Annotated in this window: 105 protein-coding genes, 1 tRNA gene and 1 other RNA gene (1 of these 107 running past the window's edge); 55 read left to right on the top strand and 52 right to left on the bottom strand. The window is 32.2% G+C overall.

The window, feature by feature from the left end:
- Positions 1-283 carry the 5' portion of a rhodanese-like domain-containing protein gene (locus AAGV33_RS07070; protein WP_373391266.1) on the bottom strand. Its footprint begins 29 nt before the window's first position, so the window shows 283 of its 312 coding nt (coding positions 1-283); its start codon is at positions 281-283; its stop codon lies off the left edge, out of view.
- 327 nt (positions 284-610) lie between these two features.
- Between AAGV33_RS07070 and AAGV33_RS07065 the strand changes: the two genes are divergently transcribed.
- Together AAGV33_RS07065 and AAGV33_RS07060 are read left to right on the top strand one after the other, a co-directional pair.
- The gene (locus AAGV33_RS07065; protein ID WP_373391265.1) at positions 611-1246 is read left to right on the top strand and encodes a Crp/Fnr family transcriptional regulator; all 636 of its coding nucleotides are present in this window, start codon (positions 611-613) and stop codon (positions 1244-1246) included.
- A gap of 70 nt (positions 1247-1316) precedes the next feature.
- Positions 1317-2102 (top strand): sulfite exporter TauE/SafE family protein, encoded by a 786-nt coding sequence (locus AAGV33_RS07060; protein ID WP_373391264.1) that lies wholly within the window; start codon positions 1317-1319, stop codon positions 2100-2102.
- A gap of 181 nt (positions 2103-2283) precedes the next feature.
- Here AAGV33_RS07060 and AAGV33_RS07055 read toward each other — a convergent pair whose 3' ends face one another.
- The 3 genes from AAGV33_RS07055 to AAGV33_RS07045 all read right to left on the bottom strand — a co-directional run bounded on the left by AAGV33_RS07055 (position 2284) and on the right by AAGV33_RS07045 (position 5461).
- Positions 2284-2835: a hypothetical protein gene (locus tag AAGV33_RS07055; RefSeq protein WP_373391263.1), complete on the bottom strand. Its 552-nt coding sequence runs from the start codon at positions 2833-2835 to the stop codon at positions 2284-2286.
- A 96-nt stretch (positions 2836-2931) separates the two neighbouring features.
- Entirely contained in the window at positions 2932-4008 is a 1077-nt protein-coding gene (gene cydB, locus AAGV33_RS07050; RefSeq protein WP_373391262.1) for a cytochrome d ubiquinol oxidase subunit II, read from the bottom strand.
- 121 nt (positions 4009-4129) lie between these two features.
- Entirely contained in the window at positions 4130-5461 is a 1332-nt protein-coding gene (locus tag AAGV33_RS07045) for a cytochrome ubiquinol oxidase subunit I (protein ID WP_373391261.1), read from the bottom strand.
- Positions 5462-5654: 193 nt separating this feature from the next.
- Here AAGV33_RS07045 and AAGV33_RS07040 point away from each other — a divergent pair, with 193 nt between their 5' ends.
- From AAGV33_RS07040 to trxA, 3 genes are all read left to right on the top strand, one after another.
- A complete protein-coding gene (locus AAGV33_RS07040; protein WP_373391260.1) occupies positions 5655-7073 on the top strand; it encodes an MBL fold metallo-hydrolase in 1419 nt (472 codons plus the stop codon).
- Positions 7074-7153: 80 nt separating this feature from the next.
- Complete coding sequence (locus AAGV33_RS07035; protein WP_373391259.1) at positions 7154-7366, top strand: YgaP family membrane protein; 213 nt, start codon at positions 7154-7156, stop codon at positions 7364-7366.
- Between the two features lie 168 nt (positions 7367-7534).
- Entirely contained in the window at positions 7535-7840 is a 306-nt protein-coding gene (gene trxA / locus AAGV33_RS07030; protein WP_373391258.1) for a thioredoxin, read from the top strand.
- A gap of 81 nt (positions 7841-7921) precedes the next feature.
- Here the strand turns inward: trxA and AAGV33_RS07025 are convergent, their stop codons facing one another.
- Positions 7922-9127, bottom strand: a complete 1206-nt coding sequence (locus AAGV33_RS07025; RefSeq protein ID WP_373391257.1) for a sensor histidine kinase — start codon at positions 9125-9127, stop codon at positions 7922-7924.
- Between the two features lie 321 nt (positions 9128-9448).
- A complete protein-coding gene (locus AAGV33_RS07020) occupies positions 9449-12382 on the bottom strand; it encodes a PAS domain S-box protein (protein ID WP_373391256.1) in 2934 nt (977 codons plus the stop codon).
- A 153-nt stretch (positions 12383-12535) separates the two neighbouring features.
- Here AAGV33_RS07020 and AAGV33_RS07015 point away from each other — a divergent pair, with 153 nt between their 5' ends.
- The 4 genes from AAGV33_RS07015 to AAGV33_RS07000 all read left to right on the top strand — a co-directional run bounded on the left by AAGV33_RS07015 (position 12536) and on the right by AAGV33_RS07000 (position 16581).
- On the top strand, positions 12536-13120 hold the full coding sequence (locus tag AAGV33_RS07015; RefSeq protein ID WP_373391255.1) for a Crp/Fnr family transcriptional regulator: 585 nt from the start codon (positions 12536-12538) through the stop codon (positions 13118-13120).
- Positions 13121-13177: 57 nt separating this feature from the next.
- Complete coding sequence (locus AAGV33_RS07010; protein WP_373391254.1) at positions 13178-13612, top strand: carboxymuconolactone decarboxylase family protein; 435 nt, start codon at positions 13178-13180, stop codon at positions 13610-13612.
- Between the two features lie 170 nt (positions 13613-13782).
- The gene (locus AAGV33_RS07005) at positions 13783-15153 is read left to right on the top strand and encodes a glycoside hydrolase family 28 protein (protein WP_373391253.1); all 1371 of its coding nucleotides are present in this window, start codon (positions 13783-13785) and stop codon (positions 15151-15153) included.
- A gap of 15 nt (positions 15154-15168) precedes the next feature.
- A complete protein-coding gene (locus AAGV33_RS07000) occupies positions 15169-16581 on the top strand; it encodes a family 43 glycosylhydrolase (RefSeq protein WP_373391252.1) in 1413 nt (470 codons plus the stop codon).
- An 84-nt stretch (positions 16582-16665) separates the two neighbouring features.
- Here the strand turns inward: AAGV33_RS07000 and AAGV33_RS06995 are convergent, their stop codons facing one another.
- Entirely contained in the window at positions 16666-17709 is a 1044-nt protein-coding gene (locus AAGV33_RS06995) for an RluA family pseudouridine synthase (protein WP_373391251.1), read from the bottom strand.
- Positions 17699-18322, bottom strand: a complete 624-nt coding sequence (locus tag AAGV33_RS06990; protein WP_373391250.1) for a PASTA domain-containing protein — start codon at positions 18320-18322, stop codon at positions 17699-17701. The genes AAGV33_RS06995 and AAGV33_RS06990 overlap by 11 nt, the downstream gene beginning before the upstream one ends.
- A gap of 219 nt (positions 18323-18541) precedes the next feature.
- On the opposite strand from AAGV33_RS06990, the gene AAGV33_RS06985 reads away from it, so the two are divergent.
- The 4 genes from AAGV33_RS06985 to AAGV33_RS06970 all read left to right on the top strand — a co-directional run bounded on the left by AAGV33_RS06985 (position 18542) and on the right by AAGV33_RS06970 (position 22007).
- Positions 18542-19513 carry a D-alanine--D-alanine ligase gene (locus tag AAGV33_RS06985; RefSeq protein WP_373391249.1) on the top strand — a complete coding sequence of 324 codons (972 nt, stop codon included), beginning with the start codon at positions 18542-18544 and terminating at the stop codon, positions 19511-19513.
- Between the two features lie 289 nt (positions 19514-19802).
- Entirely contained in the window at positions 19803-20330 is a 528-nt protein-coding gene (locus AAGV33_RS06980; protein WP_373391248.1) for a hypothetical protein, read from the top strand.
- A 471-nt stretch (positions 20331-20801) separates the two neighbouring features.
- Positions 20802-21257, top strand: a complete 456-nt coding sequence (gene coaD / locus AAGV33_RS06975; RefSeq protein WP_373391247.1) for a pantetheine-phosphate adenylyltransferase — start codon at positions 20802-20804, stop codon at positions 21255-21257.
- 171 nt (positions 21258-21428) lie between these two features.
- On the top strand, positions 21429-22007 hold the full coding sequence (locus AAGV33_RS06970; protein WP_373391246.1) for a PhnA domain-containing protein: 579 nt from the start codon (positions 21429-21431) through the stop codon (positions 22005-22007).
- A gap of 173 nt (positions 22008-22180) precedes the next feature.
- Here the strand turns inward: AAGV33_RS06970 and AAGV33_RS06965 are convergent, their stop codons facing one another.
- Positions 22181-23530, bottom strand: a complete 1350-nt coding sequence (locus tag AAGV33_RS06965) for a DEAD/DEAH box helicase (RefSeq protein ID WP_373391245.1) — start codon at positions 23528-23530, stop codon at positions 22181-22183.
- A gap of 245 nt (positions 23531-23775) precedes the next feature.
- On the opposite strand from AAGV33_RS06965, the gene AAGV33_RS06960 reads away from it, so the two are divergent.
- Positions 23776-24975, top strand: a complete 1200-nt coding sequence (locus tag AAGV33_RS06960) for an LETM1-related biofilm-associated protein (RefSeq protein WP_373391243.1) — start codon at positions 23776-23778, stop codon at positions 24973-24975.
- A 35-nt stretch (positions 24976-25010) separates the two neighbouring features.
- On the opposite strand, the gene can is transcribed toward AAGV33_RS06960, so the two are convergent.
- From can to AAGV33_RS06945, 3 genes are all read right to left on the bottom strand, one after another.
- On the bottom strand, positions 25011-25646 hold the full coding sequence (gene can, locus AAGV33_RS06955; protein ID WP_373391241.1) for a carbonate dehydratase: 636 nt from the start codon (positions 25644-25646) through the stop codon (positions 25011-25013).
- A gap of 92 nt (positions 25647-25738) precedes the next feature.
- Positions 25739-27379, bottom strand: coding sequence for a SulP family inorganic anion transporter (locus tag AAGV33_RS06950; protein WP_373391239.1), 1641 nt, complete (start codon positions 27377-27379; stop codon positions 25739-25741).
- 80 nt (positions 27380-27459) lie between these two features.
- Positions 27460-27606 (bottom strand): hypothetical protein, encoded by a 147-nt coding sequence (locus AAGV33_RS06945; protein WP_373391238.1) that lies wholly within the window; start codon positions 27604-27606, stop codon positions 27460-27462.
- A 503-nt stretch (positions 27607-28109) separates the two neighbouring features.
- On the opposite strand from AAGV33_RS06945, the gene AAGV33_RS06940 reads away from it, so the two are divergent.
- Positions 28110-29051, top strand: coding sequence for a LysR substrate-binding domain-containing protein (locus AAGV33_RS06940; RefSeq protein WP_373391237.1), 942 nt, complete (start codon positions 28110-28112; stop codon positions 29049-29051).
- A gap of 35 nt (positions 29052-29086) precedes the next feature.
- Here the strand turns inward: AAGV33_RS06940 and AAGV33_RS06935 are convergent, their stop codons facing one another.
- The 3 genes from AAGV33_RS06935 to mnmC2 all read right to left on the bottom strand — a co-directional run bounded on the left by AAGV33_RS06935 (position 29087) and on the right by mnmC2 (position 30517).
- Positions 29087-29287 (bottom strand): hypothetical protein, encoded by a 201-nt coding sequence (locus AAGV33_RS06935; RefSeq protein WP_373391236.1) that lies wholly within the window; start codon positions 29285-29287, stop codon positions 29087-29089.
- A 232-nt stretch (positions 29288-29519) separates the two neighbouring features.
- The gene (locus AAGV33_RS06930; RefSeq protein WP_373391235.1) at positions 29520-29717 is read right to left on the bottom strand and encodes a hypothetical protein; all 198 of its coding nucleotides are present in this window, start codon (positions 29715-29717) and stop codon (positions 29520-29522) included.
- A gap of 140 nt (positions 29718-29857) precedes the next feature.
- Positions 29858-30517 carry a tRNA (5-methylaminomethyl-2-thiouridine)(34)-methyltransferase MnmC2 gene (gene mnmC2, locus AAGV33_RS06925; protein ID WP_373391234.1) on the bottom strand — a complete coding sequence of 220 codons (660 nt, stop codon included), beginning with the start codon at positions 30515-30517 and terminating at the stop codon, positions 29858-29860.
- Between the two features lie 298 nt (positions 30518-30815).
- Between mnmC2 and AAGV33_RS06920 the strand changes: the two genes are divergently transcribed.
- The gene (locus AAGV33_RS06920; protein ID WP_373391233.1) at positions 30816-31883 is read left to right on the top strand and encodes a branched-chain amino acid aminotransferase; all 1068 of its coding nucleotides are present in this window, start codon (positions 30816-30818) and stop codon (positions 31881-31883) included.
- Positions 31884-31958: 75 nt separating this feature from the next.
- On the opposite strand, the gene AAGV33_RS06915 is transcribed toward AAGV33_RS06920, so the two are convergent.
- On the bottom strand, positions 31959-32348 hold the full coding sequence (locus AAGV33_RS06915) for a pyrophosphohydrolase domain-containing protein (RefSeq protein WP_373391232.1): 390 nt from the start codon (positions 32346-32348) through the stop codon (positions 31959-31961).
- A gap of 80 nt (positions 32349-32428) precedes the next feature.
- On the opposite strand from AAGV33_RS06915, the gene AAGV33_RS06910 reads away from it, so the two are divergent.
- The 14 genes from AAGV33_RS06910 (at position 32429) to AAGV33_RS06845 (ending at position 44758) form a co-directional block, all read left to right on the top strand.
- Complete coding sequence (locus AAGV33_RS06910) at positions 32429-32617, top strand: hypothetical protein (protein WP_373391231.1); 189 nt, start codon at positions 32429-32431, stop codon at positions 32615-32617.
- 202 nt (positions 32618-32819) lie between these two features.
- The gene (locus AAGV33_RS06905; protein WP_373391229.1) at positions 32820-33992 is read left to right on the top strand and encodes an SRPBCC family protein; all 1173 of its coding nucleotides are present in this window, start codon (positions 32820-32822) and stop codon (positions 33990-33992) included.
- Positions 33993-34047: 55 nt separating this feature from the next.
- The gene (locus tag AAGV33_RS06900) at positions 34048-34590 is read left to right on the top strand and encodes an RNA polymerase sigma factor (RefSeq protein WP_373391228.1); all 543 of its coding nucleotides are present in this window, start codon (positions 34048-34050) and stop codon (positions 34588-34590) included.
- Positions 34591-34623: 33 nt separating this feature from the next.
- The gene (locus AAGV33_RS06895) at positions 34624-35040 is read left to right on the top strand and encodes a hypothetical protein (RefSeq protein ID WP_373391227.1); all 417 of its coding nucleotides are present in this window, start codon (positions 34624-34626) and stop codon (positions 35038-35040) included.
- A gap of 117 nt (positions 35041-35157) precedes the next feature.
- Positions 35158-35514 carry a sensor of ECF-type sigma factor gene (locus AAGV33_RS06890; RefSeq protein ID WP_373391226.1) on the top strand — a complete coding sequence of 119 codons (357 nt, stop codon included), beginning with the start codon at positions 35158-35160 and terminating at the stop codon, positions 35512-35514.
- A gap of 178 nt (positions 35515-35692) precedes the next feature.
- Positions 35693-36997 carry a hypothetical protein gene (locus AAGV33_RS06885; protein ID WP_373391225.1) on the top strand — a complete coding sequence of 435 codons (1305 nt, stop codon included), beginning with the start codon at positions 35693-35695 and terminating at the stop codon, positions 36995-36997.
- Between the two features lie 120 nt (positions 36998-37117).
- Positions 37118-39079 (top strand): KUP/HAK/KT family potassium transporter, encoded by a 1962-nt coding sequence (locus tag AAGV33_RS06880; RefSeq protein WP_373391224.1) that lies wholly within the window; start codon positions 37118-37120, stop codon positions 39077-39079.
- 216 nt (positions 39080-39295) lie between these two features.
- Positions 39296-39970 (top strand): TIGR02117 family protein, encoded by a 675-nt coding sequence (locus AAGV33_RS06875; protein ID WP_373391223.1) that lies wholly within the window; start codon positions 39296-39298, stop codon positions 39968-39970.
- Positions 39971-39979: 9 nt separating this feature from the next.
- A complete protein-coding gene (locus AAGV33_RS06870) occupies positions 39980-40633 on the top strand; it encodes a hypothetical protein (RefSeq protein WP_373391222.1) in 654 nt (217 codons plus the stop codon).
- Positions 40634-40915: 282 nt separating this feature from the next.
- Positions 40916-42052 (top strand): SIR2 family protein, encoded by a 1137-nt coding sequence (locus AAGV33_RS06865; protein WP_373391221.1) that lies wholly within the window; start codon positions 40916-40918, stop codon positions 42050-42052.
- A 140-nt stretch (positions 42053-42192) separates the two neighbouring features.
- Positions 42193-42717: a hypothetical protein gene (locus AAGV33_RS06860; RefSeq protein WP_373391220.1), complete on the top strand. Its 525-nt coding sequence runs from the start codon at positions 42193-42195 to the stop codon at positions 42715-42717.
- Between the two features lie 59 nt (positions 42718-42776).
- On the top strand, positions 42777-43694 hold the full coding sequence (locus AAGV33_RS06855) for a hypothetical protein (protein ID WP_373391219.1): 918 nt from the start codon (positions 42777-42779) through the stop codon (positions 43692-43694).
- Positions 43695-44229: 535 nt separating this feature from the next.
- Positions 44230-44466, top strand: coding sequence for a hypothetical protein (locus AAGV33_RS06850; RefSeq protein WP_373391218.1), 237 nt, complete (start codon positions 44230-44232; stop codon positions 44464-44466).
- Complete coding sequence (locus AAGV33_RS06845; RefSeq protein ID WP_373391217.1) at positions 44456-44758, top strand: type II toxin-antitoxin system RelE/ParE family toxin; 303 nt, start codon at positions 44456-44458, stop codon at positions 44756-44758. Before AAGV33_RS06850 ends, AAGV33_RS06845 begins: the two co-directional genes overlap by 11 nt.
- A 90-nt stretch (positions 44759-44848) precedes the next feature.
- Here AAGV33_RS06845 and carB read toward each other — a convergent pair whose 3' ends face one another.
- Complete coding sequence (gene carB, locus AAGV33_RS06840; protein WP_373391216.1) at positions 44849-47704, bottom strand: carbamoyl-phosphate synthase large subunit; 2856 nt, start codon at positions 47702-47704, stop codon at positions 44849-44851.
- Between the two features lie 167 nt (positions 47705-47871).
- On the bottom strand, positions 47872-48033 hold the full coding sequence (gene rpmH, locus AAGV33_RS06835) for a 50S ribosomal protein L34 (protein WP_008464848.1): 162 nt from the start codon (positions 48031-48033) through the stop codon (positions 47872-47874).
- Between the two features lie 166 nt (positions 48034-48199).
- Between rpmH and AAGV33_RS06830 the strand changes: the two genes are divergently transcribed.
- Positions 48200-48715, top strand: coding sequence for a DUF2892 domain-containing protein (locus AAGV33_RS06830; protein WP_373391215.1), 516 nt, complete (start codon positions 48200-48202; stop codon positions 48713-48715).
- A 118-nt stretch (positions 48716-48833) separates the two neighbouring features.
- On the opposite strand, the gene AAGV33_RS06825 is transcribed toward AAGV33_RS06830, so the two are convergent.
- The gene (locus tag AAGV33_RS06825; protein ID WP_373391214.1) at positions 48834-49505 is read right to left on the bottom strand and encodes an alpha/beta fold hydrolase; all 672 of its coding nucleotides are present in this window, start codon (positions 49503-49505) and stop codon (positions 48834-48836) included.
- A gap of 217 nt (positions 49506-49722) precedes the next feature.
- Here AAGV33_RS06825 and AAGV33_RS06820 point away from each other — a divergent pair, with 217 nt between their 5' ends.
- A complete protein-coding gene (locus AAGV33_RS06820; RefSeq protein WP_373391213.1) occupies positions 49723-50025 on the top strand; it encodes a GNAT family N-acetyltransferase in 303 nt (100 codons plus the stop codon).
- Positions 50026-50088: 63 nt separating this feature from the next.
- Here the strand turns inward: AAGV33_RS06820 and AAGV33_RS06815 are convergent, their stop codons facing one another.
- The 4 genes from AAGV33_RS06815 to AAGV33_RS06800 all read right to left on the bottom strand — a co-directional run bounded on the left by AAGV33_RS06815 (position 50089) and on the right by AAGV33_RS06800 (position 55065).
- Complete coding sequence (locus AAGV33_RS06815; protein ID WP_373391212.1) at positions 50089-51723, bottom strand: ABC-F family ATP-binding cassette domain-containing protein; 1635 nt, start codon at positions 51721-51723, stop codon at positions 50089-50091.
- Between the two features lie 166 nt (positions 51724-51889).
- On the bottom strand, positions 51890-53353 hold the full coding sequence (locus AAGV33_RS06810; protein ID WP_373391211.1) for an alanine/glycine:cation symporter family protein: 1464 nt from the start codon (positions 53351-53353) through the stop codon (positions 51890-51892).
- A gap of 154 nt (positions 53354-53507) precedes the next feature.
- The gene (locus AAGV33_RS06805; RefSeq protein WP_373391210.1) at positions 53508-54683 is read right to left on the bottom strand and encodes a GlmU family protein; all 1176 of its coding nucleotides are present in this window, start codon (positions 54681-54683) and stop codon (positions 53508-53510) included.
- 130 nt (positions 54684-54813) lie between these two features.
- Positions 54814-55065, bottom strand: coding sequence for a type B 50S ribosomal protein L31 (locus AAGV33_RS06800; protein ID WP_373391209.1), 252 nt, complete (start codon positions 55063-55065; stop codon positions 54814-54816).
- Positions 55066-55304: 239 nt separating this feature from the next.
- Between AAGV33_RS06800 and AAGV33_RS06795 the strand changes: the two genes are divergently transcribed.
- The 6 genes from AAGV33_RS06795 (at position 55305) to AAGV33_RS06770 (ending at position 62254) form a co-directional block, all read left to right on the top strand.
- Positions 55305-55838: a DUF4199 domain-containing protein gene (locus AAGV33_RS06795; RefSeq protein ID WP_373391208.1), complete on the top strand. Its 534-nt coding sequence runs from the start codon at positions 55305-55307 to the stop codon at positions 55836-55838.
- 5 nt (positions 55839-55843) lie between these two features.
- Positions 55844-56803: a glycosyltransferase family 2 protein gene (locus AAGV33_RS06790; RefSeq protein WP_373391207.1), complete on the top strand. Its 960-nt coding sequence runs from the start codon at positions 55844-55846 to the stop codon at positions 56801-56803.
- 64 nt (positions 56804-56867) lie between these two features.
- Positions 56868-58595: a phospho-sugar mutase gene (locus tag AAGV33_RS06785; protein WP_373391206.1), complete on the top strand. Its 1728-nt coding sequence runs from the start codon at positions 56868-56870 to the stop codon at positions 58593-58595.
- A 9-nt stretch (positions 58596-58604) separates the two neighbouring features.
- Positions 58605-59639: a PDDEXK nuclease domain-containing protein gene (locus tag AAGV33_RS06780; RefSeq protein WP_373391205.1), complete on the top strand. Its 1035-nt coding sequence runs from the start codon at positions 58605-58607 to the stop codon at positions 59637-59639.
- The gene (locus tag AAGV33_RS06775) at positions 59640-61466 is read left to right on the top strand and encodes an ABC transporter ATP-binding protein (protein ID WP_373391204.1); all 1827 of its coding nucleotides are present in this window, start codon (positions 59640-59642) and stop codon (positions 61464-61466) included.
- Between the two features lie 80 nt (positions 61467-61546).
- Entirely contained in the window at positions 61547-62254 is a 708-nt protein-coding gene (locus tag AAGV33_RS06770) for a hypothetical protein (RefSeq protein ID WP_373391203.1), read from the top strand.
- 1 nt (position 62255) lies between these two features.
- Here AAGV33_RS06770 and AAGV33_RS06765 read toward each other — a convergent pair whose 3' ends face one another.
- The 3 genes from AAGV33_RS06765 to AAGV33_RS06755 form a co-directional block, all read right to left on the bottom strand.
- Positions 62256-62978 (bottom strand): CREC-EF hand family protein, encoded by a 723-nt coding sequence (locus tag AAGV33_RS06765; RefSeq protein WP_373391202.1) that lies wholly within the window; start codon positions 62976-62978, stop codon positions 62256-62258.
- A gap of 117 nt (positions 62979-63095) precedes the next feature.
- Positions 63096-65561 (bottom strand): TonB-dependent receptor, encoded by a 2466-nt coding sequence (locus AAGV33_RS06760; protein WP_373391201.1) that lies wholly within the window; start codon positions 65559-65561, stop codon positions 63096-63098.
- An 11-nt stretch (positions 65562-65572) separates the two neighbouring features.
- Positions 65573-67264 carry a M23 family metallopeptidase gene (locus AAGV33_RS06755; RefSeq protein WP_373391200.1) on the bottom strand — a complete coding sequence of 564 codons (1692 nt, stop codon included), beginning with the start codon at positions 67262-67264 and terminating at the stop codon, positions 65573-65575.
- A 177-nt stretch (positions 67265-67441) separates the two neighbouring features.
- Here AAGV33_RS06755 and AAGV33_RS06750 point away from each other — a divergent pair, with 177 nt between their 5' ends.
- The 4 genes from AAGV33_RS06750 to rny all read left to right on the top strand — a co-directional run bounded on the left by AAGV33_RS06750 (position 67442) and on the right by rny (position 69811).
- Positions 67442-67732 carry a hypothetical protein gene (locus AAGV33_RS06750; RefSeq protein ID WP_373391199.1) on the top strand — a complete coding sequence of 97 codons (291 nt, stop codon included), beginning with the start codon at positions 67442-67444 and terminating at the stop codon, positions 67730-67732.
- Between the two features lie 8 nt (positions 67733-67740).
- Entirely contained in the window at positions 67741-68028 is a 288-nt protein-coding gene (locus tag AAGV33_RS06745) for a cell division protein ZapA (protein ID WP_035660797.1), read from the top strand.
- A gap of 61 nt (positions 68029-68089) precedes the next feature.
- Positions 68090-68196: non-coding RNA, 6S RNA (gene ssrS, locus AAGV33_RS06740), on the top strand.
- Positions 68197-68248: 52 nt separating this feature from the next.
- Complete coding sequence (gene rny / locus AAGV33_RS06735) at positions 68249-69811, top strand: ribonuclease Y (RefSeq protein WP_373391198.1); 1563 nt, start codon at positions 68249-68251, stop codon at positions 69809-69811.
- Between the two features lie 121 nt (positions 69812-69932).
- On the opposite strand, the gene xerD is transcribed toward rny, so the two are convergent.
- Both xerD and AAGV33_RS06725 read right to left on the bottom strand, forming a co-directional pair.
- Positions 69933-70835, bottom strand: a complete 903-nt coding sequence (xerD, locus tag AAGV33_RS06730; RefSeq protein ID WP_373391197.1) for a site-specific tyrosine recombinase XerD — start codon at positions 70833-70835, stop codon at positions 69933-69935.
- A gap of 70 nt (positions 70836-70905) precedes the next feature.
- Positions 70906-70979, bottom strand: a tRNA-Met gene (locus AAGV33_RS06725).
- Positions 70980-71134: 155 nt separating this feature from the next.
- Here AAGV33_RS06725 and AAGV33_RS06720 point away from each other — a divergent pair.
- Together AAGV33_RS06720 and AAGV33_RS06715 are read left to right on the top strand one after the other, a co-directional pair.
- Positions 71135-71527: an START-like domain-containing protein gene (locus tag AAGV33_RS06720; protein WP_373391196.1), complete on the top strand. Its 393-nt coding sequence runs from the start codon at positions 71135-71137 to the stop codon at positions 71525-71527.
- A gap of 55 nt (positions 71528-71582) precedes the next feature.
- Positions 71583-72422 carry an aminotransferase class IV gene (locus AAGV33_RS06715; RefSeq protein ID WP_373391195.1) on the top strand — a complete coding sequence of 280 codons (840 nt, stop codon included), beginning with the start codon at positions 71583-71585 and terminating at the stop codon, positions 72420-72422.
- Here the strand turns inward: AAGV33_RS06715 and AAGV33_RS06710 are convergent.
- The 4 genes from AAGV33_RS06710 to AAGV33_RS06695 form a co-directional block, all read right to left on the bottom strand.
- Positions 72419-72979, bottom strand: a complete 561-nt coding sequence (locus tag AAGV33_RS06710; protein WP_373391194.1) for a YqgE/AlgH family protein — start codon at positions 72977-72979, stop codon at positions 72419-72421. The two genes, AAGV33_RS06715 and AAGV33_RS06710, sit on opposite strands and share 4 nt — an antisense overlap.
- Before the next feature lie 123 nt (positions 72980-73102).
- Positions 73103-73375 carry an HU family DNA-binding protein gene (locus tag AAGV33_RS06705; RefSeq protein WP_108740556.1) on the bottom strand — a complete coding sequence of 91 codons (273 nt, stop codon included), beginning with the start codon at positions 73373-73375 and terminating at the stop codon, positions 73103-73105.
- Positions 73376-73555: 180 nt separating this feature from the next.
- Positions 73556-74503: a methionyl-tRNA formyltransferase gene (gene fmt, locus AAGV33_RS06700; protein WP_373391193.1), complete on the bottom strand. Its 948-nt coding sequence runs from the start codon at positions 74501-74503 to the stop codon at positions 73556-73558.
- Positions 74503-76398: a RecQ family ATP-dependent DNA helicase gene (locus AAGV33_RS06695; protein ID WP_373391192.1), complete on the bottom strand. Its 1896-nt coding sequence runs from the start codon at positions 76396-76398 to the stop codon at positions 74503-74505. Before AAGV33_RS06695 ends, fmt begins: the two co-directional genes overlap by 1 nt.
- A 206-nt stretch (positions 76399-76604) precedes the next feature.
- Between AAGV33_RS06695 and AAGV33_RS06690 the strand changes: the two genes are divergently transcribed.
- The 4 genes from AAGV33_RS06690 (at position 76605) to AAGV33_RS06675 (ending at position 79984) form a co-directional block, all read left to right on the top strand.
- The gene (locus tag AAGV33_RS06690) at positions 76605-76889 is read left to right on the top strand and encodes a DUF493 family protein (RefSeq protein WP_373391191.1); all 285 of its coding nucleotides are present in this window, start codon (positions 76605-76607) and stop codon (positions 76887-76889) included.
- A gap of 66 nt (positions 76890-76955) precedes the next feature.
- A complete protein-coding gene (locus tag AAGV33_RS06685) occupies positions 76956-77684 on the top strand; it encodes a DUF4290 domain-containing protein (RefSeq protein WP_373391190.1) in 729 nt (242 codons plus the stop codon).
- A gap of 102 nt (positions 77685-77786) precedes the next feature.
- The gene (gene murA, locus AAGV33_RS06680; protein ID WP_373391189.1) at positions 77787-79103 is read left to right on the top strand and encodes a UDP-N-acetylglucosamine 1-carboxyvinyltransferase; all 1317 of its coding nucleotides are present in this window, start codon (positions 77787-77789) and stop codon (positions 79101-79103) included.
- 8 nt (positions 79104-79111) lie between these two features.
- Entirely contained in the window at positions 79112-79984 is an 873-nt protein-coding gene (locus AAGV33_RS06675; protein WP_373391188.1) for a cation diffusion facilitator family transporter, read from the top strand.
- A gap of 73 nt (positions 79985-80057) precedes the next feature.
- On the opposite strand, the gene aroQ is transcribed toward AAGV33_RS06675, so the two are convergent.
- Both aroQ and AAGV33_RS06665 read right to left on the bottom strand, forming a co-directional pair.
- Complete coding sequence (gene aroQ, locus AAGV33_RS06670; protein ID WP_373391187.1) at positions 80058-80471, bottom strand: type II 3-dehydroquinate dehydratase; 414 nt, start codon at positions 80469-80471, stop codon at positions 80058-80060.
- 82 nt (positions 80472-80553) lie between these two features.
- Entirely contained in the window at positions 80554-81108 is a 555-nt protein-coding gene (locus AAGV33_RS06665) for a porin family protein (protein ID WP_373391186.1), read from the bottom strand.
- Between the two features lie 244 nt (positions 81109-81352).
- On the opposite strand from AAGV33_RS06665, the gene AAGV33_RS06660 reads away from it, so the two are divergent.
- From AAGV33_RS06660 to AAGV33_RS06650, 3 genes are all read left to right on the top strand, one after another.
- Positions 81353-81976: a porin family protein gene (locus AAGV33_RS06660; protein ID WP_373391185.1), complete on the top strand. Its 624-nt coding sequence runs from the start codon at positions 81353-81355 to the stop codon at positions 81974-81976.
- Positions 81977-82156: 180 nt separating this feature from the next.
- Positions 82157-82633 (top strand): hypothetical protein, encoded by a 477-nt coding sequence (locus AAGV33_RS06655; protein ID WP_373391184.1) that lies wholly within the window; start codon positions 82157-82159, stop codon positions 82631-82633.
- A gap of 79 nt (positions 82634-82712) precedes the next feature.
- Positions 82713-83222: a porin family protein gene (locus tag AAGV33_RS06650; RefSeq protein WP_373391183.1), complete on the top strand. Its 510-nt coding sequence runs from the start codon at positions 82713-82715 to the stop codon at positions 83220-83222.
- 492 nt (positions 83223-83714) lie between these two features.
- Here AAGV33_RS06650 and AAGV33_RS06645 read toward each other — a convergent pair whose 3' ends face one another.
- From AAGV33_RS06645 to AAGV33_RS06630, 4 genes are all read right to left on the bottom strand, one after another.
- The gene (locus tag AAGV33_RS06645) at positions 83715-85772 is read right to left on the bottom strand and encodes a glycoside hydrolase family protein (protein ID WP_373391182.1); all 2058 of its coding nucleotides are present in this window, start codon (positions 85770-85772) and stop codon (positions 83715-83717) included.
- A gap of 1544 nt (positions 85773-87316) precedes the next feature.
- A complete protein-coding gene (gene xylE, locus AAGV33_RS06640; RefSeq protein ID WP_373391283.1) occupies positions 87317-88729 on the bottom strand; it encodes a D-xylose transporter XylE in 1413 nt (470 codons plus the stop codon).
- Positions 88730-88863: 134 nt separating this feature from the next.
- A complete protein-coding gene (locus AAGV33_RS06635) occupies positions 88864-90393 on the bottom strand; it encodes a family 43 glycosylhydrolase (RefSeq protein WP_373391181.1) in 1530 nt (509 codons plus the stop codon).
- Positions 90394-90466: 73 nt separating this feature from the next.
- A complete protein-coding gene (locus AAGV33_RS06630; RefSeq protein WP_373391180.1) occupies positions 90467-90970 on the bottom strand; it encodes a cellulase family glycosylhydrolase in 504 nt (167 codons plus the stop codon).
- Between AAGV33_RS06630 and AAGV33_RS06625 the strand changes: the two genes are divergently transcribed.
- Both AAGV33_RS06625 and AAGV33_RS06620 read left to right on the top strand, forming a co-directional pair.
- Positions 90963-91139 (top strand): DUF2798 domain-containing protein, encoded by a 177-nt coding sequence (locus AAGV33_RS06625; RefSeq protein WP_373391179.1) that lies wholly within the window; start codon positions 90963-90965, stop codon positions 91137-91139. The two genes, AAGV33_RS06630 and AAGV33_RS06625, sit on opposite strands and share 8 nt — an antisense overlap.
- Before the next feature lie 199 nt (positions 91140-91338).
- A complete protein-coding gene (locus tag AAGV33_RS06620) occupies positions 91339-91611 on the top strand; it encodes a hypothetical protein (RefSeq protein ID WP_373391178.1) in 273 nt (90 codons plus the stop codon).
- A 42-nt stretch (positions 91612-91653) separates the two neighbouring features.
- Here AAGV33_RS06620 and AAGV33_RS06615 read toward each other — a convergent pair whose 3' ends face one another.
- Entirely contained in the window at positions 91654-92418 is a 765-nt protein-coding gene (locus AAGV33_RS06615) for an XRE family transcriptional regulator (protein ID WP_373391177.1), read from the bottom strand.
- A 105-nt stretch (positions 92419-92523) separates the two neighbouring features.
- Between AAGV33_RS06615 and AAGV33_RS06610 the strand changes: the two genes are divergently transcribed.
- Entirely contained in the window at positions 92524-93144 is a 621-nt protein-coding gene (locus AAGV33_RS06610) for an alpha-ketoglutarate-dependent dioxygenase AlkB family protein (protein ID WP_373391176.1), read from the top strand.
- 13 nt (positions 93145-93157) lie between these two features.
- Here AAGV33_RS06610 and AAGV33_RS06605 read toward each other — a convergent pair whose 3' ends face one another.
- From AAGV33_RS06605 to AAGV33_RS06590, 4 genes are all read right to left on the bottom strand, one after another.
- Complete coding sequence (locus AAGV33_RS06605; RefSeq protein ID WP_373391175.1) at positions 93158-94237, bottom strand: glycoside hydrolase family 130 protein; 1080 nt, start codon at positions 94235-94237, stop codon at positions 93158-93160.
- A gap of 136 nt (positions 94238-94373) precedes the next feature.
- On the bottom strand, positions 94374-95048 hold the full coding sequence (locus tag AAGV33_RS06600) for an SRPBCC family protein (protein ID WP_373391174.1): 675 nt from the start codon (positions 95046-95048) through the stop codon (positions 94374-94376).
- A gap of 139 nt (positions 95049-95187) precedes the next feature.
- On the bottom strand, positions 95188-98394 hold the full coding sequence (locus tag AAGV33_RS06595; RefSeq protein WP_373391173.1) for a CheR family methyltransferase: 3207 nt from the start codon (positions 98392-98394) through the stop codon (positions 95188-95190).
- Positions 98395-98655: 261 nt separating this feature from the next.
- Positions 98656-98967 (bottom strand): hypothetical protein, encoded by a 312-nt coding sequence (locus AAGV33_RS06590; RefSeq protein ID WP_373391172.1) that lies wholly within the window; start codon positions 98965-98967, stop codon positions 98656-98658.
- 262 nt (positions 98968-99229) lie between these two features.
- Here AAGV33_RS06590 and AAGV33_RS06585 point away from each other — a divergent pair, with 262 nt between their 5' ends.
- On the top strand, positions 99230-99838 hold the full coding sequence (locus AAGV33_RS06585; RefSeq protein ID WP_373391171.1) for a YciE/YciF ferroxidase family protein: 609 nt from the start codon (positions 99230-99232) through the stop codon (positions 99836-99838).
- 56 nt (positions 99839-99894) lie between these two features.
- Here the strand turns inward: AAGV33_RS06585 and AAGV33_RS06580 are convergent, their stop codons facing one another.
- The 9 genes from AAGV33_RS06580 to AAGV33_RS06540 all read right to left on the bottom strand — a co-directional run bounded on the left by AAGV33_RS06580 (position 99895) and on the right by AAGV33_RS06540 (position 115211).
- Positions 99895-100386, bottom strand: a complete 492-nt coding sequence (locus AAGV33_RS06580) for a CinA family protein (RefSeq protein WP_373391170.1) — start codon at positions 100384-100386, stop codon at positions 99895-99897.
- A 51-nt stretch (positions 100387-100437) separates the two neighbouring features.
- Positions 100438-101187 (bottom strand): UDP-galactopyranose mutase, encoded by a 750-nt coding sequence (locus AAGV33_RS06575; protein ID WP_373391169.1) that lies wholly within the window; start codon positions 101185-101187, stop codon positions 100438-100440.
- Positions 101184-102323, bottom strand: coding sequence for a glycosyltransferase (locus AAGV33_RS06570; protein ID WP_373391168.1), 1140 nt, complete (start codon positions 102321-102323; stop codon positions 101184-101186). Before AAGV33_RS06570 ends, AAGV33_RS06575 begins: the two co-directional genes overlap by 4 nt.
- Before the next feature lie 169 nt (positions 102324-102492).
- On the bottom strand, positions 102493-103251 hold the full coding sequence (locus tag AAGV33_RS06565; protein ID WP_373391167.1) for an SDR family oxidoreductase: 759 nt from the start codon (positions 103249-103251) through the stop codon (positions 102493-102495).
- 399 nt (positions 103252-103650) lie between these two features.
- Entirely contained in the window at positions 103651-105477 is a 1827-nt protein-coding gene (locus AAGV33_RS06560) for an alkaline phosphatase (protein WP_373391166.1), read from the bottom strand.
- A 75-nt stretch (positions 105478-105552) separates the two neighbouring features.
- Entirely contained in the window at positions 105553-106524 is a 972-nt protein-coding gene (locus AAGV33_RS06555; protein WP_373391165.1) for a purple acid phosphatase family protein, read from the bottom strand.
- 93 nt (positions 106525-106617) lie between these two features.
- Positions 106618-108360, bottom strand: coding sequence for a RagB/SusD family nutrient uptake outer membrane protein (locus tag AAGV33_RS06550; protein WP_373391164.1), 1743 nt, complete (start codon positions 108358-108360; stop codon positions 106618-106620).
- A gap of 17 nt (positions 108361-108377) precedes the next feature.
- On the bottom strand, positions 108378-111347 hold the full coding sequence (locus AAGV33_RS06545; protein ID WP_373391163.1) for a SusC/RagA family TonB-linked outer membrane protein: 2970 nt from the start codon (positions 111345-111347) through the stop codon (positions 108378-108380).
- Positions 111348-111524: 177 nt separating this feature from the next.
- Positions 111525-115211 carry a two-component regulator propeller domain-containing protein gene (locus tag AAGV33_RS06540; protein WP_373391162.1) on the bottom strand — a complete coding sequence of 1229 codons (3687 nt, stop codon included), beginning with the start codon at positions 115209-115211 and terminating at the stop codon, positions 111525-111527.
- Between the last annotated feature and the right edge of the window lie 132 nt (positions 115212-115343).

Below are 115343 nucleotides of genomic sequence, written 5' to 3'. Positions count from 1 at the left end.
CTAACATACCTCCCAATAAGTTATAGGCATTATCAAATCCTAATTCATTCATAATTTCGCAAGCCTTTCCGCTTCTTGCTCCAGAACGACAATAGACATAGTAATTTTTACTTTTATCCAATTTTTCTATTTCAGAAATAAAATCCTGACCTTTATGAATATCAATGTTTATTGCATTAGCAATAATTCCTTCGTCACATTCGTCTTCCGTTCTTACGTCTAAAATCACTGCATTGTCATCTGCTTCGAGTTGAGCAATCCAATCTTCTTGTGTTAAATTCATAATCTATAATGTGTTTTTTGTAAAATTACAATGTTTTTGCTATAAATAAGCCTTCTAAATTTGAATTAGCAAATATTTTAAAGAAAACGTTTTAGTGAAATTACAATAATCACCAAAACTTACATTAGCTTAATATTTTGTTAAAGATTGCTTACTTTTTCTATCTATAAATGTAATATCTGCAATTTCGTATTCACTATTTCAATAAATTATTTAGAACAAAACAGCCCATAACTATCACTATTTTTTAATTACTTTTACCAAAGTCTTAGAATTTTACCCAAAAAACCGATAGATTAATAAGATTTCGCTTTTAAAACGATAACCATGTCAGAAGAAACAATCATACTTAAAAATACCTTCCCTAATTTCTCTAATGAACTGATTCAAGAAATTGAAACCAATTCTAGTTTTCAATATTTTAAAGCAGGTGATGTTATTATGCGAACGGGACAATACATCAAAAGCACTATTTTGATTCTGAAAGGACAATTAAAAATCTACCGTGAAGGCGAAGATGGCGAAGAATTTCTAATGTATTACTTGCAAGCAGGACAAGCCTGTGCCATTTCGTTAATTTGTTCTACAAAAGACCAAAAGAGCCAAATTACCGCTAAAGTAGTAGAAGATGTCGAAGCTGTTACTATTCCGCTCGCTTTAATGGACAAATGGATGATGAATCACCGCTCTTGGTACGAATTCGTAATATACACCTATAGAACCCGATTTGAAGAAGTACTGGAAGTTATCGATAACATTGCCTTTCGAGCCATGGACGAACGTCTGGAATTCTATTTAAAACGTCATGCTAAAGCTTGTGGTTGCAAAGAAATCAATTTATCACATCAGGAAATTGCTCTCGAATTAAATACTTCCAGAGAAGTAGTTTCGCGTTTACTAAAAAAAATGGAACAACGTGGTTTAGTACAGTTACACCGCAATCAAATTGAATTAAAAATCTAAAATTGCCCGTGTGACAAATGTTACTGTGGCTAGCCGAAATACTTCCAACCTTTGTAAAAAAAATTAGAACATGGAATATATTGGCTATTTTGCTTCAATTATAATTGGGCTTTCATTAGGATTAATTGGCGGCGGTGGTTCCATACTTACTATTCCTATTTTGGTTTACTTATTCAAAGTAAATCCTGAACTCGCTACTAGTTACTCTTTGTTTATTGTTGGCATTACGTCTTTATATGGCGGTTACAGTCATTACAAACTTGGTAATTTACAACTAAAAACCGCCTTGTATTTTGCTATTCCCTCTGTTATTTCAATATTAATAATTCGCGAAGTGATTTTTCCACAAATTGCTTCCACCCTATTTACGGTTGCTTCTTATGCAGTTTCCAAAGATTTATTAATTATGATTGTCTTTGCTATTCTGATGATTAGTGCTTCGATATCGATGATAAAAAAAAGTAAAACTGAAGTTGTAAACTCTAAAACTAATTATAGCCAACTGGCTTTTATAGGTTTTCTGGTAGGAATTGTAACTGGATTTCTAGGTGCTGGTGGCGGGTTTTTAATTATTCCAGCTTTATTGTTTTTTGCTAATTTGCCTATGAAACAAGCCGTAGGAACTTCGTTGTTGATTATTTTCATCAACTCGGCAATAGGTTTTGCTGGCGATTTATACCTCAACACTCCTATTGATTATGGTTTTCTACTTTTGATTTCAGCGATGGCTTTTGTAGGGATGTTTATTGGAATCCTGCTTTCTAAAAAAATAGACGGAAACAAACTGAAACCTATTTTTGGATGGTTTGTATTGATAATGGGGATTTACATTATTGTGAAAGAAGTTTTATTGTGATGGTTTTTAACCGCTATTTTTTTTAAAACCGCAAAGATTCTAAGGTTTCGCTAAGTTCATTAAGAAAAGTTTCAACCGCAAATTACGCAGATTAGCACAAATAACTTTTGAATAATTCTGCGTTGTAACCTCGAGTGTAGTTGAGATAAATTTTAAACTAATTTTATTACCAAAGTTTAAACTATTTCCATGTAACATTAATGTTTTCAAATTTCCCTGAATTTATTTTCCCAGAATCATCTTTTGAAAACATCGCTAAAGTTAAAACTCTAATTACTGGGGTTTCTTCTTCTATATTTCTAAAAAATATTTTAAATTTCATAGGAACATTAGTGTAAATATTTTCCACTCTTATACTTCCTCCACCTAAATTTATTTCATAAACTGAAGTATATAAATTGCCTTTAGGATCAATAATTGTTGCTCTTTCAGCCTGTAGAGCTTTTAGAATATCTCCTTGATTTGTATAAATTCCTTCAACTTCAATACTTTTATCTTGTCTATTTCCAACAACTGAATTTATCTGAAATTTAATATTTTCAATTTCAGTTTGAACCACACTTTTTGTTAGGCTTAAAGCTTCTTTATAATAATTAACTTCATTATTAAGGTTATCTATTTGTTGATTTTTAATCGTTATTGTTTCTTTTAATTTCTGGCAGTCAATTTGTGATTGTACATTTGAGAATTTACAAATAAACAATAGGATTAAAATGTTTTTAATGTAGTTCATAAATTAAATTACTTAGTATTTATTTAAAAATCCTATAAATATAAAATACCTTTCTTTAAAAACAAGAATTTTCATGTAATTTATTTACATAATAACTCAATGCTCACCATAACCCACATCATCCATTTTCCCATTAAACACTTTGTATTGAATGATAAAATACCCAATTACCAAAGCCAAAGCGATAGCAAACCAATACACACCAACAGATAAGGCATATTCACCATTGGCGACATTGTAAATAGTCAATGAAGGATTGACTTTATTAGTTGACGGTAATACTACGGGAAAAATAGAAGCCGTGGTCGAAGTAAATCCGCCTACGAGGAAAAGGGTCGAAAACAGGAATCCTGTTCCGTCTTTTTGGAACGTCCTTACTTTAAAAAGTCCAAACAAACCCACAAACGTAATCAGCGGAAAGATAAAAAGTATGGGATTATCAATGAAGTTATGGAAAGGTTCTTTCTCAATTATATGCCAAACTGATAACGAAACAATCACCAGTGCCAGCAAAACAAAATTCATTTTGAAAACCATCTCTTTTAACTGAGTATTCAACGACGAATTGGTTTTATAAATAATCCAATTGGCGCCATGAATCATTAAAGCCACCACACTTACCACACCCAGAAAAAGGGTAAACCAGTCGATAATTCCAAGTTCGGAAGCTACTGGACTCAGTGTTGGATTCCATAATGGCAGGAAGAAAAAATGCGATTCCTGAGTAGAAACACCATTCTCTACCATTCCGAGATTTACGCCACGAACTACGTTTCCTAAAGCCATTCCGAAAAACAAAGCCAATAGTAAACTAGCAATTCCGAAGGCTTTATCCCAAACAGCTTCCCACATTTTATTGTGAATTTGTCCGCGTAATTCTAATCCTACTGCTCTAAAAATAAGCAACCATAAAATCATCATCAACGGCAAATAAAATCCGCTAAACGAAGCTGCATACAACGTAGGGAAAGCATAAAACAAAATACCTCCTGCGGCAATCAACCAAACTTCATTGGCATCCCAAAAAGGGCCAATAGCATTTGTAATTGCTTTTTTATCTTTCTCCGTTTTAGCAAAAAACAAATGAATAATTCCTGCTCCAAAATCGTAACCATCTAGCACCAAATAAGTCGCCAAAATGCCAATTAATACAACATACCAAAAGAATTCCATAGTTTATTTTTTATATTTCTTTGACAAATAAATATTTTATAAATTCATTTTAAACCATTAAGAAATTAAGAAAAATTAATACTTAAATAAGCTTAACTTCTTAATGGTTTATTTTAAAAAATTAAGAATGTTTTGGTTCTGGACCGTGATAAATAATTTTTCCAACTAAAATGGCATACAACATTCCCAACAACGCGTACAAACCTACAAATCCCATCAGGGTAAACAAGGTGTTTCCTGAGGAAACCGTTGGCGAAGCACCATCAGCAGTGCGCAATAAATCATACACTAACCAAGGTTGACGTCCTAATTCTGCCGTGTACCAACCTGTTATGTTGGCGATATAAGGAAATGGCATTAAGAACATAAACGACCATAAAAGCCATTGGGTTTGAAACAATTTCTTTCGTGTCAGTTGAAAAGCCGCCAATACCATTACTCCAATAAAAAGCGTTCCTAAACCCACCATAATATGATATGCATAGTACAATCCTGAAATATTGGTTGGGTGTGTGTCTTCTGGAAATTGATCTAACCCTTTCACTTCAGTATCCCAATTGCCATAAGTTAAAAAACTCAATACATTAGGTACAGCGATTTTATTGTCCAGTTTTTTGTCTTTTACATCTGGTTGCCCAATCAGTACAATTTCAGCTCCTTTTTCCTCAGTATGGAAAATTCCTTCCATAGCTGCAAAAGTTACTGGCTGGTGTTTTACTACTTCTTTAGCTAATAAATCACCCGTTGGCACAGCAACAATAATGCTCGAAATCAATCCGAAAACCACTCCCGTTTTCAAAAACAATTTTCCAAAAGAAACATTTCTGTTAGATAAAATATAAAAAGCGCCAATTCCTGCTACCACAAAAGAACTTGTAACCATAGAAGCTGCCTGATTGTGTAAGTACGAAGGCCACAACCACACATTGGTAAATAAAGCCGAGAAATTAGTCAAGACAAATTTTCCGTTTTCCAATACTTCGTAGCCTACCGGATGTTGCATCCAGGAATGTGTAGCAATAATCAAAAATCCGCTGGCCCAGGAACCCAAACAAATCAATAATCCAGTAACAAAATGCCATCGGTGTCCGAGGATTTTTTCGCCAAATAAAAACATACCTAAAAAAGATGATTCTAAAAAGAAAGAAAACATACCTTCCATCGCTAAGGTTTGTCCAATAATTCCACCTGTGAGTTCTGAAAATTTAGCCCAATTGGTTCCAAACTGAAACTCCATCGGGATTCCCGTTACTACACCCATTGCAAAATTGAGTGCAAAAATACGCATCCAAAAATGAGTCGCTTTATTGTAATGAGGATCGTTTGTTTTTAAGAATTTCCATTTAAAATAAACAATGATTAACGAAAGTCCCATTGTTAATTGCGGAAATAAGTAATGAAAAGTAATGGTAAATGCAAATTGCATTCGATCATAAAAGAGCATTTCTTCCATTGGAAAGGAGTTTTTTTTTGATAGTCCAAATTTAATTCAAATGCCTCGAAAACCCTCATGAAAAATCCATTTTAATTTACTTTTTTTCTTCATTTTTAGAAAACTGACAATTAAGATTCTTTGTGTAACTTTAGTCACTATATCCCCCTGAAGGAAACTTTATCTTTGTTACATCAAATTAAAAAAAGTAATTATGAAAATCGAACAAATATATACTGGATGTCTTGCTCAAGGTGCTTATTACATCACTTCAAATGGTGAAGCGGCTATTATTGATCCTTTGCGTGAAGTACAGCCTTACCTAGACCGTTTAGAACGCGATAACGTGAAACTAAAATACATTTTCGAAACCCATTTCCATGCCGATTTTGTATCGGGACATTTGGATTTGAGTAAAGAAACCAAAGCTCCGATAGTGTATGGTCCAACAGCAAAACCTGAATTTGATGCCATCATTGCCACCGACGGACAGGAATTCAACATTGGAAAAATTACCATAAAAGCGCTACATACTCCGGGACATACTATGGAAAGTACCACTTACTTATTGATTGATGAAAACGGAAAAAAACACGCTATTTTCTCTGGAGATACTTTGTTCATTGGCGATGTGGGAAGACCTGATTTGGCTCAAAAAGCAGCGCATATGACTCAAGAACAATTAGCCGCTATCTTATTCCATTCGTTAAGAGACAAAATCATGACTTTACCAGATGATGTAATTGTATATCCTGCGCATGGTGCTGGAAGTGCTTGTGGAAAAAACATGAGTAAAGAAACGGTTTCGACTATTGGCAACCAAAAAACAACTAATTATGCCTTGAGAGCCAATATGACTGAAGCCGAATTTATCAAAGAAGTAACAGAAGGACTATTGCCTCCGCCAGCTTATTTTGGAATGAATGTAGCGATGAACAAACAAGGGTATGAAAGTTTTGAAACCGTTCTAAACCACGGAATGAAAGCTATTGAAGTAAACGATTTAGAAGCTATTGCTAAAGATTCTGGAGCCTTAATTTTAGATACCCGAACCAACAATCTCTTTGCCAAAGGTTTTATTCCGCAATCCATCAATATCGGAATTGAAGGCGATTTTGCTCCTTGGGTAGGTGCTTTAATTGCCGATGTCAAACAACCCATTATTTTAGTAACCGAAATCGACCAGGAAGAAGAATCGGTAACACGATTAAGCCGAGTTGGTTTTGACAACATCATTGGTCATCTAAAAGGTGGTTTTGAAGCTTGGCAAAAAGCAGGAAAAGAAATCGATACGATTAACCGAATTTCTGCTGAAGAATTAGCGAAAGAAGTTAAAATTGGCGAAAGCAAAATAATTGATGTTCGCAAAGAAACGGAATACGCTGCCGAACATGTTGAAGAAGCATTTTCTAAACCTTTAGCCTACATTAACGATTGGATAAAAGACATTGACCCAAAAGAAAAATTTTATCTTCATTGCGCTGGCGGTTACCGCAGTATGATTGCTGCTTCTATATTGCAAGCAAGAGGTTTTAGAAATTTCACGGAAATTGAAGGCGGCTTTAATGCGATTACAAAAACGGCTATTCCTAAAACAAATTTTGTATGTCAAAGCAAAACATTAAACAACTAAACTATTGATTTTAAGAATATTAATCCTTAAATTTATATAGTAATTTGAACACATCTTTTAACCCTTAAATTCTAGAAATCATGAAACATAATATGGGAAAAACAGACAAATCAATCCGTGGAATTATTGCCATCGCACTAGCAACATTGTATCTTACAAACACCGTTACTGGAAATTTAGGAATCATTTTAATGGCTATTGCCGTAATCTTATTAATTACCATTTCTATCAATTTTTGTCCTATGTATACTCCTTGGGGTATTAGTACAAATAAAAAGAAACTAAGTCATTAAATTATAAACAGACTCGCCATAATTCTTTTAAAAGTTTATTAAACAATACAAAAACTAATTTTAGCTTTTTTGCAATTTTTTTTTGTGTTTTGCTTTCAAATCATTACAAAAACTATCATGAATAACGAGCAATGCTGTACAATAGCTAAATTCAACAAAAAATAAACAATGAATAGTAATTTCGATAAATTGATACAATCTGAAAAACCAATATTAGTCGATTTTTTTGCTACTTGGTGTGGTCCTTGCAAAATGCTGAGTCCCATTTTAAAAGAAGTAAAAGAACAGTTAGGAGAGCAAATTTCGATTATAAAAATTGATGTAGACAAAAACCAACAAGTTGCTTCACAATACCAAGTTCGCGGTGTTCCCACAATGATTTTATTCCAAAACGGAAAACAATTATGGCGACAATCAGGTGTTTTAGACAAAAACGCTATTGTTCAAATTGTTTTAGAAAAAAGCAAGTCCTAATGTTTTATTAGGACTTGCTTTTTTATAGATTTAGAAGATTTAATTTTTTTTTTTTCGATTAAAACACAATTCTAAACAATTTTAGTGTTTATCTAAAGTAAAGTTAAACACAGTGAACTTCCCCATTTCTGATTCAACTTCAATTGTTCCTCCTAGAGCCAATACAAGTTTTTTTACTGTTGCTAAACCAATACCGTTTCCAGTTTCGCCATATTGATCATAAGTGTCCAAAACTTCAAATATTTCGAAAATTTTATGTTGATTTTCTTTGGATATTCCTGGTCCATTATCTCTTACTGAAATATTGTATTGTAAAGGTCCTTCTGTAACCTGAATTTCAATTTCAGCAATTTCTTTATTATTGTATTTGATGGCATTAGAAACAAGATTAATCAAAATTTGCTCTAAGGCTATTTTATTAGTAAACAATGTAGTAACATCTGATTTTAAACTAATATTGTACTTCTTATTTAAACTAAAAAGTCCTAAAATTTCTTTTTTAAGGGTTTCCAAATTGACTTCGGTCTTTCCTTCTTTAATAATTTTATCATATTTACTGTACTCCAGTAAATCATCTATTAATCCTCTTAATTTAACTGATGAATGATGAATTAAAGATATAATTTCAGAAGCCTCTTTGTCTAAATCTTCACCATAATTCTCTGTAAAAAAATCGGTCAGAGCAGTAATATTTCCTAATGGAGATTTTAAATCATGAGCCGCTATGTAAGCAAACCTTTCTAATTCCTTGTTTTTATTTTCAAATTCCAGTAAAGTATTTTCAAGTCGTTTTTTATTCTTTCTTAATTCCAGCAACTTCATTACCTGGTTCGAAAGTGCTTTCAACGATTTTATTTGACTCTCATTGAGCTCATTCGGCTTATTATCAATTACACATATTGTTCCTAAAGGCAAACCATCCTGCCCAACTAAAGGAGCGCCAGCATAAAATACAACATTGGGGTCTTCGACTACTATAGGATTATCATAAAACCGATTATCCATTCGCGCGTCTTCAATAATGAAAACTTCATCAATATTGTGTATGGCATGAGCACAAAAAGCAATTTCTTTTGGTGTTTCAGTATAATGTGTCCCATGATGTGATTTAAACCATTGTCTTTTATCGTCTAAAAGACTTATCAATGAAATTGGTGTACCGCATATTTGAGCTGCTAATTCAGTAAGTTGATCGTATTCGTCTTCTGGAAGTGTATCTATGATAGAGTAGGAATCTAAATCCCTTAGCCTGTCCATTTCTCTAATAAATTTATCAGGTTTAATCATGTATTTTTTATTATGAATGGTTATTTCGATATTGTAATTAAATAAAATGCTTTACAAAAATATACTTTTAGAAGTAAATACTTATATTTTTTTTATCAACATTTAATAGTTTTATAAACGACAAACTGCTTTGTAAATTGTGCTTATAGAGCAACTTACAATTTTAAAATTAAAGAGGTGTACTTCTATTTGCCAGTCAGTAGTAAGATTATCTCAGAATTGGGCTGTTTGTGGATACTAAAGTTTATCAACCAATAGCTTTTGTAAATTAAAAAGACAAAAATCACACTGATTAAAGTTTTGAAGGTAGTAAAAAACAAATTAATGTGACAGCCATTTTAACATTACCGATTCTAAATCGGATACAATTATGGGTTTTGTAATGTAATCATTCATTCCTGATTTGAGACATTGTTCTTTTTCTTCTATAAATATTCCTGCAGTTAAAGCAATAATAGGTGTTGAACCATTTTTTTCTATTTTTCTAATTTCATGTGTGGCTTCAAATCCATTTTTATTTGGCATTTGGATATCCATCAAAATAATATCAGGCTGCTGATTTTGATATTGTTCAATGGCTTCGTCTCCATCAAAAGCTTCGATAATAATACTTTCGGGAATAATTCTTTTAACTAATGTTTTAGCTAATAGCATATTAATGGTGTTATCTTCCACAATTAAAACTTTCTTAGCTCCTAAAATATTTTTCATAACTAATTTGCCATTGGTTTTTAACAAATGGTGATTTTGTACCTCCGATTTTTTCAATCTGATATTAAAATAAAATTTACTGCCTTCTCCATAAGTACTTTCTAATTCCAAATTCGAATCCATCAAAGCCAATAGTCGGTTAGAAATGGCTAATCCAAGTCCTGTTCCTCCAAACTGACGGCTTGTAGAATTGTCTTCCTGTTCGAAAGAATGGAATATTTTGCCTAAATTTTTTGATTGAATCCCTATTCCTGTGTCCTTTACCGAAAAATTAAGGTTGACATAATGCTCTTCGAAAGGCAAAATAGTTTTAATTTCCAATTGTATTTGTCCTTTTTGAGTAAATTTAACTGCATTTCCTATCAAATTGATGATGATTTGTTTCAACCGCAATGAATCTGTAAAAAGATATTGTGGCACATTAGCATCTATATCTAAAACCAAATCGATTTGTTTTTGATTGGCTTGGTATTTAAACAACGAAACAACCTGATTTGTTATAGCAAAGAGATCAACTTCTTCAATTTTAAGTTCTAATTTACCCGCTTCAATTTTAGAAAAATCCAATATATCATTAACAATATCCATCAATGTATTTGCTGATTCATTAATTGTAAGCATATAATCTTTCTGATTTTGCTCTAAATTGGATTCCATCAATAAGGAGGTAAAACCAATAATTCCGTTTAATGGTGTTCTTATTTCATGACTCATATTCGCTAGGAAATCCGTTTTGGATTTATTAGCAATTTCTGCTAATTCTTTTGCTTTTTGAATTTCATAATTCATCATTTTTTGCTTAGTAATATCAATAAAACTGGTCACTACTTCTTGAATATTACCGTTTTTATCCAGTGTTGGAAATCCATTTACTAAAATCCAAATAATCTTTTTTGTAGTGGGTTCCATAATTCCTAACGGAAAATTTTTAATAGCTGTTTTAGAACGAATAATTTGATTTATTGGATAATTATCAACCTTCATTTCTGAATAATCTTCATTTAAAAAATGCCATTTCAAAGATTCTCTATCTCCAGACATCAATTCTTCAATACTGTAACCTAACAATTCCCCCGATTTACTGTTACACATAATAATAATCCCATTAGCATCATGAACAACAATTCCAGCTTCCAGATTATCTAATATCCCTCGGTATCTTGTTTTGTTTTTTAATAAGGCTTCAGTAGCCATTTTCTGTTCGGTAATATCTCTAGAGATAACTATAAAATGTTTTTCTTTTCTTTCATCTTCTTTCATTGGAGCTAATGATAACTCAAACCAAAATTTCCCCGTATTTAATTCTAGTGAATATTGTTTTCCTCTGGAAAAACCTTTTTCGTGTGCTTCTTCCAAGGCAGAAAAACAAACAGATGCCGCAGGAGCTGGCAATACCTCTCTGACATTTTTTCCAACAAAGAAGAATGGAGACATCAGTAATAAATCATTATTGGGAGTATGATAATTAAAAATCATTCCTTCTAAATTTATTTCAAACATCATATCTGGAATAGCTTCGATAATAGCTTCCATCTTTTTACTGGTTTTAAAAAACTTGTCTTCGGCTTCTTTTCGTTCAGTAATATCAGTAATGGTTCCAATAAATCCTATAATTTCATTTTCGGCATTGGTCTCTGGAGTGGCTTGACCTATTACCCAGATGATATTGCCGTCTGGTTTTATAAAACGATATTCTAATAATGATCTTACTTTATCGGCTGTTACTTTTTTCCACTCGTTGTATATTTTTATACGATCATCGGGATGAATGGCTATATACCAACCACTTCCCATCGATTCTTCATAACTAATTCCAACTATTTGAGTCCAACGCTGATTGACATAAGTTGTAGCTCCTGTCAAATCGGTTCTAAAAATCCCTACGGGAGAGACTTCGGTTAGGGTATGAAATCTTTTTTCACTTTGAGCAACAGCCTCTTCAGCTTCTTTTCTCATTATTTCTTCTTCAAAAAATTCTAAAGCAAATGTGACATCAGAAGTTGCATTGTTTAACAAACTGATTTCTTCATCATCAAAATAATTTTTCTCCGCTGCATAAATCACAAAAACTCCTACTACCTTATCATACATTTTAATAGGTATGGCAATCAGCGAACGAAACCCTTTTTTTAAAGCTTCTTCTCGCCACAAATCCATTGAAGAATCCTCTTCAATAGCATTACAAACCTGATGAGTTCCTTTTCTAATAGCTATTCCAGCAGGTCCTCTTCCTCCTTCTTGATCGATTTTTGCAGAAATTTGCTTGATTACAGACAAATATTCTTGGTCAAGACCGCCTACACCCACAGGAATTACATCTTGAGTAACGGGATCAATCATGCCAATCCAAGCCATTTTAAAGCCCCCAATTTCAACAGCAATATTGCAAACTTCCTTAAACAACTGATTTCTATCCTGTGCGCGAACAATAATCTGATTAATACGACTTATAAAAAGATACAAGCGTTTTGCTCTGTTCATTTTTTGTTCCTGAACATTGATCTTAGCCAATAAATCTTCATAACTAGGTTTCTCTTCTTTCATACATTAATGTATAAGTCTGTCCATTTACTGATAAATATAGTCATTTGGAATTTAAAAACTGTCCTGACATTAACAAAAAAACTAGTGCTAAAACTATTTTTTATGCTTAAATTTGAAAAACTACTGTTTTTCAAAAAACACTTCTAAAGTATTATGTTCGAAATATTTAGACTCCATTTAGAAAAATTCATCCAAATCAACGATGAAGATTTTGATGCCATATCTGCTTTTTTTAAAACGCTAACTGTTCGAAAAAAAGAAAATTTACTTATTGAAGGTGCATTATGTAAATCTCATTTTTTTGTTGTTGAAGGTTGTTTGAGAAAATTTTTTATCAACGACAAAGGAGTGGAACAAACCACCGAATTTGCAATTGAAAACTGGTGGATTACTGATAACATTGCATACGAACATCGATTAGCAACTTCTTTTTATATTCAGGCAGTAGAAAACTCAGAAATATTAATTTTAGATCGAGAAGACCAAGAATTACTATTAGAAAAATTTCCAAAAATGGAACGTTATTTTAGATTCATTTACCAAAGGGCTTATGCTGCTTCACAAATGAGAATAAAATATTTGTATGATTTGACTAAAGAAGAATTTTATGAGCAACTCTGCAAAAGCCAACCTGAATTTGTCCAACGTATTCCACAATACCTCATCGCTTCTTTTCTTGGTTTTTCGCCAGAATATTTAAGTGAAATCAGAAAAAAAAGCGTTCTTAAACCAGTTTAAGTTTTTCTAGTTTCTTATTACTGAACTTTGCTCTATTAATATTTGAAACTAAAAAAAATGAGAGTAAACATCAACGAAACAGAACCTCAAGCTTTTAAAGCTATGTATGCACTAGAAAATTATCTAGGAACCATTCAGTTATCAAAAATCCAAAAAGAGTTAATTAAGATTCGTGCTTCACAAATCAATGGCTGTGCTTTTTGTATTGACATGCATACTAAAGATGCCCTTAAATACGGCGAAACAACACAACGCATTTTTTTATTAAATGCCTGGCATGAAACCCAATTGTTTTCGGAAGAAGAAAAAGTAATCTTAGCCATTACCGAAGAAATCACGCTAATTTCAAACAAAGGTTTATCTGACGAAACCTATAAAAAAGCGGAACAATTTTTCGATAAAAATCAAATTGCACAAATTATTATGGCAGTAGTTACCATCAATGCCTGGAATAGAATTGCAGTAAGTACACAATTAGAACCTGCTTCTTAAAATTCGATTCAAAAATAAACAGACAGCTCGCTTGAAGTAATTTAAGCGAGCTGTCTGTTTTTAATCAGGATACTTATCTATAATCGGTTTTTTATATTTGTCAAGTCTTCAAAATACGGAGTTCTTTTGAAACACACTATTTTTTATCACCACTTAAAATTAAACCATAAATGAAAAATTTTATTCTGTGTGCTTTTTTAACACTTTCACTTTGTCTCTTTTCTTTTAAAATAGATCCGACAAAAGTAACTACCAAAGAAATAAAAGTAAAAGCGCCATTTGGAACCACAAAAATTAATATTCCTGATTTCAGTAAATGCAAAAAACTACTCATTACTGATTTTGGAGCTGTAAAAGGAGACCAAAATAAAACTACGCAAGCCATTGCAAAAGCCATAGACGAAGCCAACAAAATAGGCGGAGGAATTGTTGTTATTCCCGAAGGAGAATGGCTTACTGGAAATATTCGCTTTAAAAGCAATGTCAATTTGCATTTAAATAAAGGTGCTTTATTGCTCTTTTCTGATAATCCAAACGATTATTTACCTGCTGTACATTCTACCTGGGAAGGATTAGAATGCTACAATTATTCGCCTTTAATTTATGCTTACAAATGTAAAAACGTTGCTATTACTGGCGAAGGCGGAATAAAAGCAAAAATGGATTTTTGGAAAAAATGGGCGGGTCGTCCGGCAGGTCACATGAATAGCTTAAAAAGATTATACAATTTATCAGGTGAAAATGTTCCTGTAGAAAAACGTGTTATGGTAAATGACACGGCTAATCTTCGTCCACAATTTATTCAGTTTAATAGAAGTGAAAATATTTTACTGGACGGAATTTCTATTACAAACAGTCCGTTTTGGACCGTTCATACCTATCTTTCTAAGGATATTGTAGTTCGAAATTTAAACATTTATGCTCACGGTCACAACAACGATGGTTTTGATCCTGAAATGAGTCAGAATATTTTAGTAGAAAATGTAACTTTCGACCAAGGTGACGATGCCATTGCTGCAAAATCAGGTAGAAATCCAGAAGGATGGCGCTCAAAAACACCAACAAAAAACTTAATCATTCGAAATTGCATCATTAAAAACGGACATCAATTATTAGCCGTAGGAAGTGAACTCTCTGGAGGAATAGAAAATGTTTTCATTGACAATTGCGAAGTATTAGACGGAGCCAAAATGTTTCATCTGGTTTTTATTAAAACCAATGAACGCATGGGCGGTTATGTAAAGAATATTTATGTTCAAAATATTAAAGGGAGTAAAATGGATTTTGGAGTACTTGGTATTGAAACCGATGTTTTGTACCAATGGAAGAATTTAGTTCCAACTGTTGAACGTCGCTTGACTCCTATTTCTAATGTTTTTCTAAAAAATGTTACTGCTAAAAACGTGAAATTCATTTCCAAAATCAAAGGTGAAAAAGAGTTGCCTATTCGAAACATTTCTCTTAAAAACGTTACTGCCGAAACCATTCAGGGAGAAGAAAAACACATTAGTGAAAACGTAATAAACTTTAAAGTTAAATAAACAAATTCCTATTTCATGTTTCAAAAAAACAATAAAAAGATCTTTTTAACCTTAGCTTTTTTTGCCGTTTGTTCTTTGGCGATAGCCCAAAAAGGAAAAATAGACGCCATTTATTCTGGAATTCCCTTGTTTGATAACAACAATAATGTGGTCAGTGCACATGGAGCCAATATTGTAAAAGATAATGGGAAATTTTATCTTTTTGGCGAATTCAAATCAGATACCAGCAATGCTTTTAATGGTTTTAGTTGTTATTCTTCAAAAGATTTATACAATTGGAAATTTGAAAAAATGGTCTTACCTGTACAAAAATCAGGCGATTTAGGTCCAAATCGTGTGGGCGAAAGACCTAAAGTAATGAAATGCCCAAAAACAAGCGAATACATTATGTACATGCACGTTGATGACCTTAAATACAAAGATCAGTATGTTGGATATGCAACTTCTAAAACCATCAATGGCGAATACACTTTTCAAGGCCCAGTACTTTTTGAAGGTAAACCTATCAAAAAATGGGATATGGGCACTTTCCAAGATACCGATGGCAGTGGCTACATTATTTCACATTCAGGAAATTTATACAAACTGAGTGATGATTACAAAAGTGTGACGGAACAATTAGTAAAAGACATGACCTCACATTGCGAAGCACCCGTGATTATTAAAAAAGACGATACATATTTTTGGTTGGGTTCTGGTTTAACTTCCTGGGAACGAAATGACAACTATTATTTTAGCGCACCTTCGTTAAAAGGACCTTGGACAGAGCGTGGTATTTTTGCACCAAAAGATTCATTAACCTGGAATTCGCAATCTACATTTGTGCTTCCTATCATTGGTTCAAAAGAAACCACTTATTTATTTATGGGAGATCGTTGGGCTTTTCCCCGTCAAAATTCGGCGGCAACTTATGTTTGGCAACCACTTTTAGTAACTGAAAACAGTATTTTCCTTCCCGATTATAAACAAAGCTGGCAAATTGATATTGAGAAAGGTACTTGGTCACCTTCCAAAATGAACTATACTGAAATTCAAAATACGGATGCGAAAGCAATTCAATATTCTGGAAACTGGTCAGAAGATAATTCATCTAAAATAAGTCAATCTGATGTTAAAGGAGCTTCTTTTTCAGTTGATTTTAAAGGAACACAAGTTGGTTTTTACGGCACATCAAAAGTAGATGGCGGTTATGCTGCTATTATAATCAAAAACAAGAAAGGAAAAACAATACTTTCCTCCACTATTGATATGTATTGCAAATACACCGAAAATGCTTTAAGATTTCTTAGTCCAGTTTTACCAAAAGAAAACTATACTATTACAGTTACCGTATTAGGAGAACACGGTAATTGGTATAAAAAAGACGGAACTCAATTTGGAAGTACTGGTGATTTTGTTGCTTTAGATAAAGTAATTATCAAGAATTAAATTCCCGAAAAATCCAATAAAAAAATCGGAACAAAATTAAATTCTGTTCCGATTTTTTATGAGATAACTTTTAGAATAATTCAATTATTCCTCATCATCTGTAGCGTGCGATTTCGAATAATTACGCCATTTTTCAATACAATCTTTAAAATCCTGTGGCAATTCGGTATCAAAACGCATTAGTTCTCCAGTATTTGGATGCACAAAACCCAATGTTTTTGCGTGCAAAGCCTGTCTTGGCAAAATTTTAAAACAATTTTCTATAAACTGCTTGTATTTGGTAAACGTAGTTCCTTTTAAAATCAAATGACCTCCATAACGCTCATCATTGAACAATGGATGACCAATGTGTTTCATGTGTGCTCTAATCTGGTGTGTTCTACCTGTTTCTAATCGGCACGTAATCAAAGTTACATAACCAAAACGCTCTAAAACATTGTAATGTGTAATAGCAGGTTTTCCAATTTCAGGATCAGCAAAAACAGCCATTTGCATACGGTCTTTTAAATGACGTGCCAGATTTCCTTCGATCGTTCCGCTTTCTTCAGCTACATTTCCCCAAACTAGAGCTACATATTCCCTTTCGGTAGTTTTAGCTTCAAATTGTTTGGCTAAATGTGTCATAGCAGCTTCGGTTTTGGCAATTACCAACAAGCCCGAAGTATCTTTATCAATTCGGTGAACCAGTCCTGGACGCTCACTGCTGTTCATTGGTAAATTCTCAAAATGAAAAGCCAAAGCATTTACTAAAGTTCCTGTGTAATTTCCGTGTCCTGGGTGAACTACTAATCCTGGTTCTTTGTTTACCAATAATAAAGTATCATCCTCATAAACAATATTCAACGGAATATTCTCTGGAAGCACATGGTTTTCAAACGGTGGATGCGATAACATTACTGTAACTACATCAAACGGTTTTACTTTATAATTCGATTTTACCGTAGCATTATTGACAAAAATATTACCATCGGTAGCAGCATTCTGTATTTTATTTCGAGTAGCATTGGGAATCAATCCCATCAAATATTTATCAATTCGTAAAATTGCTTGTCCTTTAGGAACTTCAAATTTAAAATGCTCAAATAATTCCTCTTCTTCTAAGTCAATCGGCTCAATATTATTGTTCATTTGGTGTTTCGTCTGTTGCTGGATTAGCAATTATTGTATCTGTTACTATATCTTCTTCATAACTCGCTTTTCCATCCCCTAAAACCAAGTCAATTTTAGACGATTTCAAAACACGATCTCCAGGTTTTATATTTCTTCCTTTGTAACGCATCTCTAAAACCATATCTTTTCCAAGATTTGGAATATAGGTAATTGTTCCTTCTTCAAGTCCTAATGCTTTTAATGTTGGAACCGCTTCACGATAGGTTTTCTCAATCAAATCAGGAATTCTAATAGATGAAAAACCGGAACTATTAATCTTAATATAAACTTTTCTCCCCTCTTTTACCTTTGCTCCTGGCAATGGATCTTGTTGTACCACGCTGTATTTAGGATAATTGCTTCTGTAATCTACGCTATCAAGCAAGACATAAGCTAAATCTAATTCGTCCAGCTTTTCTTCTACTTGTTCCTCGGTCAATTTACTCAAATCAGGAACGGTAATTTCATTTCCATGATCGGTAGTAAAAGTCAACCAATGCATAAAAAGATAACCCAAAAGAACGATTATTAAAGCAGCAATAAAAATCTGTGTAAAAAACGTGCGACTAGTAAGATATTTACGTAAACTCATATATTATTTTTTTGAAAGGTGACAAAGATAAAGCTATTTCGTTTCAAAAAAAATGATAATTTTGTTTAATCTAGCTTCCGTTCTAGCTTATTTTATTTCAGGAGCTATTTCCCGCTGTTCACTCTATCTTTTCCTCGCTAAAGGAGCGAGAAAAAGGATGCCGTTGCCATCGGGGCTAAAAACACAAAAACCAATTTTTACAATACATAACGAGACTAAATGAAAAACATTGCCATTATCATGGGCGGCTATTCTAGTGAGTACAAAATTTCACTTATTAGCGGTAACGTAGTTTACAAATTCTTAGACCAAACCAAATACAACGGATTTCGCATCCATATTTTCAAAGAAAAATGGGTTTATGTGGACGATTCAAATACTGAATTTCCAATAGACAAAAACGATTTTTCAGTAACCATAAAAGGAAGCAAAATCAATTTTGACTGTGTTTTCAACGCCATTCACGGAACTCCAGGCGAAGATGGTTTAATGCAGGCTTATTTTGAATTATTAGGTATTCCGCAAACTTCTTGCGATTATTACCAAGCCGCTTTAACTTTCAACAAAAGAGATTTGCTTTCGGTATTAAAACCATACGGAATTAAAACAGCTATTTCTTATTATTTAAACAAAGGCGATATAATTAATACTACCGAAATTATCAATAAAGTAGGATTGCCATGTTTTGTAAAACCAAATAAAGCAGGATCTAGTTTCGGAATTTCAAAAGTAAAAACCGAAGCCGAATTGCCTAACGCAATTGAAACCGCATACAAAGAAGACAACGAAATTATCATAGAAAGTTTCCTTGACGGTACCGAAGTTTCTGTAGGTGTGATCAATTACAAAGGAGAAATTATTGTCTTGCCCATTACCGAAATCGTTTCTGAAAATGATTTCTTTGATTATGAAGCCAAATACCAAGGAAAATCACAGGAAATCACTCCTGCCCGACTTTCTGACGAAATGACTCAAAAAGTGGGAATCATTGCCAAGCGTGCTTACGAAGTATTGAAAATGAAAGGATTTTCCCGTTCTGAATTTATCATTGTTAACGATGAACCACACATGCTCGAAATGAATACCATTCCAGGATTAACTACCGAAAGTTTGATTCCGCAACAAGCTGCAGCAGCTGGAATTTCATTAGAAGATTTGTTTACTAATGCTATTGAGTTGGCTTTAGCTTAAAAGAAATTATTTTTTTGCCACAGATTTAAAAGATTAGCACAGATTGATCTTTTAAATCTGTGGCTTATTTTTTAACACCTCAATATGTCATTGTGAGCGATAACGAAGCAATCTCATACAGTAACTCGACAAAGTATTCAAGCTGATTACTCTTCTTTGTGCTAATATAAAGTATTTCCACCATTTTGGATTTACAAATAGATTAAAGGAAATATATCTGGTTGTAAACATTTTTTTATTTTAGGTATTTAAAAAAAAATATTTCTTATAATTGCTTAAATTTATAATTATGGGAGATAGACCGAGAATTGCAAAAAATGAAGAAAAAGAAATAATAGATCCTCTTAGTTATTCAGCAAATTCAAGTACAGATTTTGCCAAAAAATTTCACGAATGCTCACACGACTTATCAATAGAACTATGGCTTGATAAACACTGTAGTCTGAGACAAACCGAAAGATTAGGCATAGATATTGATTCACTACAAAAATTAGCACTTCAAGCTATAAAACATATTTTCTATTATCAACTAAGAGATGTTAAATTTAATATTATTCAATATCCTGAGTTTAGAGGAAAGGATAAAAGAATAACAATACGTCAAAGAACTAATAATGATGAAATATTAAACCTCGTTATTGAATGTCATTTTGTAGACATAACTTTGTATGAAATTACTTTAGTAACAGCAATGGTAGAAGATAATTTTAGAATATTTGATGGACAATACGTTTTAGATATTGATGGAGATAGTTCAATATTAAGTAGAAAAATTGCCAATAAAATAACTAAAATAAGAGATTTTGGGTATCAATAAAACCTATCAAACATACATATATAAATAGATATAAAAGATTGATATCATAGTAATGATATTACACAAAAGCGTAATTTTGTATGTAGAATATGGGACAGGATAAAAGAATCTGAACGATCTTTAAATAGATAGGATTCTTAAAAATCTGAACGGTCCCAATAAACAAGAAAAGCTTCACAAATGTGAGGCTTTTCATTTTTATCACATGTATGAAAGCATACTTACTTCCGTTCGTAATATCGGATCAATCCGAAAACCTGTGGAGCTAGAAAAATTACGCATAAATATTGATTAGCCTAAAAAGAAAAAATTCTACATTCCTAACCCCTCTGAATTGGGATCTAAAAGCTTTTATTTTTGCATTAAAAGATAACGCTTGTAACGGATGGCAGGAAGAAGCTCCAAAATATACACCAACTCCTAAAAAACTTTGTAACTTAGCAACTCAGAATCATAGAACCTCAAAAAAAAATGAGAAAAGCCATATTTCCAGGATCTTTTGATCCAATTACCTTAGGTCATGAAGACATTATCAAAAGAGGAATTCCGCTATTTGATGAAATTGTTATTGCGATTGGGGTGAATGCCGAGAAAAAATACATGTTTCCACTGGAAGAAAGAAAGCGCTTTATTGAGGAAACTTTCAAAGACGAACCTAAAATCTCGGTCATTACTTATGAAGGCTTAACCATCGATTTGTGTAAAAAAATCAATGCGAATTTTATTCTTCGTGGTTTGCGTAATCCTGCCGATTTTGAATTCGAAAAAGCCATCGCTCATACCAACAGGCAATTATCTAAAATTGAAACCGTATTTTTATTGACTGCTGCAAGAACGTCCTATATTAGTTCGAGTATTGTTCGTGATGTACTTAGAAATGGTGGAGAATACCAAATGTTAGTTCCGAAAGCGGTAAGAGTAATGTAATTTTCAGTATTCAGAAAGCAGAAATGAGAACGCAGAACGCAGAATTAAAAAAAAATTAGATTTCAGAATCAAGGACTTGCGACTAGGGACTAAGTACTAAATTAGAGACTAATAAAATCTTGTAAAAAGTCTTGAATAACCGTACTTTCGCAAAAAAAATAAAAATAAATAATGAGCATAGACAGAGAATTAAATAAACGTAGCGGATCAAAATGTGAACTTTGTGGAGCAACAGAAAATCTAAAAGTATACGAAGTACTTCCTACTAAAAAAGGCGGAATTGACGAGGCTGTTCAAGCTTGTACTACTTGTATTGAGCAAATTGAAAATCCGGGCAACGAAGATTTAAACCACTGGAGATGCTTAAATGACAGCATGTGGAGCGAGCATATTCCTGTTCAAGTGGTAGCTTGGAGAATGTTAAGCCGTTTGCGTGCTGCGGGTTGGCCACAAGAATTACTAGATATGATGTATCTGGACGAAGATGTTTTAGAATGGGCAAAAGCAACTGGCGAAGGAGAAGACGATGAAAACAAAATCATCCACAGAGATAGTAACGGAGTAATTTTAGAACACGGAGACTCGGTAGTTTTGATAAAAGACTTGAAAGTAAAAGGTTCGAGTATGGTAGCCAAACAAGGAACAGCAGTAAGAAACATCCGTTTAGACCATGAAAATGCGGAATATATTGAAGGAAAAGTGGATGGTCAACAAATTGTAATAATTACGCAATACGTGAAGAAAATTTAGTCGGCAGAGTTCAAAAGGCAATTTGCAGAAGGCAGTATTCAGACAGCAGACAGCAGACAGCAGACAGCAAAAAACAGATTTCAGATTAATAATGTTGAACATTTAATCTAAAATCTGTTTTTTTATACCTTCTAAATTCTGTTAACTGCTTTCTAAATTCTGCAGACTGAATACTACTCTTCTACTTTCTTAATTACGTTTCGAGCAACTTGAATTTTATATTTCTTGCCTTTCATTTTTTCGTCCTTAATAAGATCTAGCAAATCTTTTACTTTACTGAATTTTACGGCGGCAAACGAAATAAAATCTTTTACTTCAATCAATCCTAAATCACCTTTTTCCAATTTCCCTTTTTGGGAAAAGAAACCTACAATATCAATTTTATTCAGCTTGTTTTTCTTTCCTCCACTAATATAAATCGTTTGAAATTGAGGTGGTTTCGGTAAAGACTTCGCATCTTCAACTGAAAAAACTGGCGTATTTTCATAATCCACATAATCCATTTTTTTCTCGGATTCATGTGCAATAATATAAGCCGTTCCCGTAGCAGTCATACGTGCTGTACGACCGTTTCTATGCGTGAATTCATCTTCTTTTAATGGCAAATGATAATGAATTACGTGATTCATTTCGGGAATATCCAGTCCACGAGCGGCTAAATCAGTTGTGATTAAATAACTTACACTTCCGTTTCTAAATTGAATCAAAGCACGTTCACGCTCTTCCTGATCCATTCCACCGTGATAATAAGTAGAATAAATTCCTTTTTCGTTCAAGGTATCGCTAATGCGTTCAGCAGCATCACGATGATTGCAAAAAACAATTGCCGATTCTGATTTCAACGAACACAGTAGTTGAAACAATGTATTGAGCTTATCTTTTTCCTTGGAAACAACCAGTTTGGTCGAAAGATTCGATTCTTCTTCGCTTTCTGGAATAAAATCTAAAATTGTCGGATTCACCACTCGGGTGTATTTTGGAATCTCAATATCAGAAGTTGCCGAAACTAAAACGCGTTTGTTTACTTTAGACAATTTACTAATAATAAAAGACATTTGCTCATGAAAACCCAATTGCAAAGACTTATCAAATTCGTCCAAAATTAAGGTTTGAATTTTATCCAAACGGAAACTTCCTCTTTCGATATGATCCGCAATTCTACCTGGCGTTCCTATTAAAACCGCTGGCGGATTGCTTAAATTATTAATTTCAGTATCGATTGAATGTCCGCCGTAGCAAACATTTACCTTATAATCAGTACCCATTTTTTTCCAAACCTGCTCAATTTGTAATCCTAATTCGCGCGATGGAACTAAAATTAAACATTGTACAGAAAGAATTTCAGCTTGCAACATTTCTAAAACTGGCATCAAAAAAGCCAATGTTTTTCCAGAACCTGTTGGCGAAAGCAACAAAACATTGTTTTCATTCAAGATGGTTTCCTGAGCGGCTTCCTGCATTTCATTTAGGTTTTCGATACCTAAATTTAAAAGTATATTGTTGGAATGGTGTTTCTTATTCATGCGGCAAAGGTAATTAAAAAGATTTCAGTTTTTAAAGAGTTACTTTTTATTGCCACTCACTAAGTTTGTATTAAATTTTTTAATCCAAAAACGGCAATAAATTCAGGCGCTATAGTGGTTTATGTCACAATTATAAAGGCTAAATTAAAAACTATCTTAATTTAACAAAATTGAGATGGTTTTTTTATTTTTAGCTAACATCAAAACTATAAAATAGCATAGCTTTGTAGCATTAAAAAAAGACAATGATTAACCCTTCGGCATCTGGTTGGATTGATAAATTTTTTATCAAACAGGAATTCAAGAAAGAACATCTTTTCTTGGATGCTGATTCTTTTTATAAAAAAACCAGAGCAACTGGATTTATCTACGGTCACATTATTTCGTTTGAAACTCCTGCTCCTGTTGATACTAAAGGCTGGGTACAAAATGAGATTCCGAAAGTTGCTTTACTAAATGCATTATACGGAATTTATGGTCTAGCTACTCGTGATTTTGAACCAAGTAATTTTATTAAAAAATGCCTGGATTTTTATGATGAAATGCATCCTCAAGGTTTTAATTTGTTTAAAAAAGTACTGCCTAACGGTGCTCCATCTCTAAATTTAGAAAAGATTATTGATACTCGTGTCCAAACCAATGTGGATATTATCAATAAAAACTTCTCTCATATTGTAACCAATGCGTTGCTTTTTATAGATATTCTCGCTTTTAGACAATACTTAATTAATGGAAAAATACCTGAAAAGTATCTAAAAAAAATTGAAGAAGCAGTTATTAATGTAGTTACACTGGCATTAAAAATTAAGACTAATAAATCCAATTATGACGATTTATTAATCAAACTCTTTGAAGCTTCGGTTCGGTACAGTAAGTTTTCTAAAATTACTGTTCAAAATTTAGACGAACTCAATTTAGACTATTTCAGTTCTGATTTAGAAAAATATTATTTGATTGACATGGCCGGAATGGCTTTATGGAGTGACGGTGAGATTGAAAATGAAGAGATTTACTTTTTGCATAAATTAGCACAAAACATAAGTGTTCCCGCTGAGTTTGTAACGGAAAGTATTAAAAATACTGATATTTTTATAACTACTTATAAAAAACAAATTCCTTATTTTAATTATTCTAATCCTGTCAAACATTTCTACGACCAAACCACACAAAGTGTTATTACACTGATAAGCCGTAACAAAAACAGATTAGTTAAGGAAATCATACAGAGCAAAGAATTAATGCTGTTATTAGCTTATTCTACCCGAAGAGACCTGAGTGAAAAAGAAAAGAAAAAAGTAAAAAAACATTTACTGGATGTTTGTAAAACCATACCATCCCTAACTATTTTTTTACTTCCTGGAGGAAGCTTGCTACTTCCTATTTTAATTAAATTTATCCCTAAATTACTTCCCACTGCATTCAATGAAAATTTAGATAATGAATAAAAAAAATCGCCTTAAAAATAAGGCGATTTTTTATTTTATAAATTCAATTGGTAAACTTCATCAAGCTCTGAATTTGAACTGATATTTACATTCAAATCAGTTACAAATCCTGAATTTAGTCCATAAACCCAACCGTGTAAGGTTAAATCCTGTCCGTTTTTCCAAGCATTTTGCACAATGGATGTTTTAGCTAAATCAAAAACTTGTTCTTTTGCATTGATTTCAACAAAAGCATTAAAACGTTCCGTTTCGTCTTTAATAGAATTAAGGTAAATATTGTGCATGCGATACACATCTTTAATATGTCTAATCCAGTTATCAATAATTCCTATGGATTGATTTCCCATAGCGGCTTTTATACCTCCACAACCATAATGTCCACAAACAATTACATGTTTTACTTTTAAAACATTCACCGCATAATCTAACACACTCAACATATTCATATCAGAATGTACCACCATATTAGCAATATTTCTGTGAACAAAAACTTCTCCTGGTTTAGCTCCAATAATTTCGTTTGCTGGAACTCGGCTATCAGAACACCCAATCCATAACAATGGCGGTGTTTGACCTTTGGCTAAATCTGCAAAATAATTAGGATCTTTTTCTAATGATTTTATAACCCATTCTTTATTGTTTTCTAATATTTTTTTATAAAAATCAACCATCTTTTTTTACTTTATATGTTTAACATTTTTTTATTTTTTTTCTAATTCTTTGAAACCAAGATAGACTATCATTTACAGTAACAATTTCTGAATTAGATTTTTTTCTCTTTTTTAACCATTATTCTTTTTGCCACATCATAATAATGCTCAATCGATACGTGATTTGGCACTTCGTCAGTATTTTCTAATTGATATGCTTTTTTGAAACCTTTCAATGTTACTTTGATATTTTCGTCTACTGCTCTTGTTAATGTAAATTCATTTATTAAATCTAAAATATCATGAGCAATGTAGACTGTATCATGAGCAGTAATCACAACATTTGAATTTTCAGGAATGGATTGTAAAGTATTTTTGATAGCAGCTTTATTCAAAAATGAAACCTCTTGTGCTAAATCAATATGAATAATATCGCCATCTTCATATTCTTCTTTTTTAAAAGTATAGGCTCTTTTTAAATTCCCTCTTAAAATAAAAATCACACTTATTATAATTCCAAGCATCACTCCTTTTAATAAGTCTGTTGCTACTACCGCAATCATTGTTGCGATAAAAGGGACAAACTGGTATTTTCCTCTATCCCAAAAATGCTTTATGGTAGAAGGTTTTGCTAATTTATATCCCACCAATATTAATATCGTTGCTAAAGTTGCTAGCGGGATTTTATTCAAAATCACTGGAATAATCAATACACTCAACAATAGCAATACACCATGTATGATGGTAGACATTTTAGATTTGGCTCCTGCATTACTATTTGCCGAAGAGCGAACCACTACTGAAGTCATTGGCAAACCACCAATTAACGAACTCATAATATTCCCAATTCCCTGTGCCTTTAGCTCCACGTTTGTATTTGTATATCTTTTTTGTGGATCTAATCGGTCAGAAGCTTCAATACACAACAAGGTTTCAATTGAGGCAACAATAGCTATTGTTACTCCTACAGTCCAAACAGCTGGATTAGTAAATGCAGAAAGATTAGGAGTTACAATAATCGATTTTACATCATCAAATGAAGTAGGAACAGGTAGTGATACCAAATGATTATTATCAATAGCCAGAGAACTTCCTGTACGAACAAAAATTTCGTTAATAATAATTCCAAAAATTACTGCAATCAAAGCCCCTGGAACCAGTTTTATTTTCTTTAAAAAAGGAACTTTATCCCAGGAAATAAGTATCACTAAAGAAACTAAAGTAATAATTATAGCTCCTAAATGAAAATGATTTAAAATCTTAAATAAGGACGAAAAAGTATTATCGCCATCAATTTGAAAGAAAGCTTCATCACCTTCAAAATCAGAATCATAACCAAAAGCGTGCGGAAGTTGTTTTAAAATAATGATAATCCCAATTCCAGCAAGCATTCCTTCGATTACATTTGTTGGAAAATAATTGGATATACTTCCCGCTTTCACAAAACCCAAAATCAATTGAAGCACACCAGCTATAAGAACGGATGATAAAAAAATATCAAAAGCGCCTAAATCAGATATTGCTGTTAAAACAATTGCTGTTAAACCAGCCGCTGGACCAGTAACACTTATATGAGATTGGCTTAAATATCCAACTACTATACCACCTATAACACCTGCAATAATACCCGAAAATAAGGGAGCACCAGAAGCCATTGCAATACCTAAACACAATGGCAAAGCCACTAAAAAAACCACTAGGCCTGATGCAAAATCAGACTTAAAGTTAGCAAAAAGATTGATTTTTCTTGTCATAATACTACAATTAATTAGGTGTAAACCTTGACTGCATGTAGAAAAAGCGGTCAAAAGTTTTTAAAAAGTCCATTCAAATATTACACCAAATTAGGTGGAGGAGAAAATATTTTTCTAGAAATATTATCGTGTTTTGATAAATTTTTAGAAAGAATTAAACTTCCCATTGTAGCGCTTTTTAATTCAAATATAGCATCAACAGCTGCAATGTAGATAATGTTTTTCACCTCTTTTTTTGCAGGTTCTTCTTCTGATATACTAAAAAGTATAGTAGTATCATTAGACTTTTCTATCCACCTGATAATTGTAGGTGTAGATAAAAAAGCTATAAAAAGAATTAAAAAAAACGTGCTACTTGTTTCATTGTAACAAAAATAACCCTAAAAAAATTCAAATTACACAAAAGCAGTTGTTTTTTTAAAAAAAATTAACATTAAAAATAAAACAACAAAACCAATATTTTAATTCAAAAAAATCATTATTTTTTGAATTAAAATATTAAATAGTTATTAGTGTGATTTTAGAAATAGAAAAATCATAATATCCTTTTAAGTAATAAAATAAAAACCAACACTACTAAATTAGTCCTCTTAAATTGTTATAACTCCTTTGTCTATAATGTAAAACTTAAAAACGAACACATTTATTTTATAAAAATTATTCAATAAACAGCACTTTGCATTATAAATTAAATTGATTGTTTTTATATTTGCATCAAAAACCTCTATCCATGACAATCACTCAACTTAAATATGTTCTTGCAGTAGCCGAACACAAAAATTTTACTCTAGCTGCCGAAAAATGTTTTGTAACACAACCTACATTGAGTATGCAAATTCAAAAAATAGAAGAGGAACTGAATATTCAAATCTTTGACAGAACTAAAAAACCAATTCAACTTACTGATATTGGACAAAAAATAGTTAATCAAGCCAAAAACATTGTCAACGAAGCCGATAGAATTCAGGACATTGTAGAACAGCAAAAAGGATTTATTGGAGGCGAATTCAGACTGGGTATCATTCCGACCATCATGCCTACTCTATTACCCATGTTTTTAAATAATTTTATAAAAAAACATCCAAAAGTAAAACTCATTATTGAAGAGTTGAATACAGAGGAAATCATCACCAAACTCAACAACGGACACTTGGATGCCGCTATTGCTGCAACGCCGTTAATGGAAGAAAAAATCAAAGAAATTGTTTTGTATTTCGAACCTTTTGTAGCTTATATTCCAGAAAACCATCATAATTTTCAAAAAAAGGAAATAGAAATCACCGATTTAAACATTGATGAAATTTTACTACTACAAGATGGACATTGTTTTAGAGACGGAATATTAAATCTATGTAAAAATAATACTCGAAATGAAGACAGTCATTTCCAAATTGAAAGCGGTAGCTTTGAAACACTTATAAAACTTGCCGACGAAGGTTTAGGAACAACCCTATTACCTTATTTACATACTTTGGATTTAAAAGAATCAGATAAAACTAAATTGCGTCATTTTGTGGAACCAAAACCTGCAAGAGAAGTGAGTTTGATTTTTCCAAAAAGCGAATTAAAAATTCAAATTATTGAAGCTTTAAGAACGACTATTGCCGGAGTAATTAAAGGAGCAATTGTTTTTCAAAACGTACAAATAATAAGTCCACTTCAAAAAAAATAGAGCCAAGATTTTTAATTTCCTGACTCTATACTGTTTTAGTTTTTTTCTACTACAAAAAGACATTGTTGCAATTCTGGCTTTTCTTTTGTGTAATAGGAAAGCCAATTCCTAAGATGATCAATTTCGTGCGGTAATAAATTCCTAACCGCTTTTTTAAGTTCTTTTACAAACAAATCTGGAGCAAAGCTCACTCTTTCAAGTATAGATTTCGTGTAATCATATATCATTCGTGGCATAACAAATATTTTTTAGTTATCAATTTAAAGTGATGTAATTTACAAAATACCGAGCTTAACTCAGATGCTACAGCTAGTTAAAAAACACATAAATTAGAGCTAAAAAAGTTTTGTTAAATTTTCAGAATTATTTAACTAATCCAATAGTGCTTAGAAAAATCAGATTAAAAAAGCGCATCAAACCGAAACATAAATACATAAAAAAAAGGAATCGAAAACGATTCCTTTTTTTTTAAATATTGACAATCAATAATGATGGTTTCAACTCTGGTTTTTCTATTATAAAAGAAGTCAGCCATTCTTTTAACTGCTCTAATTCATAAGGTAAGAGTGTTTTTATGGCTTTTTCTAATTCCTTACTAAAAAGTACAGGATCAAAGCTCACTCTTTCTAATATCGATTTTGTATAATCAAACATGATTTTTGACATAATAGATAAACGATTTTTAAGGTTAAACATCAATTTAAGGCTTTGTAAAAATAATAATTTTGAAAATACATTCCACACTTTAACGTTATTTTTTAATTATTATTGTTTTCAGTATATAAAAAAAACGTTTTTCTTTTTTTTTACTTAAAAGCTCTAAACATTTCTCGTTTTCCAGGAGGTCCTTCGAGTTTTTCGACTCTAAACCCGACCTCTATCATGCTCCGTTTTACAACTCCTCGCGCTGCATAGGTTACCAGAACTCCGTTCTCTTTTAGGGCGTCGTACATTTTTTTAAAAATTTCGGTACTCCACAATTCGGGTTGTACTCTGTAACCAAAAGCATCAAAGTAAATCAAATCAAATTGATTAACATCATCAATATCTTGAAAAAATTGTTGCCTTTTGGTTAACAAAAAAGAATCACTCAAAGCTACCTTTTCATTCCAATTGGATTTATGCATTTTCTCAAATATTTCCAATTGAAGTTGAGCATTCAATTCGTTAACATAATTCATTGATAGAATTTCCTCAGGAGCGACTGGATAGGCTTCCACACCTACATAATAAATATTTTGTTCAAATGATGGCGCTTCAAGAAAGCTAATAAAAGCATTCAATCCAGTTCCAAATCCTATTTCAAGAATCGAAATAGATTTATTTTTAAATAACGAAAGTCCATTTTTTATAAAAACATGTTTGGCTTCCTGAATGGCTCCGTGTTTAGAATGATAACTTTCATTCCATTCTTCCAAATGAATCGTTGTAGAGCCATCTTGGGTTTGTATAATTTCTCTTTTCAATTTTCTTAAAATATTTTATTGAATCCATATTCATCAGTAACCAAAATTACTCAAAAAACAGTATACAAAACCTTAAAAAGCTTTCATTTATTGCAGATTTCATAGAAATGATTGTCTTTTTTTTTGTTTTTTTTTGAATATATGAAAATGCTATTCATTAGTAACAATTATTAAAGTTTTGGCAAGTTTTTTGTCTTTTTTTATTTAATTTTGCAGAAATCAAAGTTTAGTTCATTATAAAGTGAAATTTCACTCTTAAGCTTCATTTATACATTCAAAAAATAAAAAACACATTATTATGAGTACAACTCAAGCCAACAAAATTGAAATCATAAAAGCGCCTAATACAAAAATTAACGAAGTAGATTTTGATAACATAAATTTTGGTTCTGTCTTTACTGATCATTTATTTGAATGTGATTTTAAAAATGGAGAATGGCAAAACCCTACTATCAAACCTTATGCTCCATTTATGATGGATCCATCATCGAGAGTTTTTCATTATGGCCAAGCCATTTTTGAAGGAATGAAAGCCTACAAAGATGATAATGATGCTATTTGGCTTTTCAGACCTGATGAAAATATTAAACGTTTTAATAGTTCCGCTGTTAGAATGGCAATGCCAGAAATTCCAGAATCTTTATTTATGGAAGGACTTAACCAATTATTAAAATTAGACGAAGCCTGGATTAAAAAAGGTTTAGGAAATACGTTATATATTCGTCCTTTTATGATTGCAACAGGTTTTGGAGTTGTAGCTAATCCATCTGAGGAATATAAATTCATGATTATTCTTTCTCCTGCAAAAGCATACTATTCTGGAGAAGTTAAGGTTCTAATTGCTGAGCATTACAGTAGAGCTGCAAATGGTGGTATTGGTGCTGCTAAAACAGCTGGAAACTATGCGGGTCAATTTTATCCAACTAGTTTAGCTAATAAAGAAGGTTTCCAACAAATCATTTGGACTGATGATGCAACGCATACTAAGTTAGAAGAAGCAGGAACAATGAATGTGTTTTTTAGATTCAATGATACTTTAGTAACAGCTCCTACTAGCGAAAGAATTTTAGATGGTGTTACCAGAAAAAGTCTTATTGATATGGCAAAAAGAGAAGGAATTGCCATTGAAGAACGTCCAGTTCTTGTTTCTGAATTAATTACAGGAATAAAAGATGGTAGTTTGAAAGAAATTTTTGGTGCAGGAACAGCTGCTGTTGTAAGTCCTATAAAAGGATTTGCATACAAAGAAGAATATTTTGAATTGCCTAAAGCTGAAGATTCTATCGCATTACAATTAAAAGAGAAATTAACAAACATCCAACATAAATTAGCCGAAGACCCATTTGGTTGGACAGTGAAAATATAATTTTCTTATTTTAAGATAACTAAAAAGGCGATTTTCAAAATTGAAAATCGCCTTTTTGTTTAAATTATGAGTTGATTAAATCTCAGCTAATATTTTAGAAAAATCAGGTTTAAAATAATGAGGTCCTTTCATTACTTTACCGTCTTCACGATAAATAGGCTGACCATCTTCTCCTAACTTACTCATATTACTTCTCTGAATTTCGTCAAAAACAGCTTCTATCTTATCCTGAAGTCCATGTTCGATTATGGTTCCGCATAAAATGTACATCATATCTCCCAGCGCATCGGCAATTTCGACTAAATCATTGTTTTGAACTGCTTCCAGATATTCTTCGTTTTCCTCTTTCATTAAATGGTAACGAAGTGTGTTTTTAGTTTCTCCTAAATTGGCAATAGGAGTTTCACTATGTCCTATACCAAATGCTGTATGAAATTCTTTAACAGAATTAATTTGCTTTTGCATGATTATTATTGATTAAATGAAATGCAAATTAGCAACTAATCTTAAACATTTGCGTATTTTTGCAATAAATTTTTTCAATTATGTTTAGTCAAGGTCAACTAATATTTTCGCTGTGTTTTTTAATCGTTTTTGTTATCATTATGATTTTTTCTTATCGAAAAGACATTAAAACACATCAACTTTTCTATAAAGGGAATTATAAAATATTAATTGGTTTCTTTATTTTCATTGGATTATTGTTTGTTATAAAAACTTTTCTGAAGCATTAAAAAACATAAAACTCAGATAAACAATCAATTAAAAACTAATTATTAATTGGTAGTTTTTTCATTCGATAATAAATAAAATTTAAAAACATTCTCTAGCTTTCCTGGTTTTTACAAGAAAGCAACATCTTTTATAATTTTTGCACTCATAGTCTTGCATATTGATAAAATTTCTAACTTTACATCAGAAAATAATCAAAAAATTATGAGAATTTTAAAATATATCTTCCTTTTACTACTACTTAGCTTAGTTGCCCTATCCATTTTCATAGCTACTCAAAAAGGAGATTTCCTTGTAGAAAGAAGTAAGATTATTAATTCTCCTAAAGCATCAGTTTATAACTATGTAAATGATTATAGAAACTGGAGCGATTTTGGCTCCTGGACTTCTGAAGATGCTGAAATAAAAATAAATTATCCTCAAAATACCATTGGAAAAGGTGCTTCCTATTCTTGGGAAGGTGAAGATGGAAACGGTCAAATGCGTACTATTGCTGTAAAAGAAAACGATAGCATTGCTCAAACCATGGAATTTGAAGGAACTTCATCAATGATTTCTTGGCATTTCAAAGACACTATAGGCGGAACCAAAGTAACCTGGAAATCCAAAGGAAAAATGAGCTTTTTCTTTAAAATTTATGCTGCTTTAAACGGTGGTGTAGATCGAGTAATTGGCGCTATTTATGAAAAAAGTTTAACTAATTTAGATAAAGCTTTAGATTTTGAAATAAATACATTCTCAACCATAGATAATGGAATCGTTCAAAAACCTGTAATGAACTATATAGGTCAAACTTTCACTTGTGAATTGACTAAAGTAAATAAAAACTTCAAAATTGTAATTCCTAAACTTACTGCTTTTTGCGAAAAGAATAATATTGCTGTAAATGGAAAACCTTTCATTATTTATCATACCTATGATACGACAGCCGGATTAACAAAAATCACCATTGGAATTGCAATTCGAGATCTTATTTTTCTAAGTGCCGGAAGCGATATTGTCGCAGGAAAACTGGATGCTTTTGAAGGCGCTAAAACTACCTTAACTGGAGATTATTCGCACCTAAAAACAGCTTTTAACAAAACAAATAATTATGTAAACCAAAATAAATTAAGTCCAAATCCCGTTTTTTCTCACTTAGAAATATACGCTACAGGCAAAAACGATGTTAAAAATCCATCTAAGTGGGTTACCGAAGTATATGTTCCTATTATGCCAAAAGTAATTCCTCAGGAAAAAACATATTATCCAGCAGCAAATGCAGCACCAACAACTGCAACACCAAAAACACAAACGCCAACGGCACCAGCACCAGTAAAAAAGGCAGCTACCGAAGAGCCAAAACCAAAAGCAATAGATGACGAATTTGAGTTTTAATTTTTTCTTTAATTAAACCATCCCGTTACTTTTACATCTAATTCAACAAAAGACTTTGCTGGACGAAAAGGAATTCATACAACAGTTATTAAATCCGAAAACACAAAATGATGCTTTTCAGCAGTTGTTGTATACCTATCAGAAACCATTGTACAACCATATTCGAAATATTGTTTTGAATCATGATGATACGGATGATGTTTTGCAAAATACCTTTATTAAAGTTTTTCAAAATCTAAAAAACTTTAAAGGAGAAAGCAAGCTGTTTTCCTGGATGTATCGAATAGCTACTAATGAGGCACTGACTTTTTTAAATCAAAAAGCCAAGAAAAGCGGAATTTCTTCAGAAACTTTGCAAAACAAAGCCATTGATAACCTTAAAGCTGATGTTTATTTTGATGGAAACGAAATTCAAATTGCATTACACAAAGCCATTGCAACACTTCCTGAAAAACAGCAATTAGTCTTTAAAATGAAATATTTTGAAGAATTAAAATACGAAGAAATCTCCGAAATATTAGGAACATCCGTCGGAGCTTTGAAGGCATCTTATCATCATGCTGTAAAAAAAATTGAAGCTCTTTTAACAACAAATTAAACCTTTTGCATTTCATACAGTCTAATCGATATCATGAAAGAATTTAAATTAAATAATATCCCGAAAATTGAACCTGGTTTTAAAACACCAGATGATCTTTATTTTGCTAATTTTTCGGCTAATTTATTAGACAATTTACCTAAAAATGAGCCAAAAACGATTTCATTATTTCAAAGAAAGAAAGCCATTATAATGATGGTAGCTGCCATTTTTGTTCTTGCTTTAGTTATTCCTTCGTTAATAAACAACACCAGTCAATCCAATCAATTAGACTCGGCTACTTTAGAAAATTATTTGAGTTATCAATCTAATTTTAACCAATATGATTTAATAAATGCATTGGACGAAGAAGACATTAATAGCATCAACACAAACATAGTCTTAGAAGATCAAACCATTGAAGATCTTCTAGTAAACAACAATAATTTAGAAAATTATATTACAGAGTAATATTTAAAAAAAAAGAAGATGAATTTTAGAACGATTTTACCACTACTAGTATTCTTTTTTACTTGTAATTTTTACGCTCAGGGAGACGCATCAAGTAAAAAAGAACAAATTAAAGCCATGAAAGTATCTTTTTTAACTACTGAGCTCAATCTTAGTTCTCAAGAGGCAGAAAAATTCTGGCCTATTTATAACGCTTACGACAATAAACAATTTCAGATAAAACATGAAAAAATGAAAGCGTTTAAAAGTAAAATGAACGATGGTGCATTAGATAAAATGAGCCAAAATGATGCAGCAAATTTACTGAGTAAAACAGAAGCTGCTGATGAAGAATTATTTTTATTACGAAAAAAATTAAGTAAAAACCTAAGAACAATTTTACCCGCCGTTAAAATTTTAAAATTAAAAAAAGCGGAAGACGATTTCTATAGAAAATTACTCCAACAATATGGAGACCGAGGAAAAAAAAGATAATTAATTAGGTCTAAAAAGATTTCAAAAGCCATCTCAATAAAAAAGAGATGGCTTTTTTGATGTACTACAAACTCATTTTATGCGTTATAAATCCGTTCTTAAGCACACCAGAAATACACTGTAAATAATTGGCACAGTAATTGGATATTGCAAATTAGAATTATAAAAAACAATCGCCATGAAAAATAAAATCATATTCTTAAGCATAATAGTTTCTTTCTTTATTATAGAAACTGAAGCTCAAAATAACACCAGAGTAAATGCAATGAATAATGAGATTAGTGATAATCTTGATTTAAGAGCTGTTGCATCTATTTTTGGAGATTCTAAAAATTTAGAAGATTTTGAAAGACGCCTGAACGATCCTGAAATCCAAATTTCTAATTTAGATTTAAATAATGATAATGAAGTAGATTATTTGCGTGTTATTGAAACAGTAGAACACAATACTCACGTAGTTGTTATTCAATCGGTTTTAGATCGTGATGTGTATCAGGATGTAGCAACAATTGATATTGAAAGAAACAATAATAGTGTACAAGTACAATTTATTGGAAACGAATATATGTATGGACCTAATTACATTTATGAGCCTGTATATTATTCTACACCATTAATTTATACGTCTTTCTGGGCTTCAAATTATCGTCCTTATGTTTCAAACTGGTATTGGAATTATTATCCATCTTACTATTATGCTTGGAATCCATATCCAATATACAGATACAGAAATAACATTCATTTAAGTTTGAATTTCAATAACAGATACAATTATGTAAATTATAGAAGAAGCAACCTTGCCGTTTCTATATACAACACGAGACGAACTAATGCTTATGAAAGACGCTATCCAAACAATGCTTTCTCAAAAAGATACAGCAATTATTCTAATCGTTATGAATTAGATCAAAAAAGAGGGACAAGATATAGCAGTATAAATAGAAATTCAACTGGAAGACAATACAGCACTACTAGCACTAGAAGAGGAACACAAAGAGATTATTCAGCCAATAGAAACACTTCTTCAAGAGTAAGTACTACGCCAAGAACAACTTCTAGAGAATACACTGAAAACAAATCGAATAATTCTAGAGCGAATACTCCTTCTAGAAATTACAATCAAAATAATGCTACTAATTCAAGAGGGAACTCAACTCCTTCTAGAACAACAAGCAGAGAGTACAATAAAAGCAATACTAATAGTTCCAGAGAAAACACCTCTTCCAGAACCACTAGTAGAGCATCTAATCCAAACAATGTGCAGAGTTCAGGACCAAAAGCAACACAACAAGCGCCAGCCAGAACCTACACACCAAGACAAGAAAGCAGTACGCAAAGAGCACAAAGTACAAGACAAAATACCCCAAGCAGAGGTGCTATTTCAAGACCTAGTACTCCAACACAACGCGTTGAATCTCCTAAAAACAATAGCAACAGACAGGAAAATAATAACTCTTCTAGAAATAATAACCGAAGAATTTAACAAAATAAAATACTATCATTAAAAACACGATCAATTGGTCGTGTTTTTTTGTTTTTTAAAAATAATAACTTTTGTTTTATTTAAAAATGAGTAAATTTGAGGCGTTTACAAAAAAAATTCATGAGCGCATCAAATAGAAGTCTACACAGCAAGTTTACGTTAGGAGGTTTATTGATTACATTAGGAATTATATACGGTGATATTGGAACATCGCCATTGTATGTAATGAAAGCCATACTGGGAACCCACACCATAGATGCCGATGTAGTTCTGGGAGGAATATCCGCAGTTTTTTGGACTTTAACTCTTCAAACCACCATAAAATATGTCATCATCACTTTAAATGCTGACAACCATGGCGAAGGAGGAATTTTTGCACTGTATGCCTTAGTCAAAAAAACAAAAATTAAATGGCTTATAGTCCCTGCCGTTATTGGAGGTAGCGCATTGTTAGCCGATGGAATCATAACACCACCCGTTTCTGTGTCTTCTGCGGTAGAAGGAATTAGAACCTATTACCCAGATATAAATACAGTACCAATAGTTATTGGAATTTTATTTATTCTTTTTACTATTCAGCAATTTGGAACAAAACTCGTTGGAAAATTCTTTGCTCCTATGATGTTGATTTGGTTCAGTATGCTTGGTATTTTAGGTATTATCCAAATTGTACAGCATCCTGCTGTATTTAAGGCCTTCAATCCTTACTATGCTTATCATTTATTGACTATTCACCCTGAAGGTTTCTTTGTTTTAGGTTTTGTGTTTTTATGTACAACGGGAGCCGAAGCTTTGTATTCAGACATGGGACATTGTGGGAGAAAAAATATTAGAATCAGTTGGATTTTTGTCAAGTCAACCTTAGTGCTAAACTATTTTGGACAAGGAGCCTATTTAACTCATCATCAAGGAGAAACACTTCAAAGTTTAGGTGGAAAAAATGGAAATCCATTCTATTTAATTATGGCAGACTGGTTCCAGCCTTTTGGAATTGTAATTGCAACTATGGCGGCAGTAATTGCTTCTCAAGCTTTAATTAGTGGTTCGTTTACGTTAATAAACGAAGCCATGAGATTGAATTTCTGGCCAAAAGTAAAAATAAAATATCCTACTGAATTACAAGGACAACTGTACATCCCGTCCATCAACTGGTTGTTATTCTTTGGCTGTGTGGGAATCGTTCTTCATTTTGAAGAATCAAGCAACATGGAACATGCTTATGGATTAGCCATCATTCTTTGTATGATTATGACCACTATTTTACTGAATTTCTTTTTGATCATGAAAAGAGTAAAATTATATATCATGGTGCCCTTAATTACCATTTACTTATTAATTGAATTCAGCTTCTTGGCCGCAAATATTACTAAATTTAGCGATGGTGGTTATGTAACCTTAATTATAGCATTGGTATTGATAAGTGTAATGACGATTTGGAATTCAGCTAAAAAAATCAACAAAAGCTATACTAAAATTGTAAAAATTGACGATTATAAAAAAGTATTGAGCGAATTGAGTGTCGATTTAAGCATTCCGAAATATGCAACACACTTAGTTTATATGACCAATGCCGGACGAGCTGATGAAATAGAAGAAAAAGTAATGTATTCTATTTTACAAAAAAGACCTAAAAGAGCTGATATTTACTGGTTTGTGCACGTAAATATCTTAACTGAACCCTACAAAACCGAATACCGGGTAACTGAAATTATGAAAGACGATTTGTATCGTGTAGATTTTAATTTAGGATTTAGAGAACCTACTAAAATCAACCTTTTATTTAAAGAAGTAATCAGAGATATGGTTCAAAACGGAGAAGTTGATATTAGAAGCCGTTACGAATCATTGAACAAAAATAACATTATTGGCGACTTTAAATTTGTTCTTTCGGAGAAATTTTTATCCAATGACAACGAATTAAAATGGCATGAAAACATCATTATGAATTCTTATTTCTTTATCAAAAAACTAAGTTTATCTGAAGAAAGTGCCTTTGGTTTAGACAGTAGTTCAGTAAAAATAGAAAAATTCCCAATGGTACTTCACACCCCCGAAAACATTGATTTAACACGTTTAAAATAACACATAAAAACTATTAAATTAGCGACTGAGATAGCATTTCTACTCTCAGTCGCTTTTTTTATTTCTATAAATTAAAGCTAAAAAACCATCCAATTATAGACAACAAAACTGCGTACTTAAATTTGAAAGGATTTTACTTGCTAATTTTTTATGTTATCGTTTTGACAAGAACTTTATTTAATTAAATTTGGTAGAATAATTACCAAAAAATAAAACTTGAAAAACGCACTTACAATTCTTTTAAAACTAGTTTTATTCCTTCTGGGACTGGTTTTACTTTACGTAATAATTGCCTATCTACTTTCACTCATAACAATTGAAAAAGAAGCAAATACAAAACCAGAAGTTGAAATTTACATCCTGACAAATGGCGTCCATACTGATATTGTAATGCCTACAAAAAGTGACCAGATCGACTGGAGCAAACAAGTGCAATTTAAAAATACCCAAGCTGCTGATTCCACTTACAACTATATTGCTATGGGTTGGGGAGACAAAGGTTTTTATCTGGAAACGCCTGAATGGTCTGACCTAAAAGCTTCGGTGGCTTTTAAAGCCGCATCAGGATTAAGTACATCTGCTATGCATGCTACCTATTACAAACAAATGAAATTAGGCAAAGACTGCAAATCAATACTGATTAGTAAAGAACAATACCAACGCCTAATTACTTATATCACAGATAGTTTTCAAAAAGATACTTCTGGCAATTTTATCCCAATAATAACCTATGCCAATTATGGTAAAACCGATGCTTTTTATGAAGCAAACGGAAGTTATAGCATTTTTTATACCTGTAATACCTGGGCTAATAGCGCACTAAAAGCCTGTGGTCAAAAATGCTGTTTGTGGACAGCAACTGATTCTGGATTTTTTTCGAAATACAACTAAAATCAAATAATGAAAATAATATTTATATTGTTCCTGTCTTTTAGTTTACAAATTGCATATTCTCAATTTTCTCAAAAAAATGAGCCATGTGACGAAACTACTTGCAACGAAAAGAATCCGGAAATTTTTATTTTTATCGGAAAAAAAATAAATGTCAGTTCTGTAAAACAGCCTGATTGTTACACTATTGAAACGGATCCGAAAACTCAAACTAATTTTGAAATCTTAGAGACAAGCATGGATTCTAAATTTAAATCGAAGTATAAGATCTTAAAAAAAATCTCTAAAAATATAAACTTTAAAATTATTGATTTTGTATCATACGACCATGCTTCAAGGGTAAGATATGATGAATTTGAAAACGTTCTTTTATTTGTTGGTAAATATTGCAATGAACTGATTCATCAAAAATACCAATATGAGCCAGTTTACAAAATGAAAAATGGAAAATGGGCATCACCTGTTTGTTGGGAATTTGATACATCCAAAAGAAAAAGCAACAAAGAACCGCATAAAGTTGATATGGCAGAACCAATTACTGTTCCTCAAATTCAATCTTACCAAAAATTGGAAGATGTTTATCGAGCACCATATTATGAAATTAAGAAAGGTAAAGTATATATGCGCTATGGATATTATCCTGAAGATTTAATAACAGAATAAAAAAAAGCTACTGATTATAAGGCTATCCGAAGCACGTATCAGGGCATTCTTTTTGCTTCGGACGCCTTATTTTACTGGACTTAGCGTAAAAACAGCTCCAATAAGCAAAAAAATTAAAATAATGATTTGTAAGGTTAAATTTCTATATTTGAAAAAAAGAATAAAAAGGAATGAAACTTTGTTAATCTACCCTATTTTGGGTGTATATACGAAGGTTTGTTTCGGATATAAACGAGTTATGCAAAATCTAATTCAGCCTTTCACTAAATTTGAAGAAAAAAAATGGCAAAACTCACGATTATTTTAGGAGCCGGTTTTTCTGCAAACGCAGGCTTTCCGTTAGCTCAAGCCGTAAACGAAAGGTTTAATAGAAATCAAACACAAAAGCTGCTTCGCATGTCGTCAAGCGAATGGTTGTGGAAAGATGATAAGGACGAAACAACAATTCATAATGGAACGATACAAGCGGATGCTAACATTTACTCTTATGTGTTCAATGAAGTTGTTAATCAATACAAACTTGAAAATGGAGATTTTACAGATTATGAAGATTTTTTTCAATATGTATTAACAAATTCACCAAAGAAAGAATGGTACAAGAATATAAACGAACAAGCATTCAATAAGTATCTTGGAGATCATCCTCATATGAACACATCTGAAGGATTAGAATATTTAGAGTATTACCGAAACTCTCACCATTCAATCATAATTGAAATTATAAATTACTTAGTTGCAGATTTATTATTTCTAAAAATTCCAGAGGATGTAATTCTAAAATTTTACAAATCTTTCGTTGACTATATCCAACAATTTGACGAAGTATCAATTTTTACATTAAATCACGATTTGTTGTTAGAAGGAATTCTCGATTATTTTGGCATTAAATATTCAAGAGGGTTTAGCGAGAAAGAATCGCCTATTTTTTACGAGGACAATCCTTTGCCTGCTTTTAACGATGATTTTTCTGATTCAAAAATAAAAATTTTCAAACTACATGGTAGTTTGGATTACTACAGATTCGAAGAAACTGAAAATTCTCAACTAACAGGCAGATACAACTATTTTTCGACAAGAGGATATCGAGCTAAACATTATGCTAGACGAGTGGATTTTAAGACAGGAAAAACCATTCAAGAAATAAATTCAGACATAATTCCGAAATTTATAACCGGAAAAAATAAACCTGAAATAATAAAAAATGACATAATGTATTCGTCTCTATTCAATCATTTTAAAAATGATATTTCTCAAGCGGAGCATTTATTAATTTCTGGTTATTCATTTCGAGATGAACACATAAATTCCGAGCTTGAAAAACAAAAAGCTATGAACGTTACTAATCAAAGACGAACTCAAAATTATCCATTTAGTGCCAAAAAAATTAATGATATAGACAGTTTTGATGATTTACACTAGACTTCGCATAACACACGCTAAGCCCAGGCTGTCGCACGAATCCTTTCGTGTGGTTACTATTAATAGAACCTAATTTTCTATATTTACTCCCCTGCTAGTGCAAGCGTCTAGCAGGAGCATTTTAAGAACCTACACTACTAATGATAATAAAAGCAGAAATAATAAGCCAACCATATTCTGGAGAATACAGCGAAAGAATTTACGACAACGAAAGCGCATGGAATTCTCAGAGTTGGACTTTTATAAAGTTTGTCGAAGAAGATTATTCTGAGTGGTGTGGACAATTTCGTGGTTTCCCTAAACAAGTTGCTATATCGACACCTAAAAACATTGTTTTAATTTTGACTTCCGACTATTTATATCAGCTTGACAGAGAAACAGGAAACTTGACAGATTTGGAAAACAAACCTCAATATCAAAATTTGACAGTAGCACCAAATGGAGATTTTATTCTCGCCGACTATTACAACTTTGAAAAAATTACAACAAACATAAAACAGAAAATTTCAATTGAAAGTCCAATACAAATGGATATGATTGAGTTTAAAAATTGGGACAAATCAAAACTTGAATTTACATGCGATGAATTCCTAAATTGGGACAGACATTTAATAATGACTTATGATAGTGTAACAAATAGGATTCAGATAAAAAACACTACATAACAGCCCAATGAAATTAAAAAAGCACTTGAAAATAAAAAATTAGAATAAATAATAACACAATGATAATCAACTCAAAATTTACGAGATACGAAGACAACAATAACATCTGGTTGTCTCAAAACGGCGAACAAGAATTTAATTTTACTGATTATGGCATTAGCCCTACTGTTCTTAGTACTGAGGCCGAAGTAGGTCAGGCCATGCTAAATGAACTTTACAGCACTGCAAAATCAAAAGAAGGTGATATTAATATTGCGCTTCTTGGCGGTAGAGGTGCTCAGGAATTGCATCGCTTGCTGGGAGAATTGGCTAAGTCATCAGAACAGGACGAACTGCTTGCCAGACTCAATGTTTTTACTCAGGATGCTCTTGCTCCTTTGAGCATGGACAATAGTTTTAGTTTTGTCAGGGATTTTGAACGAATTTTAGGTAATGCTTTTTTCAAAAAAATAAAAAGCTTTACACCAATGCGAACAGACACCAAAGATATAGAGTCGGCACTTATAGCATATTTGACAAAATTGGAAGCATTAGGTGGTTTGGATATCTTTTTTATTGGTCATGGCCCGGAAGAAAATCAAGCATCACACCTGGCTTATATTAAACCTTTTTCTGGAGCACAAAGTCATCATATTGCAGGGATTATCCCAATATCCAGTACTATTTTAGAGCACCACATTAGCAAATTTAAAGCTGGTGGAAGCCTTGTGAATGAAAGTGATGAAAAAGAATGTCGATCTGCTGAGTATATTCTCACTCTAGGCCCAGCTGCGATATTACAAGCTAAAAAGATTGTGCAGTCAGTAGTAGATGCCGATTCGGCTCCTGCTAAAATTAAAACCTACGCCAAGGTGCTGAACACCCAGCTGAGTTCCAATAAAGAAGAAGCAATACTGCAATTAAACACCAATCCAGGCTTATGGATAAGGTTACATCCTAATACTAAATCTTTTGTATTGCCTAATTTAGGGTTGTAATAGAGAAGATTTTAAAAAACACTTCGTTCCGATAGTTATCGGAATGAAGCAATAACATACCAGGCGGTTTAAGTCATTGCGAGCGATAGCTACGCAATCACACTAAAACATTCCTTGTAACACGGATTTGTAATTTTACCGAGTTGCTGAATGAGATTGCTTCGTTCCTCGAAATTACAAAATTGACTGGGTTTACATTATGAAAAATAATCGTGCTAGCTGGCCCTGACGGTAGCGGCATCCTTGTGGAGGCAGGCTTTATGCCGACACAAGATATAGCGAACAGCAGGAACTTAGTTTCTTGAATAGATTGAATGTCTGCTCGAAAAATTTAAAACAAAAAAATAGGCTGTCTTTGTGGGACAGCCTATTTTTATATCAGAATTTGAGTTATTATTTACTCAAATACATTTTTCTTCTGGAGTACAATTTGTGAAATTGAATACTTAACAGCCAAATCAAATTTTACATTTGTAAAATAGTTGACATATTTTTTTTAACTTTGCTTAAAATCAGACTCTTAATAATTAAAGAAATGGACTCTATAACTTTCAATTTACTTACCAACAAGCTTAAAAATGCTCCTCAAAGTGTTTTAGAACGTGTTATTGCTTATGTTGATACACTAATAGAGCCTACTACAATTTCTAAAACATACACCTTAACTAAAGAGCAACAACAAATATTAGATAATCAAATCAATTCTGATAAATCAACTTATACAGAAGCTGAAACGCTTTATTCTGATTTAAAAAAGAAGTATGAATTATAAGGTTATCGTTTCTCCTATCGCTTCTAAAAATATTGAAGATGCTGTTGAATATTACATTTATAAAGCCTCTAAAAAAGTAGCATTAGATTTTTTGAAAGATTACAAAACAACCTACAAAGCACTACAAATCAATCCTTTTTATCAGATTCACGATACTAATTATCATTTTTTACCTTTTACTAAGTTTCCTTACATTGCATTTTTTATTGTTGACGAACCTAGTAAAACCGTGTTTTTAAACGCCATTTTTCATACCTCACAAAATCCTGATAAATATCCGTTCAATAGATAAATAACAAAAAAAGCTCCAAATTGGAGCTTTTTTAATATCCAAATCCCTTTATTGGAATTTGGATTTTTATCTATTGAGATTTTAAAACTTTTATTTACTCAAATACATTTTTCTTCTAGAGTACAATTCGTAGAATTGGTCGTCTTTTAAGTCATCAATAAACAAGATGCTTTCTCCAGTTGATTTCATTTCTGGCCCTAATGCTTTGTTTACATTCGGGAACTTGCTGAAAGAGAAAACCGGTTGTTTGATGGCGTATCCTTTTAACTGTGGGTTAAAGTCAAAATCAGTTACTTTATTGTGTCCTAACATTACTTTAGTGGCATAGTTTACATAAGGCTCTCCGTAGGCTTTTGCAATAAATGGAACCGTACGTGAAGCTCTTGGATTGGCTTCGATAATATAAACCGTATCGTCTTTGATAGCAAACTGGATGTTGATTAAACCAACTGTTTTTAATGCTTTAGCAATTTTATTCGTATGATCTTTAATTTGTTGCATTACAAACTCTCCTAAGTTAAAAGGAGGTAAGGTAGCATTAGAATCTCCAGAGTGTACTCCACAAGGTTCGATGTGCTCCATAATTCCGATGATATATACATTACCATCAGCATCACAAATGGCATCTGCCTCAGCTTCTATCGCACCATCAAGATAATGATCTAAAAGCAATTTATTTCCAGGAATAGTTTTTAGCAGGTTAACCACATGCTCTTCTAATTCTTGTTTGTTGATTACAATTTTCATTCCCTGACCACCCAGTACATAAGAAGGACGAATCAATAAAGGGAAATCCAATTGGTCTGCTAAAGCTGAAGCTTCATCCGCTGTTTCAGCAATTCCGAATTTAGGGAAAGGAATTTTTAATTCAGTCAATAAGTCAGAGAAACGTCCTCTGTCTTCGGCTAAATCCAGTGCGTCAAAACTAGTTCCGATGATTTTTACACCGTATTTAGATAATTTTTCAGCTAATTTCAGTGCTGTTTGACCACCTAATTGAACAATAACACCTTCTGGTTTTTCATGCTGAATAATGTCGTAAATATGTTCCCAGAATACTGGTTCGAAGTATAATTTATCAGCAGTATCAAAGTCTGTAGAAACTGTTTCAGGATTACAGTTAATCATGATGGTTTCGTAACCACATTCTTTTGCTGCTAAAACTCCGTGTACACAAGAGTAATCAAATTCAATTCCTTGTCCAATTCTATTTGGTCCTGAACCTAAAACAATGATTTTCTTTTTATCAGTTACAATACTTTCATTGTCTACATAACGAGTTCCATCTGCTTTTTCAATTTCAGCTTCGAATGTTGAGTAGTAATAAGGTGTTTTTGCTTTAAACTCAGCCGCACAAGTATCTACCAGTTTAAACACACGGTTAATGTTTGAATTCATACGCAAAGTATGTACTTCACTTTCTAAACAACCCATCATGTGTGCAATTTGTCTGTCGGCAAAACCTTTTTGTTTTGCTTCTAGCAACAATTCTCTTGGCAAAGTGCTAACTGTATATTTGGCAATTTCTTTTTCAAGTGTAAAAAGCTCTTCGTATTGTTTCAAGAACCACATGTCGATTTTTGTGATTTCGTGAATTCTGCTCAATGGAATTCCCATTGCAATAGCATCATAAATTACAAAAACACGATCCCAACTTGCGTAAGTTAATTTTTCAATTACTTGTTCGTAGTTAGTGTATCCTTTTCCGTCAGCTCCTAAACCATTTCTTTTAATTTCTAATGATTGAGTGGCTTTGTGTAAAGCTTCCTGGAACGAACGTCCAATTCCCATTACCTCACCTACTGATTTCATTTGAAGACCTAGAGTTCTGTCTGATCCTTCAAATTTATCAAAGTTCCAACGTGGGATTTTTACAATTACATAATCCAAAGTTGGTTCAAAAAGAGCCGAAGTTGATTTTGTAATTTGGTTTTGCAATTCATCTAAGTTGTATCCTAAAGCTAATTTTGAAGCAATTTTAGCAATTGGATAACCCGTAGCTTTCGAAGCTAAAGCTGATGAACGAGATACACGAGGATTGATTTCAATCGCTACGATATCTTCTTTTTCATCTGGAGAAACTGCAAACTGTACGTTACATCCTCCAGCAAAGTTTCCAATACTACGCATCATCAAGATTGCGTAATCACGTAATTTTTGGAAAGTAGTATCCGATAAAGTCATAGCTGGCGCTACTGTAATCGAATCTCCAGTGTGGATTCCCATTGGATCCATATTTTCGATAGAACAGATAATTACAACATTATCATTCTTATCTCTTAAAAGTTCTAATTCATATTCTTTCCATCCCATCAAAGCTTTGTCAATCAAAACTTCGTGAATTGGCGATGCTTCAAGACCAGCAGTTAATAATTTGTCAAAATCTTCTGGTTTGTACACTATAGAAGCTCCAGTTCCTCCAAGTGTAAACGATGGACGAATTACAAGTGGGAAACCAAATTCCTGAGCAATTTCTTTTCCTCTTAAATAAGAAGTACAAATTTCAGCAGGAGCTGTAGGTACATTTATTTTTTTTAGCAATTGTTTGAACTGCTCTCTATCTTCAGTAATATTAATGGCATTTACATCAACTCCAATTAATTTCACTCCGAAATCCTGCCAAATCCCTTTTTCTTCAGCTTCTAAACACAAGTTCAAAGCCGTTTGTCCACCCATTGTAGGCAAAACAGCATCAATTTGTGGGTGTTCTTTTAGAATTTCGATGATCGATTTTGTTGTTAAAGGCTTCAAATAAATATGATCCGCCATAGAAGGGTCGGTCATAATCGTAGCAGGATTCGAATTGATAAGAATAACTTCAATTCCTTCTTCTCGAATAGAACGTGCTGATTGTGATCCTGCGTAATCAAATTCGCAAGCTTGACCAATAACAATAGGACCTGAACCTATAATTAAAACTGATTTTATGGAAGTGTCTTTTGGCATTATATTGTAATTATTGTTTTATGAAGTAATCTCTTTTATTCGATTTTTCAAGATTAAAAATGATGCAACTCACTATAAATCTTAAGTTTGAATGTCATTTTACCGACAAGATATAAAAAAAGGCGGTACTAAAAAAAGTAACGCCCTTATTTATGTTTATACAAACATTATTTTTTGTGTCTAGGTTCGCTAGAAACAGTCAATTTATGTCTTCCTTTAGCTCTTCTACGCGCAAGAACTTTTCTTCCATTAGCAGAAGCCATTCTGTCCATAAATCCGTGTTTATTTCTTCTTTTTCTTTTCGATGGTTGAAACGTTCTTTTGCTCATTGCTTTGTATCTTTAAAACTTGTTTATATGTATCTTTTATATTTCGAATAGTGCTTATTCTGAAACCGAGTGCAAATATACAAAGACTTTTTTTTCTAGCAAGAAGTTTTATAAAAATATTTTTAATTCCTTTTACTATATTTGCAAACACAAATTATACATCATCATGTTAAACAAGAATATCAAACTTATTATCGCTGGACTTATCGTAATTACTAGCATTTGGCAATTTACAGAGAACAATATTGGAAATGGAATTTTCTTATTACTACTTACTATAATTCCTATTTTTCTTTATTTCAGGAACGAATATATCCTATTAGCCTTTTTAAAATTAAGAAAACAAGACTTTGAAGGCGCTAAAAAATGGCTTTCGTACATCAAAAATCCAGAATCAGCTTTAGTAAGAAAACAACAAGGTTACTTTAATTACCTACACGGGATTATGCTTTCGCAAACTAATATCAATCAATCTGAAAAATATTTCAAGAAAGCTATTGAACTAGGATTGTCTATGGATATGGATTTGGCTGTAGCCAAATTAAATTTAGCTGGTATCGCTTTGTCACGCCGAAGAAAATTAGAAGCAACTACTTTGATTACCGAAGTTAAAAAACTAGACAAACAAAACATGTTGAAAGAACAAATCGCCATGATGAAAGAACAAATGAAAAAAATCTAACGATTTTTAAATATCAATCCCGAAGCTTCGGGATAAAATCCCAAATTCCAATTGCGAATCTGGGATTTTTTTATTGCTAAGAAAAAAAGCAATCTCAATAAAAGTTGGAATTTGGATTTTATAATTTGGGATTTTTTCCTAAAATGATATTAGGCAAATGCGTATTAAACCAACGGTATTGCGTATAAACCATAACATGCGTACCACCTTTTAGCACGGTACAATTGTTGATATTCTCAATAGGAAATATTCGGTCTTTTGTCCCATGAATATGAATCACACGATCATTAGCCACTAAGCGATTCCAAAGCACTACTTTTTCGACCGCCCATTTTAGATAATAAACATCCCGAACTGATAAAAAAGTATCATACAACTGTATGCGATTTTTCAATTTCTCTCCCAATACCATTTTTGCCAGCTTATCCAAGCTCAAGATCAAATGCATTGGAATTAATTTGTGTGCCAAAGTTGATTTGGCAAATTTGATTCGTTTAGGTAATTCCAATCTTGTTTTTACGCTCGAAATAATAATTATTTTTCTAACTTCTATTAAATCCGCTATTTCCTGAACTAGAATTCCTCCAAAAGAAACTCCTATTAAAACTGGATTTTTTTCATTTATATGCAAGGCAATTCGTTTAGCATAATCTTCTAAAGTTTCTTTTGGTTTAGGAATTTCCCATTCCAAATAATGAACGTCAAAAAGAGCAGCATCCAGCTTAATCCTTTCAAAAATCAAAGGATTTGCTGCCAATCCAGGCATAAAATAAACGGGAATTTTGCTCATATTCTAATTTGAAATTTCATATTGTTAGAAAACTAATTTAAAGTTTTTTACAAAGCATACCTAATTTTCTAAACAAGAAAACACTTTCTTAAATAGAATTATTCAAAAACCTAAAGTTAAAATTATTTGATTTTGATTACCAAATACTTAACTTTACATTTCCTCATTTTTTTTATAAAATCATTCCAACACTATTCTTCAAAAAAACAAAAAGATTATGGAAACAATTGCAACAATCGAAATTAGAGACAACACTTTTGCAAGACAATTTGAAACAACAACATCCGAAGGACTTATAACTATCGAATACTCCTTTCAAGAAAGGAAAATATTTTTAACCAAAATAAATACTCCCGAAGAATTTAAAAACGAAATATTTATTGATAATCTGATTAAACACATCTTAGATAACGCAATAGAACAGCGGTTAAAAGTCGTTCCTATTTATCCTAGAATAGTACAATTTTTCAAAAAAAATCCTTCTTACAAAGAATTACTTCCTCCTGGAATTAGATTATAAAACCAAAAAAAAGAGCATTTATTTACACAAATGCTCTTTTCTATTTTATCTTATTTCTAAAATTTATTTTTCAATTTCTCTCATACTTTCCATTTTCTTATGTGCTAAGAAACCAGAAATATCTTCAAAATGCTCCACTACTCTTTTGTTTCCAAATTCAAAAACCTTAGTTGCTAATCCATCTAAGAAATCACGATCGTGAGAAACTAAGATTAAAGTTCCTTCAAAATCACGCAACGCATCTTTAATAATATCTTTGGTTTTCATATCCAGGTGATTTGAAGGCTCATCCAGAATCAATAAATTCACCGGTTCTAGCAACAATTTAATCATTGCCAAACGTGTTTTCTCGCCTCCCGAAAGCACTTTTACTTTTTTAGTAATATCATCGCCCTGAAACATAAATGCTCCCAAAATATTCTTGATTTGCGTTCTGATGTCACCAACAGCAATCCCGTCAATCGTTTCAAAAATTGTAGCATTTTCATCTAATAACGACGCTTGATTTTGAGCAAAATACCCAATTTGTGCGTTATGACCAATTTCTAAGCTTCCGCCATCAATGCCAATTTCTTTCATAATGGCTTTAATCATAGTCGATTTTCCTTCACCATTTTTACCAACAAAAGCCACTTTCTGTCCTCTTTCGATAACAATATTAGCATCTTTAAAAACCACATGATCTCCGTAAGATTTAGATAAATCTTTAACTACAACAGGATATTGCCCTGAACGAGCAGCTGGTGGAAATTTCAATTTCAAAGCTGAATTATCCACTTCATCAACCTGAACAATAACTAATTTTTCTAACATTTTCACACGCGACTGAACCGCATCGGTTTTAGAAAAAGTTCCTTTAAAACGATCAATAAAAGCACGATTATCAGCAATCATTTTTTGTTGTTCATCGTATGCTTTTTGCTGATGAACTCTACGGTCTTTTCGCAATTCTAAATAATGAGAATATTTGGCTTTATAATCGTAAATTCTTCCCATCGTAACCTCAATAGTACGATTGGTAATATTATCAACAAAAGCCCTATCATGCGAAATAACCACCACCGCCTTAGCCGAATTAATCAAGAAATCCTCTAACCATTGAATACTTTCAATATCCATGTGGTTTGTAGGCTCATCCAGCAAAATCAAATCGGGTTTACGCAATAAGATTTTTGCTAATTCAATTCGCATTCTCCATCCTCCAGAAAACTCCGAAGTTTGACGTGTAAAATCTTCACGAACAAAACCCAATCCAATTAATATTTTCTCTACTTCTGCTTCGTAATTGATTTCTTCGATAGCATAAAATTTTTCGCTTAAGTCTGAAACTCTTTCGATTAATTTCATGTACTCATCACTTTCGTAATCCGTACGAACAGTTAATTGCTCATTGATTTCGTCAATCTCTGATTTCATAGCAAAATATTCAGAAAAAGCTTTAGATGCTTCTTCCATAACCGTTGCACCATCAGTAGTCAATAAATGCTGCGGTAAATAAGCCACAACTGCATCTTTAGGAGCAGAAACACTACCAGTTGAAGGCTTAGAATTCCCTGCAATAATTTTTAGTAAAGTTGATTTTCCAGCACCATTCTTACCCATAAGGGCAATTTTATCATTCTCATTAATAGCGAAAGAAACATCGCTAAATAGTGTTGTTCCACCAAATTGTACCGATATATCGTTTATTGTAATCATTGTAAAAAGTTAGAAGTTAGAGGTTGGAAGTTAAAAGTTTCTACCCTCAATAAATTTAAAAGCGCAAAGATAGATTAATTAAGTAATTTGTTGCTATAAAATAAAAGCTTCTAGTAACAACCTGAAATGGGATACTAGAAGCTTTAAAATACTGTCAAAAAATGGATTATTTTTCTCTTTCTTTATTTAATGTATTCCAAATATGTGCATTAGTAACTCCTATTTCTTCTGGAACAAAAACAGGATCTTTACCTTGTTTTTTCTGTTTTTCATAATCCAATAATGCTTTTAAAGCTGGTTTTTGCAAAAGAAGAATAGCCACAATATTAAACCAGGCCATTAAACCAACACCTATATCTCCAATTGCCCATGCCAACTTAGCCTGATTTACTGCACCATACATGATAACAAGCATCATGATTACCTTTAAAACATAATAAAAAACAGGCGATTCTATTTTTCGAGTCAAATAAGAAATATTAGTTTCTGCAATATAATAGTAAGCAATAACAGTGGTAAAAGCAAAGAAAAACAAGGCTATAGCAACAAAGTAAGAACCAAATCCTGGAAAAACTGTATCCATAGCATTTTGCGTGTAAGCTGGCCCTACTGCAATATTATTTAATCCGTGATATAAAAATTCTGAGGCTCCACCAGCAGCAAAACTTGGATCATAAACATTATACATTCCGGTAATCAAAATCATGAACCCCGTAGCTGAACACACAAACAGAGTATCAATATACACCGAAAAAGATTGTACCAAACCTTGCTTAGCTGGATGGGAAACATTAGCAGCAGCAGCAATATGCGGTGCAGTTCCTTGACCTGCTTCATTCGAATAAATCCCTCTTTTCACACCCCATTGAATAGCTAAACCAAAAACAGCTCCAAAACCCGCTTCCATATCAAAAGCACTTTTGAAAACCAAACTAATTACTCCTGCTAATTGATCAAAATTTACTGCAATAATTATTAATGCCAATAAAATATAACCTATAGCCATAAACGGAACTACGTATTCTGTAAACTTAGCAATCCTTTTCACTCCTCCGAAAACAATAGTTCCAAACAAAACCACCATTCCCAATCCTGAAATCCATGTTTCAACATTAAAGGCATTTTTGATTCCCTCAGCCACCGAATTTGCCTGAACTCCTGGTAAAAAAGCACCCGCCGAAACTACCGAAACAATGGCGAATAAAATTCCAAACCATTTCATTCCTAATCCTCTTTCAATATAAAAAGCAGGTCCTCCACGAAATTCTCCTAGATGTTTTTCCTTATAAATTTGTGCCAATGTCGCTTCAACATAAGCAGTACTTGCTCCTAAAAAAGCGACCATCCACATCCAAAACATAGCACCAGGCCCACCAAAAGCGATGGCCGTAGCCACTCCTGCAATGTTTCCAGTACCTACTCTACCTGCCAGAGACATGGCCAAGGCTTGAAAAGAGGAAACCCCAGAATCAGTACTTTTTCCATCAAATAGAAGACGGCACATTTCTTTAATATGCCTTAATTGTAAAAAACGAGTTCGTATTGAAAAATAAAGCCCTGTACCCAAACATAAAATGATTAAGCCGTTACTCCAAATAACATCATTTATCATCCCAACAAATTCTTCCATATCTTATTTATTAATTTGTCATCAAAAAAACAACAAAACAATCATTTATCAAACATTTTTTCAATAAATAACGCAAAACAACCTAAAAACAAAAAAATACTCTATCCATTACAGACAAAGTATTTTTATATTATCGGAATAAATAATTCCTCAATTACTCTTTACGCCACTTTTTAGTTTCTTCAAAAATATGTTCTAAAATGGCAGCTTCTTTTTCATCAAATTCAATATTTCTTCTTCCCATAACTAACTTAGCTGTTTCGAAAGCCTTTTTTGTGGTATAAGTTGCAAAACCAGCCGCTCCGCCCCATGAAAAACTTGGAACAAAATTGCGAGGAAATCCGCTTCCAAAAATATTAGAACTCACCCCAATAACCGTTCCTGTATTAAACATCGTGTTTATTCCACATTTACTATGATCTCCCATCATCAAACCACAAAACTGCAATCCCGTTTTAGCAAAACCTTCCGTTTCATAACTCCATAATTTTACTTCGTCATAATTGTTTTTCAGGTTCGAATTATTACTGTCTGCGCCAATATTACACCATTCTCCTAAAACTGAATTTCCTAAAAATCCATCATGTCCTTTATTTGAATGACTAAACAACACCGAATTATTAATCTCTCCTCCTATTTTAGAATACGATCCTACAGTAGTTGCTCCATAAATTTTAGCGCCCATTTTCACCACCGCTCCTTCACAAAGTGCAAAAGGACCACGAATGGTTGTTCCTTCCATTATCAAAGTATCTTTACCTATATAAATAGGACCAGTCGAAGCATTTAAAGTTACAAATTCCAATTGAGCTCCTTCTTCAATAAAAATATTCTCTGCAGCAATTACATTGACACTTTTTGGAATAGCTTGCGACTTTCTATCTTCGGTTAAAAACTCAAAATCCTCACGGATTGCCGCAGCATTTTTAGAAAAAATATCCCAGGTATTCATCACCGTTAAACATTCCTCACTATATTCGATAATTTCATAACTATCAAAATCTACTTCTTCCTGACTATCATTGGTATAAAAAGCAATTACTTCTTCTCCTTTAAAAATGGCTTGATTGGGCTCTAAATTCGAAACCATTTCTGCTAAAACTTCATTGGGAAGAAAGGAAGCATTAATCATTACATTCTCTTCTAATTCTACCATTGGATATTTATCAGACAAATATTCTTCGGTCAAAGTAGTAATGGTCGAACCTAAATATTTTTCCCATTTTTGACGAATTGTTAAAATTCCAATCAAAATATCCGCTACTGGACGAGTAAAAGTAAATGGCAATAAAGCATTACGAGCAGGCCCGTCAAAAAGTATATAATTCATAAGAGTAGTCTATTTATTATTTGAGGTTTTTCTTAAAACCCGAGTCAAAGTTACCAAAGTTTTCAAACAGATAAAAATAAAAAAGCCTCCCAAAAAGGAAGGCTTTAAATATTTCAAAAACAAATTAAAATTATTTAATATGTTTAGCGTATTTAGTTTTGAATTTATCAATACGTCCTGCAGTATCGATAAGTTTAGATTTACCAGTATAAAAAGGGTGAGAAGTTCTAGAGATCTCCATTTTTACAACTGGGTATTCAACACCGTCAACTGTAATTGTCTCTTTAGTATCAGCAGTAGATTTAGTAATAAAAACTTCGTCATTTGACATGTCTTTAAAAGCAACTAATCTGTAATTTTCTGGGTGTACACCTTTTTTCATCTTGAATCTTTTTTATTTGTTTGGCTATAAAACATTTTGAAGCTTCTCTTTTAACAGAAAAGGTATAAAGGAATTATAACTTTTTATTTTTAATATTATTTTGAGGATGCAAAAATACAATTATTTTTCAATAAACAAATGTTTATTTCTTTTTTTTATATAAAGCGCTAAAAACAGTTTTTTGCTCTTCAATATAGAGGGAATTACTATATTTGTTGCTTAATTGAAAGTATCGAACAATGATTCACGAAACCATTAAGAAAAACGGCATTACTTTTGGAATTATAACTGGATTAACTTCTGTTTTAATCACCTCACTAATCTACTCCATTGATTTAAATTTATTTACCTCTTCTTGGATTGGTTTCACTAATTTAGTTTTATACCTTATTATTGCGATTGTATTATTAAGCAAGACAAAAAAAGAATTTCCAGGTATTTTCACCTACAAAGATGCTTTTACAACTTATTTTATTTCGGCACTAATTGGAATTTTAATATCACTTATTTTCAACATAATACTTTTTAATTTTGTCGATCCTTCAGCCAAAGATACTATTAAAGAATTAACCATTAAATATATGATTTCTGCAATGGAGAAATTTAATGCTCCCGCATCAACCATTAACGGAGCTGTTAAAGATTTACAAGAAAATGACCAATTTTCTATTGTAGGATTATTAAAAGGTTCTCTTTCTAATATTGTTTTCTGTACTATTTTTGGTTTAATTTTAGCTGCTTTCTTTAAAAGCAAATCTCCATCACAAGAATAAAATCGATGAATCTATCTATATTAATACCACTTCTTAACGAAGAAGAATCCCTTAAAGAACTCTACACTTGGATTATAAAAGTAATGCAAGAGCACCACTATTCTTATGAAATTATATTTCTGGATGACGGAAGTTCTGATCGTTCCTGGTCAATTATCCAAGGATTTGCTACGGAAAACACACACGTGAAAGGAATCCGATTCATGAAGAATTTCGGAAAATCTCAGGCTTTACACGCCGGTTTTGCAAAAGCCCAAGGCGATGTAATTATTACCATGGATGCTGATTTACAAGACAGTCCGGAAGAAATTCCAGGATTATACGAAATGATTACCAATCAAAATTTTGATCTTGTTTCAGGATGGAAAAAGAAGCGTTACGATTCTGTTGTGGCTAAAAACCTTCCTTCTAAATTGTTCAATTGGGCGGCTAGAAAAACTTCGGGAGTAGAATTGAATGATTTTAACTGCGGCTTAAAAGCATACCGAAATATCGTAGTAAAAAACATCGAAGTTTCAGGCGAAATGCACCGATACATTCCTGTTTTAGCAAAAAATGCCGGATTTGGAAAAATTGGTGAAAAAGTAGTGCAACATCAAGCTAGAAAATACGGAGAAACTAAATTTGGGATGGAACGTTTCATTAACGGATTCTTAGATTTAATCACTATTTGGTTCTTATCTCGATTTGGAAAAAGACCCATGCACTTATTTGGAGCCATCGGTTCATTGATGTTTATTATCGGTTTTCTATTAGCTGGATATATTGGAATTTCTAAATTGTACCACATGTACAGCGACATGCGTTACAACTTAGTAACAAACAATCCTTGGTTTTTTATCGCATTAACCACAATGATATTAGGAACACAACTATTTTTAGCCGGTTTTTTAGGCGAAATTATTTTACGCACTAAAAACAATGAAGAACGCTACAAAATTTCGAATGAAATTAATTTTTCATGAAGAATTATTATCTAAAGACTAAAAATAACCAAACATAAAACTAGAACACTAAAAACGCAAAAAAATGGAAATTAAACAGAACATTTTAGATGCAGTTAATGAATGGCTAAGCCCAACATTTGATACCGCAACCCAAGAAGAATTAAACAAAATAATGGCAACATCACCTAAAGAACTTGAAGAAAGTTTTTACAAAAACCTAGAGTTTGGTACTGGTGGAATGCGTGGCATTATGGGAGTTGGAAACAACCGAATCAACAAATATACCCTTGGAAAAAGCACACAAGGACTTTCAAATTATTTGAAATCTGTTTTTCCTAACCAACCCATAAAAGCTGTTATTGCTTTTGATTGCCGCCACAACAGTAAACTTTTAGCTAAAGTGGTTGCTGATGTTTTTTCGGCAAATGGAATTCAAGTTTATCTTTTTTCTGATTTAAGACCAACGCCAGAATTATCTTTTGCATTGAGACATTTAGGTTGCCAATGTGGAATTGTTCTAACTGCTTCTCATAATCCACCTGAATACAACGGATACAAAGTATACTGGGAAGATGGCGGACAAATTGTTCCTCCAGAAGACGAAGCAATTATTAATGCCATTGAAAAATTAAATTATAACGAAATCAAATTTGATGCTAACGAAGATTTGATTCAATATATTGATGAAGAAATTGATCAAGCCTTTATCAAATCGACTATTGAAAATGCTAGTTTTGACACTCCTGCTGAAGCAAAAGACAATTTAAACATTGTTTTCACTTCTTTGCACGGGACTTCCATTGCTGTAATGCCTCAAACTTTTGAGCAAGCGGGTTACAAAAATGTAAATATTGTTAGCGAACAAGCTATTCCTAACGGAGATTTCCCTACGGTAAAATCACCAAATCCCGAAGAACCAGAAGCCTTGACTTTAGCTTTAGCTTTAGCCGATAAAAAAAATGCCGATATTGTTATTGGTACTGATCCAGATTGTGATCGTTTAGGGATTGCTGTTCGAAATAACGAAGGCAAAATGACTTTGTTGAACGGAAACCAAACTATGATTTTAATGACTGCATTTTTACTAGAAAAATGGAAAAAAGCAGGCAAAATCAACGGAAAACAATTTGTAGGTTCAACCATTGTTTCTACTCCTATGATTATGGAATTAGCTTCGGCTTATGATGTTAATTTCAAAGTAGGTTTAACTGGTTTTAAATGGATTGCTAAAATGATTAAGGATTTTCCTGAATTAGAATTCATTGGCGGTGGAGAAGAAAGTTTTGGATACATGGTAGGCGATGCGGTTCGCGATAAAGATGCAGTTGCTGCCACCTTATTAATTTGCGAAGTTGCGGCTCAGGCCAAAGCTAACGGAAGTACAGTTTACAAAGAATTACTAAAATTATATGTTGAACACGGGTTTTACAAAGAATATTTAGTTTCATTGACTAAAAAAGGAATGGAAGGCTTGCAGGAAATCAACCAAATGATGATTGACTTGAGAGAAAATCCATTAAAAGAAATCAACGGACAGCGTGTAATAATGGTGGAAGATTACCAATCATCAGTTGCTAAAAATTTACTTGATGGAGAGGAATCAGTTATGGATATGCCAAAATCAAACGTTTTGATTTATTACACTGAGGATGGTTCTAAAATTTGTGCCAGACCAAGTGGAACTGAACCTAAAATTAAATTCTACATCAGCGTAAATACGCAACTTGATGCTGTAGAAAACTTCAACGAAGTAGAAAATATATTAGACGAAAAAATAAAAAACATTATAGCAGCAATGCAATTGAATTAAAATCAATAAATGGAAAAATTGGACACAAATGACGCTCCAAAACTATTAAATTCAATTATCGGTTTAATAGACCAAACACGTCATGTTGTTGCCAAAACAGTCAATCAAGAACTGACTTTATTGTATTGGAATATTGGAAAAACAATCAATGATGATATTCTAAAAAACGACAGAGCCGATTATGGAAAGAAGCTTATTTTAAATTTAAGTAACGCTCTTTCTAATAGATATGGAAGTGGATTCAACAAGAGAAATCTTCATAGCTTTATAAAACTAAACACTATAATTCAAGACATTACAATTGTGCACACACTGTGTGCACAATTAAGTTGGTCACATATTAGAAATCTTATCTATATAGAAAACCCCATAAAACGAGAGTTTTACATTCAAATGGCAGTTCATGAAAGGTGGAGTGTTCGAACGCTACAGGAACGAATAGACAGTATGCTTTTTGAAAGAACAGCAATTAGCAAAAAGCCTGAACTAACTATTGTCAATGAATTAAAAACCTTAGCAACCGAAAAGAAAATAAGCCCAGACTTAACTTTTCGAGATCCTTATTTTTTAGACTTTTTAGGTTTACATGACAGCTATTCCGAGAAAGATTTGGAAAGCGCTATTTTGGCACAACTTCAATATTTTATTACCGAAATGGGAAGCGAGTTTGCTTTTTTAGCCCGTCAAAAAAGAATAACTATTGATAATGAAGATTTTTATATCGATTTACTTTTTTATCATAGAGGTTTAAAAAGTTTAGTTGCGATAGATTTAAAATTAGGAAAATTCAAAGCCAATTACAAAGGTCAAATGGAATTATACCTTCGTTGGTTAGAGAGAAACGAACAAAAAGATGGAGAAAACAAACCTATTGGTTTAATCCTTTGTAGCGAAAAATCTCCTGAACAAATTAATTATTTAATGCTTGATAATGACGAGCAAATTAAAGTGGCAGAATACCTAACGCTATTACCCGAAAAAAAACTATTACTAGAAAAACTGGAAAAAGCCATAGCCATAGCAGAAAACAATACCCGAAAATAAATGAGTAATTTCAAAAAAATACTTCCTTTTATATTCCCATATAAAAGATACGCTTACTTGAACATCTTTTTTAATGTGCTATATGCCCTTTTTAGCACATTGTCGTTTATGTCATTAATTCCGATGATGCAGGTATTATTTGACCAGACTAAAAGAAATACAGTAATGCCAACGTATACTGGAATTTGGGAAATTAAAAAATTTGGAGAAGATTATCTTAGTTATTATATCACTAATATCACAGACACTTTCGGCGTAGGTTACACCTTATCCATTATGGTCGCTGTAATCATTTCTATTTTTTTATTGAAGAACTTTTGCGATTATATGGCCATGTTTTTCATTACTTTTTTAAGAAACGGAATTTTGAAAGATATGCGTAATGCGATGTATCAAAAAACATTGGAGTTACCTTTATCTTTTTTCTCAGAAAAGAGAAAAGGAGATGTGATTTCTCGTATTTCGGCTGATGTTAACGAAGTACAAACTTCCTTTTTATCCATACTAGAACTTATTGTAAAAGAACCGCTAACTATTATTTTCACCATAATAGCCATGCTTGCCATTAGCCCGCAGTTGACATTATTTGTATTCGTTTTTATTCCTGTTTCTGGTTATATAATTTCTATTATTGGAAAACAATTAAAAAAGAAATCCACACGAGCCCAACAAGAACAAGGTATCTTTTTGTCTACAATCGAAGAAACTTTAGGCGGACTGAAAGTGGTAAAAGGATACAATGCCGAAAAACATTTTGGTGAAGTTTTTAGAGCATCTACCCAACGTTTTTTTACATTATCCAATAGCATTGGTAATCGTCAAAATCTGGCTTCGCCCATGAGTGAATTTATGGGAATTATGGTTATTGCTATTTTGCTTTGGTATGGAGGAAATATGGTTTTGATTGAAAAAACCTTAAATGGCGCTTCGTTTATTGCTTATATGGGACTGGCTTACAATATTCTTACTCCTGCTAAATCCATTTCTAAAGCTTCTTATAGCGTAAAAAAAGGAAATGCTGCTGCAGAACGTATCCTTGAAATTTTAACTCAGGAAAACCCTATTACCAGCAAAGTAAATGCGGTTGAAAAAAATAGTTTCGAATCTAATATTGACATCAAAAACATTAACTTCAAATACGAAAAAGAAAGCGTCTTAAAAGATTTTTCGCTTCACATTAAAAAAGGACAAACTGTTGCTTTAGTGGGGCAATCAGGAAGTGGAAAAAGTACTATTGCTAATTTATTGACTCGTTTTTATGATGTAAATAAAGGAAGCATTGCCATTGACGGAGTAAATATTAAAGACATGGATTTACAATCTTTACGCGGATTAATGGGATTAGTTACTCAAGATAGTATTTTATTTAACGATACTATAAAAGCTAATATTTCTTTAGGAAAACCAAATGCCAGCGACGAAGAAATTATCGAAGCTTTGAAAATTGCTAATGCTTACGAATTTATCAAAGATTTACCAAAGGGCATTTATACCAACATTGGTGATAGTGGAAACAAACTTTCAGGAGGACAAAAACAACGTTTATCCATTGCTCGTGCCGTATTGAAAAATCCTCCAATTATGATTCTTGACGAAGCGACTTCTGCTTTAGATACCGAAAGCGAAAAATTTGTACAAGTAGCATTAGAAAACATGATGCAAAACCGAACTTCGATTGTTATTGCACACCGTCTTTCTACGATTCAAAAAGCAGATACAATTGTGGTTATGAAAAAAGGAAAAATTGCAGAACAAGGAACTCACGAAGAACTAATTGCTTTGGATGGCGCTTACAATAAGTTAGTCATGATGCAATCTTTCGAATAAATAATTAAAATTTAACATCGCTTTCTTTTAGATTCAAAAACGAATAATACCTTTATAAAACCATTTTAAATCTAAAAAAAATGTACCATAACAATCTAAATATTAAACTGCCAGAAAATCTAGATACTGTTGTTTGGAAATACCTGGATTTGTCAAAATTTTTAGATTTACTGCTTTCGCAAAAGTTATTCATGTCGCGTTCAGACAAATTTGAAGATCAATACGAAGGTACTTTTAGCGAACCCACATACGAAGAAATCAAGAAATTAGCCATTAACAATCCTGATTTCATGAATTATTACAAAACACATCGGGAAAAAGTAGCTATTAGCAGTTGGCATATTAATGAGTACGAATCCTTTGCCATGTGGCAAATTTTTACTCAAAATAGCGAAGGTTTGGCCATTCAATCGACCATTGGGAGATTACAAAAAGCGTTGCAGTCTGAAACCAATTTCAAACAATATATTGGCGAAGTAAATTATATCGATTACAAAAAAGAATACATTCCTTTTGATGATTTGTTCTTCCCTTTTCTATTCAAACGAAAAAGTTTTCAGTATGAGCGTGAAGTTCGAATTATTACTGACGTTTCTGATAGCGACAGCAATACCAAACTAAATGAAGGCTTAAAAATTAGTGTAAACATTAACGAACTTATCGAAAAAATTTACATTCATCCCAAATCTGAAAACTGGTATAAAAATTTAGTCATCGAATTAATGAAACAATTAGGTTTTGATTTCACTATTGAAAAATCCGATTTAGAAAGCGATATTCTGATTTAAATTAAATTGGTTCATAACTTGTTACTTCCCAATCTTCATCTAACAAATGAATGTAATTATAATGCACTACATCATTTTTATCAAACTGCCCGTTTTTGTTAGTATCCTCAACAGTTCTAAAATACAAACGGTTTTTAGATTCAATTAAATTCCAATCGATTAATTCTTCAAAATCAGCAGAAATCTTGGTAAAATGATTCCCGCTAACATCACTCAAATACAACGATTTAATATCGCTTGTATCTAATTTCCCGTCTTTATTAGTATCCATATCATACATAGTGTAGACTAAAATTTGTTTTTGAGTCTTTTTCGCAATTGCCTTTAAATAAGTGGCTGTTAAAATTAACACAGGCTTTTTTGTCAATGCTGTTATCGAATCAGAATCTATTTTCTGGAATTTTAAATTTTGTAAATACCCTGTCAGTTCTCCATCTCCTAAATTTGAAATTGTAAAACTCAAATCAATCACACTCGAAGAACCATATTTAGCCTTTGTTCCTCGTTCATAAACCCTTAAATCTCCCACAGGATGAATTAAATAATCCGTTCCTTCCATTTGAATAGGCAAATCAGCAATAGCAATCTGAGTCGAATCTACTTTTGTTAATTGTTGGTTTTTATTATATGAATCATAAATTACTTTAGGCTTTTCTACTTCTTCTTTACAACTCACTAAACATAAGATTGCTAAATTCATCAAGGCTATATGTAGTGTTTTCATAGGAATGTGATATTAAAATATTTTCAAATGTAATGATTTTTAAAAATGGTTTCGATTTTTTAAACTTAATTTATGACATAATAAAATCAAATTAAAACTTCCAAAACCAAAACCTGACTACAATTTAGCGTTCAATTTCACATTGAATATTCTTGTAGTCATGTAATTAGGTATTCCGTATTCAATTTTAGAATACACATCTCGTACCCAAGTATTGGTAATTGCATTTTGATTATTAAACAAATTAAATATTTCGAGACCAATAGCTAATTCTTTAAAATTTCCTAACCAACTCTTTTTTGCTTTTATCGAATTGGCATCTATTAAAACTTTAGAGAACCCAATATCCACCCGACGATAATCATTCAATCGGTTTTGATATTGATAGGCATCGGCATAAGAAGGCGAACCTCCTGGCAAACCTGTATTGTAAACCAAATTCAAATACAATTTCATACTCGAAATCGTAGGCATATAATCCTGAAACAAAACCGCAAACTTGAGTCGTTGATCTGTTGGTCGTGCAATATAACCTCGATTATTGCTATTTTCTTCCGTTTTAAGATAACCAAAACTAAACCAGGATTCCATACCCGGAACAAATTCTCCGTTCAGCCGAAAGTCCAATCCTTGAGCATAGGCTTTAGCATCATTGTTAGCTGCATAACGCATTCTAACATTATCTATTGTATAAGTATTCACATCGCTCAGGGATTTATAATACAACTCCGAAACCAACTTAAATGGACGTTGCCACATTTCAAAACTGTATTCATTTCCTAAAACCACATGAACTGACTGCTGTGCTTTTACATTATCCTGAACTGCTCCAGAAGCCGCTCTCAATTCTCTATAAAATGGAGGTTGGTAATAATAACCACCCGAAATTCTAAAAATCATTTCTTTTTCCCAATTGGGTTTTATTGCCAATTGTCCCCTTGGACTAAAAACCGTTTGCGAATTTCCTGAAGCATTGGTTCCAGTTATTCCCCAATTTTGCATTCTAATTCCTGCTGTGTACCAAAGTTCCGCATTTTCTAAATTAACTTTAGAATTCCACTGAGCATAAGCCGAAAAACGATTGATTGTATTAAAATTAGTTGCAAAAACACTTTGGTAAGGAACTAATGGTCCTGTGTAAGAAGTATTGGGTTGATCCTCTCTAGAAAAATCAAGTATCGGAGGATTAATTGAAAATCCTGCTGAATCGATAACCTCCCATTCTATTAATCGGTCTCGAATAGATTCACGGGTATATTTTACTCCAAATTCTAAATTGTTTTGTTTCCAATCATAGAAACCTTTGATTTCAGAATTTACAATCAAAGCATCCAAATCATTTCTAGCATGATTCAGCTGAGTTCCAATTCCGTTTGCATAAGATACATCATAGGAATCCGAACCAATTGTTGAATTAGTATTAGTTAATGCATACTGTGCCAAAATATCAAAATGTTCTTGCTCCATCGTATGAAAAACAGAAGTAATGAACTTGAATTTTAAGTTATCAGAAACTTGATAAGTAGTTTTCAAAGCACCAAAATAAGTCGTATATTTATCTTTTTCCTGACCTTCATAAAACACATTTAACTCCATTGGATTGTCTATAGTTCCAAATCTCGTTTTCCGAGTTAAAGGTTGGTAATCGTATTTATTTTGCGAAATATTCCCTAAAAAACTCCATTGCCATTTGTCCGAAGCTTTATAATTTACATTGGTTTGAACATCGACAAAAGAAGGTGTGAAATTCGTTTCGGTATCTTGACTATTCACTAAAAGACTGTTGTTTCGATAACGAACTCCTGTAACCGAAGTCCATTTTTTATTCTTTGAAACCGCATCAACGGTTAGGCTTCCACCAAGAAGACTCGCTTCAAAAGCTGCCGCAAATTGAGTTGGATTTCGATACGTTATATCTAAAACTGATGATAGTTTATCTCCATATTTAGCCTGAAATCCTCCTGCCGAAAAATTGACATTTTGCACTAAATCAGTATTGGTAAAACTTAAACCTTCTTGTTGTCCGGAACGAATTAAAAAAGGACGGTAAATTTCGATTTCATTGACATAAACCAAATTCTCATCATAACTTCCTCCTCTAACCGAATACTGCGTACTCAATTCATTATTCGAATTCACTCCTGCTAAAGTTTTCAAAACATTTTCAATTCCTGCATTAGCTCCTGGTAATTTCTTTATAACATCTGCCGAAATAGTCGTAATTCCTTCAATTTGGCTTCTCTTGTCTTTTGAAATAACAATCTCCCCCATTTGTTCTTCAAACTCATTCATTACTAAATTCAATTCGTAATCCGAAGTACTTTTCAATACTAATGAAACGGTGGTTTTCTTAAATGTTAGGTGACTAAAAACCAGATTGATTTTTTTATTCGCAGGGACTTTTATGGTATAAAATCCTTTTTCATTAGACTGCGTTGTATGTCCTAAAAACGAAACATTAACATTACTCACAGGGCGATTTTGAGCATCAAGCACCGTTCCCTTTACCCTAACTAATTGTGCCAGAGAAGAAAAACTAATCCAAAATACAATAAAAACCCAGCTTAGTTTATTGCTATTCAATGTGTCTATTATTATTTTTGACTTCTAAAAAACTGAGCCTCAAATGTTTTTGAATTCCCTACCTGATCTGTTACAATTACTTTTAAATTGTTAGCTCCTTCGGCTACAATTCCGTCACTAAAATAATGTGTGATTTTTCTAGTTTTAGTATTGTATTCAAATAAAATCCAGTTTCCATTCAAATATCCATTGTATGATTTTATACCAGATCCAGTATCGCTTATTGAAAGTTGTAGCATTTTATCATTACTCAACCAGCGTCCTTCAATTGGTTTTACAACACTAATTACAGGTGCTGAATTATCGATAGCCAAAGTATATTTTCCTAAAGTTCGCACTCTGGTAGTAAATACATTTCCTTTTACGTTAGTCCAATTATAGCCCAAACTTCCACTAACGCCTAAATTAGCAATATATACTTTTCTTTTTTGTTCTTCCGTATATTTATCACTTTCAATAGCTATTTCAAAATTAGAATGTGCAGGTACAGTATCATCGTGAAGCGTTAGTATATTTCCATTTACAGCAAAATTCATTGCAAAATCTTCATAAAATGTTTTAGCTGGAAATGTTACTGTCATATTATCTTTAGAAAAAATATTTTCCTTTTGCGCTTTTACAAAATAATTCGAAACAACAGTTTCTTGTTCTACAACTGGACTGGAAGCATCAAAACCAATTGGGATATTTACAGTAGTAGTATTTCCAAAAAAATCAGCTACCTCAATTCGATACACCATATTAATATTAGGAAGCACATTTACAATTCCATTAGTCCCATCTGTTTTTATAATACTTAAATTATAAGGCGTACTCATAAAGAGTTTCTGAACTCTTTGATATGTTTTTTTATACCGTGAATAATCAATTAATGCATTTATATAACGCATTTCATCAAAGCCATAAGTATCAAATTGATATCCAAAAGAAGCTTTCCCATTCAAAAAAGATTGTACTTTATAAACTCCATTTTTATTGAACGAATTATTGTCGTAATCATCGGCTGTAATTCCAAAACCAATAGCTCCATTAGCCAAAACTTTATTGGCTAAATAAGTTCCGTCTTTTTGTAAACTCAAATTAAGTAATAAAGGGCGTTTGGATTTATTAGCGATTCCTGCTAACGGATAAACGTAAACAGCGGCAATAATGGGCTTTTTTGTGTCTTTTATAAATTTATCAAAACCAAAAAGCATTGGATTGATAATTTTCTCCGTTTTAGTATCTCTAAATTCAAAATGCAAGTGTGGTCCTTGCGAAGAACCAGTATTTCCAGAAAGCGCAATCACCTGTCCTTTTTTAACCACTAATTCATTGGCTTTTGGAAACATTTCAATCTCAAAACTCTGATCTTTATAATGTGTTTTTTTGATGTAATCTTCTATTTCGCCAGAGGCAGTTTGCAAATGACAATAAACTGTTGTAAAACCATTAGGATGATTGATATAAATAGCCTTTCCGTTTCCAAAAGGGGAGATTTTTATACGGGAAACGTACCCATCAGCAACAGCATATACTTTTAATCCTTCTCTTTGTAAGGTTTTGAAATCAAAACCTGCATGAAAATGATTGGGTCTTAATTCTCCAAAATTCCCCGATAATTGCGTTGGAATGTCTAAAGGAGCCTGAAAATAATCTTTTGGATAAGTACTTTGAGCAATCACTGCTCTAGAAATCAATAGAAAAAAAAGGAAAAATCTCATGCGTATCGTTTTTGCTAAGATAAAAAAAGTAATTTGGATTACTTTATAAAAAAAGTTTTTTTGTAACCAATTACAGTACAACATTTTGATTATTTTATAATAAAAAAACCAATAAAATATTGTAATAATAAAAACTAATACTAAATTTGTAATATTAAGTAATGAATAGGATTAATTATGAGTGTAATCGCAGAAATAATTGATACTCTTGAAAATAAAGTTGAAAAACTTATTCTAAAATTAAGAAATTTAGAAAAAAATAATCAAGATTTAACTATCGAATTAAGTACAGCTGCCCAAATCATACAAAAACAATCCGCTGAGATTGAAGCGTTAAAAGCGCAGTATGAGACACTTAAAATTGCTAATTCATTATTAGGCAGTGACGAAAACAAAAGAGATACAAAGCTTAAAATAAATTCATTAATTCGGGAAATTGATTACTGTATTGCACAGTTATCAGATTAGTATAAACAATGGACGAAAAGCTTAAAATTAAAATATCAATTGCAGACCGAGTGTATCCATTAACCGTGGATCCCTCTCAGGAAGAAGGACTTAGAAGTGCTTCTAAAAAAATTGATACTATGATAAAGCAATTTGAAGAAAATTATGCTGTTCGCGATAAACAAGACGTTTTAGCCATGTGTGCTTTGCAATTTGCATCGCAAGTAGAGCAAAAACAGATTGATAATGCTATAAATGGAGACGAAACCATTGATAGAATTCAAAAAATTAATGCACTTTTAGACGAAAATCTCTAAAAAAAACAACGACGTTCTTTAACAACTAAGATACTGCCTACATTAGTTCATAATTTGGTAAACTCAACACTAACAATTTAGAATGAGCGAATCATCGTTACTATAGCAAGCCAATTCAGTTTGGAAGCTTGAACAACGAGTTAGCTCAAAACTTGTCTTTACGAGTTTATACAAACAACTTAATGTAGGCTTTTTTTTATATATAAATTTTTAAACACACATGGACATATTAACGATTATTATTTCGGGAATTATAGGTATTGCAATCGGTTTTGGTATCGCTAAAATCATAGAAAAAAGCAACATCTCTAATCTTATCAAAAACGCTAAAAAAGAAGCCGCTTCTATCTTAAAAGATGCCAATCTAGAAGCTGAAAACATAAAAAAAGATAAAATTCTTCAAGCAAAAGAGAAATTTATCGAATTAAAATCAGAGCATGAACAAGTAATTTTAGCTCGTGATAAAAAAGTAGCAGAAGTAGAAAAAAGGACGAGAGACAAAGAATCTCAAATTTCTAACGAATTATCTAAAGCTAAAAAAGTAAACGACGATTTTGAGAAAAAAACAGCTGAATTTGAAGCTAAAATTGAAGTTTTAGACAAAAAACAAGCGGAAGTAGACAAATTACACAAAAGCCAACTACAACAATTAGAATTGATTTCTGGTTTGTCTGCTGAGGAAGCTAAAGAACAATTAGTAGAAGGTTTAAAAGCAGAAGCTAAAACATCTGCTATGTCTCATATTCAGGATACGATTGAAGAGGCAAAATTAACAGCACAACAAGAAGCGAAGAAAATCATTATCAATACCATTCAACGTGTAGGTACAGAAGAAGCGGTAGAAAATTGCGTGTCAGTATTCAATATCGAGTCGGATGATGTAAAAGGTAGAATTATTGGTCGTGAAGGAAGAAACATTAGAGCTCTTGAAGCAGCTACAGGTGTTGAAATTATTGTTGACGATACTCCAGAAGCGATTATCCTTTCTTGTTTTGACCCAGTGAGAAGAGAAATTGCTCGTTTGGCATTGCACAAATTAGTAACTGATGGACGTATTCACCCGGCACGTATTGAAGAAGTGGTGGCTAAAACAGCCAAACAAATTGACGACGAAATTATCGAAGTGGGTAAACGTACCGTTATCGATTTAGGAATTCACGGTTTACACCCAGAATTAATAAAAGTAGTAGGACGTATGAAATACCGTTCTTCTTATGGACAAAACTTATTGCAACACTCCCGTGAAGTTTCTAAACTTTGTGGATTAATGGCTGCTGAATTAGGATTGAATGTTAAGTTGGCAAAAAGAGCTGGTTTATTACACGATATTGGAAAAGTACCGGATACTGAAAGTGATTTACCTCACGCACTATTAGGTATGCAATGGGCTGAGAAATATGGTGAAAAAGAAGAAGTTTGCAACGCTATAGGTGCGCATCACGACGAGATTGAAATGAAATCTTTATTATCTCCAATTATCCAGGTTTGTGATGCTATTTCAGGAGCAAGACCAGGTGCAAGAAGACAAGTGTTAGATTCTTACATCCAACGCTTAAAAGACCTTGAAGAAGTTGCTTATGGATTTAACGGAGTTAAAAATGCTTATGCAATTCAAGCGGGCAGAGAATTACGTGTAATTGTAGAAAGCGAAAAAGTTTCTGATGACAATGCAGCCACTTTATCTTTTGAAATTTCTCAAAAAATCCAAACTGAAATGACTTACCCAGGTCAGGTAAAAGTAACCGTAATTAGAGAAACCAGAGCAGTAAATATTGCTAAATAAGCACACTAAATTCCAAATATTAAATTCCAAATATTAAATTCCAAATTCCAATAGTCATAATTGGGATTTGGATTTTTTTTACAAATCAATTTTGGAATTCGGAATGTAAAAAATTGGAATTTCACTTCCCTTTTCTCGGATGAAAATTATTGATTACTTCGGTTAAAAATTTTCTATCCAAATGCAAATAAATTTCTGTAGTTGTTATCGATTCATGTCCCAACATTAATTGAATAGAGCGTAAATCAGCACCGTTTTCTAAAAGATGTGTCGCAAAGGAATGCCTGAATGTATGTGGACTTATTTTTTTGGTTAAACCAATCTTAGAAGCTAGATTACTGATAATGGTAAAAATCATGGCACGTGTCAACTGTCCTCCTCTTCTGTTCAAGAACAAAGTATCACTAAATTCTTTTTTTACAGGAACATTTATTCTAACATTTTCTTTGTAAAGAAGAATGTATTTTTGAGTTGAATGAGCAATTGGAACAAACCTTTCTTTATTTCCTTTACCGGTAATCTTAATAAAACCTTCGTCAAAAAACAAATCGGATATTTTAAGCGAAACTAATTCTGATACCCGAAGTCCACAGCTATACAATGTTTCTAACATTACTTTATTTCGTTCTCCTTCATTAGAACTTAAATCAATTGCCGAAATAAGACTATCTATTTCTTCAACAGCTAAAGTATCGGGTAGTTTTCTAGCCGTTTTAGGCGATTCAATTAATTCCATTGGGTTATCTTTTCGGTAATCTTCAAAAATCAAATAGCTAAAAAAACTTTTTAAACCTGATATAATTCGCGCCTGAGATCGCGCATTTACCTGACCAGAAACAGCATAAATAAACTGTTGAACAGTTTCCTCACTAATTTTTAAAGGAGAAACTTCTATTTTATTATCAGTAAGAAATAGACACAATCGCTCAATATCAAAAGAATAATTAGTAATTGTATTCTTTGATAAACCACGCTCTATTTTAAGATACGATTGATAACTTTTAATATAGAAATTCCAATTCATGTTACAAATAAACGACTTTTATTCCCAACAAAAAACCCTTAAACAATTGATGTTTAAGGGTTTATTTTTGTAGCGAAGACGGGAGTTGAACCCGTGACCTCAGGGTTATGAATCCTGCGCTCTAACCAACTGAGCTACCTCGCCAAATATTCAGGTTAATACTGTTCCTGAATGCGGGTGCAAAGATAGAAATAAAATTAAATGGTGCAAGCATAAAACGAAGAAAAAAAAATATTTTTAAAAACGTTTTTTTTTAGACATTATATTCTATATATTCGAAAAAAAATAAATCTGCCTCTATGGATGTTAAAGTACGTTACGAAATTGAGTTTCCTATAAATTCTTCGCCGCAATTATTATATCAATATATTTCTACTCCTTCTGGTTTATCTGAATGGTTTGCCGATGATGTGAACTCAAGAGGAGAGTTTTTTACTTTCATTTGGAATGATTCCGAAGAAAAAGCAAGATTAGCATCTAAAAAATCAGGTGAGAAAGTAAAATTTAAATGGGTTGATGCCGCAGGAAAGGATACAGAGTATTTCTTTGAATTACATATATTAGTAGATGAGCTGACGAAAGATGTATCTTTAATGGTGGTTGATTTTGCCGAAGAAGATGAGATTGAAGAAGCTTCTCAGTTGTGGGAAAATCAAATTTCAGATTTAAAACATCTCTTGGGTTCTGTATAGTGAATTCTATTTTTATGACTTATATTTGCCCTGAACAAAATTCAGGGCTTTTTTTATGATTAATTTTAATGGTACTTTAGTAACTCAAGATTCAAATATATTAACACAAAATCGCGGTTTTTTATACGGAGACGCGGTTTTTGAAACAGTTAAAATTGTAAATTCTAAAGTACTGTATTTAGAGGATCATTATTTTAGGTTAATGGCCTCAATGCGCGTGGTGCGGATGGAGATTCCTATGAATTTTACAATGGAGTATCTTGAAGAACAATTACTTTCTTTAACCGATAAATTGTCTATTTCACAATCAGCAAGAGCTCGTATCACTGTTTTTAGAAACGATGGAGGCTATTATTTGCCAATAGACAATACCGTTTCTTTTCTAGTTCATGCTACAGCTTTAGAGTCGGTTGTTTATTCTTTTGATAAAAAAGAATACGAAGTAGATTTATACAAAGATTTTTACATTACAAAACAATTATTATCATCGATTAAGACCACAAATCGGATTTTGAATGTAGCTGCAAGTATTTTTGCCAATGAGAATGCTTTGGATAACTGTTTATTGCTGAATGATGCTAAAAATGTTGTAGAAGCCATTCAGGGGAATATTTTTATGGTAATTGGAAATAAATTGATTACACCTCCAGTTTCCGAAGGTTGTTTGAATGGTGTAATGCGCAAGCAAGTTTTAAAATTAGCAAAAACAATTGCAGATTTAGAAGTTGAAGAAGCTGTAATTTCTCCTTTTGAACTTCAAAAAGCCGATGAATTGTTTATTACCAATGTAATAAAAGGAATCCAGCCTATTACAAAGTATAGAAAAAAGACTTTTCAGTCAAAAATTGCCCAACAATTGATTACAAAAATGAATGAAATTGTTAGTTCTACTTAATTCAAATACGGATTTTCGGGAGCATTAGACCAAATAAGATAATCACCTCCTAATTCCATAATTTGTTCTTTCCAAAAATGAGTAGAAGATTTTCCGATAATTTTGTTTTTGTAATTATTAGACGTAATAATCCAGGAGTTAGCATTCATTTCTGATTCCAATTGGCTTTCAGACCATCCGGTGTAACCCAGAAAGAAACGAATGTTGTTTTTATTTATTTTTCCGCTATTGATAAGTTCTTTAGTAGATTCAAAATCTCCACCCCAATAAATTCCGTTAGAAATCTCAATACTATTAGGAATTAAATTGGGAACATTATGGATAAAGTAAAGATTATCTTGTTCTACAGGTCCACCATTGTAGATTTTTAAACGAGAATCAATATCTGGAATTAAATCGTTTATGGTGTATTTTAGCGGTTTATTAATGATAAAACCAACTGATCCATCTTTGTCATGGTCAGCCAATAAAATCACAGATCTATTAAATGATAAATCTCCAATTATTGAAGGTTCAGCAATAAGTAATTGTCCTTTTATTAATGTTTCTGAAATCATGACTTTTCAAGTTTTTATTAAATTTAAGAAAAAAAAAAAAAAAAAACCAAACATATTCGATAAAAAGTATAAAAAAACCCTCAATTGAGGGTTTTTTATATTGATAGGTTTTGAAACAAATTCTTAGTTTACAGCACCTTCTAATTCAGCTCCAGCTTTAAATTTTACAACATTTTTAGCTGCGATTTGAATTGTTTTTCCAGTTTGAGGATTTCTTCCGTCTCTAGCTGCTCTTGCAGATACAGACCAAGATCCGAAACCTACTAAAGATACTTTTCCACCTTTTTTCAAAGTGTCACCTACATTTCCTAAAAATGACTCTAAAGCTAATTTTGCAGCTGCTTTAGTAATTCCTGCGTCAGCAGCGATAGCATCGATTAATTCTGATTTGTTCATAATAAAAAGTTATTAATTGTTGGTTAAAAATAAATTGTTAATACACAAATTTAGCAGTAAATACAGACCCTGCAAGTGTTTTCTTTGATTTTACAGTATTTTGTTGATAACTTAATTTTTTTGTTGATAACATAGTGTTTTTTAGCCGTTTTTTAGCTTAATTTCCCGTTTTTGTTGGGCTTATAGCGCTTTTGCTTCATCAGAAAAAGAAATTCCATTGAGTAATTCGGCAGTAGTCATTTTCTTTTTGCCTGGAAATTGCAAATTTAGTATTTGAATAAAACCGTCTTTTACCGCAATTTTTAATTCTTTTTTAGAACGAACAATCGTTCCAATAGTATAACGATGGGTTTCTGATATTATTTTAGATTCGTATATTTTAACATTCCATTCTTGATCTTTATCGGTAAAAAGACACCAAGAAGCAGGATAAGGACTTAAACCTCTGATGAGATTATTGATTTCTGATGCTGATTTGCTCCAATCAATTTTGCAATTCTCTTTGTTGAGTTTATAGGCGGTTTTAATATCAGCATTTTCAGTTTGAATAGTTGTTTTAACTTGTTCTTTTTCTATTAAGCCCAAAGTTTCAATTACCGTATTGCTTCCTAAATCCATTAAACGATCATGAAGTTGCCCTGCGTTTTCGTTTGGATCAATTTCGGTTTCTGAACTTAAAATCATGGCACCAGTATCTATTTTGTCATCAATAAAAAAAGTAGTCACACCTGTTTTAGTTTCTCCGTTGATAATTGCCCAATTAATAGGCGCTGCTCCACGATAATTTGGCAAAAGCGAAGCATGAAGATTAAATGTGCCCAGACTTGGCATTTCCCAAACCACTTTTGGCAACATTCTAAACGCAACTACAATTTGTAAATTGGCGTTAAGCGATTTTAATTCAGCAAGGAAAGATTCGTCTTTTAAATTGGTAGGCTGTAGTAAATTTAAATTGTGTTCTAAAGCGTATTCTTTTACGGCAGAATATTTAATTTTTTGTCCGCGACCGGCTGGTTTATCTGCTGCGGTTATGACGCCTACTATTTTGTAGTTATTTTTTAAAATGCTATCCAGAATTCCTACTGCAAAGTCGGGCGTACCCATAAATACGATTCGTAATTTTTCCATTATTTGTTTAAGCTATATTTATTGTTAGGTTTTATTAGAATGTATTCGTTTTCTAATAATTCTTGAAGGGCAAAGATAACATCGTTTGAAGGATTATTAATCTCGATTTGAATTTCTCTCGAACTTAAATCAGTTGTTTTTAATAAATCCAGTATTTTTTCAGCAAGCGAAATAGTGCTTTCTTTTTTCGTTTTTTGTGTAATACAATAAGAGCAAATGCCGCATTTAGCACTTTTGGTTTCACCAAAATAAGCCAAAAGCAATTGACTCTTACAGCTTTTGTCTTTTTTAATATATTCTAAAACAGATTGAAATTGTTCTTTTTTTAATTGGTTTTGGTTTTCAAGATACTTAGCCACTCGGTTAATCGTCCTTTCGTCTTCGCGAATTTCATTAAAAATGAGTGTGGTGTCATTATTTTTCGAATGATAATCGATAAGTCCTTTTTCTTTTAATTTTTCTAAAACAACCAATACTTCTGCTTCAGTATGTTTTGATTTTTTTGCAATTAACGAAAGATTGAAATTCGTTTGAATGTCATAAATTCCAGGATAGGTACGCAAAATAGCCAGAATAATTTCTTCATCGTTAGGATTCAAACTCGTATAACGAATCACTTCCTTAGAAGGAATAATAAATTGTAAGCTTATCTTTTCTGAGAATTCTTGCGATAAACTAATAATTCCTTGTCGGTCTAAAAACTGAATGGCATTATACGTTTTTAAAACTGGGAATTTATAACGCAAACAAAACTGATTTAAATTAAAAGAATATTGTTCGTTAATTCCTTCGCCATAGGCAATTTGGAAATAATTACACATTTTGATAAAAACTTCTTTGAGGAATTTTCTATCTGGTAAAATGTAAATAAATTGATTTTCGGTTTGAGCAATATCTGAAGCACTTGTCAGCAAAATAGCAAATGCTTTTTCTTCGTTTCTTCCTGCCCGACCGGCTTCTTGATAATAGTTTTCTAAGTTTTCTGGTAATTGTGTGTGGATAACCGTTTTTACATTGGCTTTGTCAATTCCCATCCCAAAAGCATTGGTGGCAACCATAACCTGAACTTCTTCGTCCATCCAAAGTTGCATATTTTTGTTCTTGTCTTTCAAGGCTAATCCGCCATGATAAAAAGTTGCTTTGAATCCCAGGGAATTCAATTGTGCCGCAGTGTCAATGCACGATCTTCGGTTTCGTACATATATAATAGAAGGTTGCGGATTTTTACTTAGAATTTGTTTTATTCTAAAGAGTTTGTCCTCAATTTCAAAAACCATGTAGGCAATGTTTTTTCTTTCGAAAGATTTTTCAAAACATTTTGGGTTTTCGAGACCTAATTCGGTTATAATATCTTCTTTGACTTTTGGTGTTGCAGTTGCTGTTAGCGCCAGAAAAGGAGTTTTAGGAAAATGACTTTTTAAATTCGAAATTTTTAAATAAGCAGGACGAAAATCATGTCCCCATTGCGAAACACAATGTGCTTCGTCAATAGCAATTAAATTAATGGGAAGCGTTTTGATTCGTTCTAAAATCCAATCGGACTGTAAACGTTCGGGTGATAAATAAAGAAATTTGTAATTCCCAAATTGGCAATTATCCAATAAATCAATTATTTCGTCTGATTTTATTCCGCCCGTAAGTGCGATAGCTTTAATGTTCCGCTTTTGTAAATTGGCAACCTGATCTTTCATTAAAGCAACTAAAGGAGAAATGACCAAGCAAATTCCTTTTTGCATGAGAGCGGGAATTTGGAAACAAACTGATTTTCCGCCGCCAGTGGGCATTAGTGCAAAAGTATCATGACCGCTTAAAACGGAATTGATAATTTCTTCTTGGGGCAATCTAAAACTATCGTGATCCCAGTATTTTTTTAGAATTTGTAAAGCTTCAGACATGCAGTTTAGAAAGATTTAATAGCTGTTTTAATGTGAATAGCTGTTTTTTATTTCGAAAAAAAAGCCACATTTAAAACAAACTTACTCAAACTAATTTAGATTTTGAAAAATGCGATGAATCAAAATGATGATTTTACTAAAATTCATATTCCAGAGTTCCTATTTTAGAATTGAAAACGTATATTTGCTTTTATTTTTAAATACAAATGGATAAAAAAACCGAGGAATTTTTCGATAGATTAAAAGGCGAATTAGAAAAAAGCAATACTTGGCCTTCAATATATTTGTTTAAATTTATTGTGCCAACAGACAACGAAAAAATAAAACAAGTAGAACAGGCTTTTAATTGTTTAGGAGCTGTTATTAAAACAACTCAATCTAAAACAGGAAAATTTACTAGTGTTTCGATTGATGTTCAAATGGAAAGTCCTCAGGCAATTATTGATAAATACATCGAAGTTTCAACTATAGAAGGAATTATTTCGTTGTAATTTTCGAAAAAAAAGGAGCTGTTTAGTCTCTGTTTTTTTGTTATTAAAGCTCCAAACAAATCAAATATGAATCAGAAATATATAAAAGAAAATGCGAATGATGTAGTACATCATTTAGAATATAATGCCGAAAGATCGCATTTGATTATTCCTGAATATGGACGTCATTTACAAAAATTAATTGACCAGGCTACTGCTATTGAAGATGATGAATCTAGAAATAAAGCAGCTAAATATATCATTCAGGTAATGGGAAGTTTGAATCCGCATTTAAGAGATGTGCCTGATTTTCAACATAAATTATGGGATCAGCTTTTTATAATGTCTGATTTTAAGTTGAATGTCAGCTCTCCTTATCCAATTCCTTCCAGAGAAGTGTTGCAGTTGAGACCAGATGTTTTAAATTATCCTCAAAATTTCCCTAAATACCGTTATTATGGAAACAATATCAAGTACATGATTGATGTTGCAAACAAATGGGAAGAAGGTGAAATGAAAAGTGCATTGGTAAAAGTAATTGCCAATCACATGAAAAAATCCTATTTGAGTTGGAATAAAGATACCGTAAAAGATGATGTTATTTTTGAACATCTTTACGAATTATCAGATGGTAAATTAAACTTACTCCAAAGCACAGAAGAACTAATTAACACAACCGATTTATTGCGTACCAACAAAAGAGTATCTAACAAGATTTCTCCTGCCGGACAACCTAAAATTCAAAGCAATAAAAACAATAAAGGACAAGGAAAGCAGAAAACTTTTCAAAAAAACAACAATCAAAAAAATCAATAAAAAAGTTGCTAAGCAGCTAAGTTTCTAAGTTATTGAGATTTTAAACTCAAAAAAACTTAAAACCTTAGAACCTCAGGAACTCAGAAACTCTAAACAAAGAATATGGGAATTTTTAAAATTGAAGGAGGAATCCGTTTAAAAGGAGAAATCACTCCACAAGGCGCAAAAAATGAAGCATTACAGATTTTATGTGCTGTACTTTTAACTTCTGAAAAAGTAACAATCAACAATATTCCCGATATTATTGATATTAATAAATTGATTACGCTTTTAGGAAATCTAGGAGTGAAAATTCAACGTAATGGGCCAGGTTCTATTACTTTCCAAGCTGATGATGTTAATGTAGGTTATTTAGAAACTGAGGCTTTCAAAAAAGAAGGTGGTGCTTTAAGAGGTTCTATTATGATTGTTGGACCACTTTTAGCTCGTTTTGGAAAAGGATATATACCAAAACCAGGTGGAGATAAAATTGGTAGAAGAAGATTAGATACACACTTTGAAGGTTTTATTAACCTTGGAGCAAAATTCAGATACAACAGAGAAGATCATTTTTACGGAGTAGAATCTCCAAAAGAAGGTTTGAAAGGAACAGATATGTTGCTTGATGAAGCTTCTGTAACCGGAACGGCTAATATTGTTATGGCAGCTGTTTTAGCAAAAGGAACAACAACTGTTTATAATGCTGCTTGCGAACCCTATTTGCAACAACTTTGTAAGATGTTGAATTCTATGGGTGCAAAAATTACCGGCGTTGGTTCTAACTTATTAACTATTGAAGGAGTTAAGGAATTAGGAGGTTGCGAGCACCGAATTCTTCCTGATATGATCGAAATCGGTTCTTGGATTGGTCTTGCGGCTATGACAAAAAGTGAAATTACGATCAAAAATGTAAGCTGGGAGAATTTAGGTTTGATTCCAAATACATTCAGAAAACTTGGAATTACAATCGAAAAGCGTGGTGATGATATTTATATTCCTGCTCACGTTGACGGTTATGAAGTAAAAACAGATATTGACGGTTCTATTTTAACTATTGCAGATGCGCCTTGGCCAGGATTTACTCCTGACTTGTTGAGTATTGTTTTAGTTGTGGCAACTCAGGCAAAAGGAGATGTTTTGATTCACCAAAAAATGTTTGAAAGCCGATTGTTTTTCGTTGATAAACTAATTGATATGGGAGCAAAAATTATGTTGTGTGATCCGCACCGAGCAGTGGTTATGGGACATAATTTCGAATCAATTTTAAAAGCAACTACTATGTCTTCGCCAGATATTCGTGCGGGAATCTCTTTATTGATTGCTGCGCTTTCTGCAAAAGGAACTAGTACAATTCAAAATATAGAACAAATTGATCGTGGATACGAACGCATTGACGAACGATTAAGAGCTATTGGAGCTAAAATTGTTCGTGTTGACTAAAATAACACATGAGTAAAGAACAACAAGCCATATCGGCAACTTACTTTAGTATAATAGGAAATACCTGCTTAGCCATTATAAAAGGCTTAGCAGGTTTTTTTGGCAATTCTTATGCCTTAATTGCTGATGCAATTGAATCTACTACGGATATTTTTTCTTCGTTTTTAGTATTATTTGGAATCAAATATTCTAATAGACCTGCCGATGAGAATCATCCTTATGGACATGGTCGTGCAGAGCCATTAATTACTTTTTTAGTTGTTGTTTTTTTAATTACATCGGCAACCATTATTGCTTATGAAAGCATTAATAATATCCAAACGCCTCATGATTTGCCTAAATCATGGACCTTATTTGTTTTAGGAGCTATAATTATTTGGAAAGAATATTCTTTTCAATTGGTGATGAAACGAAGTATTGAAACCAATAGTTCTTCTTTAAAAGCAGATGCCTGGCATCATCGAAGCGATGCAATTACATCAGTTGCTGCATTTATTGGGATTTTAATTGCTTTAGTTTTAGGAAAGGGCTATGAATCTGCTGATGATTGGGCAGCACTTTTTGCTTCCTGTTTTATATTTTATAATAGTTATTTGATTTTTAGACCTGCTCTTGGGGAAATCATGGACGAACATTTATATGATGATTTAATCGAGCATATTAGAATTGTTGCAACTAAAGTTGAAGGAATTATTGATACTGAAAAATGTTTTATAAGAAAATCAGGGATGAAATATCATGTAGATTTACACGCCATTGTGAGCGCCAAAATTTCGGTTAAAGAAGGGCATCAATTGGCTCATATTTTAAAAGATACTTTGCGAAAAGAAATCCCAGAATTAGGACATGTGTTGATTCATGTAGAACCTGATGATGAATAATTAATTCTAAACATAAAAAAACCGAGTCAATCTATTCATTTGACTTGGTTTTTTTATGTAATTAATCTAATTATTATAGAAAAGATTGTATCGCTAAATCGTAGCTTTTTAAACCAAAACCTAAAACAACTCCTTTAGCATTTCCTGAAATATAAGATTGATGTCTGAAGCTTTCTCTTGAAAAAGTATTCGAAATATGTACTTCCACAACTGGAGTAGTAATTCCTTTTACCGCATCGCCAATTCCAACAGAAGTATGTGTGTAAGCACCAGCGTTCAGGATAATTCCATCATAAGAAAAACCAAATTCCTGTATTTTATCAATTAATTCTCCTTCAATATTGCTTTGATAGTAATTGAATTCAATGGAAGGGAATTTCTTTTGAAGTTCTTCAAAATATTCTTCGAAAGTTAAACTTCCGTAAATTTCAGGTTCACGTTTTCCTAATAAATTCAGGTTTGGACCGTTTATAATGCTAATTTTCATTTTATATCTTTTTGTAAAAATAAAAAAACCGTCTCGTTAAAAAAATAACGAGACGGTTTTTATTGTATTTTCTAAGTTTTTTTTAGAACATGATACCAGCTGACAATTGAATAGTCGAGTTTTTAATATCAGCCTCTTTAGAAGCTTCAGTTAATCCAAGACCATATCTTGCCTGAATAAATAAGTTTTTCGTGATATTAAGACCTAAACCACCAACTACTCCAAACTCGAAGGTTTCAGCATCTCCAAAATCAACATTTTTTCTATCGTTCAATAAAAAAGAAGCTTGTGGACCCAATTCTAAGCTTAAACTTTCGCTTAAATAAATTTTTGCTAATACAGGAACAGATAAGTAACCTAATTCGTTTTTAAATTCTTCTACTGCATTTTTATAAGTTGCTCCTTGAGTAGAATACAAAAGCTCAGGCTGGATAGCAAAACGATCAAATAATTTAATTTCAGATACTAAACCAGCATGATAGCTTGTAATTGATTCTTTATCAGTAAAAGCTGGAACATCATCTCCATTTTGATTGGCGAAATTCACCCCACCTTTAACCCCAAAACGAATAGACTGTGCTTGTAATACTGTGGTTATGCTAAAAAGCATAATTGCCACTAAAATTGTTTTTTTCATAAAATTTCCTTTTAATATTTATTTATAGATTTGAGCGTGCAATATATAACTATACAGAAGTAAAATTATTATATAATTATTTATTATTGTTTCATATTTTTCATAAAGACAACATTATTTTCTTCTAAATTAAAATTAAAAGAGAAATGGGTTTAAATTAATTCATTTTTATTTTTAACAATAAATTTGCAACTATAGTAGTAAATGTCTTATTTTTGCATTCGAATTTTAACAAATATCAAAAATGAAAAAAGTTATTTTATCTGCTTTGGCAGTATTTGCATTTGGAATCACTAATGCTCAAGAAGTTAAGTTTGGTATTAAAGGAGGTTTGAATTTGTCGAGCTGGTCAGGAGATACAGAGGGAGTTAATTTGAAATACAAACCTGGATTTAATGGTGGGATGTTTGCAGATGTAAAATTATCAGAAAAAGTTTCGTTACAACCAGAAGTTTTGTATTCATTAGTAGGGACTAAGGTTGATAATTTTACAATAGATTTAGATGGGAATGAATTTACTGGAGATGTTAACTTTAACATGTCTTATATATATGTTCCAGTAATGTTGAAATTAAATGTAGCTGAAAAATTCAATCTAGAAGTAGGTCCACAAGTTGGTTTTCTAGTTTCTGCTAAATCCGTGGTACAAATTGAGGGAAATAGTCAAGAAATTAAAAATGATATTAAAGAAATTTTTAATACAGTTGATTTTGGAGTAAATTTTGGTGCAGCTTATGATTTAGATCAACATTTTGTTCTTGGAATTAGATATAATTTAGGTTTATCTAATATTAATAAAAATGAGGAAGGTGATTCTTCAAAGGTTAATAATAGTGTGTTTTCTTTAGGATTAGGATATAAATTCTAATCAATTTCTATAATATTATTAAAAAGACTATTCGAAAGAGTAGTCTTTTTTTATGCTTAAATGATTCTTGTTAAATTGATGTTAATAGCATTGTTGATAAGTTTTTAGTAGGATAAGTTTTTTATTTTTAGTATTTTGATAATTTTACATCAATAAATTACTAATTTAATAATTTACACTATGAAAAAAATCATTTTAACAGCAGCGGCAATTTTTGCATTTGGATTTGCAAATGCGCAAAGTGGAGCTTTCAAACTTGGAGCTCATGTAGGTTTGCCTACAGGTGATATTAAAGATTTTAGTTCTGTGAACTTAGGAGCTGATTTGGCTTATACCTGGAGTGTAGCAGAGGGTTTAGATGCGGGTATAACTACTGGTTATACTGCTTATTTAGGTAAAGATGGTGTAGATGCAGCTGGTTTTATCCCAGTAGCAGCTACTGCTCAATTTACTTTAACTAATAATTGGTTCATTGGTGCTGATTTAGGATATGGTATAGGCGTTAATCCATCAGGAAATGACGGTGGATTTTTATACCAACCAAAATTTGGTTACCAAATGGATAAAGCAGGTGTATATGTTGCTTATAAAGGAATCTCAATTGATGGTGGAGGAACATTTTCTTCTGTTAATTTAGGTGTTAATTTCAAATTGTAAATAAAAACATTTTTTAATAAAACCTCTTCTGGAAAGGAGAGGTTTTGCTTTGAAATATAATTGATAAAAAAAAATAAATATGAAAAAAATTACTTTATCGATAATTGCTATTTTGGCATTTGGATATGTTAGTGCTCAGGAAACTAAATTTGGATTAAAAGCAGGAGCAGATTTTGCATCATTGCATGGGAAATTTGATGGCAATTCTTATAGTGAATCAGAAACAGGTTTTTATGCAGGTGGATTTGTTGATATTACGGTTTCGGATAAGTTTCATATTCAACCAGAGCTATTGTATGTTTCGATTAAAGATATAGATCAGATTCAAATTCCTGTGCTGGCAAAGTTTCCTATCGTAGAAGATTTAAGTTTGTTAGCTGGCCCCGATTTTGGATTTCTGCTAGATGCCGGCGAGGGAACTAAAAGTTTCAACTTTGGTTTAGATCTAGGATTATCTTTTGATTTGAATGAAGATTTTTCATTGGATGGAAAGTATAATTTAGGATTAACTAATTTGGTTGAAGGAGGAAATAGTGATTTTTGTACAAAGCTTAGTGGTTTCTTTTTTGGACTTAGTTACAAGTTCTAATAAGATGCTGAAAATTTTAAGACCTCTCAATTGAGAGTTTTTTTTTATACTTAACATTTCCTGTCCAGAAATAACGATACACAAAACATCTTTATGGAAGAAATTTTCAAATATTTAAAACAAACTTAATAAGACTATTCGATATTTTTCAAATTACAAATTGATCAAGAAATAAAACAAGAACAACTCACAACAACAGAAGCTACAAAGTATTAATATTGCATCAAATGCAGAACCCATGTCGAATTAATACCAAAACTGATTAAAATTATTGACACCATGAGAGAAGATGCGCTTACCAAATTGAAAAATTAGTTTAACTGATAAATCAAAAATATTACCAATATAGAATAAGCATGCCCGTTTGATTAAAATAAACTAAGGATTAATAAAAAAAAGTAGTGAAATCTTTAAATAAGATTTCACTACTTTTAGTTAGCGTTTTAATCTCACTCTATGCCCCTTAATCATCAATTGTTTAAAAGGGGATATTTATTCTGAAGCGAACTGTACATTATATGTTTTCACTAAGCCATTATAATCAAACTTTACTACTGTATTTCCAGTTAAAGAAACTGCTTGCTCAATAGTAACCTTTACATTAGGATTATTAGTAGAAGCTGATACTATAGGTACTTCATTTGTACCGGCTGGAATTTTATAAGTCGTCTGATAAATATCGTACCCTACTATTCCATTTTGATCTGTTGACCTTACAGGAATAGGAGACAATTCTAATGCCTTTCCGTTAACTTCAATCCTTACTATCGGAACAGTTGGGCGAGAAATTTTCTTTTCTTTTGAACTGAAGCCTAGACCTACTAAATCGAAAAGCTGTTCTGATCCACTACCTTCAGCAACTAAGAAAATAGCATGTTTTTTATCTAAATGGTCAACAAATTTTGAAACGTCTACGGTAAAATTTGTGATCTCTTCTTTAGAATTCTCAGGAACTATAATCTCTGCTATTTTTTTTCCTTTCCATGTTGCATTATCCCAAGGTCCATCTAACCATACATTGACTTTAAATGATTTTAGAGTTTTTGGAGTTAGAAACAGATTAAATTTGGTATTATTCCCCTTTTTAGTTCCGCTGAAAGCTTTTAAACCATCTTTATCATTTTTAAGTCCACCAAAACCAAAATATTTATATCCTATGATATGCCCATTTTTAACTTTAGTAATTGGCATATGGTTATCCCAAATATCCCATGAGTCTTGCTGGATACTATTATCAGAAAGATAACTAGCATAACCTGCAGAATAATATTGATATGGATCAAGTCCATAAATATGAAAACCTTCCGAAGTTACTTCTGCTCCTTTGTATTGTTTTCCCTGACTATCTTTTGCTGCCCAGGTTTTATTTGGGCTATATGGATCATATCCTGTAATTGAAACAGTACCGCCTTCTGATACCGGTTTATCATCCCATGTAACCTTAACTGGTGCTACCATTGCTTGACGTGCAAAACCAAATCCTCTAGGAGGTCTATGATAAAACACATACCATTGTCCATTAATCTCTTGTATACTTCCATGTGTATTATGACCAGCATTGGTTGTTTCAATTGCAGTTCCGTCTTGATTTAATACTGGAGCACGAGAATCAACTAAAACACCTCCACTTTTCCAAGGTCCCAATGGTGAATCACCTATAACATAACGTAAGGTAGAATTTGAACTACTTACTCCATATTCTGGTCCTGAATAACCACTGTAAATTGATACATATTTATTCCCAACTTTACGAATAGAAGAAGCTTCAAAAAAATTGAAGGTTCCTAAATCTTCACCTGGATAAATTTTAGGAAATTCAGTACCTTGTGGATCTCTTGTTACTCCATATCTGGAACTAGCAGGTAAAAAACGCTCAATAATTTTGGTTCCTGGTCTAAGTGAATACATGGTACTTTGATCTAATTCTGCTGCTGATGACCTTTGGAATCCCCAATACCCATAAGCTCTGAATCCAATTTCGTAGTCAGGATCTTTTGGATCAGTAATATATTCAACATAAATAGCTGGATCAAAACCTAAGATACTACCAGATACAGTACGCTTTCCGTCGGCAGTTAAGTTCACAGGGGTAAAAGGTCCGTCTGGACGGTTACCTTTAGCTACCATTGCTTCCCTATTTTGACCACGGCTGTGCGGGTACAGATAATATTCTTTTTTCCCATCCTTTCTTTTTATCTCAACAAGGTCAGGTGCATACATTACATCCCATTTCCCATCTACTTCATAAGTAAAAGCAGGTCCTTCATCACGCCAGCTGGCAAGGTTTTCCACAGGAGCTGACCAGATTCTTATGTCGGGTCCACAATAACTTGTCATGCGTAAATCATGTGATCCAATAATATAGGCGCGGTATTTTCCAGGGTTGTCAGGATCTTCAAAAACTCTTGGTTCTCCATCAGGCAAATGTTCCCATAGTGGAAGATAAGGATTTCCTATTGACTGATGAACAAATTTTTTATTTGATTTGTTATTTGAATTCAGATTATTTTGCCCCTCAACCTTGATTCCACAGAGGAATAATCCCCACATGCATACTAAAATTGTACTTGTTTTTTTCATTAGCATTTTTTTGTATTTATTTATCGTACTTTTCTTTTTCTTGAAAGATTGTTATTTATGTTCTTGGTTTGTTGTTATATAATAACTCTTAGCAATATATCCACTATTGAGTTTTAATTTTTTTAAGCAATTCCTATGCTTTTTTTTCTAGCAGATAAAATATCTTTTTTCTTTTAGATTTTTCTTTTTTTAAAATACCTCATCTCCAACCCAAAACAGAATATTGGCTTAAACATTTTCAAAATTCTAACAATCTTCACATATAAGATTCATGAACAAAAATAAACAAAAAGATAAAAAAACAACCGATTGTGTTATTTTTTTTTATTTTATATTTAAAAAAAATTAATTAAATTTACATATAAAATATTTAATTCCATTTCAGATAAAAAGATACACAAATCAAAATTTGAAAATCAGATAAAAAGTAATAATAATAGTTCTTTTCAAAATTTATTTTTTTAGGGCAATTCTCAAAACCCTATCTAAACCTAAAACAAGAACTCTTCCTAGCTAAATGTCAATTTAAATAGCATTCAGTCCCCATTTACAAGACACCAAAAAATAAAATATCAAGCTTCAAATAGTAATTTACACCAATATAAAGTGACTTGAACAACTAATTATATTTCAGTTGTAATAAAAAAGTAAGAATTTACATAGATAAAATTCCGAAAAGTAACCTGAATTATTAATTTCTAAAAAATCAAATGAAAAAAAACTATGTAGTGTTTTTATAAACCTAATAACCATAACCACTTTTACACAACAAGACCTCTCTTTTAAAAACCCCAATCTACCTATTGAAAAGCGTGTAAATGACTTGGTCTCCAGAAGATAGATGAAAAAATTAGTCAATTGATGGATTCTTCACCTACTATAGAGCGTCTTGGTGTAACAGAATACGCTACTATTTATTTCTTGAAAGAAATCATAGAATCCTATTTAGATTGATAAAAATATACATTAAAAAAATAAAGCCTGTTTAAATTTAGAAGGTGATTTAAACTTTTATTTTATTATTATTTTTAGAGCAATTACGATAAATGCTAAATAATTAAAACCTACCCAACTTGTAGCTGGTAATCATAACGATCTTTATAATATAGAGTACAGTTTGAAGTAGTAACTGGAACTTTGGAACAAGCAAATATTTCTGTTGAAGGACTTTTTTAAATGCTGATGCAGGCTTCGATTCTAAAGAATTTAGGTTCTAGTGTGAGAAAAAAAGAAACAAATAGTCATTAAGTTAAGGATTCGTCAGTTCGAGTTTAGTAATAATTTGCGATAGAAAATTATTACGAAGTATCGAGCCCCCTTGTGTCTTTAAGGTTTCTCGATACAATTTTATACATTAAAGCTATCGCATTAATGTATAAAATCACTCGAAGTGACGGCTAAAACGGCTTAACTTAATGACATTACACTAAAGAGTAGAAAATTTCATAAAAATTCATCAAAATTACTCCTTTAAAGTTTGAGGAAATTAATTTTGATGAATTTTAAACAGACTCTTATTTTTCCCAAATTTTCTCCATTTCCTCTAAAGTTTTACCTTTAGTTTCTGGCACATATTTCCACACAAAGAACATCGCTAATAAAGACATTAGTCCATAAATCCAATAGGCAAACCCATGATTAAATTGTTCTGTTAAATAGGAATTATCATCCATCATAGGAAAAGTTAAGGATACCAAATAATTTGAAATCCATTGAGCTGCTACTGCTACAGCCATGGCTTTGCCTCTAATTTTATTTGGGAATATTTCAGAAAGTAATACCCAAACAACTGGTCCCCAACTCATCGCAAAACTCCCCACATAAAGCATCATACAACCTAATGCTAAATATCCAGTAGCTCCAGAGAAGAATACAAAACCTAAAGCAATCATTGCAACTGACATTCCTAAAGCTCCGATAATCATTAATGGTTTTCTACCATATTTATCTACACTCTTAACTGCAATTATTGTAAAAAGGAAGTTTACAATACCAACGATGATTGTCAATAATAAAGCACCATCTGTGTTTGGATCTATTTTTTTGAATATTTCTGGTGCATAATACAATACAACATTGATTCCTACAAATTGTTGAAAAACAGAAAGTGCAATTCCAATGATAATAATCAACCACCCAAAAGACAATAACTTACCTGAGGTTTGAATTACTGACCCCTTAATTTCTGATAAAATTCTATTTCCTTCTTCTTCACCATTAATCTTTATTAATACTTCTAAAGCTTGTTCTGGTTTATTTTTAAGCATTAAAGAACGAGGTGTATCGGGCACAAAAAAAAGTAAAACAAAAAATAGCCCTGCAGGAATTACTTCTGAAGCAAACATCCATCTCCAGCCAACAGCATTTAACCACACATCTGAACCTCCTCCTCTTGATATAAAATAGTTTACAAAATAAACGACCATAAAACCTCCAACAATTGCTAACTGATTAAAAGAAACCAATTTACCTCTAATATTGGCTGGTGCAATTTCTGCTATATACAAAGGTGATAGCATAGAAGCTAAACCTACACCTATACCCCCAATTATTCTATAAATAATAAATATAGTAGAAAATGTATGATCTAATTCGCCTATTGGTTTGATAAACATTTCTGGCATTGCTGAGCCTAAAGCCGATATTAAAAATAATATGGCTGCTAGAATAAGTCCTTTTTTTCTGCCTAAGTTTTTACTTATTAGACCACTGAAAATTCCTCCAATTACACAACCAATTAATGCGCTTGATACTAAAAATCCTTTAAAAGCATTTGCTGCTGTTTCTGACAACCCCTTTGGTGTCACAAAAAAAGTATCAAGGGATCCTACTGTACCAGAAATAACTCCTGTATCATATCCGAATAGTAAACCTCCTAAAGTAGCTACTAGAGTGAGTTTTATAAGATACTGTGTTTTTGATTTCATCATTTTTATTATATATTTAGTTAATAGTGTTTTTAAATAATTCTTGTTTACTACTTTTTAGTGGTAACTCTTCTTTTCGCGAGGTATTTATATATATGTCCTTTAAACTTATTAATTATATTCTATCACAATGATTAAGGATTTATAATTGGCGAATATTTGAAATTTTTAAATATTACTGTACCCTCTCCCATAGAGCAAAGACCGATACGAAGTCCCAAAAATCCGCTAAAGGCATTATGATGAAAACCAGAAACTTCTAATGAGTTCTCGATTTTAACCCAATTCTTTCCATCAATACTGTAATACATATCAACCGTATTATTGATACTCTTTATCTTAAGAAACACGCGCTCTTTGGTAACATTCTTTTCTGTTGCAAATTGCCACCCATGAATGTTTGCTAATATATCTTTACCATCAGCAAGGATGCCTGAATACGCTACGTTGTTATAGATAAGAACCAAGCCTCCGGTAGCATTTCCCTCTATTAACATTTCTACCTCTGCCGTATAGGCATGATTGGTTGGGTTATAAAGTAGTGGGGAACAATTACCTATTCCATTTCCTTTTCCTTTAATTGCAATACCATTATCCTTAACTTTAAATCTTTCTTGGTTGTATTCTGTAAAAAAACTCCATTTTGAATTTAATGTACTGCCCGCAAAATTATCAATGAAGCTTGCGGTACTTTCTTTTGAAGTTACACCTAATTTAGGTCTTTTGATAGGTTTTTCATCACTAATCCCATCAGGTATTTTATACCAACCGTCTTTAGTCCACTCTAAAGGCAAAAGTAAGGTTTGGCGTCCCATGTTATAAAAACCTTTTTCATAAGCATGAAACAACATCCACCAATTCCCTTTTGCATCTTCAAAAGGTGTCCCATGTCCTTTGGACAACCACCGCTCATTACTATCTTCAGCTCTTATAATGGGGTTATGAGGTGAGTTCTCCCAAGGTCCCAAAGGCGATTTTGATCTTGCAGATATGATCATGTGTCCGGTAGCAGGACCAGCTGTTCCTCCTTCAGCAACTGTGAGATAATAATACTCCCCTCTTTTTACCAGTTTTGGTCCTTCCATACAGAAACATTCTATAGACCATTCCCTAGGAATTGGCCATCCATCATATACATGTTTTGTTTCGCCAATAACCGAAAGCCCATCATCAGACAAGGGTACAAATCCACCATTGGCAGAATATAAATATCGCTTTCCCTTTTCATCAACAACATGTCCAGGATCTATATTTTTAATATTCAAATCAACAGGATCACTCCATGGCCCCTCAATTGAGTCTGCCACTACAACATATATTTTATCATTGGCGGGAAAATAGATGTAGTATTTATTGTTGCACTTCACTAAATCTGGTGCCCATACAGAACCAATACTTTTATTTAAAGCAGTTGTTACAGGAGTCCAGTTAATCAAATCTTTGGAATGCCAAATCAATAGACCTGGATAATATTCAAAAGAGGAATGCACCACATAATAATTATCTCCATCTCTCAAAATACTGGGATCCGGATAATCTCCTGCAAAAATAGGATTGGTGTAATATCCACTTCCTTTTTCGTTTGCTGTTGTTTGATACTGGGCATTCGAAATAAATGCTAAGTGAAAAAATAGTAGGGTAATAAAAACTTTAATATTGTTCATTATAGTTATTTATAAATGATTGTTGGTTTGAAACCAAAATTTTACGTAATGGTGTTTACTAATTTTTTGTTTTTTAATTAGACTTTACCTCAGACTCTTTAGCTCCTTCCATCAAAGCTTTAAGAACCCCTTTATCTAACATTTCTCCTGTATTACGATTGAATAAATTATTTGGGGTATCCCAGTAATAAGGTATTATTCCATTACTCATGGCACTCTTTACAACATACTTATTAAAATGTTCTACTGATTTATTATTGAGATCCTGGTTTTCGGGATTATCAATTTTACGACGATAAGCCCCAAATTCACCTAATATTACTGGTATTCCTTTGTCAACAAACTTTGTTTTTAAACCATTAAAAAGGGAATCCACAAGTTCTTCCTCTCCCCAAGAGGAATTACGCTCCACATCGGTTTTGGAATGAAAATCCTTTCCCCAGTAGTAAAACATCTTACCCCACTCAGCATCTTTCTTCAATAAACAAAATTGAAAAGGCGTATAATAATGGATTTCCACCATCAGACGATCTTTTATCTTGTCTTTAGGCAAGGTATTCATAATATCTGTGAACATTGGGTTTAAGCCCAATTTCTTAAAAATATGGTCGAAGTCGTGGGGTCTTGCTTACGTAGTGGTTATCCCTACCATTTTAATAATTGCCCCACGCATACAGAAGTTCGTCGATTGGTTATTCGACAAAAAAGATATAGAAGCACCGGTAGATAAATCTAAAAAGCTGTAACATTACCTATAATATATAGTGTTTCTTGCAACATGGGAAACGTTTTCTAATGATTATCAATAAGGTACAATTAATTTCAATAACCGTTTATCTTGAAAACAAGAAACCTGAAAATTATACAATTATAAACAGATATTATGTAATCATAGTAGCTATTTTATATAATAGATTTGTTTATATAAACTTAAAAAAATAAACCATGGAAACAGATGCTAATAAAAATCGCAGTCTAGATAACCAAAAATCGATTATAAATGAAGGTCAGGCTAGCTCAGATAAAAACCACAAACAAAGCGAAGTGAACACAGCTTCTCAGCCTGCCGAAGAACATTTAATTACAAAAACGGATAAATTCTATGCTACTGATTCAAACAAAGGCGGATTATCCTCAGAAAAAATAAATCAAACACTGGAAGATCCCTTTCAGTCCAAAAACAATCCTGATGAACAAAAAAGACCGTTAATTGATTAACGGTCTTTTTTTTACTCTAACGTCAATAATATTGAAACTATACTAGGTTCTATTTTTAATAGCATTGATGTCTTTTTTCAATTCTAAAAACATGGACTTCATGCTTTCGGTGTCATTGGCTTCATATTTTTTATCGCTTCTTCCAATGTTGCATTCATATTCCCAAATTTCTAAAATGTCAGATACTTTAACTTCATAATTTGGATAAAAATTATTATCAGATTCTAAAACCAAAGCATTTTTTTTGTTTTTATTCAAGCGTTTGTATACCACGCCTTCACTTTTGGTAATCAATATATAGGTTTTGCCGTCCTGCACCTCTCCTAAATTTTCTACATAACGTCCTATTATGATACTTCCATCTTCATGCGGCGGCATAGAATCACCTTCAATGGGAAATCCGCGATGTTTTCCTGAGCCTAAAAAAGGAAGCGAAATTTGCTGTAAATTTTCGATATATTCAGGATCAGCATAACCATTTAAATAACCTGCTTTTGCTTTTTGCGTAACCACTTCTATGAAGTTTTCTCCTGCTGGATCTACTTGTATGGGCAAAACCAGTCGGTTATTTTCCAGTTTTAATAAATCCTGGATATTAATTTTACGAACATCTACTGAAAGTAGTAAATCGATACTGATATGAAAATAATGGGCTATGTTCTTTAAAATATTATATGGAGGTTCTGAAGTTCCATCTTCATACTTGACATATCTACCTCTTGTAATTTGTAAACTCTCAGCCAATTTTTCCTGAGAAATTTTATCTTTTCTCCTAAGAGCTCTAATATTATCTGAAAATAAAGACATAGCAATATTGTTACAATTTGTAACAGCAAATATAATTATTTTTGTTACAAATTGCACTAATTTTATACCCAACAAAAATTAATAAATCTATTTTATCCCCTTATAATGATGCTTTTTAATGATACCGAACTATTTTTCTCAGGCATGCGTGGCAAAATCATCTATGATTTGCCCGATACCGAACTGATTTTGATTGATAATTTCTTTTCGAAAGAAGAATCAGATCATTATTATGAGTTACTACTTCATCAAACAAAATGGAGAGAATATGAAATGGAAATATTTGATAAAACGGTCAAAGCCCCACGAATGATCGCTTGGTATGAAGACAAAGAAAATATTAATCAAAATATTTCTGATTGGTCACCTGAACTTTTAAAAATTAGAAAAAAAGTAGAAAACGAAACAGCCCTTAATTTTAATAGTGCGCTACTTAATTTATATAGAAATGGGAATGACAGCGTTGCGTGGCATAGCGATCAGGAAGGGAATTCGGGACCAAATCCTGTCATTGCATCGGTAACTTTTGGAGAAACAAGAATGTTTAAACTACGTCATAAATTTAGAAAAGATATTGCTCCTGTTGAAATTCCACTACATCACGGATCTTTTCTGCTTATGGCTGGAACTACAAATAGTTTTTGGCAACATCAGGTTCCCAAAACGTCCAGAGAAGTATTACCAAGAATTAATCTCACTTTCAGAAGAGTGAAACAGAAAATGTGATATAATTTAGATATTATTGTGTTTTAGCATCGAATATTTCTTCGTTAAAATTCAAAACCGATAGAATTTCAGCAATCGAAAAATGAGCACCACAAACAAATTCATCTGCTGCTCCATAATAAATAGTTAGTTTATCACCATTTACAATATGGCCGTTGGTAAAAACTACATATCCGAAAAAACCATTCAGTTCATACTCTTCTGTAGGAATCATTATGGGATCAATTGTTCGGGCAATAACTTTTGAAGGATTGTCAATATCCATCAGGAAAGCGCCAAGACAATATTGATTTTCGGCATTGGCACCATGATAAATTTCGAGCCAGCCTTGTTCCGTTTTAATTGGTGCTGCCCCAGCTCCTACCCTTGCACTATCCCACATGCCGTTTCGGGTTTTCAAAATACATTTATGATTTCCCCAATGTACGCCATCAAATGATTCAGCTAGCCAAATATAATTACCTCCAATTTTCGGGCTTGACGGACGATGTAATGCGTAGAATTTATTATCAATTAACTCTTCAAAAATGGCACAATCTTTATTATGCGGTGGAAAAATCATCCCTTTGTGGTCAAAATTTTTCCAATCTTTGGTTGTTCGTAATCCCACGCCCAAACCATTTTCTGAAACTGCTGTATAAGTTAGATAATAGGTTTCGGCAATTTTACTTACTCTGCAATCCTCGATTCCGAATTTCTCTAGTGAGCCTATGCCAGCTAATAAATTATTTTCCAATGGTTCATAAAAACGAACTCCATCATCACTACAAAGCAAACGCAAATGCGAAAGTGTGGTAAGATATTCCAATCCCTTATATTGAATTACCCGTGGATCAGTTGCAACTAAATCAGGATCATTTATTGGTATTTCGATAATTTCTATTTTGCCAAGTGAATTTAAGACAGGAAAAGAAATAAAATCTTCTTTTTGTGGCATTCCTTCTGCAACCCGAACCAGAAGTCCTATTTTTTCTTGATAGACAAATACGCCAGGATTCAACAGACTAATTATATGCAATTCACTATTGCTGGGTTGCAAATCTATTGGCATTAACAATGGATTTTCGGGAAAACGGCGGGCAATATCACTCATACAATTTTTCTTTACTCTATAAATTTACATTATAAAAATCAGCTATTCGTCTCAAAATAAAAAAGTAATGAGTTCGAAAACCCATTACTTTTTACTTAATATCAAATCAAAAAATATTAAAATATAATTTTATCCCTTAGTGGATAGACTCTATATATGTTTTAAAATTCATTATATCATCTTTAATCAATTTTTCAAAATAGGGATTCAGGAATTTTGCCGCTGCTTCTCCAGCAACTCCTAAAGGAGCATGATAAGAAATAGTAATATCCATTTCTGTAGTTTGTCCTTTGGGTTTAAACACTACTTTTCCAGCATTTTGAATTGTTGATTCAGGAAGTGATTGCCAACTTAAAAGTCTTTCTTTTTCATCTTTTACAATTTCGGCTTTCCATGTTAAGGTTCCAATTCCTCCCGGACCTTTTGCTGTCCATTCGGAAAGCGTTGAATTTATTGTTCTTACAGATTGAAGATGATTCATGAATTTTGGTAAATTTTCAAGATGACGCCAAAAAGCATACACCTCACTAACAGGTTTATTGATAATACTCGTTAGACGAATATTAACATTTGATGCTTTGTCATTTTTTAGATGATCCACTGCATCATATACCGGACAATATCCTGAAATACCACGCAGAAGCATTGCACCACCACTGGAAATTTTAGCGACGCATTTCTTATTTTGTGATGCTCCTTTGTATAATAAGTAAGCACCAGCTGTAATCATTGCTACTCTCTCTAATGTAGATACATTAGCTTTAGACTTTGAAGAATTTGAATTTTGTATTGCAACTGTATTTGATCCCATGATTTTAATTTTTTAGGTTATAAGTCCAAATTTATGAGGATAAACAATTTAATTTTTACACAATTAAAAGGATTAATTATATAATTATCAGATAGTTCCCTTTTTCATTGTATGTAAAAATCTAATTATTTAAAAAACATCATCCCATTTGTAACGGAATATAAATAATCATAGTTGTACCATGATTCTTTTCGCTGATGCTTTTTATAAAACCACGATGGTTGCTAACTATTTTTTTTGCTAAAGTCAGTCCCAGTCCGCTGCCTTTATAACCTTTATCCGCATGTAATCGGTAAAATGGTTCAAATATTTTTGTTTCATATCCTTTTTCAAAACCAATTCCATTATCTATAACACCAATTTTTATATAATGAATTTCAGGATTCCCTCCTATTTCAAGAATCTCTTTAGTAGAATATTTTTTGGATTCAATTTTTATTTTAGGAATAACTCCTGGTTTTGAATACTTTATGGAGTTCGTTATTAAATTGGTAAACAATTGTTGGATTTGGTGTGGAATCGCCTTTAGTACTGGAAAATCAGCAACCACGATTTCAGCATTTTTTTCAGTAATAATATCTTTTAAATCTTTGATACTTTTTTTCAGAATACTGTTTAAATCTGTTTTCACATATTTCCTTTCCAGAAAATTAGCTTTTGAATAGTTAACAACATCATTAAGTAACTGGTTCATGCTCGCTGTCAAACATTGAATTCGTTCCAAATCATGTTGACCAGATTCACTTATATTTTTTTCACTTTCAACTATTCTTTGACTAAACATCTGAATTTTATTAAGAAATTCGTGCAAATCATGGCTGGCAGCAGAAGTAAATAGCTCTAATTGATTATTGTGCTTTTTCATTTTCATTTTTTTAAGCGTCAATAATTGATTAACATTCACTAAATCAGTACTATCATTTAGTGTTAAAAGAACTAATTCATTATTAGAATTCTGTATTTGGCGGGCATTAACGAGCATTGTTTTTTTTCCAACATTGGCACAAATCATTTCCATTTTAAAATTCTCAATAATTTCATCTTCATGAATCACTTTACTAATTTGCTCTTTAAATTCAGAAATATTCCACTGAGCATTTTCAATGTCAAATAAAAGATATCCTTCGGTTTCGGTATCTGTTGTGTTGAAATATTTATAAAACGCGGGATTAGCGCTTTTTATAAAAAAATACCTGTCAATAATTAATAATGGTTCATGAATAGTTTTAATAATCGATTCTGAAAAATTTATATTCTTTGTCAGCTGCTTTTGACTTTCTTTAAGTTCGTCATTTAGATGGACTAATTCTTCCTGAATTGACTCTAATTCCTGGGCTGTACTTTCAGATTCTTCATTAATAGTTTGCAGCTCTTCAACATCTGTTTTTTTACTATTTTCCTGAATTTGAGATAAATCCTCTTCTGGTTCATCAATAAGTTTCGGATTTTGCTTTTTTTGTATGGATTTTGCTTTAGTTACATTCTCAAGCGGTACTTTATAAAAAAGAATCATCAAATGCTCATCGTCATTTTCAAGTAATATGATTTCAAAAGAGATAAGATAGGGTTGGTTTTTAACTGGAATATTGTCTTTTCGGATGTTTATCTTTTCTTTTTTTACTTTAAAAATAGCATTGTGCAATTCTAAACTGATATTTTCATCAATCATTTTTAAAATATTAAAACTTGGTTTTCCAGATGATGGAGATAAAAAAGGGCTGGTATCACCATGAAAATGAACAATGTCTAAATTTTCATTGATAATAACACTCACGGGCGTGTATTTAGAAAACAAAACGTCAGAGACAATTTTTTGGAAATCCTTTTTTTGTACTGTTTTTAATGGAGTAGCCTCATTTTTTTTTAATAAATTGTTTGTAGCAGATGGATTTGCTTTTAACTGATTGTGATCAGAACCTAATTTACGAATGTATATTTTTGTGGATCCTCCAATATTTTCGAATAAATTTTGAGCATGACTTACCGTTTCTGATTTTCCCAGAAACAGTATTCCTTTTTCTTGAAGTGAATAATGAAAAGAAGCTAAAGCCTTATTTTGTAAAAATGGATTAAAGTACATTAAAACATTCCGACAGCTAACCAAATCGATTCTGGCAAATGGAGGATTTTTTACAAAATTATGCACGGCAAAAATACACATATCACGAATTACTCTGTTAACATGATAATGACCATTCGTTTTTACAAAATAATTCTGCAATCTTTCTTCTGCTATATGTTGTACATCCTGATGAGAGTAAATGGCAGATCGAGCTTTTATAATGCTTTTTTTAGATAAGTCGGAAGCAAAAATTTGAACTTTTATATGAGTATTATTTGTTTCCAATAAATAGTCATGAATACTTATTGCTAACGAATACGCTTCTTCTCCAGTTGCGCATCCAGCCACCCAGATTCTCAGAGTATTATTAGTACTATTTTGTAGTAACGAAGGAAAAACAATTTGATTTAAACTTTCAAAATATTCCTGATCTCTAAAAAAGTAAGTTACAGTAATTAGAAAATCGTTGAATAGAATATCTTGTTCTGTTGTATTATTTTGAAGAAAACTATAGTAACTTTCTAAAGTGTCTTTTTGTATTATAACCATCCTTATAGCAATACGTCTCCTGATTGTAGATTGTTTGTAATTGCTAAAATCATTTCCAGTTCTTAAAAAAATAAGATTTATAATTTGGTTAAATATTTCCTTTTGTTTTATTGGGATATTCTCTTCGTCATTGTATCCATAATTGCTTGTATATTTTTTTTGAATTTGTAATAATTCAGATGGGATATTTTCGGGTGTCATTATATAATCTGAAACATAACTGTCAATAGCTATTTGAGGAATTCTTTTAAATACTGTCTTTTTTGGATCTTGTAATATGGTAACTCCGCCAGCTTCTTTAATTTTTTTAAATCCTCTTGCGCCATCAAAACCAGAATCAGAAAGCAACATGATCCCAATTAGGGAACTTTTATATACTTTAGACAAGGATTCAAAAAACACATCAATATCATTATGGTATCGTTTTTCATTACGTGTACTCCATTTCAGTTTTAAAACTCCGTCCATTGTAGTGAGTACATTATTTTCAGGCATGATATAGATTTGGTTTGGTTCCAAATTAATTTCATTTATAATTTCATGAACGGGGATTTTTGCATGTGGAGCTAATATTTCAGACAAATTACTAGAAACATTCGACATAAAATGCTGTATGATTATATATGCCATTCCAGAATTATTAGGTATATCTGAAACTATTTTTTTTAAACCATCCATTCCCTCAGTAGACACTCCAATGCCTACAACTGGAAAATTTGATGTTTTATTTTGCATTTTTTTTATAACAGGAACAGTCATCATAATGTATTGTATATAGTTAATAAAAGCATGAAATTTTAATACTAAACTGAATATACAGAATCACAAAGCAATTAATTAATCCTGTATTGACTGCTTCTTTTTGCAGAACAACAAGATTTGAAACTTGAATTTTGTTTTAAATAATTATTTATTTTATATCTGTAAATCAGTTTTAATACTTAATAAAAAAACCGCTTAAAATTCAGCGGTCTTCTTTTCTATTTTAATTTAGAATTAAAATATACGTGGATTTTGAGGATCTGTGTTATCAAAATCATCTTCATTTAAGTTGTTTCTGTTAAAGTCGTCACTCTCTTTATCTTCCTCATCATCTTCGTCTTCTTCAGAATCATCTTCACTTTCAACAGATTCCTCTCTATCCAAATCATTCTCATCAAAATCTTCTTTTTCTCCAAATTCTTCAAAATCATCTTCATTAGGAATTGAATTATTTAATGAATCTAAATCGTCTTCTTTATATTGATTTTTATCTTCTTGAGCATACTGATCATCTTGATTGTAATGCTCTCTTTCATCTGTATTCATACTATTTTGGTTTTAAAATGATTCCTTTAAAAAATTAAGTTTTTAAATCTATTTACAAATCTACAACCTCAACCACAGCTTAATTTATAGAATTACACTATAAGGTTACACAACTACAATGTTTTACTAATCAATAAGTTACTATTTGTGTTATACAAAATTATTCCGCGTGCTAATTTTACAACGACTAAAAGAAATTATATAAATAGCATGTAGCGTATGTACATACTTTTGAGAAAGTATTAATTTAATTTTAAAAGTTATGAAAACAGCAAAAAGCACTACGGCAAGCACTAAAACAAAAAGTGCAGCAACAAAATCCAAATCAAAAGGAAGCGTAAAAGCAAAATCTTCGGCTGCAGAAGGCCTTAGAGAATTATTTGTAGACTCTTTAAAAGACATCTATTGGGCTGAAAAAGCTTTGACTAAAGCATTGCCTAAAATGGCTAAAAATGCTACATCTGAGAATCTTCTAAATACTATCAATGACCATCTTGTAGTTACTGAAGAACAAGTTGCCCGATTAGAAGAAGTTTTTGAACTTATAGGTGAAAAAGCATCTGCAAAAAAATGCGACGCTATGGAAGGTCTAATCAAAGAAGGCGAAAGCATTATGGAAGAAACAGAAGAAGGTCCTGTAAGAGATGCGGGAATTATAGCTGCATCTCAAAAAATTGAGCATTATGAAATTGCTAGTTATGGAACTTTAGCTGCTTATGCACAAACCTTAGGTGAAGATGAAGCATTAGCCTTATTACAACAAACCTTAGAAGAAGAAAAAGAAGCTGATATGCTTTTAACTGAAGTTGCATACAACAATATCAACTTTGAAGCAGCTTCAGACGAAGAAAATGAAGATGATGAAGCATAATTTTCAATTCACCTTTATTAAAAGACCTGTATTTTTTTTAAATTTACAGGTTTTTTTTATGCACTTTTTAAACTGCTAATACTGTCTAAAATAAGTGCTGCTGTTTTATCAATTGCCTGCAATACAATTTCTTCAGCGGTTCCTTTAAAAACCTGACGATGACTTATTTTTGCTGTGGGAGTTATGATGTAAAAAAAAATGGTGCCAACAGGTTTTGTTCTGGTTTCACTACCACCAGCAGTAGTCAACCCTGTTATGGCGACTGTAATTTTCGAATGGAATATTTTGGATGCTTGTTGTGCTAATTTTTGTGTTACTTGAGCTGATTCAGGTGTGTGATTTTCAATTGCACTTCGCGGAACGTTCAATAATTGTTGCTTGACAAACACTTGATAGCATACAATTCCACCACGTAAAATTTTCCCAGACACTTTGGTCATAGAAAATTCTGCGCTCATTCTTCCAGCGGTGGCGCTTTCAGCAAAAGCAATATTCCATTTTTTTTCGGCTATTGCCTGGCTGCATTTAATAACTATTTCTGAAGGCATAATAAGTGAGTTTAATGAAATCTATTGAAATAATCTTCTCTACAATTCCATTTATACTGCGGTTTTATAAATAGTTTTTTTATCCTTTTCTAATTGATTAAATAAGTCTAAAGCATTTTTAAATACCTGATCCATACCCTGAGCATTTACTACTGGGTTTTCGTCAAAAATTTCGTCATCAAAAGTTTCACTAACATAATGGATGGAACGACATTCCAGTTTTTCAGAAAAATTATGTGTAAACTCAAAAAAACGATCTACTGGTCCAGTATAAAATAGATTTTCATAATTGGTATATTCCTCTTTTATATCAAAATAGTCCGTTTCTAATAATACTTCAATATTCGGATGGGTCAGTATATTTTTGAATAATTGGGTGTAACCACCTTTAGGCAATCCCTGATATTTATCTGCTTTTTCTAATTGAACTGGCTTAACATGATTTAAAACAATTTCTTCTTCATTGGTAACATTAGCAATAAATAATTCATTTGTAACACTACTATTTACTGAAATTGGAACTGTTTTGTTACCATTACTTGCTGTTTCTTTGTGTTCCAACGGATGCCATTCTGAAAACTGGTTGACATATTCCCACACTGATTGATCATTTGTATGAAATAAATGAGGACCATATTGAGAAATTAAAATGTCATTTTCATCGATGTAATCATAGCAGTTTCCTGCAATATGTTTGCGTTTTTCAATGATTAAAACTTTCTTCCCAATTGTCGCATAACGTTCTGCTAAAACGCATCCGGAAATTCCCGCACCGATGATTAAAATATCTATATTTTTCATTTTGCAAAAATTTTAATAATTGATTTCATCATATCAGCAGAAGTATCCCAGGATGTTTTCTGCAAAATTTTATAGTATTCCATTTCCATAGACAAACCATCTCTTTTATCTAACATAAATTTAATTGCTTCGCAAAACTCATCAGCACGATCAATTAAGCTTACACAAATACTGTAATTACGTACCACTTCCATAATTTTAGTCGAAATAATAGGTTTTCTTGCCGCCATATATTCTAATATTCTGGTCGGACTTATATATTTAGTAGTATCATTTAATATAAAAGGCATCATGACAATATCAAATGCTTTTAGGTAATGCGGGAGCTCTTCATAAGATTTTTCTCCGAGATAATAAATATTAGCTTCTTTTAAAAGCTCAGCTTCTTCAATTTGTTCCAAAGATCCTATCATAACAAAAGAAATATTGGGTAGTTTTTTAGCGACTTGATGGAGCAGTTGTAAATTGATTCGTTCATCAATTACACCATGAAAACCTACTATAGGTGAATTTAAACTAGCAATATCATACGGAATTGCAATCCCGTTTAAAACTTTCGAAAAATGATACTCATCTACTGAACTTGGAAAATAATGGACATTTTTATGAAATTGTTTTTTTGCTTCATATAATAATTTTTCACCAGTAAATATGATACTGGCTTGAGATATAAGGTATTTTTCCTGATTGATTAAATGCAGTGGCGTATTTTTAGATAAAGAAAGCTCCTCCATGCAATCATAGATTATATTATCAAAATCCATGGATCCTAATAAAGGACAAAAAGCAGCTGAATAAAACCATCCAAAAGAAATAGAATCATTGCTAACATATTGAGGAATAATTTCGGCTATAGATTGAATATCTTTTACATTAGGCTGTAAAACATGAAGCATTTCATTGATAACAATAAGATTTCCCGAATTTTCATTTTCATTGTATTCCAATGGCTCTTCGATAAAAAGTACTCGCATTGTTTTTGCCATTCGGCTAATGATATGTTGTGGGCGTTGGTACACCAATTGCCATCTTAAATGAGAAAATACAATCATATCATAATATTGCGCTGAATCCTGATAAGATGGTATGTTTTTATTAAAGATGTTTTTTTGAGTATTTATTAAATTGTCTATCATATCATTCATTTTAGCTTAAATTGGATTTGGTATAATATTGAAATCAGACTTTTCTATTTTTACCGGCAACAAATATATAGGAGACTTGCTACGTTTTTTTTACATCTTTAAACTCGAGATTTACATAATTCACAGTTGCTATTTTACTCGAATAATATTATAGATCTATTTATATTATTTGTAAGTGTGGTCGTAATTGCATCGTAACTATATCACAGCGTTGAGGCTGAGACAAACAAAATAAAACGCTCATAGCCACATCTTCTGCTTCAAGCATTTCCATTTTTTTAATTTTTTGGCGTTGTTGGGTTTTGGTATCTGACTGCATGTCACTCATTACCGCTCCTGGCTCAATAAGAGATACTTTGATTCCAAGTGGATTGATTTCTTTACGAAGCGAAGTGCTAAAACCTCTTATTGCGGCCTTAGTTGCAACATAAATTGTACTCGTTCCTTTACGAGTTTCAGCACTCATGGAACCAATATTTATAATATGACCTGATTTTTGGACTTTCATTCTAGAAACCGCCTCATAAGAGAAAGTTAGATACCCCATAACATTAGTATCCAAAATATATTGCCATTCTTTAGAGTCACTATCAGTAACTCCATCAGCTCCTAATGCAGCATTATTGATAAGAATATCTATTCCTCCAAGACTATTATCGATAATTCCCCATATTGTCTCGATATCTTCCTTATTAGTTATATCTATTGGTGCACCATACAACTCACATTTAGGGAACTTTTTCTTAATATCATCAAAAGCTTTTTTGAAGTCACGATCGTCTCTTCCAAAAATAAGCACCCGAGCTCCCAATGAAACTAACAAATCTGCAATTGCTTTTCCAATACCTGTTGTACCACCTGTAATAACAATGCGTTTTTGTTTAATGTTTTGTCCTAAATAATCTGATAAATTTTTCATAGCCTTTCTTTTGTGTTTTTGAATTAAGAGCAAATAGTACTTTTAATTTAGTTTCAAATCTAAGCCTAGCAACATTAGCTTTTTTACAATCTTGACTATATAATTTATATAATTACCAGTTATTTTTTGGAGAATATTCTAGTAAAATGACCCAATTAATAATGCTAAACTTAAATAGAAAACGATAGCATCTTAAATATTACTATAACTAGCCTCATGTTATTAAAAACACGAAGTAGTGATTGACAAATACCATCAAAATCTAATTTTAATGAGAATACATAAACAAAAAGCAGCAGTAAACGGGAGCTTACTACTGCTTAAAACAAACTATTTCTTTTTTGATATTATGATTTTGAAATATTACAAATTTCAAAAATTATCATTCTTTTGTAACCATTATTTCTTCAGTAAAAGAGCCTCTTTTATTTTAGTATAAATGGCTGTATTTTGATACACCCCTGAAAAATTTTGAGCTCCAGGACCGTAAGCAAAAACGGGAACAGGTATTGCCGTATGATCATTAGTACTAAAGCTTCCCTGTACATATCCTTTTGTTATACTGCCGTCAATTAATGACAATCCACCAGTTTCATGATCAGCTGTTACAATTAACAATGTTTCTTGATTTTTATCCACAAATTCCATTGCCTGACCTACTAATTTGTCAAAATCAAGCATTTCCCGAACCACATATTCTAAATCCTTCTTATGCCCACCGTGATCAATTTGAGCTCCTTCGGCCATGATAAAAAATGGATTCTTTGTTTTAGAAAAAGTATTCGTTGCTTTCGCTAAAGATTGGGCTAAAAAATCTCCTCTCCCCTCTTTAATAGAAACAACTGCTGCATCATCTAAAACTACCATTTTAGCATTTTTAATAGTATCCAAACTGCTAAATTTTTCCGAAAAGGAATATCCTATTTCAATCAACAATTGAGACAAATCTTTTCCGTCTTTTCTAGCCTTGAATTCTTTTAGACCGCCTCCGATTAAAATATCTGACGGATTGCTTAAAAAATCAGAAGCTATTGGTTCACTATAACTTCTTTCAGGCTGATGTGCATAAAAGGCTGCAGGAGTAGCATCTGTACTATTTCCTGCAGAAATAATAGCTGTTTTAAAATTTTTATTTGCTAATTGTTGCGTAATGGATTCTAGAGGTTTTCCGTTTTCATCCACGCTAATAAATCGATTATTGGTTTTATGTCCTGTTGCCATAGCTGATCCTCCAGCAGCCGAATCCGTAATATAACTATCTGAAGAATTGGTTATTGAGAGTCCTTGTGTTGGAATATTAAAGAGGTTTAATTGTCCCTTATTGGCTGTGTAACCCGCATAAATTTGAGCTAATCCCATTCCGTCACCGATAAGAAGGATTACATTTTTTGGTTTCTTTTTAGCGAAAGCTGCTGCGTTTTTAGGCATATATGCGGTATGAAACTCCACATTTTGATAGAATGTTGTTTTTATGTTTTTGATAAATTCTGCTAGAGCAGCAACAGTATCCGTTCCAATAAAATCAACTTTTAAATTCATCAAAGTCATCCAGGTATTCACATTATCCTGCGTAGCCCAGAATCTGATTTTTTTATGCTGATCATGTACCTTTCTTATTACCGATTGCATCTTTTGTAAATCAGCTTGTGTCAAAACACCTTTACCGTTCCAGATTGTAAGTTCTTTTAAATCTGCACTTATCATTTCAACACGGGACAATTCTTCTGGCGAATAATTTTCAGTAAGTCTTCCGTCAAAATAAATAAACTCAGGATATGTCGACCACTGCGACGGCAAAGGTCTGTTACCTGAAATCACCACTTTTATATTTTTATTGGAACTAATTTCTGGGAATCTTTTTAACTGCTGTACAATTGCTTTTAAAGTTGATGCTGCATCCGACTTGACATCAATCATCAAAATTAAAGGCTTATTGCTTGGATATGCTTTGCCTTCTAAATTTTTAAGTTTTAAAGAAAGTGGTTCTAAATACAAACTTTTAAGCGTGTTGTGTTGAGCAATTTCTGTTGCGGTATGCGCCACAAACAGTTCATTATTTACCAAAAAAACATCGGCTTCGATAACGCCAACTTCATTAGAATACGCTCCATAAAAAGGAAGCGAACTGGCGTAATCATTATGCGAATGAATATTGGAAGAAGTATATTCCTGTGCTTGCAAAAACAGGAAAAACTGGAGGCAAAAAAAGGTTATTATTTTTTTCATTGAAAATAGGAATTCATTCATTTGCAAAGCTGTAGGTGGCTTAGCATAGAATATAAATTGTAATTAATGTGTTATTTACTTTTTTATTTCGGTGGTGTAAATGACTTCTCCTTTTTCGTTAACTGCCTGCACATACAATGTATTGGCTAAAGCTGAGAATACCATAAACCCATATTCCGATGAAGCCAGTTTGCTAAAAGGCAAACGATCAATTGGAGTAGCCTCAGAAGCTGATCCAGAAACAAAATAATGTGTTTTACCTTCTGGTAGTAAATGCTGTAAATCATGATCATGTCCAGCGATATAAGCATCTACTTCATATTTATCAAATAATGATTTCAATGATTTTCGTACTGCCTTAGTATCATAAGCTTCTCTTCTTTTTAAAGTTGCCGTAAATAAAGGATGATGCCCCACAACTAATTTCCATTTTACACTTTTAGGTGCTTCTGTCAGGATTTTAACAAGCCATTTTTTTTGTGCGGTGGAATCCTGTGAAATTACATTTCTACCATACTGTTTACTTTTGTAAAACTCAGGAATTAATGGATTGGTATCTATAAAAGCAATTAAAACCTGCTGGCTTGGATCTCCATTGATATTGAATGTTTCACTGTAATATCGGGCAGGCATATTCCAGCGTCGGCTTATTTTTGAGTAAGCAACCTGAGCATCTGGATTGCCAGCATAATCATGGTTTCCTAAAATAGGATACCAGTTCCAGTGTAGTGAAAAATCAGTGTAAATATCTTCAAAAGAAGATTTCCATTGCGGGTCATATTCACTAGCAACACCAACCGGATAGAAGTTATCACCTGTGGAAATTATGAAGTCACGGTTGATGGCTGTAGCAGTAATCCCCATTTGCTTAGCTACAGGAATTTGATGGTCTTCACCAAATCTACCCCAATCTCCCATGACGATGAAATTCAGCGCATTTGAGTATTTTTTAACCGAAGTATCTTTAGTTTGAGCAGCAGCAAAATTTAAAGAGAGTATGCAAATAAATACTTTTACTATTTTTTTTTGTAACAATAACATTTTCATTTTTTTCTACTAATTAAAAAATTGAAGGCTGTTGTAAGTATTCTATTGAAAGAAAACTAACAGCCTTCAAATTAAATATTTAATCTATTTGAATTAATATCCTTGGTTTTGTACTAAATAACCAGGAGTATTTGATGCACCATCAATTGCCTTTTGTGGAATAGGAAACAACCTATGATCTACATCAGTATCTGATTTTGCTGACCAAGTATCTTCATAGTGTCCAAAACGAATTTGAGTAGTTCTTCTTAAACCTTCCCAGTAAAATTCAAATCCATATTCTCTGTATAAAATATCTAGATTTATAGTAGGAAGCGCAGCAGGAATAGGAGCTCTTGCTGTTCTTGACGTTCTTACCGTATTCATATCAACTAGTGCACCAGCATTATCTCCCTTTCTTAATTTAGCCTCTGCTCTCATCATGAAAATTTCGGCATATCTAAGCAATACGATATCAACACTGCTAAAGTTGTTTCCATCAGGAGAAGTATGGCTAAACTGGTATTTTGACACTCTATAACCCGATTTATGAAAACTGCCTTCATTGGTAAAGTCTACTTTTAAAGTAAGATTCACATAATCCACATTTTTATCCACTCCGTTTCCTTTAATTTGCTTAACAGGATAAATTCTATAACCATCATCACATCTAAAGAAAGCACCATTTGCATCTTTTCTCGCTGCCCATGGCACACCTCTCAAGATTCCTCTGTCAATTTCAAAATCCTCTGCTTTTACACAATAGTAATGATCTTGATCATTAAGTGGTGATAATCCTGTCAAATCTTTTAAATGGGCTGGTACCTTAGCATTATCTTTATAAAATCTCGAATCAGCATCAGCAGGATCTACAGAACCATAAGCATCTACCCAAGTTTGATAAAAATCCGATGTAATGGCAGGACCATCTGTTCCATCTGCATTAATTGATTCTGGTCTTGGAAACATAGATCCTGGAATTGACCAATAAGCCCAGCGATTATTTTCAGCGGATAAAACGCCACGCTGATCCAATGCAAAGATTAATTCTTTATTTGAATTATTATCATCATCAAATAAATCAAAATATTCAGGAGACAAACTGAATTTACCTGAGTTTATAATGTTATCTGTATATTTAATAACCTTATCCATATCTTCATTAGTAAACTGCGGAGTTCCATAAGGATCACGGTAAACAGCAGCATTTAAATATAATCTGGAAAGAAATCCCCAAACTGCAGCCTGCGTCATTCTACCTGGACCTTTATCATTATTAATAATATCAGCAACAGATAACAACTCACTTTCTATGTAGGAAATGGCATCTTGTCCTCGAAGTATTTCCGAATTACTGGCTGATACTTCCTTTTTAAACGCTATTCCCCAGTTGTCTAAAGCTATCATATTTAAATAAGCTCTAAGCGCTATCATTTCATAAAGTGCTCCTTGTGCTTCTGTATTACCACTTTCTGCAAGAGGTCTTAAAACTTCAATTGCAGATAATGCTCTGGAAGTATTTATTGTAAGCTCATTCCAAGTACTGGTAACCAAGTCATTAGTAGGTGTAATGGTATGTGCATGTACTGCTAAATATTTACCCCCGTCATACCAGTCTGTTCCTCCTCTATAAGGTAAAATACCTTCGTCACTGGCGATTAACTGTAAACCAAAATTATTGGTGTGTATCCAGGTCGCTTTCAATTGACCGTATGCAGGAGCAATTGCACCGTTAATCGCATCTGCTTGTCCACTTCCAGTTAAGGATTCATCTAATATAGCTTCTTCTAAGTCAGTGCAACTCCAGTTGAATAACAAACTGATTCCCAGAGCTACCAATATTATTTTATTTTTCATTTTTGTTATTTTTTAAATTAAAATGCCACGTTTAGCCCTAATAGAATTGTTCTATTTCTAGGATAGCTGAAGTAGTCAATTCCAAATGACTGAATTTCTCCAACTGAAATTCCAGTGTTTAATTCAGGATCATATCCGCTGTACTTTGTTATCACAAATAAGTTTTGTCCAGTTACTGAAAGACGGATGTTATCCATTACATTATCCAATCCGATTGATTTTGGGTTTAAATTGTAACCTAGAGTTGCATTATTTAATCGTAAGAAACTACCGTCTTCTAAATATCGGGTTGAAACAGTGTTAGAGTTAGTTGAAGCTTCGTTTAAAAATTCTGAAGCTCTACCAGTGGTGTTAAAAGAATTTGCAAGCTGACCTCTGTTGAATGAAGTCATTGCTACGTGGTTATAAATTTTATTACCAACAGTACCATTGAAATTAGCTCCTAAGTCAAAATTCTTATACTTAAAATTCAAATAAAAAGCATAAATGTAGTCTGGTAAAGCACTTCCAGCAATGATACGGTCATTGTCAAGAATCTGACCATCTTGATTTGTATCTTCAAATTGGTTCAAACCATCAGCACCAATTCCTGTAAATTCTAGCATATAAAAAGAACCAATAGGCTGTCCGTTAAACACTCCGTTTATTGTTGCTCCAGTTTGTCCGCCACCCTGCGCTGCACCAGTTGTCAAAATGGTATAAGGCGATTTTTGTACTTTATTATTAGTTAAAGATATATTCCCACCAATGCTATAAGAGAAATCACGGCTTTTATCGCTACTATAATCTAAAGCTAACTCTACACCACTGTTTTTTATCTCCATTTTAGGAATGTTTGTATAATATCTTGGTGTAGGTTGAATAGGGTCTGTTGGTGCTATTTCTAATAAAATTTTATCTGAAACTTTGTTAAAGTAATCTACAGTACCCGACAATCTATTATTGAATAGGCTAAAATCTAACCCTATATTTGCCTGCGTTGAAACTTCCCATTGAATATCCGGACTAGCTAAACGGGTATAGATTGTACCATAAGGATACCCCCCTAAATCTGTAGCAGATGGATCTAATGGATACGTATCGTTTCCTGTATTACTTTCGGTATAACTCGCTTTAGTTATTTTAGATGGAATTTCCTGAGAACCTGTTTGTCCCCAACTTGCTCTTAGCTTCAGATTATTGATCACTTCAGATTCATTTAGAAAATCTTCTTTACTAATATTCCAACCCAATGCTACAGATGGAAAGTATCCGTATCTATTGTTTTTACCAAATTTAGAAGAACCATCCGCACGCATTGTGGCAGTAAGCAAGTATTTGTTATCATACGCATAATTTAATCTTCCAAAGAAAGACTGAAGTTCGTTCTCTACTGCAGACGAAGCCTGAGTTGGACGTTCACTTGCTGTTTCTATTTGATTTTTTGGTTCTACACCATTATCAGGGAATCCAGATAAATTATAGCTCTTTTGGTTGACTTGTATTTTTTGGTAAGACTGACCTGCCAAAATGGTGAAATTATGAGCATTTGCATTGAAATTATACGTCAATGTATTTTCGTATAAAACATTATTATTAGTAGTAAGAATAGTATTCAAAGAACCTAAAGTAGTGTTTGTCTCTGAGCTGTATGGCAACACCTGTACGTCTCTTTCTGACATCGAATAATCCACTCCCAAGTTGAATTTATAGCTTAATCCTTTTATAAACTCATAAGATGGAGCAATGTTAGCCAAAATACGATTGTTGTTTGTCTCATCAGAGTAATTTCTCTGACTAATTAAAGGATTTAGCACATCATTGCTTAAATTCACATTAGGTTCTCCATTTACATAAACGGCATCTGTAGGATTCATTGTCAACATATTGCCTACTATACCTCTTGCGTCTGGTCTTGAATTTTCAAGTTTAGTTCCTGTAAAATTAAAAGCAATATTAAACTTATCATCAAACGCTTTTTGATTTAAATTCAAACGACCTGAATAACGCTTTAAATCACTGTTTTTCAAAATACCTTGTTGATTGTCTACACCTAAAGAGGCTGCATACGTTGAATTATCAGTTCCACCACTCATCGATAAATTTAAATTTTGAGAAACACCAGTTCTGGATAATTCATCCTGCCAATCCGTATTTGCTCCTCCGTCAATTAGAGTTCCGTTAACCGCAGCAACTTGTGTTCTAAATTCATCTGCACTAAAAACATCCACTTTATTAGCTAATGTTGAAAATCCAGTAGTCATATTAAGATTGATTTGAGTCCTGCCTTTTGCTCCTTTTTTAGTCGTGATTACAATTACACCATTTGCAGCTCTGGAACCATAAATTGCAGATGCAGATGCATCTTTAAGAACTTCAATACTTTCAATATCCTGTGGATTAATAAAATTTAGAGGATTTGAAGCAACTCCATTATTCGAATTGTCTAAAGCAAAGCCGTCTACTACATAAAGAGGCGTTGTTCCTGAACGTAAACTTCCTACTCCTCGAATAATGATATCCTGAGAAGCTCCAGGCTCACCACTTGCAGCTGTAACGTTAACACCGGCAACTTTACCTTGAATCAACTGTCCCACGTTGGCCACAACTCCTTTATTAAAATCTTTACTTTTTACCGAAGCAATAGACCCAGTTACATCAGATCTCTTTTGAGAACCGTAACCAATAACTACAACCTCATCTAAAGAACTTGTTTCTTCAGTTAACGAAACACTTAAAGTTTGATTTCCTGAATAAGAAACTTCTTTTGTTTTAAATCCAATATAAGAGAAAACCAAAACACCGCTTTGTTCTTTTAATTGAATCTTGAAATTTCCATCAAAATCGGTTGTTGTTCCAAATGATGGTTGTCCTTTAATGTGGACTGATACTCCTGGAATAGGTTGCCTATCCGGATCAGAAACTACGCTTCCTGATACTGATACTTGCGAATAGGAATAGGACATACACCCTAAAGCAAGAATTAAAATTGCATAAATTTTTTTCATGTTAAATACTCGTTTTTGTTTTGCCAAAAGTATTTTAAGCAAGAGCCATAAAGGGGGAATTTTGATTCACAAAAGAGGATTTTGGATTCAAATTAGGATAAAATTAACCATCAAAAAGGGGAATTTTGCTCGCTAACATTAAGCTAACTTTCCACAAACACAGGGCTAACAATACTTTTAAGATATTGTTTTGTATTCTTTAGGACTTTTTCCAAAATATTTTTTAAAAGAGCGTCCAAAATATTTGGGATCATTATACCCACACTCAAAACTGATCTCAGAAATATTTAGTTTTTTGGTTTTTAATAATAGCTCTGCTTTTTGCAATCTAAGAGAGGTTATTACATCAGAAGGGGATTGATTTAAAGTCTCTTTAAATATACGGTAGCATTTTACTCTGGAAATTCCCAAATTTTCTACCAATATTTCTACGTTAAAAGAAGGATCCTGCAATTCCTTTTTTATTATTTCTAAAGCTTTTTTTACCAACTTGTCATTAGTGGTTATCAAAGGATCATCATCCGTTAAAATTTCAAATATTTTTTGCTGGATTTTATTTTCTTGTACTATCTCTTTTTGTTTCTCAATTAGAGAAGCTATTTTTTTGGCAACAAATGAAGCATTAGCTGGCAACTGAATTAAAGTATCTATACCCAATTCTAATAATTGCTCATGCAATTCATAATTAATATCTTCAGATATGTAAATCATGGGCATTTTTAAACCTCCCTTTTTTTTATTAGCATCTAAAAAATGAACCAGTTCTTTTGAAAATGTTGCTTGGTAAAACACCAAAGCAGAAAAGTTGATTTGTTTTACAGCAGCGTTTAGATTAGCCACCGAATTTTCAAAAAGCAACTGATGATTCCTGTTTTCTAAAACCTGATTGGCTGCCGTATAATCAGATTGATCGCTAAAGACTAAAAACAATTCTTTGTCCTCCGAGAGTTGATCTTGTTCGTTGAAATGTTTCCAGGAAATTGTTTCCTTAGTTTTTAGATTTTCGGAAACCAGTTCTAAAGGAATTTGTAGCGTACTCTTAAATTGTTCCTCCGAATTATCAAAAAATTCACCTTTCAAATCTTCTAATAAAACATGTAAAGCTTTAAAGTAAGGGCTATAATGTGAAATATTGTACCAATTGTTTTTTAAGATAACACTATCGGAAACTACAGTAACTTTTAAATAATTATTTTCATAACCCATTTCGATACTTAAGCTACTGTCTGTCTCAGAATATTTACTGATATCATTAAAAAAATATTGCAATAACAACTTTAATCGCAATACATCTATGGCAACAAAAGAATCCGATTTGTCTATTTCGCAATTAAAATTAACCTGATTGCGTTGCAGCTCCTTTTTTAATTTTTCAATACTATTCTTTAAAACTGGAAACAAATGAACCGCTGATTTCTTAACAGGACCAATATCTTTAACATAACTCAAATAATTCCATCCCGAAATAAGATTCGCCAGTCTGTTAGATTGGAAAACTAAATCTCGCTGGACACTCTTATCATTTTTATTTGTATTTGAAATCTCAATGATCTTTGCTATTGGATCTTGGAACTCCGCGAGCATAAAGGTTTTAAACTTTTCGATTTCAAAACTTTCGCTTTTAAGATTGCTATGTAATTTTAAAAGCTTTTCTTTCTGCTCTACTATTTTTTTGTTCTTCTTATCGAGTTTTTCATTAATTGCTTCCAAATCTTTTTTCTGGGATTCTATTACTTTGGTACGAGATTTTATTTTTGCTTCCAGATGCTTTTTTTGTGCAATAGCTGTTTTATTTTTAAAATAAATTAAAACAATACAGCCAAAAAGTATACAAGCCGATAATAAAACATAAAACAGAATGGTTTCATAAAATGCTTTACTGATATTGAGGGTAAAAAATACAGGTTTAGCAACTCCATTTTTCCCCTGTTTTATCCAAAAATGGTAATCTCCCGAAGATAAATTGGCATATTCTAATTTATTGGTATCTTTTAATAAAGTCCAATTTTTATCTCTTCCCTCTAATTTATAATAAATTTCGACTTTACTTTCTTTAGGAAATACAATAGGAATTATTTCAATTTCCAATTCATTATCAGTAAAACTTTTTTCTATTTCGGGTAAATAGTTTTCGTTACCATCAACAATCAATTTGATTTTTGCATTGAAATTAGTAGATTGAAGCGTATTCGGATTGAAATAATTCAGTCCATTTACACCTCCAAAAAACAAATTGCCTTTTGCATCTTTATAATAGGCTCCTTCTGAAAATTCAGGTGCCTGCCATCCATGATTTGGATTATAGGAAGTAATTTTAAAATTATTCTTAGTAATAGATGCAATTCCTTTTGTGGTGCTAATCCAAACCTTATCTCCATTATCGATAAGACCATACACCATGTGACTTGGAAGACCATCCGCCTCTGTAATATTTTTTATTAAACCCTTTTTTTTATTAAAAATACTGACCCCGCCTAAGGAAGCAACCCAATAATTATCTGTAGTCTTGTCAATCAGGACAGAATAAACGCTATTTCCCAAAATTCCTCGATTAGTAGAAATTTGGTTTATTTTGTTAGTGTCTAAATTCAGAACGATAACCCCATTATTTTCGGTCGCTAAAATTAAATCCTGTTTGTGTTTTTTAACACACCTGATGTGGTATTTATTTAACGCACTTTGCCCTTTGAAACTTTCAAATTTTTCAGTCATTAAATTAAATTTAGCCACACCTCCCCAACAGCCTATCCACAGCTGTTTCTTTTCGTCCTCATAAATGGAATAAGACCTATTATTAGGCAGTTCTTTGATTTTTTCAGCTTCATAACAAGTGTATTTATCTCCCGAAATACGTATGATGCCTTTATATGTTCCCGCCCAGATTGTTCCGTCACTAGCTGTAAACAAACTTCTAATTCGTTCCCAATCTGGATTTAAAGCGGATTCCTTAATTCTAAATTTTTCGTAAGAATGACTTTTTTCACTGTAATAATAAAGTCCTTTTGTATAATAACCTAACCAGATTTTTCCGTCAGTATCTTTAATAATAGTTCTAACAGTTTCCGTTGGTAAATTTGGATTTTTTACAGGATGAGGTGCTATTGTGTTTATTTTTTCTGAACCTGCAAACGCCATACTCAAACCACCATCTTTTTGTCCTAGCCAAATGTTTCCAAAAGCATCTTTGTGGAGCGTTTCAATTTCGTTGCTAGTAATGGAATAGGGAAAATATAAATCAGAAGTAAAATGTTCAATTGTATTATTGTTATTAATGATATACAGTCCGTTTTTTCGAGTAGCATACCAAATATTTCCTGCTTTATCTTTTAAAACGTCATTGATTATAAGATTAGGATATTTTCTTAATAGGATATTTTTCAGACTATTAGTATCTGCTTTTTTTATAGAATTTAAAGGTATTGCAACAAAAGTTTCTTCTTTAAATTCATAATAATCAGTGCTGGTTTGAACTACAACATTTCCTTTTTCAGAAAGTTGAATGCTTAGCGGAATTCCTTTAAACTCAAATTTCTCAAATTCTCCGTTTCCAATATATCGATTAACATGACCTTCTTTAGTAATGAGCCAGATAAAGTCTCCCTTATCCTTGATTAGTTTCATGATATAGTCACTTGAGATTGTTTTAGAATCATTAAAATTGTGCTTAAAAATTTTAAAATTATAGCCATCATAATAATTCAATCCATCCCATGTAGCAATCCAGAGCCCTCCGTCTTTGTCATTTTCAATATCAATGACAGAATTATTAGAAAGACCTTGATTTGTAGTAAAATTTTCAAATTTTATTTGTTGTCCAAACGATTGTAATGTGATGAAACATATTACAAATAATCTTGTAACCATTTGTTTGTTTTTTAACCAACAAGAATACAATCACAAGTTTACTTAAACATAAATTGTGTGTTAAGTTTAAAATAGGTGCTAATTTTAATTTCAAAAGACCTCAAATTCTACAATACTATATTTTTTAATAAG

Origin of the sequence: Flavobacterium magnesitis (genome assembly GCF_041729735.1) — a bacterium.
GTDB classification, from domain to species: Bacteria; Bacteroidota; Bacteroidia; order Flavobacteriales; family Flavobacteriaceae; genus Flavobacterium; species Flavobacterium magnesitis.
This window is presented reverse-complemented; position numbering and strand designations above follow the sequence as displayed.

What these genes read in the sequence shown, in the direction of transcription:
- AAGV33_RS07065 (WP_373391265.1), top strand. Translation starts at nt 611, where the DNA reads ATGTCAGAAGAAACAATCATACTTAAAAATACCTTCCCTAATTTCTCT.
- AAGV33_RS07060 (WP_373391264.1), top strand. Translation starts at nt 1,317, where the DNA reads ATGGAATATATTGGCTATTTTGCTTCAATTATAATTGGGCTTTCATTA.
- AAGV33_RS07055 (WP_373391263.1), bottom strand. Translation starts at nt 2,835, where the DNA reads ATGAACTACATTAAAAACATTTTAATCCTATTGTTTATTTGTAAATTC.
- cydB (WP_373391262.1), bottom strand. Translation starts at nt 4,008, where the DNA reads ATGGAATTCTTTTGGTATGTTGTATTAATTGGCATTTTGGCGACTTAT.
- AAGV33_RS07045 (WP_373391261.1), bottom strand. Translation starts at nt 5,461, where the DNA reads ATGGAAGAAATGCTCTTTTATGATCGAATGCAATTTGCATTTACCATT.
- AAGV33_RS07040 (WP_373391260.1), top strand. Translation starts at nt 5,655, where the DNA reads ATGAAAATCGAACAAATATATACTGGATGTCTTGCTCAAGGTGCTTAT.
- AAGV33_RS07035 (WP_373391259.1), top strand. Translation starts at nt 7,154, where the DNA reads ATGAAACATAATATGGGAAAAACAGACAAATCAATCCGTGGAATTATT.
- trxA (WP_373391258.1), top strand. Translation starts at nt 7,535, where the DNA reads ATGAATAGTAATTTCGATAAATTGATACAATCTGAAAAACCAATATTA.
- AAGV33_RS07025 (WP_373391257.1), bottom strand. Translation starts at nt 9,127, where the DNA reads ATGATTAAACCTGATAAATTTATTAGAGAAATGGACAGGCTAAGGGAT.
- AAGV33_RS07020 (WP_373391256.1), bottom strand. Translation starts at nt 12,382, where the DNA reads ATGAAAGAAGAGAAACCTAGTTATGAAGATTTATTGGCTAAGATCAAT.
- AAGV33_RS07015 (WP_373391255.1), top strand. Translation starts at nt 12,536, where the DNA reads ATGTTCGAAATATTTAGACTCCATTTAGAAAAATTCATCCAAATCAAC.
- AAGV33_RS07010 (WP_373391254.1), top strand. Translation starts at nt 13,178, where the DNA reads ATGAGAGTAAACATCAACGAAACAGAACCTCAAGCTTTTAAAGCTATG.
- AAGV33_RS07005 (WP_373391253.1), top strand. Translation starts at nt 13,783, where the DNA reads ATGAAAAATTTTATTCTGTGTGCTTTTTTAACACTTTCACTTTGTCTC.
- AAGV33_RS07000 (WP_373391252.1), top strand. Translation starts at nt 15,169, where the DNA reads ATGTTTCAAAAAAACAATAAAAAGATCTTTTTAACCTTAGCTTTTTTT.
- AAGV33_RS06995 (WP_373391251.1), bottom strand. Translation starts at nt 17,709, where the DNA reads ATGAACAATAATATTGAGCCGATTGACTTAGAAGAAGAGGAATTATTT.
- AAGV33_RS06990 (WP_373391250.1), bottom strand. Translation starts at nt 18,322, where the DNA reads ATGAGTTTACGTAAATATCTTACTAGTCGCACGTTTTTTACACAGATT.
- AAGV33_RS06985 (WP_373391249.1), top strand. Translation starts at nt 18,542, where the DNA reads ATGAAAAACATTGCCATTATCATGGGCGGCTATTCTAGTGAGTACAAA.
- AAGV33_RS06980 (WP_373391248.1), top strand. Translation starts at nt 19,803, where the DNA reads ATGGGAGATAGACCGAGAATTGCAAAAAATGAAGAAAAAGAAATAATA.
- coaD (WP_373391247.1), top strand. Translation starts at nt 20,802, where the DNA reads ATGAGAAAAGCCATATTTCCAGGATCTTTTGATCCAATTACCTTAGGT.
- AAGV33_RS06970 (WP_373391246.1), top strand. Translation starts at nt 21,429, where the DNA reads ATGAGCATAGACAGAGAATTAAATAAACGTAGCGGATCAAAATGTGAA.
- AAGV33_RS06965 (WP_373391245.1), bottom strand. Translation starts at nt 23,530, where the DNA reads ATGAATAAGAAACACCATTCCAACAATATACTTTTAAATTTAGGTATC.
- AAGV33_RS06960 (WP_373391243.1), top strand. Translation starts at nt 23,776, where the DNA reads ATGATTAACCCTTCGGCATCTGGTTGGATTGATAAATTTTTTATCAAA.
- can (WP_373391241.1), bottom strand. Translation starts at nt 25,646, where the DNA reads ATGGTTGATTTTTATAAAAAAATATTAGAAAACAATAAAGAATGGGTT.
- AAGV33_RS06950 (WP_373391239.1), bottom strand. Translation starts at nt 27,379, where the DNA reads ATGACAAGAAAAATCAATCTTTTTGCTAACTTTAAGTCTGATTTTGCA.
- AAGV33_RS06940 (WP_373391237.1), top strand. Translation starts at nt 28,110, where the DNA reads ATGACAATCACTCAACTTAAATATGTTCTTGCAGTAGCCGAACACAAA.
- AAGV33_RS06935 (WP_373391236.1), bottom strand. Translation starts at nt 29,287, where the DNA reads ATGCCACGAATGATATATGATTACACGAAATCTATACTTGAAAGAGTG.
- AAGV33_RS06930 (WP_373391235.1), bottom strand. Translation starts at nt 29,717, where the DNA reads ATGTCAAAAATCATGTTTGATTATACAAAATCGATATTAGAAAGAGTG.
- AAGV33_RS06920 (WP_373391233.1), top strand. Translation starts at nt 30,816, where the DNA reads ATGAGTACAACTCAAGCCAACAAAATTGAAATCATAAAAGCGCCTAAT.
- AAGV33_RS06915 (WP_373391232.1), bottom strand. Translation starts at nt 32,348, where the DNA reads ATGCAAAAGCAAATTAATTCTGTTAAAGAATTTCATACAGCATTTGGT.
- AAGV33_RS06910 (WP_373391231.1), top strand. Translation starts at nt 32,429, where the DNA reads ATGTTTAGTCAAGGTCAACTAATATTTTCGCTGTGTTTTTTAATCGTT.
- AAGV33_RS06905 (WP_373391229.1), top strand. Translation starts at nt 32,820, where the DNA reads ATGAGAATTTTAAAATATATCTTCCTTTTACTACTACTTAGCTTAGTT.
- AAGV33_RS06895 (WP_373391227.1), top strand. Translation starts at nt 34,624, where the DNA reads ATGAAAGAATTTAAATTAAATAATATCCCGAAAATTGAACCTGGTTTT.
- AAGV33_RS06890 (WP_373391226.1), top strand. Translation starts at nt 35,158, where the DNA reads ATGAAAGTATCTTTTTTAACTACTGAGCTCAATCTTAGTTCTCAAGAG.
- AAGV33_RS06885 (WP_373391225.1), top strand. Translation starts at nt 35,693, where the DNA reads ATGAAAAATAAAATCATATTCTTAAGCATAATAGTTTCTTTCTTTATT.
- AAGV33_RS06880 (WP_373391224.1), top strand. Translation starts at nt 37,118, where the DNA reads ATGAGCGCATCAAATAGAAGTCTACACAGCAAGTTTACGTTAGGAGGT.
- AAGV33_RS06870 (WP_373391222.1), top strand. Translation starts at nt 39,980, where the DNA reads ATGAAAATAATATTTATATTGTTCCTGTCTTTTAGTTTACAAATTGCA.
- AAGV33_RS06865 (WP_373391221.1), top strand. Translation starts at nt 40,916, where the DNA reads ATGGCAAAACTCACGATTATTTTAGGAGCCGGTTTTTCTGCAAACGCA.
- AAGV33_RS06860 (WP_373391220.1), top strand. Translation starts at nt 42,193, where the DNA reads ATGATAATAAAAGCAGAAATAATAAGCCAACCATATTCTGGAGAATAC.
- AAGV33_RS06855 (WP_373391219.1), top strand. Translation starts at nt 42,777, where the DNA reads ATGATAATCAACTCAAAATTTACGAGATACGAAGACAACAATAACATC.
- AAGV33_RS06850 (WP_373391218.1), top strand. Translation starts at nt 44,230, where the DNA reads ATGGACTCTATAACTTTCAATTTACTTACCAACAAGCTTAAAAATGCT.
- AAGV33_RS06845 (WP_373391217.1), top strand. Translation starts at nt 44,456, where the DNA reads ATGAATTATAAGGTTATCGTTTCTCCTATCGCTTCTAAAAATATTGAA.
- carB (WP_373391216.1), bottom strand. Translation starts at nt 47,704, where the DNA reads ATGCCAAAAGACACTTCCATAAAATCAGTTTTAATTATAGGTTCAGGT.
- rpmH (WP_008464848.1), bottom strand. Translation starts at nt 48,033, where the DNA reads ATGAGCAAAAGAACGTTTCAACCATCGAAAAGAAAAAGAAGAAATAAA.
- AAGV33_RS06830 (WP_373391215.1), top strand. Translation starts at nt 48,200, where the DNA reads ATGTTAAACAAGAATATCAAACTTATTATCGCTGGACTTATCGTAATT.
- AAGV33_RS06825 (WP_373391214.1), bottom strand. Translation starts at nt 49,505, where the DNA reads ATGAGCAAAATTCCCGTTTATTTTATGCCTGGATTGGCAGCAAATCCT.
- AAGV33_RS06820 (WP_373391213.1), top strand. Translation starts at nt 49,723, where the DNA reads ATGGAAACAATTGCAACAATCGAAATTAGAGACAACACTTTTGCAAGA.
- AAGV33_RS06815 (WP_373391212.1), bottom strand. Translation starts at nt 51,723, where the DNA reads ATGATTACAATAAACGATATATCGGTACAATTTGGTGGAACAACACTA.
- AAGV33_RS06810 (WP_373391211.1), bottom strand. Translation starts at nt 53,353, where the DNA reads ATGGAAGAATTTGTTGGGATGATAAATGATGTTATTTGGAGTAACGGC.
- AAGV33_RS06805 (WP_373391210.1), bottom strand. Translation starts at nt 54,683, where the DNA reads ATGAATTATATACTTTTTGACGGGCCTGCTCGTAATGCTTTATTGCCA.
- AAGV33_RS06800 (WP_373391209.1), bottom strand. Translation starts at nt 55,065, where the DNA reads ATGAAAAAAGGTGTACACCCAGAAAATTACAGATTAGTTGCTTTTAAA.
- AAGV33_RS06795 (WP_373391208.1), top strand. Translation starts at nt 55,305, where the DNA reads ATGATTCACGAAACCATTAAGAAAAACGGCATTACTTTTGGAATTATA.
- AAGV33_RS06790 (WP_373391207.1), top strand. Translation starts at nt 55,844, where the DNA reads ATGAATCTATCTATATTAATACCACTTCTTAACGAAGAAGAATCCCTT.
- AAGV33_RS06785 (WP_373391206.1), top strand. Translation starts at nt 56,868, where the DNA reads ATGGAAATTAAACAGAACATTTTAGATGCAGTTAATGAATGGCTAAGC.
- AAGV33_RS06780 (WP_373391205.1), top strand. Translation starts at nt 58,605, where the DNA reads ATGGAAAAATTGGACACAAATGACGCTCCAAAACTATTAAATTCAATT.
- AAGV33_RS06775 (WP_373391204.1), top strand. Translation starts at nt 59,640, where the DNA reads ATGAGTAATTTCAAAAAAATACTTCCTTTTATATTCCCATATAAAAGA.
- AAGV33_RS06770 (WP_373391203.1), top strand. Translation starts at nt 61,547, where the DNA reads ATGTACCATAACAATCTAAATATTAAACTGCCAGAAAATCTAGATACT.
- AAGV33_RS06765 (WP_373391202.1), bottom strand. Translation starts at nt 62,978, where the DNA reads ATGAAAACACTACATATAGCCTTGATGAATTTAGCAATCTTATGTTTA.
- AAGV33_RS06755 (WP_373391200.1), bottom strand. Translation starts at nt 67,264, where the DNA reads ATGAGATTTTTCCTTTTTTTTCTATTGATTTCTAGAGCAGTGATTGCT.
- AAGV33_RS06750 (WP_373391199.1), top strand. Translation starts at nt 67,442, where the DNA reads ATGAGTGTAATCGCAGAAATAATTGATACTCTTGAAAATAAAGTTGAA.
- AAGV33_RS06745 (WP_035660797.1), top strand. Translation starts at nt 67,741, where the DNA reads ATGGACGAAAAGCTTAAAATTAAAATATCAATTGCAGACCGAGTGTAT.
- rny (WP_373391198.1), top strand. Translation starts at nt 68,249, where the DNA reads ATGGACATATTAACGATTATTATTTCGGGAATTATAGGTATTGCAATC.
- xerD (WP_373391197.1), bottom strand. Translation starts at nt 70,835, where the DNA reads ATGAATTGGAATTTCTATATTAAAAGTTATCAATCGTATCTTAAAATA.
- AAGV33_RS06720 (WP_373391196.1), top strand. Translation starts at nt 71,135, where the DNA reads ATGGATGTTAAAGTACGTTACGAAATTGAGTTTCCTATAAATTCTTCG.
- AAGV33_RS06715 (WP_373391195.1), top strand. Translation starts at nt 71,583, where the DNA reads ATGATTAATTTTAATGGTACTTTAGTAACTCAAGATTCAAATATATTA.
- AAGV33_RS06710 (WP_373391194.1), bottom strand. Translation starts at nt 72,979, where the DNA reads ATGATTTCAGAAACATTAATAAAAGGACAATTACTTATTGCTGAACCT.
- AAGV33_RS06705 (WP_108740556.1), bottom strand. Translation starts at nt 73,375, where the DNA reads ATGAACAAATCAGAATTAATCGATGCTATCGCTGCTGACGCAGGAATT.
- fmt (WP_373391193.1), bottom strand. Translation starts at nt 74,503, where the DNA reads ATGGAAAAATTACGAATCGTATTTATGGGTACGCCCGACTTTGCAGTA.
- AAGV33_RS06695 (WP_373391192.1), bottom strand. Translation starts at nt 76,398, where the DNA reads ATGTCTGAAGCTTTACAAATTCTAAAAAAATACTGGGATCACGATAGT.
- AAGV33_RS06690 (WP_373391191.1), top strand. Translation starts at nt 76,605, where the DNA reads ATGGATAAAAAAACCGAGGAATTTTTCGATAGATTAAAAGGCGAATTA.
- AAGV33_RS06685 (WP_373391190.1), top strand. Translation starts at nt 76,956, where the DNA reads ATGAATCAGAAATATATAAAAGAAAATGCGAATGATGTAGTACATCAT.
- murA (WP_373391189.1), top strand. Translation starts at nt 77,787, where the DNA reads ATGGGAATTTTTAAAATTGAAGGAGGAATCCGTTTAAAAGGAGAAATC.
- AAGV33_RS06675 (WP_373391188.1), top strand. Translation starts at nt 79,112, where the DNA reads ATGAGTAAAGAACAACAAGCCATATCGGCAACTTACTTTAGTATAATA.
- aroQ (WP_373391187.1), bottom strand. Translation starts at nt 80,471, where the DNA reads ATGAAAATTAGCATTATAAACGGTCCAAACCTGAATTTATTAGGAAAA.
- AAGV33_RS06665 (WP_373391186.1), bottom strand. Translation starts at nt 81,108, where the DNA reads ATGAAAAAAACAATTTTAGTGGCAATTATGCTTTTTAGCATAACCACA.
- AAGV33_RS06660 (WP_373391185.1), top strand. Translation starts at nt 81,353, where the DNA reads ATGAAAAAAGTTATTTTATCTGCTTTGGCAGTATTTGCATTTGGAATC.
- AAGV33_RS06655 (WP_373391184.1), top strand. Translation starts at nt 82,157, where the DNA reads ATGAAAAAAATCATTTTAACAGCAGCGGCAATTTTTGCATTTGGATTT.
- AAGV33_RS06650 (WP_373391183.1), top strand. Translation starts at nt 82,713, where the DNA reads ATGAAAAAAATTACTTTATCGATAATTGCTATTTTGGCATTTGGATAT.
- AAGV33_RS06645 (WP_373391182.1), bottom strand. Translation starts at nt 85,772, where the DNA reads ATGTGGGGATTATTCCTCTGTGGAATCAAGGTTGAGGGGCAAAATAAT.
- xylE (WP_373391283.1), bottom strand. Translation starts at nt 88,729, where the DNA reads ATGAAATCAAAAACACAGTATCTTATAAAACTCACTCTAGTAGCTACT.
- AAGV33_RS06635 (WP_373391181.1), bottom strand. Translation starts at nt 90,393, where the DNA reads ATGAACAATATTAAAGTTTTTATTACCCTACTATTTTTTCACTTAGCA.
- AAGV33_RS06630 (WP_373391180.1), bottom strand. Translation starts at nt 90,970, where the DNA reads ATGTTCACAGATATTATGAATACCTTGCCTAAAGACAAGATAAAAGAT.
- AAGV33_RS06620 (WP_373391178.1), top strand. Translation starts at nt 91,339, where the DNA reads ATGGAAACAGATGCTAATAAAAATCGCAGTCTAGATAACCAAAAATCG.
- AAGV33_RS06615 (WP_373391177.1), bottom strand. Translation starts at nt 92,418, where the DNA reads ATGTCTTTATTTTCAGATAATATTAGAGCTCTTAGGAGAAAAGATAAA.
- AAGV33_RS06610 (WP_373391176.1), top strand. Translation starts at nt 92,524, where the DNA reads ATGATGCTTTTTAATGATACCGAACTATTTTTCTCAGGCATGCGTGGC.
- AAGV33_RS06605 (WP_373391175.1), bottom strand. Translation starts at nt 94,237, where the DNA reads ATGAGTGATATTGCCCGCCGTTTTCCCGAAAATCCATTGTTAATGCCA.
- AAGV33_RS06600 (WP_373391174.1), bottom strand. Translation starts at nt 95,048, where the DNA reads ATGGGATCAAATACAGTTGCAATACAAAATTCAAATTCTTCAAAGTCT.
- AAGV33_RS06595 (WP_373391173.1), bottom strand. Translation starts at nt 98,394, where the DNA reads ATGCAAAATAAAACATCAAATTTTCCAGTTGTAGGCATTGGAGTGTCT.
- AAGV33_RS06590 (WP_373391172.1), bottom strand. Translation starts at nt 98,967, where the DNA reads ATGAATACAGATGAAAGAGAGCATTACAATCAAGATGATCAGTATGCT.
- AAGV33_RS06585 (WP_373391171.1), top strand. Translation starts at nt 99,230, where the DNA reads ATGAAAACAGCAAAAAGCACTACGGCAAGCACTAAAACAAAAAGTGCA.
- AAGV33_RS06580 (WP_373391170.1), bottom strand. Translation starts at nt 100,386, where the DNA reads ATGCCTTCAGAAATAGTTATTAAATGCAGCCAGGCAATAGCCGAAAAA.
- AAGV33_RS06575 (WP_373391169.1), bottom strand. Translation starts at nt 101,187, where the DNA reads ATGAAAAATATAGATATTTTAATCATCGGTGCGGGAATTTCCGGATGC.
- AAGV33_RS06570 (WP_373391168.1), bottom strand. Translation starts at nt 102,323, where the DNA reads ATGATAGACAATTTAATAAATACTCAAAAAAACATCTTTAATAAAAAC.
- AAGV33_RS06565 (WP_373391167.1), bottom strand. Translation starts at nt 103,251, where the DNA reads ATGAAAAATTTATCAGATTATTTAGGACAAAACATTAAACAAAAACGC.
- AAGV33_RS06560 (WP_373391166.1), bottom strand. Translation starts at nt 105,477, where the DNA reads ATGAAAAAAATAATAACCTTTTTTTGCCTCCAGTTTTTCCTGTTTTTG.
- AAGV33_RS06555 (WP_373391165.1), bottom strand. Translation starts at nt 106,524, where the DNA reads ATGAAAATGTTATTGTTACAAAAAAAAATAGTAAAAGTATTTATTTGC.
- AAGV33_RS06550 (WP_373391164.1), bottom strand. Translation starts at nt 108,360, where the DNA reads ATGAAAAATAAAATAATATTGGTAGCTCTGGGAATCAGTTTGTTATTC.
- AAGV33_RS06545 (WP_373391163.1), bottom strand. Translation starts at nt 111,347, where the DNA reads ATGAAAAAAATTTATGCAATTTTAATTCTTGCTTTAGGGTGTATGTCC.
- AAGV33_RS06540 (WP_373391162.1), bottom strand. Translation starts at nt 115,211, where the DNA reads ATGGTTACAAGATTATTTGTAATATGTTTCATCACATTACAATCGTTT.